Source organism: Comamonas serinivorans (genome assembly GCF_002158865.1).
Taxonomy (GTDB): Bacteria; Pseudomonadota; Gammaproteobacteria; order Burkholderiales; family Burkholderiaceae_C; genus Comamonas_E; species Comamonas_E serinivorans.
The window spans coordinates 742,000-855,201 of sequence record NZ_CP021455.1; the positions used below are offsets into that span (position 1 = coordinate 742,000).

Here is a 113,202-nt window from a genome sequence, read left to right on the forward strand (position 1 = left end):
CGCGGCTGACAGCACGAAGGCGCCCGCCATCAGCCAGAGCAGCGGGTCGACCACGGTGGCGGCCAGCGTGAGCGGCGACACGACCTGCAGGCCGACAAGCGCCAGGCAGGCCGCGACGGCGACCGGCGTGTCGGCCCAGCGCAGCACGGTCCAGGCGATGAGGCAGGCCAGGGCCGCCAGCAGGCTGAGGCGGGCGGGCCACGGCCAGCCCGGCAGCTGCAGGATGGCCGCGGTGCTGGCCAGGCCGAGCGCGGCGGCCAGGGCCAGGCGTCCTGTGGGCAGCGCATGGGCTGCGGCGGGGGCGGTGCGGGCGCCGCAGCCCGCGGGGGTGCCGCTGACCGGGCAGGCCCTGGCGCCGGCAACCCGACGGACGCCTTGGTCCGCGCCGGAATGGGCAGTGCCAGGGCTGGAGCCGGGACCGGCGTGGGGGCGGCGCAGGAACATCGTCATGCCTGGGATGACGGGCCAGCGCACGATGTATTCCATCGGTCGGCCAGTTTTCATCAGAAATGGGGGTATGGACCATTTTTCGTTCATCATCAAACGGAAGTGGATGGATACCTCTTCCCAGGATGGTCAGTGCACGGCGCACCAGCGCTGCACCTGCAGCAGCCCGTGGCCAAAGGTTCGGTCGTGGCCGGGCGGGCCCAGGTCGCTGGCCTGGGTGGCCAGCGCCTGCGCCACGGACGCGGGCGGCGTGTGGGTCAGCAAGGTGGCCACGGCCGCCGTCACCACGGGGGCCGCGAACGAGGTGCCGCTGCGCGCCCGGGCCCGGCCGCTGGCGGCGGTCTGCAGGCCCACGCCGGGCGCGGCCAGGTCGACGTGGGCCCCGCGGCCGGCGCGGGGGTAGATGCGGTTGCCGGCATCGACGGCCGTGACGCCGATCACCTGGGGAAACGCGGCCGGAAACTGCGGCGCGGCGCCTGGGCCGCGGTTGCCCACGGCCGCGACGGTGACGATCTGGCGCGCATGCACCGCCGCCAGCGCCTGGGCCACGACGGCGTTGTGCTCGCCGGCAAAACTCATGTTGATGACGCGCGCGCCCCGCTGGGCCAGGGTGTCCAGCGCGGCCACCAGGTCCCAGGCATCCAGGCGTTCCTGGCCCTGCGCATCGCGGTGAAAGGCATCCACCACCAGCAGGCGGCTGCGCGGCAGCAGCCCGGGCAGCTCGGGCGTTTGCCCCACCAGCAGGCTGGCCACGGCGGTGCCGTGTGCCGCGGTGCTGGGGCGGCGGGCCGATGGTGCCGATCCGCTGGCAGCGGGCAGGGCGACGGCCTGGACCTGGGCGCCACGCAAGGCGGGGTGCGCCAGGTCGACGCGGGTGTCGATGAGGCCGATGGGCACGGCCTGGGTGCAGCGCCGGGTGGCAGACCAGCCCACCTGCGAGAAATGCGCGGGCGGCGCTGGCGCGGCGCGGCCCTGGTTGCTGCGGTAGCGGTGGTTGCGGTCGACCGTGGCGCCCGGGGCCAGCTGGCGCAGCCGGCCGACCGGGTCGCTCAGGCCCGCCGGCGCAAGCAGCCACACCACCGGCTGCGTCAGCAGGCCATTGGCGCGCTGGCCCAGCAGGCGCCAGCCGCCGCGTTGCAGTGTGGACAATTGCGCCGCCGTCAGCCCGCTGGCCACGAGTTCGACGCGCGGCTGAGGGCGGGGCCGTTGCGCGGGCCGGTCGTCGTCGTCGTCATCGTCATCGTCGCCCTCATCGTCGTCGTCCGCCCAGACTGTCACACCGGGCAGCGAGGATTCGGCGCCGGGCAGAAACGGCGCCAGGCACAGGGCCATGACCAGGCCCAGCCGGGCCATGGAATGCAACAGGACAGACATGCGTGACACCTTACCAAGACCTTCACAGGCCCATCAACGCGGCACCGGCCGCGGTATTCCCGCGGCCTGGAAGCGGGCGGTTCGGCAGCGCGCGGAATACATCGGCGCCTGCGCCGTTGATGCCGGTGAGGACCCCGCATGAACATGGACATTGGAGACGAGCTGGTGCAGGCGCTGCCGCGCATGCGCCGTTACGCCCTGGCGCTGTGCCGCGATGGCGATGTGGCCAACGACTTGGTGCAGACGGCCTGCGAACGGGCGCTGGCGGCCGGCGGCCCGGGCGATTCGGGGGCGCCGTTCATGGCCTGGCTGTTCACCATCTTGCGCAACCTGTGGCTGGACCGCTTGCGCCGCCTGCAGACCCAGGGCGTGAGCAGCGACATCGATGACCACGCTGAGGCCTTGCCGGGCGCCCCCGGTGAAGACCTGCGCGTGGACGCCCGCCTGCGGCTGGAGCGCGTGCAGCAGGCCCTGCCGCAGCTGCCGGCGGCGCAGCGCGAGCTGCTGCTGTTGGTGTGCGTCGAGGAGCTGAGCTACAAGGAGGCCGCCACGGTGCTGGGCGTGCCCATGGGCACGGTGATGAGCCGGCTGGCCCGGGCCCGCCTCAAGCTGGCGCAACTGGCCGGCGTGTCGGGCGACACATTGCAACAAGGAGCACCCCATGGCGGATGAACGCTGGAGCGATCAAGACCTGATGGCCTGGGCCGATGGTGAACTGCCGGCCGAACGCAGCCTGGCGCTGGAGGCCGAACTGACGCGCGACGCGGCGCTGGCCCGGCGGGCCACGGCCATGCTGGACACCCGCGCCCTGAGCCGCGAAGCCTGGGACGCCGAGCTGGACGCACCCGTGCCGGCCGCGCTGAGCCAGGCCGTGCAGGCCCTGGTGGCACAGCACCGCGCCCAGACCAACCATGAGACGCTGGTGGCGACCGCGCCGACGAGCGCGCCGAGTGGCCCGGCCGGCGGGTCGGACACCCGCCCGCAGGCTGCCAACGGCGCGCGCCAGGCCAGTGCGAGCCCGGCTTCGGCCGCGCAGAGCAGGCCCTCACCGGGCCCATCACCCTCGGCGCTGCGGCCGGGCTGGTGGACGGCGTGGCAAGCGCTGTGGCGGCCCTGGCCCATGGGGCTGGCGGCGTCGGCGCTGTGTGCCGGCCTGGGCTTTGTGCTGGGCAGCGCGCAGCAGGGGGGCAGCGCCTCGCTGGCCGGGCTGGATGCCTCGCGGCCCTTGCCGGCGGCCGTGGCCGCGGCGCTGCAGGGGGTGCTCAGCGGCGACACGGCCGACGTGGGGGGCGCAGCGTTCGCGCCCGTGGCCAGCTACCGCACCGCGGCCGGCGCGCTGTGTCGCGAGTTCATCTGGGGCGCGACACCTGCCGAGCAGCTGGAAGGCATGGCCTGCCGCGAAGGCACGCAGTGGCGCCTGCAGGCCGTGGCGCGCGTGTCGGCGACTGGCTTTGCGCCGGCCTCGGGCGAGGGGCCGCTGGCGGCGCTGCTGGCCCAGATCGAGGTGGGCGAGGCACTGACGCCCGAGGCCGAGCGGGCCGCGCTGGCCCAGCCCTGACCGGCACGGCGGGCTGGAGGGAGGGCCAGGCACGCGCGTCGCCGCCGGTTCGATTCAACGCCCGGTGCCGAAGCGAGGTTCATCTTGAATGAATGGGGGTATGGGTGGTTTTCCGTTGATGATGAAACGGCAATGCATGCATACCCTGTTCAAGACCATTGATCAACCGCGCATGCGGTGCCAGATGTGGGCTTCGCCCTTGACCACGTGCACGATCACCATCAGCACATGGCCGAGGGCCAGCGCCAGCAGCACCCAGCCCAGCTCGCCATGCAGGTCGTTGCCCAGGTTCACCAGCCCGTCGATCTTGGGGCCGTCGAAGCCGGGGATCAGCGGCAGGCCCAGGGGCGAGAACGCCCGGCCCGAGCCGATCTGTCGCAGCAGGCCCAGGGTGGGGATAGCCAGCATCAGGGCATAGAGGGCGACATGGCCCAGCGAGGCCAGGCGGCTGGTGGACCGGGGACGCGCCGCGCGCTGCGCCACGGCCAGGCCGAGGCGGATGACCACGAGCACCAGCAGCACGGTGCCCACGTGCTTGTGCGTGGGCCACATGAACTCGTCCAGGCCCGATTTGGGCAGCAGGGCGTGGACCGAGGCGGACGTGAGGATCCAGATCAGGCCGATGGCCATGAGCCAGTGCAGCCAGCGTGCGGCGCGGGGGTAGTGGCGGGGACCGTCGGGAATCAGGGGCAGGGTCATGGGCATGGCAGGTCCTGTCAGGGCGGGGTCAGGCCGAAGAATCGGGCCAGGGTGGGCAGGTGGGGCTCGAAGTCGCTCAGGGCGTGGTCACCGCCCGCCACGACGACCTGCGGGCTGCCGGGGTAGCGCGCCGTCATCTCGCGCCAGTCCAGTACCTCGTCGCCCTGGGCGATGATGGCCAGCAGCTGCTCGGGCTGCACCAAGGGACCCACCTGCAGGGCCTCGAGTTCCCGCAGGTGCTCGGCCGTGAAGTCGAACTGTTGCGCGGGGTCGTGCCAGGCCGATTGGGTGCCCAGGTGCCGAGCGAGGTCGCGCTCGGGCTGCACGGCGGGGTTGATGAGCGCGGCGCGGCAGCCACGCCGCTGCGCCAGCCAGGTGGCGTAGAAGCCGCCCAGCGACGAGCCCATGACGGCCATGCGCGGCGCCGGCCAGTCGCGCGTGCCCTGGTCGATCAGGGCGGCGGCTGCGGCCGGCGAGGGCGGCAGCTGCGGGCACCACCAGTGCACTTCCGGGTGGTGGGCCTGCATCCAGGCCGCCATCTGGCGCGCCTTGTTCGACTGCGGCGACGAGCGGAAACCGTGCAGGTAAAGCAGGTGGGTGATGGGGGCCAGGGCCGGCAGGTCGGGGTTCATGGGGACATTCTCCCCAAGTTGGGCGCGCCGCAGCGAGATAATCGGCGCCTTATGTCTGTGGTGCTCGACAAACCCACCCTTTGGCAGCGCCTCTGGCCGCTGGTGCGCGGTTACGACCTGGTGTTGCTGCTGGCCCTGGCCCTGCTGTGCACGGTGGGGCTGGTGGCCATGTACTCGTCGGGCTTCGACCATGGCACGCGCTTTGTCGACCATGGCCGCAACATGCTGCTGGCAGCCGGCATCCTGATCGTGGTGTCGCAGGTGCCGCCGCAGCGGCTGGCCGCCCTGGCGGTGCCCATCTACGTGACGGCCGTGGTGTTGCTCATCCTCGTGGCGCTGTTTGGCATCACCAAAAAGGGGGCGCAGCGCTGGGTGAACCTGGGCGTGGTGGTGCAGCCCAGCGAGCTGTCCAAGATCGCCGTGCCGCTCATGCTGGCCTGGTGGTTCCAGTGGCGCGACGGCATGGCGCGCTGGCCCACATTTTTGGGCGCGTTTGCGCTGCTGATGCTGCCGGTGGGGCTGATCATGGAGCAGCCCGACCTGGGCACCGCGTTGCTGGTGATGGGGGCCGGCCTGGCGGTGATCTTCTTCGCCGGGCTGCCCTGGCGGCTGGTGATCCCGCCGGTGCTGATCGCAGCCGTCGGCATCGTGGCCGTCGTCTCCAGCGAGGAGCAGCTGTGCGCCGAAGGCGTGCGCTGGCCGGTGCTGCACGAGTACCAGCAGCAGCGCGTGTGCACCTTGCTCGACCCACGCCGCGACCCCCTCAACAAAGGCTTTCACACCCTGCAGGGCATGATCGCGATCGGCTCGGGCGGGTTGCACGGCAAGGGCTTCATGCAGGGCACGCAGACGCACCTGGAGTTCATCCCCGAGCGCACCACCGATTTCATCTTTGCCGCCTATTCCGAGGAGTTCGGCCTCGTGGGCAACCTCATCCTGATCGGCGGCTTCCTGTTCCTGGTGTTCCGCGCCCTGGTGATCGGCGCGCGGGCCAGCACCGTGTTCGGGCGCTTGCTGGCGGGGGGCATGGCGACCATGTTTTTCACCTATGCCTTCGTCAACATGGGCATGGTGAGCGGCATCCTGCCCGTGGTGGGCGTGCCGCTGCCGTTCATCAGCTATGGCGGCACGGCCATGGTCACGCTGGGCCTGGGCCTGGGGCTGCTGATGTCCATCGCCCGCGACCGCGAGCCCAAGGCGCGCTCGCCGCTGTAGGCCGGGCAGCGCGCCTCGCCGGTGCGTGTGGCGGCCCCTTGGTTGTCTTCATCAATGGGGGTATGGGGTCATTGCCGTTTTCTCAACAACGGCAATGGCACCATACTGCCCACCATTTTCTGGTGGGCCGACCACGACCAGCGACTGCACCCCTTGCGTCCTCACCATGGCCCGCAGGCCAGGGCTTCGGCCAAGCAGACCGGCCTGCCGCGCGGACCTGGCCGGCTTCGCTGCAGGCCGGCCGCGCAGCTCAGTCGAGCTTCACGCCCACTGACTGCACCAGCTTGGCCCATTTGCCCATGTCCTTCTGGTAGAGCGCCTCGTACTGCTGGGGCGTGCTGTCCGTCACGGCGGGGTAGCCCATGTCCAGCATGCGCTTGTTGATGCTGGGGGTGCTCAACACCTTGGCGATGGCCTGGGACAGCGTCTGCTTGATGGCATCGGGTGTTTTGCCCGGCACCACGATGCCCACCCAGCCCAGGATGGCGAAGGCCTCGTCGGGCACGCCCGCTTCGGCGAAGGTCGGGATGTGGCTGGCGGCCACCAGCCGCTTGGGCCCCGTGACGGCCAGCGGCCGCAGGCGTTCGCTGTGCTGCTGCAGCGGCTGCACGCTGGACCAGCCGAAGTCGATGTCGCGCGCCAGCATGGCCTGGATCATGGGCGCCTCGCCCTTGTAGGCCGCGTGGGCCAGCCCGCCCTGGGTGAGCTGGTTGATGCGCTCGCCCGCCAGGTGAGGGTAAGAGCCCAGGCCATACGAGCCGAACGAGAGTTTCCCGCGGTTGGCCTCGATGTACTTGAACAGGTCGCCCAGGGTCTTGACGGGCAGGGCCGCGTTCACGGTCAGCACGACGCCGGTGTCCGACACCCGGTACAGCCGCGCCAGGTCTTTCTCCAGGTCCAGCGGCATCTTGCTGTAGAGGAATTTGTTGACCAGCAGAAACGAGGTGATGCCGACCAACAGGGTGTGGCCGTCGGGGGCTGATTTGGCCAGCTGATCGGTGCCGATGATGCCGGACGCACCGGGCTTGTTTTCGATGATGACGGGCTGCCCCAGCTCCTGCGCCAGGGGCTGTTGCAGCACGCGCGCGATGTTGTCGGTGCCCCCGCCCGGCGGGGCACGATGAGCCGGATCGGGGCGCTGGGGAAGGTCTGGGCGGCGGCGGGTTGCGCGGCCAGGCCGGCGGCGGAGGCCGCACTGGCCAGCAGCGTGCGTCGGGACAAGCGGGGCGAAGGGTTCACGTCGTCTCCTCGTTGAAACCGGGTTTGCGGATGCACGCCGGATCCGACTGCTTCGGCACGCGGCTCAGATGGTGCGCAGTTTGTGCTTGGCGCCGCATGGGGAATACGCGATGTCACGCGCGCGGCCTGCCACGTGGGAGACGGCGCGCCGGCGCCCGGGCTTATGCGAAGACTGTTCGGCGTCCAGCGAATTCATTCGTTTTCGCGCGGGCCCCGCCTTCCCAGAATCGCGCTCCACGGTGACCCACCAAACCGGTGGCGGCCGCAATTCAAGGGAGCGCACACACATGACAACCGACACTTCGATCACGACCGCGACAGCGGTTTCTTCAGAGGCGGCGCGCCGCCATCGCTGGCTGCTGTGGGCTTTGCCCGTGCTGGCGGTGGTGGCGCTGGCCGCGGGACTCTCGCAGGCCCACGTGAACAGCGCCTGGCTGGCGTCCACTTGGCAGGCCCTGGGCGAGGGCCTGAGCTCGCGGGGCTTCTGGACGGCAGCGGCCGTGGGCCTGGGCGCGCAGGTCGTCGACGGCGCCCTGGGCATGGCCTATGGCGTGACCTCCACCACCTTCCTGCTGTCGACCGGCGTGCCGCCGGCGGCGGCCTCGGCCTCGGTCCACATCGCCGAAATCTTCACCACGGGCTTCTCGGGGCTGTCGCATTTCAAGCTGGGCAACGTGAACAAGGCGCTGTTCAAGCGCCTGGTGATCCCGGGTGTGATCGGCGGCCTGGTGGGCGCATACATCCTCACCTCGATCGACGCCAGCATCCTCAAGCCCATCATCTCGGTCTACCTGCTGCTGATCGGCCTGTACATCCTGTCCAAGGTCTGGCGCACGCTGCGCGTGAAGACCGACCCGCCCAAGTACGTGGCGCCGCTGGCCTTGACCGGCGGTTTCGTCGACGCCGTGGGTGGCGGTGGCTGGGGGCCGGTGGTGACTACCTCGCTGATCGGCGGCGGTCACGACCCGCGCACCACGATCGGCTCGGTCAACGCGGCGGAGTTCTTCATCGCCATCAGCACGGGGCTGTCGTTCACGCTGCTGGGCGGCCTCACGCACTGGACCGTGATCGCGGGCCTGGTGTTCGGTGGCCTGTTCGCCGCGCCGCTCGCGGCCCTGCTGACGCGCCATGCACCGACCAAGCTGCTGCTGGTCATCGTGGGGGTGCTGATTTCGGGGCTGAGCGCCTACAACCTGTCCAAGCTGTTCTGACCGCACGCGCCAGGGACTTGGGTGCACTGCCTAAAATCAGCCCATGATTTCACGCGAACCCACCATCGAGCGCCTGGCCACGGCGCGTGCCCTGCTGCTCGAGCCTTTCGGCCTCGATGAGGCCCACCTGCACCGCGTGCTGGCCCACATTGCCGAGCACCGTGTCGACGAGGCCGACCTCTACTTCCAGTACACGCGCGCCGAGGGCTGGAGCCTGGAGGAGGGCATCGTCAAGACGGGCAGCTTCAGCATCGACCAGGGCGTGGGCGTGCGCGCCGTGTCGGGCGAGAAAACGGCGTTTGCCTACTCCGACGACATTTCGCTGGACTCGCTGATGGACGCGGCCCGCACCGTGCGCAGCATCGGCGTGCAAGGCCAGTCGCGCCGCGCCAAGGTCGGGGCCACGTCCAAGCTGGCCACCAGCCGGCGGCTGTACCCGCAGCTCGACCCCATCGCCACGCTGGACAGCACGGCCAAGGTCAAGCTGCTTGAAGACGTGGAGCAGCGAGCCCGCGCCAAGGACCCGCGCATCGTGCAGGTCATGGCCGGTCTGGCCATGGAGTACGACGTGGTGCTGGTGGCGCGGCGCGGTGGTGTGCTGGCGGCCGATGTGCGCCCGCTGGTGCGCCTGTCGCTGACCGTGATCGCCGAGCAGAACGGTCGCCGCGAGGTGGGCTCGGCCGGCGGCGGTGGCCGCTTCGGGCTGGATCATTTCGACGACGCACTCGTGCAGGACTACGTGGACCACGCCGTGCACGCCGCGCTGACCAACCTGGACTCGCGCCCCGCGCCGGCCGGTGAGCTGACCGTGGTGCTGGGCCCGGGCTGGCCGGGCGTGCTGCTGCACGAGGCCATCGGCCATGGCTTGGAAGGTGACTTCAACCGCAAGGGCGCCAGCGCCTTCACCGGCATGATCGGCAAGCGCGTGGCCGCCAAGGGCGTGACGGTGCTGGATGACGGCACCCTCGCCGATCGCCGCGGCAGCCTGAACGTGGACGACGAAGGCAACGTGACGCAGGCCAATGTGCTGATCGAAGACGGCATCCTGCGCGGCTACATGCAAGACAGCATGAACGCGCGCCTGATGGGCGTGAAACCCACCGGCAACGGCCGGCGTGAAAGCTACGCCCACGTGCCCATGCCGCGCATGACCAACACCTACATGCTGGGCGGCGACAAGGACCCGGCCGAGATCGTCGCCAGCATCAAGAAGGGCCTGTACGCCACCAACTTTGGCGGCGGACAGGTCGACATCACCAGCGGCAAGTTCACCTTCTCGGCCAGCGAGGCGTACTGGGTCGAAAACGGCAAGATCCTCTACCCCGTCAAGGGCGCCACGCTGGTGGGCAATGGCCCCGAGGCGCTCAAGCGCATCACCATGATCGGCAACGACATGTCGCTGGACACCGGCGTGGGCACCTGCGGCAAAGAGGGCCAGAGTGTGCCCGTGGGCGTGGGCCAGCCCACGCTGCGCATCGACGGCATGACGGTGGGCGGCACCGCCTGACGTGCGCCTGCCGCATGGCGGCCCGGTGGTGTAAAAAATACAGGGTATGCCCTGATTGCCATTTAAAAATGAACGGAGAGTGGGGCATACTGCTGATCAATAGGTTGGCGATTGTGCTGTGAGGTGCAGCCTGGGCTGTCCTTGGCGTCTAGCTGGGGCATGGCCAGGTCCGGGTCGGCCGGGTGACGGGGACAAGGGCTGCGGCGGTTTGCGCTGGGTCAAGCGCCTGGCTCACAACGTCACGCCAACGTGCTCGTGTGAGCCGATCTGGCTACGATGGGGCACGCCCCGCCGCACCCCGCCGGTTTCTGAGGCGCCAGGAGACAAGCATGCAGGCAGCGACGACCGCATCCGACCCGATTCGCCTGGGCACCGCGCAGGAAACCATGCTGATCCCGCTGCTGGGGCGGGCGCTCGAAAGCGAGCGCCGCCACGGCCTGATCCGCGACCCCAAGGCGCAGGAGATCGTGGCTTCGCTGGACTACGACTTCGGCAAATGGCGCCACGCGTCCAGCCTCACGGCCTGCACCATCCGCACGCTGATGTTCGACCAGGAGGTGCGGCGCTTTCTGGCCGCCCACCCCGAGGGCACGGTGGTCGAGCTGGGCTGCGGCATGAACACGCGCCATGAGCGCCTGCACCAGGGCCGCGCCCGCTGGGTCGAAGCCGATCTGCCCGAGGTCATCGCCTGGCGCCAGCGCTTCTTTGAAACCAGCGACCGCCGCCGCATGGTGGCCGTGGACTTGCGCCAGGCCGACTGGCACGAGTGCCTGGCGCTGGACGCGGGGCCGCATTGCTTCGTGGCCGAAGCGTCGCTGATCTACCTGCCCGAAGCCCAGGCCCTGGCGGCCTTGCAGACCCTGGCGGCGCGTTGGCCCGGGGCCGACCTCGTCATGGACAGCATTGCGCCCTGGGTGGTGGCCAGCCAGGGCTGGCACGATGCCATGCGGCACCTGTCGCCGGGTTGCTGGTTCCAATGGGCTTGCGACGACCCGGCCGCCCTGGCCGGGCAAGGGCTTCACCTGCAGCAATCGCGCACGCTGGACGCCTGTGGGCCCGACATCCTGATGCGCGCGCCGTGGCCCTGGCCAATGCTGCTGACGGCCATGTCCTGGATGGGGCGCTTCTGGTTGAGCGGCTACCGCGTCAACCGCTTCGTGCTGGGCTGAGCGTGATTTGGCGCCGGCCCGCGGGCCGTTGCGCCTGGGTGACACCGGCCCCATGGCGACGCCGAGCCTGTGCTACAGTGACTGCCATGTCTCGCGCCGCCGCTTCGTTTTACTTTTACTTTTGGTTCCCGGAATCCGGCGGACGGAAGCTGCGCGCGTAAACGCAACACCAAATTCCCTCAAACCGCCGGATCCGCAAGACCGGCGGTTTTTTTTCGACCCGATTCCGAACCCCACCTCTTCCCTCCCTTCACAAGGACCGCACGATGAGCACCAACCCCTATATCGATGCTTGGCAACACGCACCGCTGCAAACGAGCCAGACCGACGACCAACGCATCAAAGACATCACCGTGCTCCCGCCTCCTGACCACTTGATTCGCTTCTTCCCGATTCGCGGCACCGCCGTCGAAAACCTGGTGCGCGACACCCGGGGCAGCATCGGCCGCATCCTGAAGGGCGAAGACGATCGCCTGCTGGTGGTGATCGGTCCTTGCTCCATCCACGACCCCGAGGCGGCCATCGACTACGCGAAACGCCTGCTGCCGCTGCGCCAGCGCTTTGCCGACACACTGGAGGTCGTCATGCGCGTGTACTTCGAAAAACCGCGCACCACCGTGGGCTGGAAAGGCCTGATCAACGACCCTTACCTGGATGGCAGCTTCCGCATCGACGAAGGCCTGCGCATCGCACGCCAGTTGCTGATCGACATCAACCGCCTGGGCCTGCCCGCGGGCAGCGAGTTCCTCGACGTCATCTCGCCGCAGTACATCGGCGACCTGATCTCGTGGGGCGCCATCGGTGCGCGCACCACCGAGAGCCAGATCCACCGCGAACTGGCTTCTGGCCTGTCGGCGCCCATCGGCTTCAAGAACGGCACCGATGGCAACATCAAGATCGCGACCGACGCCATCCAGGCCGCCGCACGCGGCCACCACTTCCTGTCGGTGCAGAAGAACGGTCAGGTGGCCATCGTCCACACCAAGGGCAACCCGGATTGCCACGTCATCCTGCGCGGCGGCAAGACGCCCAACTACGATGCCGAGCACGTGACCGCCGCATGCACCGACCTGCAGGCCGCCAAGCTGCCGACCAAGCTGATGATCGACTGCAGCCACGCCAACTCGAGCAAGCAGCACGAGAAGCAGCTGGACGTGGCCGCCGACATCGGCCGCCAGATCGCCGGTGGCTCGCAGCAGATCTTCGGCGTCATGGTCGAAAGCCACATCGCAGCCGGCGCCCAGAAGTTCACGCCGGGGCAGGACGAGGTGGCCAAGCTCACCTATGGCCAGAGCATCACCGATGCCTGCCTGGGCTGGGACGATTCGGTCCGCTTGCTGGAAGGCCTGGCCGACGCGGTGCGCACGCGCCGCGCCGCACGCTGAGCCTGGCGGACGCCCCGGCCAGGTGACGGATTTGGGCGGCCACGCCGGCCCAGCCGCGTCAGCAGGTTGGCCTCATTCATCAAATTGACGCAAAATATCGTCTGAATCAGCGAGTTAGATGATATTTTGAATGCAAGAGGTGAAGCATGGGGATGGTGGATGAAGCGCATCCAGGGCACATGCGCCCGGCCAGCCTGGGCCGGGCCAGCGAAGCGGGGGTGTCGACGGTGAGCGCGGCGACCGCAGCCGTGCCCTCGCGCCGGCGCCTGCTGGGCTGGACGGCCGTGGCCAGCGCGACCTTGCTGGCGGCCTGCAGCAGTCCGCCTCACCGCTCGCCCAGTGCGTCGTCGTCGAGCGGGTCTGGCCGCACGGCCAGTGCGCCGTTGCGCCAGGCCAGCCCGGTGCCGCCCAGCGGGACGCCGCTGGCCCTCAACCCAAACAGCCGGGAAGGGGCGCTGGCCCGGGCGCTGCTGGTCATCAACACACCCTACACCTATGGGGGCAACAACCCCGATGGCGGCTTTGACTGCAGCGGCCTGGTGCACTACGTGATGAGCGCCGAAGGCAACAAGCGGCTGCCCCGCACCACCGCGCAGTGGGCGGCCGCCAGCCGGCCCATCGACAACGCGGCGCTCCAGCGCGGCGACCTGGTGTTTTTCAACACCTCGGGCGCGCGCTTTTCGCACATGGGCATCTACGTGGGCGATGGCAAATTCGTGCATGCGCCATCCACCGGTGGCACCGTGCGCCTGCAAAACCTCACCGATCGCTATTTCGCGCAGCGCTTCACCGGCGCGCGCACCGTGTTCGCGGATGGCGGATGAGGTCTCGTCCCTTCACCGCTTCAAGAGGTGAGGTGAGCGTTGGCGGACGGGACCGCGCAAGGCCTACCGGCCCTCATCCCAGCGCCATTTGCCCCACGGGTGCCAGCCTGCTTGCAGCCACTTGGCGAGGTCGGCGTCCTGGATGCGGTGGCCCAGCGCATCGCTGCGGCCGGCGTCCACCCATTGGTTGCGGCCGCGCACGTAGGCGTGCGCGAAGTCGTCCCAGCTGCTGAAGCAGTCCCGCGCGCGTGAGGCATTGAGCGCCAGCACCTCCCACTGCAGCGCTTCGTCGATCCAGCCCAGCAGCGCGGCACAGCGCACGAAGAACGCCGCGCGGGCGCAGGCAAAGGCCATGGCGTCGCGCGGGGCGTCCGCCGGCGTGAGCTGGTCCAGGTCCTGGCTGAACCAGCGCGTTTTCACGAGGCGAGGCAGCTGCTGGTGGATGGCCGACTCCGACAGGTCGGTGCGCAGGCCGAAATGGTGCAGCGTGAGCGGGCGCAGCAACTGCACCAGGCCATCGTCGAGCTGCATGAGCGGCCGGTCGGCGAAGCCGCCCGCCACCGCGTGAAAGGCCATGGGGTGGGCCAGCGCCAGGGCGTGGTTGCGGTCGCGCGCCAGGCGGTAGTCGGCGGTCCGGCCGGCCTTGCGCCGGGCGGCGCGGCGCTTGCGCCAGGGCGAAAGCGCCCACTTCAGCAGGTAGACCAGCCCCAGCAGCAGCGCGAACACCACCAGGCCTGCGCCACCGCCCAGCTTCACGCAGGCCGAGGCCACGAAGAGCCACATCCACCACTTCATGGACGCGCTCCGGCTCGGGCCGCGACCACGCCCGCCAGCTGCAGGGTTTGGGCCAGGGCGCCGTCCGCCGGGGCCAGCACCTGGTCCGGCGTGCGCGCTGCGCTCAGCCACTGCACCAGCGGGCTGGGCGCGATCACGCGGGCCAGCTTGTCCGGGTGACGCGCGAACAGCGCGAGTTGGTCGGCCTCGCCGGTGACGTCCGCGACGCGGGTCCAGCCGCTGGGCAGGCGCACCAGGTCGATGGCCAGCGCATCGTGGGGCGTGGCCTCGCAGGTGTTCAGCGACTGCAGGAAGGCCAGCACGTCGGCGTGGTACTTGGCCACGGGTGGGCGGTTCTGTTTGCCCTTGATCTGCTCGACTTCGAGGCGGCCATCGGGCTTGACCAGTGCGCTGAGCGTGATGCGGGGCTGGCTGTGGTCCGGCCCCGCGCGGTAGCTGAACAGGCGCATGCGGCCTTGTTCGCAGGCGGCGGCGTAGTGCTCGCCATAGCCGCCGGTGAGTTTGCGCCGGTTGCCGAACTGGCCCACGCAGTGGCGCATGCACTGGCTTTCGTAGGCCAGCTCTTCCCGCAACTGGGGCGAATCGGGCCGCAGCTCGACGAAGGCGCCGCCGCCCTCGGGCGCCTGCCAGAGCAGGCGGATGGCCTGCGGCTGGTGGTTGCGCCAGCCCGCCAGTTGCCGGGCTTCAAAGGCCTGGTGCTCGGCCTCCCATTGCGCCAGCGCCTGCAGGGCGTTGACGCGCATGAGCTTGCCGGCCAGCGGCGTGCCCGCGCGCGTCGACAGGAACTCCACCAGGCGCAGCTCCGCCTCGCGAACCGGCGCCGATTCGGGGTCGATCCAGTGAATGTTACTCTGGGGTATGGGCGAATTGCCGTTGTCTTGCAAACGAGATTTGATCCATACTGGGATGTTGATCCCCAGAAGACGCTGCGCCGTGTCCAAGCTGTCCAGCCGCTGCATGGCGGGCGCCTCGGCCTGCAGGTTGCCCACGACGAAGCGGTAGAAGTGGCTGCGCAGCCACGCGGCCACGTCGGCGCTGTCGCCGCGCGCGGCGCTGCGGCGCACGATGGCCGCCTTGATGTCGGGCGCGTTCGCCACGTCGCGGGCGCCATAGGTTTGCGCGCCGGCTGGCCCATCGGCGGGGCGCGGTGAGGCCGGGCTGTTCACAGCCAGCGACGCCAGAAGGGCTTGGCTTTGCGCACCGCTTCCCGGGCCTTGTCGATGGCGCTCAGTGCATGGGTGCGGGCTTCTTCCATGTCGAGCTCGGGGTCGAACACGGCGACGGCGCGCTCGTAGGTTTCCAGGGCCAGCTGGGCCTGGCCGGCATCCAGCAGGCCATCGCCCAGGCGGCGCAGGCCCCAGGTGCGGCCGCAGGCCATCAGCTCGGGGCGGATGGCCTGCATGCGCGCCAGGGCGTCGTCGGGTTTGCTGCGGTACAGGTAGTCCAGCATGGAGGCCTCGCAGCCCAGCAGCCAGGGGCGGTTCTCCTGCAGCTCGCTGTCGGGCTGCTGGGTGCGCCATTGCCGCAGCCGGTCCAGCCAGATCTCGATCTCGTGGCCGCGGTTGATGTGCTGCAGCGCCCAGGCCACGTTGCTGAAGTAGCTGTTGGGGTCATGCCGGCCAAAGCCGTGGTCCTGCGCGTAGTGCCACAGCTGCTCGGCGGCCTCGACGAACTCGGCATGGCGATCAAGTTTGTACAGGCACCACATGGCGCCCAGCTTGTGCTCGGCGAAGGGGCTGGCCGCCAGGCCTTTGCGGTGCAGCGCCAGCGCCTCTTCGGTGCGGTCGGTCCCCGTGCGGTAGGCGATGGCCAGGTTGTTGCAGTTCATCGAGTAGGTGTGGATGTCGCCATCGCGCACGTGCCCCTCACCGGTGGCGAAGAACGCCTCGAACTGCATCAGCGCGCGCTCGTAGTAGCGCGTGCTCAAGGCGTCCAGCGCGTCGCTGGGGAAGGCCTCGCGCTGGGCGTCGGTCAGCGCCAGCTGGTCCATCACTGTGTCGGGATCGGACAGCGTCACGCCCAGCGCGTAACTCCAGTTGCCGCTGTTGGCTTCGACGAAGCGTTGGTTCATCGCCTGCGCGCTGCCCAGCACCTGCATGCGCGTGTACCAGAGATCGAGGGCGCAGTCCGAGTTCGCCAGGTCGGGGATGTCGAGCAGGCGTTCGAGCTTGGGCAGGGCTTGCGCGAGCTGACCCTCGCGGCGCAGCAAGCGGCCTTCCAACACCGCCAGGGCCGGGTGGTTGGGCAGCAGCGCGTTGGCATGGCTGATCAGGTGGCGTGTGGCCTGGTCGGCGTCGTCATGGCCCAGGGTCTGCAGGTCGTGCGGGCTCAAATCGCCTTCGAAGGCCGCTGCGGCCAGCGCCAGGGTCCACAGGCCGGCGTGGTCGCTGGGGATGGCCAGTTGCCGGTGCGCGAGGGTCACCGCGTGCGCCCCCGACGGTTCGCGCTGGTTCCAGCAGGCATCCAGCGCCAGCCGGGCGGCCTCGGCCTCCTGGTCGCAGGCCATGAGCCAGTCCATCAGGGTGACGGTGAAGGCATCGTCGTTGTCGCTCGTCAGCAGGAACCGGCCGCGCCGCGCCGCGGCCAGGGCGCCCGCGCGATTGCCTTGTGCCCAGCACGACGTGGCCTGCAGGCGCGCCAGGCGCACGGACAGGTCGCGCAGCCGCGCCGGGTTGGGATTCGGCCCCAGGGCTTGCCGGGCCCGTTCATCCACCAGGGCCTGGGTGTCGGGCGCCAGCCGCACCAGGTCCGGAGCCAGCCGCAGCCAGTCGTCTTCGTCCACATCCTGCCCGGCAGCGGGGTGGGCCAGGGTCTGGGCGGCCTTGAGCGCGAGCTGCTGGGCCTGGGCCGCTTCGCCGCGCAGCTCTGCCGTCAGGGCCAGGCTCAGCTGCAGCGCGGCGTCGTCGTAGGTGCGCCAGGCCTGGCGCTCCGGCAGTTGCACGTGCAAGGCATGCAGTTCGCGGGCACAGCGCTCGTGGATGTCCGCTTGGCGGGCCAGGCGGGCGTCGTTCATCAGACCGGACCAGCGGTGGCGGGTGAGGTGCTCGGGACGGTCCGGCTGGCGGCTGGCGGCACCGATGCCGTCCGCGGCGGCCTCGAACAGCGCCGCCAGCTGCGCGGGCGGGGTGTCGGCTTGCTGCACCGCAGCCTCCACGCGCCACAGGGCGCACATTTCCACGATGTCCGGGTGATCGCCCGGTGGCCGCTCGCTCAGCAGCGCGGGTTCGTGCGCGTCGATGGCCGCTTGCGCCCGGGCCGGTTGCTCCAGCCACAGCCAGATGCGGAACAGACGCTCGAGGACGGAGAGGTCCGCCGGGGCCAGGGTTCGCGAACTCAGCAGGGCGCAGGCATCGGCCCGGGCCTGGATCTCTTGCGCCTCGTTCAGCTCGGGGTGTTCGTCGTCGTCACCCGGGTTCAGGTTGTCGCCGCGCGCCACGGCGATCACCTGATCGAGGAAAGCGTCCAGGGCATCGTCGCGCAGGACATCGGCGTTGGTGGTGGTCATGTGTGTTCTCCCGGCGAAGATGCTAACGCCTGCGCCGTCGCAGGCGTGCGACACTTTGGCCGCTGCCGGCAGCCCGCGGCGCATCCCTCCGCACACCCCTCGTGGTCCGCCGGTTCGCTTTGGCTGTCCACCGCCCTGACACCCATGTCCGACATGCCCCGTCACCCGCTTGCCCTGGCCCTGGCGCTCTCGCTGGGGGCTGCCGTGGCGCTGGGCATCACGCGCTTTGCCTATGGGCTGCTGCTGCCGGCCATGCGCGACGACCTGGGCTGGTCCTACCTGCTGGCCGGCGCCATGAACACGGGCAACGCCGTGGGCTACTTCGTCGGCGCGCTGGCCACCGCCGCGCTGGTGCGGCGCCTGGGGGTCTGGCGGCTGCTGATGCTGGGCATGGTGCTGGCGGCGGTGTTCATGCTGCTGGCCGGCTGGACCACCGAGACCGCCGCCTGGATGGGGCTGCGGGTGCTGGCCGGCGCCGCCAGCGCCTGGGTGTTCATCACGGGCGGCGTGCTGGCCGCCCGGCTGGGGGCGCAGGTGCCGGCCCAGGCCGGCTTCCTCATCGGGCTGTATTACGGCGGCACGGGTCTGGGCATTGCGCTGTCGGCCTGGCTGGTGCCGGTGGCCATGGGCCTGGCGCAGGCCCAGGGGGCCGCGCACACCTGGCAATGGCCGTGGTGGTGGCTGGGGCTGGCCTGCCTGCTCGCCGCCGGTGTGCTGGCCTGGCCCGCGCGGGTGCTGGCGGCGGACGTGACCGGTGGCGGAGCCGGCGTGCCGGCCGGGCTGGCGTGGCGCGATGTCTGCTTTGGCCTGGCGGGCTATGGCCTGTTCGGCGCCGGCTACATCGGCTACATGACCTTCATCGTGGCGCTGCTGCGCGAGCAGGGCCTGTCAGGCCCGCAGATCACGGGCTTTTACGCGGCGCTGGGCCTGGCGGTGCTGGCCTCGTCGCGCATCTGGGCGCGCATGCTCGATCACTTCAAAGGGGGCGAGTCGCTGGCCATCTTGAACGCGGTGCTGGCCGTGGTGACCGTGCTGCCGGTCGTGACGCGCGCGCTGCCCGTGGTGTTCGCCTCGGGCCTGGTGTTTGGTGCCGTGTTCCTGTCGGTGGTGGCGTCCACCACGGCGTTGGTGCGGCACAACCTGCCGCCCGCGGCCTGGACGGCGGGCATCAGCGCCTTCACCACCGTGTTCGCGCTGGGGCAGATCGTCGGCCCCGTGGTGGTGGGCTGGGTCGTCGATGGTCCCGGCGGGTTGCAGCGCGGGCTGCTGGTGTCGGCCGCCTTGCTGCTGGCGGCGGCCGTGCTGGCCTCGCGCCAAAAGGCTTTGGTACGCTGACGAATCATGGGGCAGTATGGTCATGCTGCCGATGATTGAAAAACGGAAACAGGGTCATACTGCCTCGTGGGTTGAGGACGCTCACCCAAATTGCCGCCGGCTGATGTCGGCCACCAGGGCCTGCAGCAGCGTGGTTGCGGCCTTGGGCAGCACGTGGCCGTGGCGCGAGATGACCTCGATGCGCCCTTGCGACAGCAAGGGGTTCTGCATGGGCAGCGCCACCACGTGCGAGGGGTCCAGCCCCGCGAACAGCGAAACCTGCGTGCCCAGCGTGTAGCCCAGCCCGGCGGCCACGAAGTGCGACACGGCGTTGAACGACGAGGTGGCCAGCGTGTGGCGCAGGCGCACCCCTTCGCTGAGTTCGGCCGCCTCGACGTGCTGGCGCACGCCAAAGCTGCGGTGCAGCGTCGCGCCGGGGTAGGGCAGCAGGTCGCTCAGCGTCAGGGGCCGGCCGATCTGCGTGAGTGGGTGCGTGTGGTGCACCAGCGCCTGAATCGGCATGGGCGTGCTGTGGTGCGAGCGCAGCCGGTCGTCTCGCGGCGGCTGAAACAGCAGGCCGATGTAGGCCCGCTCTTCGAGCACGTCGCGCACGATCTCGTCCGTGCCGCCCACGGTCAGGTCGATGGTGATGCCGGGGTGGGCGTGCATGAAGCGGCGCAGGCTGTGGCGCATCAGCCAGTCGACGAAGCCCTCGCCCGTGCTGATGCCGATGTGGCCCAGCTCGACCTTCTGGATGCTCTCGAACTGCGCCATCAGCTGCTGCTGGTGGCGGTGCTGGCGGCGCAGGTAGGTGGCGAGCAGCTGGCCGGCCTCGGTCGGCACCACGCCGCGGCCGCGCCGCTCCAGCAGCCGCATGCCGCAGTCGCGCTCGAGCAGGCCGATGGCGCGGCTGACCGCGGACGGGTCCATGCCCAGCACGTCGGCCGCGCCGCGCACCGAGCCGCTGTCGAGCACCTGCATGAAGTAACGCGTGCGGCGCGCGTCCAGGCGGTCATCCAGGGTGTCGTGAAGCAGGGGCATGGCGCCAAGTGTTGCATTTTTTGCACCATATCTCCATAAATCGTGTCATTGATGCACGCATTGGCTCTGGGGATACTTGCCCATCCCCCGCGAAACCCCCGCCATGACGTCCTCTGCCTCGCTCGCTCCGCCCCCGCTCGTGTCCCAGGCCCCACTGTCGCTGGGGGCCAAAGTGCGGCTGCTGGGGGTGGTGCTGGTCATCGTGACCTTGGCTGAAAGCCTGGGCCCGCTGCAGTTCAACCTGGGCCCGGGCAAGGTGGTGCTGCTGCCGATGCTGTGGGCCTTGCTGATGGCGGCGGTCTGGGGCCTGGCCCAAGGCCGGCTGCCCGGTGCGCTGGCCATTTCCACGCGCCTGCAGGGGCTGGCCGGGGCCTTGCTGAACGCGGCGTTGCTGCTGTTTGTGGTCAAGCTCAGCCTCACGGTGGGCAGCGCCCTGCCCATGATCCGCCAGGCCGGCTGGGCGCTGTTTTTTCAGGAGTTCGGCCACGCGCTGGGCACCCTGGCGCTGGGCTTGCCGCTGGCCTTGCTGCTGGGCATCAAGCGCGAGGCCGTGGGCGCCACCTTTTCGGTCGGGCGCGAGGGCAACCTCGTCATCATTGGCGAGAAGTACGGCATGGCCTCCGCTGAAGGGCGGGGCGTGCTGGCCGAATACATCACCGGCACGGTGCTGGGTGCCTTGTTCATCGCCGTGCTGGCCGGCTTTGTCACCAGCCTGAACGTCTTCGACCCACGCTCGCTGGCCATGGGCGCCGGCGTCGGCTCGGGCAGCCTGATGGCGGCCGCGCTGGGCGCCATCACGGCTCAGCTGCCGCCCGAGCAGGCGAAGGAGGTGACGGCCATCGCCGCGACCTCGAACCTGCTGACGGCCGTGGTGGGCTTTTACTTCACGCTGTTCCTGTCGCTGCCGCTGTGCGCGTGGCTGTACGAACGGCTGGAGCCGGTGCTGGGCCGCGTGACGCGGCGCGGCCGCCAGCCGCAAACGGGTGCGGCCGAGTTGCCCGCCATGGACGGCGCTGTGCCGTCCATGCATGGCCTGTCGCTGCCCGACACCGTGCTGACCTGGGCCCTGATGGTGGCCAGCGTGATGATCGGCAACGCCATCTCGCACCGGGTGCCGCTGTGGGTGTCGCTCGAGGGCATGTTGATCGTGGTGGCCATCGTGGCCGTGGTGGGGGCCGCCAAGCGCCTGCTGCCGCGCATGCCGCTGGTGCTGGTGTTGTCCATCGTGGCCACGGTGGTGGGCATCCCGGGCCTGCTGCCGTTCAGCGACACGGTGCTGACCCTGACCACGCCGCTCAACTTCATGGCCTTCACCACGCCGGTGCTGGCGCTGGCGGGCTTCTCCGTCGCCAAGGACCTGCCCTTGTTCCGCCGCCTCGGTTGGCGCATCGTGGTGGTGTCGCTCACGGCCACGGCCGGCACCTTCCTCGGGGCCACGCTGATCGCCGAGTTCTTCCATTGACCCGTACCGGGCCGGGCGCTGAGCGCGCGGCCCCTTCCGCCACGAAAGAGACCGCCATGTATCGCGAACCCGAGATCGCCGACGACATCCGCCAAAGCATGATTGCCTGGCGCCGCGACATCCACGCGCACCCCGAGACCGCCTTCGAGGAGCACCGCACGGCCAACGTGGTGGCCCAGGCCCTCACGCTCATGGGGCTGCCGGTGCACCGTGGCCTGGCTGTCACCGGGGTGGTGGCCACGCTGCAGAACGGCGAGGGCCCCAGCATCGCTTTGCGGGCCGACCTCGATGCGCTCAACATGCAGGAGCTGGGCAAGCCGGCGCATGCCTCCACCTGCGTGGGCAAGATGCACGGCTGCGGCCACGACGGCCACACCGCCATGCTGCTGGGGGCCGCGGCCCACCTGTCGCGGCACAAGCCGTTCCGCGGCACGGTGCACTTCGTGTTCCAGCCGGGCGAAGAGAACGAGGGTGGCGGCCGCGTGATGGTCGAGGAAGGCCTGTTCGACCTGTTCCCGGCCGACGCGGTCTACGGCATGCACAACTTTCCGCAAATGCCACGCGGGCACTTCGCCATCCGCACCGGCACCATGACGGCCTACCTCGACACCTTCGAGATCACCATCACCGGCAAGGGCAGCCACGGCGCCATGCCCGAGACCGGCATCGACTCCGTGGTGGTCGCCGCGCAGCTGGTCAACGCGCTGCAGACCATCGTCAGCCGCCGCACCGGCGCCACCGAGTCGGCCGTGGTCAGCGTCACGCAGATCCACGGTGGCGACACCTGGAACGTGATCCCCGAAGAGGTGGTGCTGCGCGGCACCGTGCGCACGCTGGATGCGGCCATCCAGACCCGCACGCAGGCGGCCATGCAGCAGATCTGCGACGGGGTGGCGCAGACGCACGGCGCCCGCATTGCGCTGAAGTACATGCACGGCTACCCCGGCGTGGTCAACACGCCGGCCGAAACCGCCGCGGCCGTGGCCGCCGCCGCCAGCCTGGTGGGCGAGGCGCAGGTGCACACCGGCATCAAGCCCGCCATGGGCTCGGAGGACTTCGCCTTCATGCTGCAACAGCGCCCCGGCGCCTACATCGGCATCGGCGCGGGCGAAGGGCCCAACGACCCGCCCGTGCACAACCCCTACTACGACTTCAACGACAACATCCTGCCGCTGGGCGCGGCCTACTGGGTGGCCCTGGTCGAACAGCAGCTGCCGCTGGCCTGACCCGGCGGCCCGGTGATGCTGTCCGCTTTCGACATCTTCAAGGTCGGCATCGGCCCGTCCAGCTCGCACACCGTGGGGCCGATGCGCGCGGCGCGGCTGTTCGCGCTCGCCCTGGACGCGCAGGGCCTGTTGCCGCGCACGGCGCGGGTGCAGGCCGAGCTGCTGGGCTCGCTGGGCGCCACCGGCCGGGGCCATGCCACCGACCAGGGCGTGCTGCTGGGCTTGCTGGGCGAGTCGCCCGACACCGTGGACCCGGCACAGGCGGCGCTGCAGCTGGCCGCCGTGCGGCGCGACCAGCGCCTGTGCCTGCTAGGCACGCACGCCATCGCCTTCGATGCCGAGCGCGACATCGCCTTCCTGGGCGAGCGTTCGCGGCCCGAGCACCCCAACGCCATGCACCTGGCCGCCCATGACGCCGAGGGGCGCCTGCTGCACGAGGCGCATTACTTCTCGGTGGGCGGCGGCTTCGTGGTCGAGGGCAGCGCGCGGGCGTCCACCGACGACCTGCAGGTGGCGCAGCCCCCGTGGCCATTTCGCAGCGGTGACGAGTTGATCGCGCTGGCCCAGTCGCAGGGGCTCAGCATCGCCCAGCTCATGCTGGCCAACGAGTGCGCCTGGCGGCCCGAGCCCGAGGTGCGCGCCGGGTTGCTGCGCATCTGGCAGGTCATGCAGGCCTGCGTGCAGCGCGGCCTGGGGCAGGACAACGCCGAGGCGGTGCAGCCGCTGCCGGGCGCGCTGCGCCTGCGCCGCCGTGCGCCCGCGCTGGCCCGGCGGCTGATGCAGGACAACGCCGACCCGCTGGCGGCCATGGACTGGGTGAACGCCTACGCCATGGCCGTGAACGAAGAGAACGCCGCCGGCGGCCGCGTGGTCACGGCGCCCACCAACGGCGCGGCCGGCATCGTGCCCGCGGTGCTGCACTACTACTGGCGCTTCGTGCCCGGCGCCGATGAGGCGGGCGTGGTCGACTTCCTGCTGACGGCAGCGGCCATTGGCGTGCTGTACAAGACCAACGCCTCCATCTCGGGGGCCGAGGTCGGCTGCCAGGGCGAGGTCGGCGTGGCCTGCTCCATGGCCGCCGGCGCGCTGGCGGCGGTGCAGGGCGGCACGCCGCTGCAGGTCGAGAACGCGGCCGAGATCGGCATGGAGCACAACCTGGGCCTGACCTGCGACCCCGTGGGCGGGCTGGTGCAGATCCCCTGCGTGGAGCGCAACGCCATGGGCGCGATCAAGGCCATCAACGCGGCCCGCATGGCCCTGCGTGGCGACGGCACGCACAGCGTCTCGCTCGACACCGTGATCCGCACCATGAAGCAGACCGGCGAAGACATGAAGGCCACCTACAAAGAGACCTCGCTCGGCGGCCTGGCCGTCAACGTGGTCGCCTGCTGAGGGTGGCATCAGGCTCTGCCGCGCGTCGGTGTGCGCCACGCTGTTGAAACTGAATATAAGCAGTATGGGTTGGTTGCCGTTTTTTAGCCAACGAGAAGATGGCCATACTGCACCATGAATCGATCAGCCGCTTAGCCCACGCCGTGCAACGTGTGCAGGCAAGCCGTCAAGCTCGGGCTGGGGAACGCGACGGCCAGGTGCGCCTGAAGGCGCGCCAGCGAGACCGACCGGGGTTCTGTGTCCGGCGTCATCCGGTTCAGGCCAGCTGCGTTTCGACCGTTGCCACGGCGCCGCGCAGCGAGTGCGGGTAGGCCTCGGTGATGTCCACATCGACCATGCGGCCGATCAGGCGCTCGCTGTGCGGGCCGCCGTCGAAGTTGACGATGCGGTTGCACCAGGTGCGGCCCGTGAGCTCGGCCGCGTTCTTGCGCGAGCGGCCTTCGACGAGGATGCGCTGGCGCGTGCCCACGCGGGCCTGGTTGGTGGCGCGCACGTTCACGTCGATGGCGGCCTGCAGCGCCTGCAGGCGCGCGAGCTTGACGCCGTGCGGCGTGTCGTCGTGCAGGTTGGCGGCTGGCGTGCCGGGGCGCGGGCTGAAGATGAAGCTGAAGCTGGCGTCGAACTGGCAGTCTTCGATCAGCTTCATGGTCTTGGCGTGGTCGGTGTCGGTTTCGCCGGGGAAGCCGACGATGAAGTCGCTGGACAGCGCCAGGTCGGGGCGGATGGCGCGCAGCTTGCGGATGATGGACTTGTACTCCATGGCCGTGTAGCCGCGCTTCATGGCCATCAGCACCTTGTCCGAGCCGTGCTGCACCGGCAGGTGCAGGTGGCTGACCAGCTTGGGTACGCTGGCGTACACGTCGATGAGGCGCTGGGTGAACTCGTTGGGGTGGCTGGTGGTGTAGCGGATGCGCTCGATGCCCGGAAACTCGGCGATGGTCTCGATCAGCATGGCGAAATCGCAGATTTCACCGCTGTCGCCCATGGGGCCGCGGTAGGCGTTCACGTTCTGCCCCAGCAGCGTGATCTCGCACACGCCCTGGTCGACGAGGTTGGCCACCTCGACCAGCACGTCGTCGAACGGGCGGCTGAACTCCTCGCCGCGCGTGTAGGGCACCACGCAGTAGCTGCAGTACTTCGAGCAGCCTTCCATGATGGAGACGAAGGCCGAGCCGCCCTCGACGCGCGCGGGCGGCAGGTGGTCGAACTTCTCGATCTCGGGGAAGCGGATGTCCACCTGGGGCTGGGCCTGGCGCGTGCGCGCGTTCAGCAGCTCGGGCAGGCGGTGCAGGGTCTGCGGGCCGAACACCACGTCGACGTAGGGCGCGCGCTTGATGATCTCGGCGCCTTCCTGGCTGGCGACGCAGCCGCCCACGCCGATCAGCACGCCCTTGTCCTTCAGGTGTTTGACCCGGCCCAGGTCGGAGAACACCTTCTCCTGCGCCCGCTCGCGCACCGAGCAGGTGTTGAACAGGATGAGGTCGGCCTCGTCGACGTTCTGCGTGGGCTCGTAGCCTTCGGCGGCTTTCATGACGTCGGCCATCTTGTCCGAGTCGTACTCGTTCATCTGGCAGCCAAAGGTTTTGATGAAGACTTTCTTGCTCATGGTGGGCTCGTGGGTGCGCCTGGGGGGCGCTGTGTGTGTCGGGCGCGTAAAGCGCCGTGTGATCGGGGGAGGCCGGGCGTGGGGTCCTGGCCCCCCGGGCCGTTGATGTCCAGCACGCCTGGCGTTGCGGGTCAGGCCGGGCCCGGTCGGATGGGATGCGTGGGGGACGACGCGCCCCCCGGCGTGGCCAAGTACCCCGCAGGGCGTCGGCGGAATGGCGCTGTCGTGCGGTGCGCCTGCGTTACGGCATCATGGGGTATGGCGCCACTATCGTTCAGTCCTGAACGGCGGCGGCGTGATACGGTCAGTATTCGTTCTTGAACTGGTGCTGTTCGGACAAGGGCTTGCCGGGCTGGAACACCGGGCCGTTGTACTTCACGGCGGCGCCTTGGCTGGCGGCCTTCATGCGGTTTTGCTCGCCCGGCGTGACCATGGCCTGTTCGGCCGCGGTGAGGATCCAGATGTCACCCACCTGGCCCATGTTGTCGGTCAGGTAGTTCACCTTCAGCTTGCGGCCCACGAACTGGGTCGCCATCACGATGCGGTTGTCTTCGTTGAACAGGCGCGAGCCTGGCGACAGGCGCGTGGTCTTGCCGTTGAGCTTGACGACGGGCGGGCTGACGATCTCCAGCGTGCCGCGCTCCACGCGGTCGTTGAAGAAGCGGCGCCCCTGCTGGGCCTGGGCCGGCAGGGCGGCCGCCAGCGCCAGGGCACTCAGGGCGGCACAACGCAGGAATTGACAGCGGTTCATGGTGTAGATCCAGAGGCTGGGCAAAACGCCGATTTTAGAGGGCGCCACCGCAGCGTGTCCGGCCCGGCGCCCAGTGGATCGGCGGCTGGCGTGCGCCATGGGCATGCCCGTGGCGGTGGCGCCACGCCCATCCGTCGGCGCGGCCGCAGCGCGCATGCCACCGTCTGATGTGCAAGGTGTTTCGCGCCTGGACGCAGCAGGGCCGCCGAGGAATCGCAGCGCAGTCGAAGAGCCGTCGTCGTGGCTGCAGCCGACCCGCGCTGGGCGGCGCAGCGCAGAGGGGCGCACCCGCGTCCAGGCCTGGGCTGGCGGTGCGGGCTGGCATGATGCGCTGCATGCGCACGTCCCTGTCACGCCCGCCCACGCTGGCCCCACCCGAGGCCCCGCTGCCCTCGCGGCTGGGCGCGGCCTGGTTCTGGTTTCGCGTGCGGGCGCTCACGCTGCAGCGCCTGGGGCGCGACGCGATCGACCCCGCCGTGCGCACCTGGCCGCGCGTGCCGGCCGAGGCCAGCGCGCTGGCCGGCGCCCCGGTGCTGGCCGAGGTGCGCTCGCCGCTGTGGGGCGATGGCCGGGCCGATGAGTTCGTGCTGACCGCCGGCAAGGTGCACAACCTGCGGCTGGCGCGGCGCGCCTTCGACGGGCTGGAGCTGCCGGCGGGCGCGCTGTTGAGCTTCTGGCAGCAGCTGGGCCGGGCCACGGCGCGCCGCGGCTACGTGCTGGGGCGCGAGGTGCGCGAAGGCTGCGTGGTGCCCACGGTGGCCGGCGGGCTGTGCCAGCTGTCGAACGCGTTGGCCACGGCGGCCCTGCGCGCCGGCTGGACGCTGACCGAGCGCCATGGCCACACGGTCTGCATCGAGCAGGCCCTGGACGCCGGACCCGACGGCCCGCGGCTGGACGCCACGGTGCTGTGGAAACACATCGACCTGCGCTGCCGCGCCGACCGGCCCTGGCGGCTGGAGGTGACGATGGATGCGTCCGAGCTGTGCGTGCGCATCCGTGCCAACGGACCCGGCGTGATCGCCCGGCCTGCGGCGCGCGTGATCGCGATCGCCCGCAACGCCGTCCCCGGGCCGAGCGCGGGTCGGGGCGAGGGTGCAGGTGCCAAGCCGGTGCCTGTGTCGCCGCCTGTGGCGCGCGGCTGCCTCACCTGCGACCAGGTGCAGTGCTTTCGCCACGCGCCTGAGCTGGCGGGTCTGGCGCCGCAGCGGACCACGGCCGTGGCTCTGCTCGATGGCTTGACGCCGGAGCTGGCCGCGCACCTGCAAGCCGCGCCGGCGCAGGCGGACGCCGCCGGCCGACCCGCTCCGGCCCTGGTGCTGCCGGGCGCCGTGACGGCGGGGCAGCGGGCTCGCGTGGGCGCCGCGCGCCGGCCGACGGGCCTGCCGCTGCGCCACCCGGCACCGCCTTGGTCGCCCGTCGGGCCCGCGTGGCCCGCCAAATGGTCCGCCAATTGGCATGCCGCCTGGCGAGCCGTGGACCTGCGCTGGCATGCGCGGCGGCCCGGTGAACGGCAGGCCAGCGTGTTGCGCGGGCAAGACCGGCAGGCGCAGCAGGCCGCGCGGGCGTTGCGTCCCGGCGATGTGCAGGTGTGGGTCGACCAGGCCTACCTGCCGAGGCTGTGGCTGGACGGCGCCCTGGCGGGGCGGGCCCTGACGGTGTGGATGCCGGCCCTGCCCATGGCCGAGATCGTGCGGCGGCTGGACGAGGCCGTGGCGCAGTGGCCCGACGAGCCCAGCCTGCGTGACCACCGGCCACGGCCCGAGACGGTGGCGGCCGAGCTGGCCGCCCTGCGGGCCGCGCACACCCTGGTCACCCCGCACCAGGCGGTGGCCGACTGGGCGCAGGCCCACCTGCAGGCGCAGGTGCAGCTTGTGCCCTGGGCGCAGCCTGAGCATCCGCCTGTGAGCGATGGCCGGCCGGCGCGCGCGGAGGCCGCCGACGCCATGGTCCTGCTGGCCAGTGCCTTGCCGCGCAAGGGCTGGTGCGAGCTGCGGGCCGCGCTGCAGCAATGGTCGGCGGAGGGTGACGCGCTGCCGACCGTGCAGGTCGTGGGCAGCCTGCCCGATGGCGCCGCCCGCAGCGGCCCGTGGTCCCGTCTGACGTCCGCGCCGCGAGATGGCTGGTGGCGTCAGGCCCGCGTCGCCGTGTTGCCGGCCCATGTCGAGCACCAGCCGCGCGCGGCTTTGCAGGCCCTGGCGGCCGGCGTGCCGCTGGTGGCCACGCCGGCTTGCGGCCTGCCGCCGCAAGCGGGGTTGCAGCTGGTGCCCGAGGGTGACGTGGCCGCGTTGGCGCAGGCGCTGCGCCAGGCGTGGCGGCAAGGCGCCGTGGGCTGAGCCTGGCGTCGGCGCGCTCCACCGCTGGCCCACCCGGACCGCTGGCCGGCGCTGCACGGGCCCGTCGCCTGAACACCCGACCGCCACGCGCTGACCGGCGCCCATGCATCGACACACGTCGCCAGGAGCAGGCGAACAACGCCGCAGCGGTCGACCGCAACGCGCGTCACAACGTCAAGTCTGATGTGGGGCAGTATGGGTAGTTTGTCGATTGTCAATCATCGAATTTGAATGAATACTGATGCGTGGCTGGTGAATTCACATCCGCCTCCTGTGCGGATCGGACAAGTTGTGTGTGCTGGCGGCCCACCCGCGTCAACGGCCATGATCGCCCGCTTGGACGGATGGCCGTTCAGCGGAAAACGGCCAGGGGCTGTTGTGGCCTCAGGATGCCTGGACGCGGTGCGCCTTCGGCGCATCGCACTGGCCAGGGCGTCAGGGCCTGGCGCCCTGGTCGCCCGCAAGCCGCGAGCCGCGAGCCGCAAGCCGCGAGCCGCGAGCGCATCGCCGGCCGCGTGCTTCTAGGGGGGTGACTTGGGCGGTGGGTCTGGGTGGCCGCAGGAGACCACGGCCTGTGCGCCCCCTCGACGCAGCGCAGGCCGCCGCACCAGCCGCGTGCGCGACCGATGGACCCAGGGCCAGGGCGCACAGTGCGGGGTTTCACCTGCAGGCGCCGCGCTCATGACTTCCTCCTCCCGACCCCCGACCTTCTATGGCTGGTGGATCGTGCTGGCCTGCATGACGTTTGCCACCGTCTGCTGGTCGCTGGGCACGTTCGGCATGAGCGTGTACGTGTTCGCGCTGAGCGAGACCGATGGCGGCGCGGCGCGCTTTCCAGTGGCCACGGTGTCCACCGCCGTCACGCTGGCCTACCTCGTCAGCGCGGCGCTGATGGTGGGCGTGGGCAGCGTGTCGGCGCGCCACGGCACCCGGCCCGTGGTGGCGTTTGGGGCCGGGGTGCTGGCGCTGGCCATGTGCGCGCTGCCGCAGTGCCGCGTGGCCTGGCAGCTGTACGGGGCGTTTGCGTTGCTGGGCGTGGCCATGTCCTGCCTGTCCACCGTGGCCATCGGCACCACGCTGGCGCCGTGGTTCGACGTCTACCAGGGCCGCGCGGTGTCCACGGCCATGCTGGGCGCCAGCATCGGCGGCATGGTGGGCACGCCGCTGCTCATGGCCGGCATCCGCCACCTGGGGTTTGCGCACACGGCCTGGCTGGCGGCGGGGCTGGCCTTGCTCGTCATCGTGCCGCTGGCGGTGTTCGTCATGCGGCGCCAGCCCCAGGATCTGGGGCTGCACCCCGATGGCCTGCCGCCGCGCGCCGGTGGCGCCGGGGCTGCGAACGCGCCAGTCTGGACCCGCGGCAGTGCGCTGCGCACGCGCCAGTTCCAGACCCAGGTGTTCGCGTTCGGCGTGGCCTTGATGGTGCAAGTCGGTTTCCTGAGCCACCACGTGCCCATCGCCCTGCCGTGGCTGGGCAGCGCCGGCGCCGCTGCGGCCGTGACGGCGGCGGCCGTGGCCGCCTTCATCGGCCGCTTGCTGCTGGCGCGCTATGCCGACCAGGTGGACGTGCGCAAGACTGCCGCGGGCGTGCTGGCTTTTGGGTGCGTGTCGCTGGTGGGCATGGCGCTGTTCCCGTCGCCCGTGGCGCTGATGGTGTTCAGCATCAGCTACGGCCTGACGGTGGGCAACATCACCACGCTGCCGCCCATCATCACGCGGCGCGAGTTCGGTTCGGCGTCGTTCGGCGTGGTGTTTGGCACGGCCTCCATGCTGACGGCGGTGCTGATGGCGCTGGGGCCCAGCCTGTTCGGCGCCATCCGCCAGGCGTTTGGCGGCTACGCCCCGGCCTTGCTGCTGGGGGCCGCGCTCGATGTGCTGGCCGTGGCGGCCCTCATCTGGGGCGGGCGCCGGCCGCTCGTGCCGCCGGCCGCCGCCGCCCCGCAGCCGTCTTGATGCGGCCGATGTCGCGCGCCGGCTGAGGCCGCTGCGGGCCCGCGCTCAAGACGATGACGCCCGGGCGCGCTTGGCGGCGTTGCGCTTGCGGGTCGCGGCGGCCTTCTTGGCCGAGGCCGAGCGTTCTGCCGCCGACCGCGCGGCCGAGGCCTTGCCGCCCAGCCGCCCGCCTTTGCGGGCCGACTCGGTCGTGTCGGGCTGGCCCCGGCCGGAGCCGGAGCGGTTGCCGCCGCCAGACTGCTTGTTGACGGTGGCCCAGGCGCGGCGCTCGGCTTCGTCGGGTTTCACGCCGCGTTGCTCGTAGCTGTCTTCGATGTGTTCGGCCTGGCGTTTTTGCTTGTCGGTGTAGGCGCTTTTGTCACCGCGGGGCATGGGAGTCCTCACAAATCTTCGATGACCAGCTGGCCGTAGCGGCGGGCCAGCGTGTAAGGGGTGTGCTGCAGCAAGGCCTGCAAGGTCTCGAGCTGCGCGGCGTTGCGGGTCTGCACCAGCAGGCCCGTCTGGCCGTCGTGGGCCAGCTGGATGAATTCGCGCGCCGTGGCCGCATCGGTGCCGATCGAGGGCAGCGGTTGATCCGCGTCGTGCACCGTGGGGGCGATTTCCGTCAGCACCACGCTGGGCGGTGCCAGGTAGACCTCGCCGTCGTGGCCGGACGCGGCCAGCTGCCGCGCGGCCTCGCGGGCCGCGTGCTCGCTGGCGAACATGACCATGGTGTGGCCCGTGGGGTAGAAGGCACCGCCGATCATGGCCCGCATGCTGGCGTCGACTGAAAGCGTGTTCATGGTGAGCTCCGGAGGGAAGGGGGATGACCGGCGCCGCGTTCAGTGGCGCATGGCCTCGCAGGCGCGCGCGCAGTCGGTGCACGCCTGGGCACAGGCCTGGCAATGCGCGTGCGGGTGGTGGCGGCAGACCTCGGCGCAGGCCTGGCACACCTGGGCGCACAGTTGGCAGATCGCCTGGTCGTGCGTGCTGCCTCGGGTCAGCGTGGCGGCGGTCAGCTGGCAGACCTGGGCGCAGTCCACGTCGTGGGCCAGGCAGTCGGTCATGGCCTGCACATCGGGTTCGTTCAGGCAGGCGGCAAAACAGCGGTTGCAGGCCAGTTCACACGCCAGGCAGGCCTGGATGCAGGCTGCGTGGGGCAGGTCTGCGGTGGGGGTTGTGGGGGAGGAGGTGTGGTGCATCGTCGTGTCCTTGGGCAGTGCCGCCCCTGGGCCTGCCATCGGTCCGGCGAGGTGCCAGGGCGGCAGGGCGCGCGGGGCGGCGGGTCGGGCGCGCTGGGGACGGCGGGGTGCCAGTCGGCAGCGGGCAGGCCCACACAAGGGGCGTGCCTTGACCTTGCGCGCAGGGGCGGCCGGATGCCGTCAGACCAGGCTGATAGGCGATGCCCGACCAGGCCCCATAGGTTCGCAGGGACAGGCAGCGGGGTGGGCCGTCGGGACGTCGGAGAGGCCACTTGGCGGTGGACAGTCAGCGCATGTCGGGTCCTGGCGGGCGCTCGTCGGCGTGGCGGAACGCCGCCTCGGTGGGCTGGTGTGCCGTTCAGTCAGCCGCCGCGCGGCGCGGCCGGTCGAGGCCACATGGTCGCGAAGCGCCTGTGGCGTCTCGCGGCGCGTCAGATCGGAAAGCGGCGCATGGCGGGGGGCAAGTCAGCCTGGCGGGCGTGGCCACAGGAGCGCAACGCCGTTCGCCGCACCGCTTGAACGGCTGCGGGCCGAAGGTGTGCCCTGTTCAGGGGGTGATGTGATCTGAAAGGCAGTATGGCCTGGTTGCCGTTTCCAATGAAACGGCAACCAGGCCATACTGGTCCAAGTAGAGTGCGTCGGTTTACTTCTTGAGGCACTCGCTCATGAAGGCCTTGCGCTCGTCGCCCTTCTTGCCGGTGGCCTCGGCGTTGCACACCTTCATGCGCGACTGTTGCTGCTTTTTGCCGTCCGACAGGCATTGCTGCATGAAGGCCTTGCGCTCATCGCCTTTTTTGCCGGTGGCTTCGCTGTTGCAGGTGCTCATCAGCTGCTGCTGGGCCGTGGGCGTCTTGGCCGGCGCCGAGGCGGCGGGGGCCGGGCCCTTGGCAAAGCTCAGGCTGGCGGTCAGGGACAAAACGGCGATCACCCAGGTGTGTTTCATGGTTGGCTTCGTGACAATGCGCCGACGGCCGGCGCACCGGCATTGCAGCACACATCGGCCGCGTGGGTGTGGCGAATTGCAAGTCCGCCGGGGCCGTGAGCGCTGGCCCGCGGGGGCGGGTCAGCCCGGTGACGCGCTGGCGGGCACGAAGCGACCGAGCCGCGGGCGCAGCGCCGGGTCGCGGAAGGTGGAGAACACCACCACGTCCAGTCGGTCGGGGTCACCCAGGCATTCCTGGCGCAGCACGGCCTCGAAGAGGAAGGTGTAGTTGTGCGGCAGGCTGAGCAGCATGCGCCGGTTCGAGACCAGCACGCTGCCGGTGATCTTCTGGATGGCGAAGCGCTCGAAGTAGCTGTCCGTCAACGGGGTGATGGTGTCCACCATGATGCGCGAGGCTGCGGCCTCGCTGGGGTAGATGCACAGCGCCAGGTGGGCGTGGCGCGCATGTTCGTTGACGAGCACGGTGTAGAAGCCGATCAGCTCGTCGCTGGCCTGCTTGAACACGCCGATGAACTGGTTGAAGTTGCGGTCGAAGCCGGCCAGCAGGGCCCGCACGCTGGCCAGGCTGAAGGTGAAGCGCGGCAGGTTCATGCTGCCCATGAGCTGCGGGGCGTTCAGCCAGTGCACCAGGGTGTCGTTGGCGTCCTTGGCCGTCAGCGTGCGCAGCCGGTAGCCGGGCAGGTCGATGGCCGTGCTGCCGCGCGCTGGCGCTTCGGGCAGGCCGGCATTGAGGTCAACGGCACCTTCCAGGTGCTGCGGCTGCAGCGAAGGGCCGCTTCGAGCAAGGTCGGCCCCATCGGTGGGCCGTGGACCAGCCGCCGGCGCCGGGGCGCGTGGGGGTTGCGTCTTCCAGTCGCTGAAAAAACGCCGGCCGGCGGCCTGGGCGCGGGCGTTGAGCCACAGCGAGCCGGGCGCGGGCCGCTGGTCGGCCTGTGCCAGTGCCGACAGGATGAGCACGTCGTCGTGGCGCTGCAGCGCAGGTTGCCACTCGTGGCGCAGCCGGCCTTCGAGGAAGAAGCGCCGGTTGAGCCGGAACAGCGGCCACAGCCGCCGGACGGACCGCGCCAGCAGGTGGATGGAAAGCTTCTGTGCGCCATCGGCCAGCAGGGCGTCGGCCAGCGGGGCGAGCGTGTGCCGCAGCAGCGCCAGCCCGCCGGCGCCGGGCCGGGCGGCGCAGGCGATGCGCGTCACCCGGTGCTGCGCGTGGTGGCTGCACACGTACACGGCCTGCAGGTCGCCGGCCACGGTCACGGCCCAGGTCTGCACATCGGGGCGGGCGAGCAGGGCTGGCAGCTGGCTGGCCGTCGTCAGCGGCACGACGGTGTTCAGGCTGGCCAGGGCCTCGGCGTCCAGCCAGGACCAGTCGCTGGGCAGCCGCGAGGCGGGCAGGCGATGCAGCTCGGGTGGTGGCTGGGTGTTGGAGGGGGAAGCCGGGTCGAGGTCAGTCATGGCCCTGGCGCAGGTGGTCTAAGGTCATCTGGCGCGCGATTTTGCCCGAGGTGGTCAGCTTCACCGTCCGCGGGGCGACGAGTCGGATTTCGGCCGCATCGCCGCTCGCGCTGAAGGCCGCCCGTCGCGCGGTGTCGGCCCACTGCCGACGCTGGTCGGGGTCCTGCACGGGGCATTCGACCAGGACCACCAGCGCCATGGACTCACCCGGCGCTCGGGCTTCCTGAAGGGCCATCACCGTGCCGTGGGCCAGCTGGAGCTGGGCGCAGACCGCGGCCTCGACGGCCTCGGCGTGGACGTTGCGCCCACGGATCACCAGCAGCGATTGCAGGCGGCCGGTCACGACCAGCTCGCCGGCCGGCGTGAGGTGGCCCAGGTCTTCGGTGGCGAACCAGTCCTGGGGCGACACCGGGGACAAGCGCCCGTGCTGCCAATAGCCCGTCATCAGGGCCGGGCCGCGCAGGTGGATGCGGCCTGTTTGCATGGCCGGCAGTGGCGCGCCGGCGTCGTCCACGATGCGGATGTCCCACCCCGGCAAGGGCGTGCCGCTGGTGCTGCGCCCGTGTGCATCGACGCTGGCCGGCCCCATGCTGACGGCCAGCGTGGCTTCGGCCAGGCCATAGCAGGGGTGAAACTGGCCGGCCGAGAAGCCGCTGACGTCAAAGCGCGTGGCGAAGCGGTGCAGGTCGTGCTCGCGCACGACATCGCCGCCCACGCCCGCCACGCGCAGCTTCAGGCGCAGGGCGCTGGCCTGGTCTGGCGGCGTGCGGTCGGCGGCCAGGCCCCAGGCGAACGACGGGGCAAAGCAAATGGTGCTCCGCAACTCGGCCATGAGCCGGGGCCACAGCTGCGGGTGGCGCGCAAAGGCCTGTGGCGGCAGCAGGTCCAGTGGCACCGCGCCCAGGATGGGGGCCAGCAGAAAGCCCACCAGCCCCATGTCGTGGTACAGCGGCAGCCAGGAGAAGGCGCGGTCGTCGGGCTGGATGCGCAGGCCGGCATGCAGGATGGCATGCAGGTTGTGGCAGATGGCGCGCTGCGAGATTTCGATGCCCTTGGGGGCGTTGGTGGTGCCGGACGAGAACTGGATGTAGGCCGCGTCGCTGCCTTGTAACGGTTGCAGGCCCACGGTGTCGGCGGCGGCGGGCAGCGAGTCTGTGGGCACCACGCGCAGGCCGGGCGCGATCGACTCGGCCTGGCGTTCGAACGCGGCTTGCAGCGGGGTGTGGGATGCATCGAGCAGCAAGGCGCTGGCCTGCACGGCGGCCAGCATGCGCAGCGTGCGCTCGACGTACGGCCCCACGCCCAGCGCCACGGTGGGGGGCGGCAGGGGGCAGGGCAGCAGCCCCGCCCATTGGCAGGCCAGGAAATCGGTGATGAACGACAGGCTGGTGTGGGCGATCAGGCCGACCACCGCGGGTCGCGGCCCGGCACCCGCGAGGGCGCGAAGCTGCGTGGCCCGCACGCGGGCCTGCTGGTTCAGCGCGCGGTAGCTGAGTTCGGCCGTCAGCTGGCCCCGGCCATTGAACAGGCGCAGCCCGGCCGGGCTGCTGGCCGCCCGGGCGAGGCCCTCGGCCAGGCTGGCGGGCGGGTTGCCGGCCTCAGGTCCCGGCATGCGGCGCAGCGGCGGGCTGGCGCCGCTCGAAGAGCTGGGTCCAGCGCCGGAGGCTGGCCAGGTGCAGGGCGATGGCGTCGGTCCACCCGCGCTGAAACCATGCGCTGAGCAGGGCCGGCTGCAGCTGACGAAAGGCCGACGCATTCACGCTGCGGAAGCTGCGCGTGGTGTGGGTGCTGCCATCGCTCAGGCGGACCTCGGCGCGCAGGTCGACCAGCAGCCCGGCGTCGTGCAGGGCACGCCCCAGGGCCACCGTGTCCTGCAGCGCGGCCCAGTGCGCGCCCAGCTGCTGGGTGATGGCGGACAGGGTGGGTGAGGGCCGACCATCGAAGGTGAACAGCGGCTGGGCCGTGTCATCCTCTTCCAGCGGCACCAAGCGCGCATCGGCGGTGTCCAGCATCACCACGGCCCGCTGGGCATGGGTCGGGTCCACGCCCATGGCAAAGGGGTGGTGTTTGAGCACGGCGGGCAGCGGCTGGTGGCGGGGCCACTGCAGGTCGGTGTCGAGGAAGTCGTTCAGGCCCGGCTGCGCACCCAGCACGGCCAGCGGCTGGGGCGCCGGGCCGGCCGAAAAGACGATGGGGTGGGCGCCCACCAGGTCGGCGAACTCGGGCAGGGTGATGGGCACGGCGTCCAGCGTGCGGCAGAACGCCCAGTTGGGGGCCGGGCGCAGGCCCAGGCCCAGGTGCTGTTCGGGGGACAGGGGCTGCAGGCGCGAGGTCATGGTTTTATGGGGTGGAGTATGGGGTGGCTGTCGTTTTGAATTCAACGACGATGAGGCCATACTCTTTTCAATTTTGCCAGATGGGTGGATGAATCAGCGGCCGGGAGGGGTGTTCAAGGGCCGGATCTGAACGCGATGGCCGCCGCGCCGCACCATCAGCGAGCACCATTGCAGGTCCAGCGGGTGGTCCACGGGTTCAGCGGCGGTGGGCAGCACCTCGGCCTGCAGCAACAGCTCGCGCACCAAGGTGCGCATTTCGGTCAGGGCGAACAGGCGGCCGCCGCAGACCCGCTCGCCCACGCCGAAGGCCGTGCCGAAGCCGCTCTCGGCGCGATTGTGCAAGGCACGGGCGGCGGCCAGGTCGAGCTGCCATGGCCGTTCGCGCGACTGGCCCTGGGTCTGCAGACCGACCAGCGACACCAAGGCCACATCGCCGGCCAGCACCGGGCCCGCGCTGAAGGCGTCGTCGGCCAGCGCATACCGGCTGAGGATGGGGTTGGCCGGGAACAGGCGCATGGTTTCGCTGAGGAAATCGTCCAGCAGCGGCGAGGCCTCGTTGCCGGCGCGCGCGTCCTCGCGCAGCTGCGCCTGCACCTGCGGATGCTGGGCCAGCAGGTGGCAGGCCCAGCCGAAGGTGCTGGCGCTGGTCTCCGAGCCCGCGGCCAGCAGGGTGATCATCTCCTGCTCCATCACGAACCGGTCGGACTGATGGCGGCTCGCCGCTTCGGCGGCGAGCATCTCGCGGAGGACGGGGTGGTGGGCGTACTCGGCGCGGCGGAACACGCGCAGGTCTTGCATGACCTGGGCCTTGGCGGCGTTGAGCTGGCTCAGGTGCTGTCGCCGTTCATCGCCCGTCAAGCCGCCGGCGGGGACGAAGGCGTACTGCGCGCTCAACGCCAACAGGTGGAACAGGTGCTCGGGGTCGATGCCCGTGTCGCGGAAATCCAGGTCGAACAAGACCTCGGTCAGGACCTCCAGCGTCATCTGCCGCAGCAGCCCGTCGGGCAGCGGCGTGGCGGCAGTCTGCGCCACCAGCTGGGGCAGGGCGCGGCGCAGTGCTCGGCGCGTGGCCCGGATGGTCTTGGCCACGTCGTAGTGGTTGAAGTGCGGCTGGGTCAGCTGCCGGCGAAACGCCCACGCGGCGTGGTTTTCCGACATGCGCGAGGGCCCCAGGGTCTGGCGCATCCAGGCCATGTGCTTGGGCCAGTTGGCCGCATGGCTTTTCAGGATGCGGTGCGCGTCCTGCGCGTTCTGCACCATCCAGACCCGGCGCTCGCTGTAGTGGTGCAGGCGCGAGGTGCCCGGCTCGCTGCGCGCCAGGCGGTAGAGCTCGTTGCAGATGTCGGACGGGTCCATGGTCGCGGCCGTCGCGATCGGTCCGAGCGGTTCAGCGGGAGTCCGTGTTGGCACGCAGCAGGCTGGAGGACAAAGTTGGGCAGGCCCAGCGGCTCAGGCGCGACGGCGTGCGGGGCGCCGCCAGGCGGCGAACCCGGCCAGCAAGCTCCCCAGCAGCCCCAGGCCCCACGCACCCAGCGTGGGCACGGGCTGGGGTGTGGCAGGCATCACCACAGGCGGCACATCGAGCACCACCCGGAAGTCGATCACGTTGGTGGGGGTGGTGTCGGGGAAGGGGCCGGGCGAGTTCGGGGTGGCGACCACGTTGGCGGTCGGACCCGCACCGACGATGACCAGGGGGGACGTCTGGATGAGGGTTGGCGTGCCGACGATGTCACCTGGATGGTTGGTGGGCGTGATGGTGACCTGTGAGCCGGGCAGGATGTGGGGGATGGGTACGCTCACGGCGGTGCTGCCAGCCGGGATGGTGACGGTGAACGTGGTCGGCGTGCCGTAGGTGGCCTCGTAGCCCTCGCTGAGGGGGGCGTAGACGGTGTCGCCACCGGCATCTTGGAAGGTCTGCGGCGTCTCCGTGACGGTGAAGGTGATGGTGCTGTCGGTGGGCTGCGGATGGGTCAACTCGAACGCCACCGTGGCGGCCGTGGTCTTGGCGTTGACGAAGACGTTGGACGCGGTCGCGCTGCTGGCCGTGACGCTGCTCTCGATGGTGATATCCAGGGTGGCGTGATCTTCCTGAAAGATGACGCCCGTGTCCCAAACGGCTGGCAGCGAGCCGGTGAGGCTGTACCCATCGGTGGGGTCGGCGTTGGCGCTGACGTAGCGCACGTAGCCCGAATGGAGGGTGGTGGGAACGCTGAGGGATGGATCGATGCCTGAACCCGGGACGTAGGTGTACGCCAGGTACTCCAGCCGACACGTGGCGGGGTCCTCGGTGTCGGGCGTCACCGTCACCGCCACGGTCGACGGGCTGCTGAGCACCTGGGTGAACGCGACGAAGGCTTCGGTGGGGCTGCCAGACGGCAGGGCGTGCACGCCGCCGGCCGGGTTCATGCTGATGGTGCCGCCCGAACAGCTGATGCGGCCACCAAACAGGTTGCCGCTGGGGGGCGGCGAGGGGGGCATCCAGCTGAACACCGGCTCAGGCGGCGTGTCCAGGGTTTGCTGCGGGGTGAAGGTGATGGTCCAGGTGCCGGCCCAGGCGGCTTGCGCACTCAGCAACCCGGTCAGCAGCAAGGCGCGCACCAAGGGTTGGCTGGTGCGAAGCCGCGGCGGCAGTGCAGATCCAGAAGCGTTCATGGGGTCTCCCTTTTGCATGCCAACGAGGGGCAGTCCATCGGTCGATCGGGGCTGTGCAACGTGGTGCACCTCCATTCCGACCCGGCGCGCGCTGTCCATCGCGGCCGTTGCCGTCAGTCCGAGATGTTCAGCGGTTGGCCATCCAGCATCCTGGCCACGTCGCGCACGGTGCGCAGCTGCAGCAGGTCCATCACGTCCGCTTCGGCGCCGATGGCCTTCTCGATCTCGATCACGATGCCCTCGAACATCAGGCTGTCGACATCGCGCAGGTCCCCCACGTCCGCATCGTCGTCGATGTGATCCACCGGGATCAGCAGGCAATGGGACAACAGCGTTTTGGCGCGCAGCAGGCTGGAGGACATGGTCAGGCAGGGCAAGCGGTGCCCGGCCGACCTTGCGGGTGTTCCGGGCGTGGGGTTCAGGAGCGACGGTGGGTGGGGCGCCGCCAGGCGGCGAACCCAGCCAGCAGTGTACCCAGCAGCCCCAGGCCCCACTCGCCCAGCGTGGGCACGGGCTTGGGGGTGGTGGGCGGCGTCACCACGGGCGGCACATCGAGCACCACCTGGAAGTCGATCACGTTGGTGGGCACCGTGGTCGTGAAAGGCCCGGCGGTGTCCGGGGTGGCCACCACGTTGGTCAGGGGAAATGGGTCTGGGCCGGCGGTGGCAAGGGGCAGGGGCGAAGTCTTGACCAGGATGGGGGTGCCCACGATGCCACCGGGGTAGTCCGTGGGCGTGATGGTGACCTCCGAGCCGGGCAGGATGTTGGGGATGGGCACGCTCACGGTGGTGCTGCCGGCCGGGATGGTGACGGTGATCGTGGTCGGTGTGCCGTACGTGGGTTGGTAGCCATCGGCGCCGGGGTCGTAGACGGTGTTGCCACCATCGTCTTCGTAGGTCTGCGGCGTCTCTTGAACGGTGAAGGTGATGGTGCTGTCGGTCGGCTGCGGGTTGGTCAACTCGAAGGCCACGGTGGCGGACGTGGTCTTGGCGTTGACGAACACGTTGGATGTGGCCGTGCCACTGTCGGTGATGCCCACGGGGGCAATGCCGGTCGTGATGGTGTTGGCATCGAGGAAATTGGGGTTTTCCTGGAAGAAGCCGCCACTCGTTGCGTTTGCAGGCAGTGTGGTGTCCAGGCTGTAGTTCGTGCCATCGAAGATCGCCCCGATGAGCCGCACGTAGCCGTCGTGAACGGTGCTGGGCACATTCCACATGGGGGGATTGCCCGATGTCTCATCGAAGCTTTGGACGCTGGGGTTCAAACGGCAGTTGGCGGTGCCGCCCGCCGTGTCGGGCGTCACCGTCACCGCCACCGTCGATGGTGCGGTGAAGATGTTGGCGAACTCGACGAATGCCTGATCGGTGGCGAAGGGAACAGCGAACACCCCGTTGGCGGGATTCACCGCAATGGTGCCGCCGGAGCAGGTGATGGTGCCGCCAAACCGGGTGCCGGCCGGGGGCGTCCAGCTGAACACGGGCTCAGGCGGCGTGTCCAGGGTTTGCTGCGGGGTGAAGGTGAGGTTCCAGGTGCCGGCCCAAACGCCTTGCGCACTCAGCAACCCGACCAGAAGCAAGGAGCGCACCAAGGGTTGGCTGGTGCGAAGCCGCGGCGGCAGTGAAGATCCTGAAGCGTTCATGGCATGCAAAAGGGTTACACAAATGAGGGCCAGTCTATCGGCTAATCGTGTGTGTGCAACTTTTTGCATCCCATGCGATCGCACGCCGGTTTCACGGACCCTGCGCCGGGACGACGCACAGGTCATCCGGAATTGTTGCTGTATCTTGTGGGGTATGGCGGTGTTGCTGATGACCATGAATCGGTCATCAAGGTATACCCCATTCATGCATGTTCGCCCAGTGAGCAGCTTGCCGCCCTGTGACCTTCACCAGCGGGCTGTCGCCAGAGTTGCGGCCATGCATCACATCGCGCGCTTGGGCAGCGGCAGGTCCAGCCGGTTGGCCAGGCGAACGAGGTTGGCGCGGTCCAACCCCAGGGCGCGGGCCGTGGCGGCGACGTTGCCGGCCTGCGCGTCCAGCGCGCGGGTGATGAGCTGGCGCTGGAAGTCGTCCACGGCGCGGCGCAGGTCGGTCGGTGGCGCGGGCGAGGGGCCCACAGACGGGGGCACGGGCTCGTCCGGGTGGCCGGCCGGGTTGGCCGGGTGACTGGACGGTGTGGGCAGGTCCAGGTCGGCTTCGGTCAGCGTGACGATGCCGCTGGCCGGCGCGTTGCCCAACGGCGCCAGGGCCTGGCGTTGCTGCCGGTGGCTGGCCTTGAGCGCCGCGCGCGCCATCACGAACTCCAGCTCGCGCACGTTGCCGGGCCAGCGGTGCGCCAGCAGGGCCGCATGCGCCAGCGGCGACAGGCGCAGCCCGCGCATGCCCATGCGGCGGCGGTTGTCTTCGGTGAAGCGGCCGGCCAGCAACAGCACGTCGCGTTCGCGCTCGCGCAGCGGCGGCACGTGCAAGGGGTAGGCGCTCAGGCGGTGGTAGAGGTCGGCGCGAAAGCGGCCGGCCTTGACCTCGGCCGCCAGGTCGCGGTTGGTGGCCGCCACCAGGCGCACGTCCACGTGGTGTTCGCGGTCCGAGCCCACGCGCTGCAGCTGGCCGTTCTGCAGCGCGCGCAGCAGCTTGGCCTGCACCACCAGCGGCAGCTCGCCCACCTCGTCGAGGAACAGCGTGCCGCCGTGGGCCATGGCGAACTTGCCCTGGCGATCGCCCACGGCGCCCGAAAACGCGCCGCGCACGTGACCGAACAGCTCGCTTTCGACCAGGTGCTCGGGCAGGGCTGCGCAGTTCACGATGACCAGCGGCTTGTCGGCGCGGCCTGAGCGCGCGTGCAGGCGCTGCACGGTGAGCTCCTTGCCGACGCCGGTTTCGCCCGTGACCAGCACCGTGAGTTCGCTTGGCGCCACGAGGTCGATCTCGGCCAGCATGTGCTGCATGGCCGGGCTCTGGCCCACGATGTCGCGCTGCGCGGCATGGGACTGCCGGTAGGCCTCGGCGTACGCGTCGGCGCGCTGGCGTTCGGCCTCGGCCGAGCGGCTGAGTTGCTGCATGCGCTCGGCGGCCACCACCGTGGCGGCGGCCAGGCTGGCGTACAGGTCCAGCCGACGCACGTGTTCGGGGGTGAAGCGGCCCGCATCCAGCGCGTCGAGCGTCAACAGGCCCCAGGTGGCGTCGCCCACGCGCAAGGCGCTGCCCATGCAGTCGTGCACGGCCAGCTGCACGTCGTCGCCTTCGACCAGGCCGTCGTAGGGATCGGGCAGGTCGCAGCCAGCAGGAAAGCGCCAGGCTTGGGGACTGGCCAGCAGCTGCTGCAGGCGCGGGTGTTCGGACACGGCGAAGCGCCGGCCCAGGGTGTCGGGGCTCAGCCCCTGGACGGCGACGGGTTGCAGCACCTCGCCGTCCAGGCGCAGCAGCGCGACGGCGTCGCACGGCACCAGGCGGCGAAGGGTCTGCAGCAGCCGCTGGTAGCGCAGCTCCGCGGGCAGGGCGTGGGCTAGGTCGGCCACCAGCGGGGCGATGGCTTCCATGACAGAAGGGGCTTGGACGGGGCAGGTCACTTGGACTTTGACGGCGGTGTGGAGTGTGTCAAATCGACATGATGCTTGGACCTGTCGATTTCAAGAGGCTTGATTTTTAAGGTCTTTTTTCTGGCACGCCTTGTGCAATGTCAAACGCATTGCAACTCACCCCAGGACGTTTCCATGCTGACCGACCGCCAACGCGACCTCATCAAGGCCACCGTGCCCCTGCTCGAATCGGGGGGCGAGGCCCTGACCACGCACTTCTACCAGGGCATGTTCGCGCGCTACCCGCAGGTGAAAACGTTGTTCAACCAGACCCACCAGGCCGCCGGCACGCAACCGCGCGCGCTGGCCAACAGCGTGCTGATGTACGCCAGGAACATCGACCGGCTGGAGAACCTGGGTCCGTTGGCGGCGCAGATCGTCAACAAGCATGTGGCGCTGCAGATCCTGCCCGAGCACTACCCCATCGTCGGCGAATGCCTGCTGCGCGCCATGCGCGAGGTGCTGGGCGCCGAGATCGCCACCGACGAGGTGATCGACGCCTGGGGCGCGGCCTACCAGCAGCTGGCCGACATCCTCATCGGTGCCGAGGCCCAGGTGTACGACGCGCTGGCCGCGGCGCCCGGCGGCTGGCGCGGCGGCCGGGCCTTCCGCGTGGCGCGCAAGCAGGTCGAGAGCCGCGAGATCACCTCGTTTTACCTGGTGCCCGTGGATGGCGGCGCGGTGCTGCGCCACCAGCCTGGCCAATACATCGGCCTGCGCCTGAACGTGGACGGTCAGGACCTGCGCCGCAACTACTCGCTGTCGGCCGCCGCCGATGGCCGGGGGCTGCGCATCAGCGTCAAGCGCGAGCCCGGCGGCGTGGCCTCGGGCTTCCTGCATGAACGCGTGCACGAAGGCGACGAGCTCGAGGTCTTTCCGCCGGCCGGCGAGTTCGTGCTGCGCGAGGGCGACGGCCCGGTGGCCTTCGTCAGCGGCGGCGTCGGCATCACGCCCACGCTGGCCATGGCCGAGGTGGCGTTGCAGGCCGGGCGGCCGGTGACCTTCATCCACTATGCGCGCAACGCCCAGGTGCACGCGTTTGGCGAGCAGCTGCGCCAGTGGCGCGAGCGGTTTCCCCAGCTCAAGGCCTGGGTGGTGTACGAAGACGGTCAGCCCGAGGGCGCCGAGCCGGCCACCCCGCCAGATGCCCTGGGCCGTCCCACGCGCGAGCAGCTGCAGGCCTGGCTGCCCGACACCGACACGCTGCACGCCTACGTGCTGGGCCCCAAGCCCTTCATGGCACAGGTCAAGCGCGACCTGCGCGCGCTGGGGGTGGCCGATGCGCGCAGCCACCACGAGTTCTTCGGGCCTGCCGAGGCGCTGGCCTGACGCGGCTGGCTGTCAAATTGAATGGGGTATGGGTGTTCTTCCGATGTAAATTTAATCGGTCTGGACTCATACCCAATTTCCGCATGGGGTCGTGTGGTCGACGCGGGTGGCCAGCCGCCCCCAGCTTGCGCACCGCTGTCCGTGAGGCTTGGCGCGAAGGGTGGCCAGCCCCACGACGCCCTGGGCGGTCAGTACAACTTCGGCAGCTTCGTTCTGGCTGCTTCGTGCCAAGCCGCGGCCCACCGCGTGAGCGGTGACGCACCCGCGGCTGCGATGGGTGACATCTGCCGAGAGCTGGGGTGAGGCGGGTGCGCAGTCTGGCGAGATCGGGCGTGCCGGCCCCACGACCGGCTCAGGCACGGGCCTCGCCTGCAGCAGGCATCCCCGGCTGTCGCAACAGCTACTGGAACGCCACCTCGGCAAAGCTGCGCAGCTTGCGGCTGTGCAGGTGCGCGGTGCCGCCTTCGCGCAGCAGCTCCATGGCGCGGATGCCGATCTGCAGGTGCTGGTTCACGCGTTCGCGGTAGAAGTGGTTGGCCATGCCGGGCAGCTTGATTTCGCCGTGCAGTGGCTTGTCCGACACGCACAGCAAGGTGCCATAAGGCACGCGGAAGCGAAAGCCGTTGGCGGCGATGGTGGCGCTTTCCATGTCCAGCGCCACCGCGCGCGATTGCGAGAAGCGCCGCTCGGCCTGGTTGTCCGAGAGCAGCTCCCAGTTGCGGTTGTCGGTGCTGGCCACGGTGCCCGTGCGCATGATGCGCTTGAGCGCGGCGCCCGTGGTGTGCGTGACCTGCTCCACGGCGTGTTCCAGCGCGAGCTGGATTTCGGACAGCGCCGGCAGCGGGATCCACAGCGGCAGGTCTTCGTCCAGCACGTGGTCTTCGCGCACGTAGGCGTGGGCCAGCACGTAGTCGCCCAGCTGCTGGCTGCTGCGCAGGCCGGCGCAGTGGCCCAGCATGACCCAGGCGTGCGGCCGCAGCACGGCGATGTGGTCGGTGATGGTCTTGGCGTTGGCCGGGCCCACGCCGATGTTCACCATGGTGATGCCGCTGCCGTCGGGGCGCTTGAGGTGGTAGGCCGGCATCTGCGGCAGCCGCACCGGGGTGGCCGTGTCGGGTTCCTGCGTCGGGTCGACCAGGTCCACGCGCGGCAGCACGCGGTTGCCGGGCTGCACAAAGGCCTGGTAAGCGCTGTCGGGCTGGGCCATCTCGGCTTCGCCCAGGGCGATGAACTCGTCGATGTAGAACTGGTAGTTGGTGAACAGGATGAAGTTCTGAAAGTGCTCGGGCGAGGTGCCCGTGTAGTGGCGCAGCCGGTGCAGCGAGTAGTCGACCCGCGGCGCCGTGAACAGCGACAGCGGCTTGGCTGCACCCGGCGCCAGGCGCAGCGTGCCGTTGGCGATGCCGTCGTCCATGGCGGCCAGGTCGGGCATGTCGAAGCGCTCGCCCATGCGCCGGCGCTGCTCGGCCGTCATGCTGGTCTCGAACACGTCGTCGTCGCCCAGGATGAAGGGCAGCGGGATGGGCTGGCTGCTGGTGCCCACCTCCAGCGTGCCGCCGTGGTTGTGGAGCAGCATCTGGAACTGCTCGAGGTTGTAGCGGCCGAACAGGTCGGGCCGGGTCAGCGTGGTTTCGTAGTGGCCGGCCTCGGCGACGAAGCCGAAGGCCGGGCCCGATTCGGGGTGCACCGCGTGGCGCACCAGCATGCGCACCAAGGGGTAGTGGGCGCGCACGCGCTGCAGCGGCTGCGTGGGCAGCTCGGGCGTGTTCACATGCTGCACCAGGGCCTGGCGCAGGTGGGCCACGCCTTCGGTGTAGATGCGCTGCGCCTGGGCGAGGGCGTCCTGGGCGTTGTGGAACGAGGCGGGGGCGATGAAGTCGGGCAGCAGGGACATGGCGGCATTTTGACCAGGGTTTGTGTCCCCATCGGCCCACGGGGGCGCTGCCGCCGGTACAGTGGCACGCTTCGCGCCTGCCCTCGGCGGCGATCAGTCGCCAATCTGATGGCAGTATGGGCTTGTTTGCGTTCAACATTGAACGCCAATCGATGGATACTCAGTCAAACCAAGACGTGCCGGCGAACCAGCCGCAGCCACAGGACCATCCTGAGGACGCGGCAGCGCGCGCGGGCACGGCCGATGCCGCCGAGCCGGGGGCGACCCCGGCGGCAGACGCCCAGGCGCCGCGGTGCGCGTCGTCTGCTGACGCGGCGCCGAACGCCGAGCGGGACAGCCTGCCCGACACCGCGCAGCGGCAAGGGCCATCGCCCGATGACGGCGCGCCAGGGCGCGGCGTGCCCGCGCAAGCCCAGGTCTGGCGCCACATGCGCTTGCGCATGCTGTGCTGGCGCGCCGTGGCGGTCGTGTTCATGGGGCTGGGCATGGTCGGGGTGGTGCTGCCCGTGATGCCGCACGTGCCGTTCTTTCTGGTGGCGCTGTGGGCGGCCGGCAAGGGCTGGCCCGAGCTGGAGCGCTGGCTGCTGCGTCACCCCACGTTCGGGCCGCAGTTGCGCAACTGGCGCGAGCACCGCGCCATCTCGCTGCCGGTGAAGTGCATGACCACCGCGACCATGGCCATCAGCGCCATCGGCATGCAGTGGTTTGGCGAGCTGCCGGGCTGGCTGCGCCTGGGGGCGCCGGTCCTGATGCTGGCGGGCGCCATCTTCATCTGGACGCGGCCGACGCGCTGAAGCGCGCTCAGCGGCTGGAGCGCTGGTTGTCGTAGGCGTCGACGATGCGGGCCACCAGCGGGTGGCGCACCACGTCGCCGCTGTGAAAGCGCGTGAACGAAATGCCCTGCACGCGCTTGAGCACGCGCTCGGCATCGATCAGGCCGCTCATGGCGCCCTTGGGCAGGTCGATCTGGCTCACATCGCCCGTGATGACGGCCTTGGCGCCAAAGCCGATGCGGGTGAGGAACATCTTCATTTGCTCGGGCGTGGTGTTCTGCGCTTCGTCGAGGATGACGAAGGCGTTGTTCAGCGTGCGCCCGCGCATGAAGGCCAGCGGGGCGATTTCGAGCTGGTTGCGTTCAAAGGCTTTTTGCACCTTGTCGAAACCCATGAGGTCGTACAGCGCGTCGTACAGCGGGCGCAGGTAGGGGTCGACTTTCTGGTTCAGGTCACCGGGCAGGAAGCCCAGCCGCTCGCCGGCTTCGACGGCCGGCCGCGTCAGCACGATGCGCTGCACGCTGCCGCGCTCCAGCGCGTCGACGGCGCAGGCCACGGCGAGGTAGGTCTTGCCGGTGCCCGCGGGGCCGATGCCGAAGCAGATGTCGTGGTGCGCGATGTTCTCGAGGTAGACGACCTGGTTGGGCGTGCGGCCCTTGACGTTGCCGCGCCGCGTCTGCAGGGCAGGGGCGTTGTCGCCGTCGTCCAGGGCCTCGTCGCCCACCAGCATGAGCTGCACGGTTTCGTCGGCAATCGTGCGGTCGGCCAGTTCGTACAGGGCTTGCAGCACCTCCACGGCGCGCTCGGCGTTCTTTTTGCTGCCATCGACCTTGAACTGCTCGTGCCGGTGGGCGATCTTGACCTGCAGGCCGGCCTCGAGGGTGCGCAGGTGGGCGTCCAGCGGCCCACAGACGTTGGCCAGGCGCGTGTTGTTGAGCGGGATGAAGGTGTGGCGGACGATCACGACAGATAATTCTTGGCTTTGCGGGGCCCAGCCCCGGCTGCTCAGCGACGGGGACCCATGATTGGACGACTGCAAGGCCTGTTGGCCGAGAAAACACCGCCCATGGTATTGGTGGATTGCAATGGCGTGGGCTACGAGGTGCAGGTCAGCATGAACACCTTCTACCACCTGCCCGCCCTGGGCGAACGGGTCACGCTGCTGACCCAGTTCGTGGTGCGCGAGGATGCCCAGTTGCTGTATGGCTTTGGCACGACCGCCGAACGGCACGCGTTTCGCGAGCTGGTCAAGGTGTCGGGCGTGGGGCCGCGAACCGCATTGTCGGTGCTCTCGGGCATGAGCGCCGACGACTTGACCGAGGCCGTGGCCACGCAGGAGGTGGGCCGGTTGATCAAGGTGCCGGGCATTGGCAAGAAAACCGCGGAGCGGCTGCTGCTGGAGCTCAAGGGCAAGCTGGCCGACGCCCTGCAGCCCGCGGGCGGCGTGCAGCCGGGCGCGCGCGCGGACATCCAGCAGGCGCTGTGCGCCCTGGGCTATTCGGACAAGGAGGCGGCGGCGGCGCTCAAGGCCTTGCCGGCCGACGTGGGCGTCACCGAGGGCATTCGCCTGGCGCTGAAAACTTTGGCGACATGACGCCACACGCTTGTGGCAGAGTGAGGCCGTTTGCCCGATGAGCGAGCGGCCTGTGGCCCGCCCACAGGGCCTGACGATTTCACCGACGAGGAGTCAACATGGAGAAGTGGAAATACAGCTTGATGGCGTTTGCCGTGGTCGCCCTGACGGCCTGCGGTGGTGGCGGGGATGACGACGACAGCCCGGCACCGGCGCCGTCGCCGACCCCGACGCCTTCTCCCGCTCCGGGCTCCAACATCCTGGACGTGACCCAGGTGGACGGCCGCCGCTTCACCAAGAGCAGCGCCGCCACCGGCATCAAGACCGTGGTGGCGCAGCAGGCCGTGAGCGCCCCCACCATCGAGCTGGGTGCCTTGCCCGAGGCCGACACCTACGTGGACTACGGGCCGGGCAAGGCCGTGCGGGTGGCTGCGGCGCGCGAGGTGACGCAGACGCAGACGGCCGCGGCCACGCGCAGCGCCCTGGCCTGGTCGCGCAACGCGACCGGCCAATACGTGGGGAGCATCGGCTTCCAGGCCGACGGGGCCTACGGCTTGCGCGTGGGTCTGCGGGTGGCCAGCCTGCCCGATGGCGCGGTCGTGCAGGTGGCCACGGCCACCAGCGACACCGTGGTGTTCGAGACCTCGGGCGCCGACATCAACGCCGCGCTGGCGCGGAACGTGGCGGCCGGTGAAACCGGCGCTGCGGCGCAGACCTGGTGGACGCCCAAGCTGAGCGGTGACCGCGTGGTGGTGAGCATCGCCTTGCCGCTGGGGGCCGATCCGGCCGCGCTGGACGTGTCCATCCCGCAGGTGTCGCACGTCTTTGCCGATGTGGACGCGCTGGCCATGCAGGAGGCTTCGTCGGCCAAGGACGTGGGCGATTCCGAGGCCTGCGAGCTGGACGTGACCTGCTACACCAACGGCCAGAACGAGCGCGACGCGGTGGCCCGCATGCTCTACCAGAAGGGCGGCGACGGCTACTACTGCACGGGCACCCTGCTCAACGACGCGGTGAAGTCCAGCAAGCCCTACTTCATCACGGCCAACCACTGCATCAGCACGCAGGCCTCGGCCTCCAGCCTGCAAACCGACTGGTTCTTCCGGACGTCGAGCTGCAACAACGGGCGGCTGTCGGCCAGCAGCGCCTCGCGCTACAAGGGCGCCACCTTGCTGTGGTCGCAGACCATCAACGACATGACGCTGCTGCGCCTCAACGAGGATCCGCCCTCGGGCGTCTGGCTGGCGGGCTGGGATGCCAGCACCCAGAGCCTGCAGGCCGTGTACGACATCCACCAGCCCATGGGCGATCTGGCCAAGATCTCCGGTGGCAGCATGGCCAGTTACGCCGTCTGCGACCTGAACGCGCAGTGCAGCAACACCAACACCAGCAGCGCGCCGTTCTACCAGGTCAAGTGGTCGGATGGGACCACCGAAGGGGGCAGCAGCGGTTCGGGTCTGCTCAAACTCTCTTCGGGCCAGCTGATCGGCACCTTGTATGCCGGCTCGGCCAGCTGTTCCAACCAGGGTGGCAGCGACTACTTCGGTCGCCTGGACTGGGGCTTCAACAACGGCATCAACCGCTGGCTGGCGGCGGCCGATCCGTCCAAGCTGTGAGGCGGTGCGCCCTCATGGGGGCGCTGAGCGCAAACAGGCTTGCACCGCAAGGGGCAAGCCTTTTTTGTGCGTTGCTGAAGGGGTATGGGTGGTATCACCCAATGGTCGATCAAAAATCATCGACCATGGCTGGATACCCCTCATCAAGCTGATTGCGCGGTTGGTGCGATGCGGCGGCGCAGGGGCCGCGTCCAGCGTTCGGCCAGCAGCACCCCGATCAAGGTCAGCGCGCCGCCCAGCCATTGGGCCAGGTTCAGCTGTTCGTGCAGCACGACGGCGGCGATCAGCGCCGTGAACAACGGTGTGAGGTTGAAGAACATGCTGGAGCGGCTGGCCCCCAGGCGCTGCACGGCGATCATCCACAGCAGCGGCGCGGCAATCGAGGCCATGGTGCCGGCGAAGGCCACCAGGGGCAGGTTGTGCACGTTCAGGCCGACTTTGGGGGCGGCCAGGTACAGCGGCAACTGCGCGACCACCGCCACCAGCATCTGCAGGTACAGCAGCTGCCAGGTGCTGATGCCGGCCATGGGCCAGCGCTTGAGCAGGATGTTGTAGGCCGCATAGGCCAGCGCGGCGAGCAGCATCATGGCGTCGCCGCGGTTGAGCCCGCTGGCGGCCAGCTCGGCCAGGTTGCCGCCCGACACCACCAGCGCCACGCCGACGATGGCGAGCACGCTGCCCAGCAGTGCGCCCGTGGTCAGCGTTTGGCCCAGCAGCACGGCCATGCCCAGCACCATCATGGGCGACAGCGTGAGGATGATGCCCATGTGCGTGGCCGTGGTGTGGCTGGCGGCAAAGTAGGCCAGCGTTTGGTAGATCACCATGCCCAGCAGCCCCAGCACCACGATGCGTCCCAGCTGCGGGCGAATGACGGCGGCCTGGCGCAGGCAGCGCGGCAGCAGAAACGGGGTGAGCAGGGCGGCGGCCAGCACCCAGCGCAGGAAGCCGATTTCGGTTGGGGCGATGGCGCCTGCAGCGAGTTTGCTGACGACGGTGTTGGCCGACCAGATCAGCACGGCCAGCAGGGGAAAAGCGTAGTTCATGGCGATGTTCCAGGTCGACCCCGCAGCGGGTGTCGACGCAAGCGCGGGCCGTTCGGGCCCCGAGACGCCGATGATTGATCTGTCCGACTTGCAATGAATAGCTGAATGCGGACAATCTCCAGGTCGTTTCGGACGTTTTGCCACGAGGCGCGAAGCGCCCATCGCGGCGGGGTGCCAGGCGTGAGCCGGGTGACACCGGGCACGGCCTGCATGCGCCCAGGCCAATGAGCTGCATTCAGGGGATGGGGTATGTGCCATTCGTCTTTTGAATGACATCGATCATGGGTGAATACTGGAGGTGGATGTGACGAAGAAGACGGGGCAGGCCATGGCCATCGTGGACGTCGAGCACCTCGACGGGACTTACTTCTTTCGCCACGAGGAGTTTGGCGCCGAGGCCTACGCACAGACGCACAGCCACAGCTGGGGCCACCTCAACTACGCCTCGCACGGCACGCTGAACATGCACTGCGGGGACGACGACGTGGTGGCGCCGCCGCAGTACGGCATCTGGGTGCCGCCGCACATGCCGCACAGCTGCCGGTTGCGGCATGCGGTGGTTTACCGGGCCTTTTACGTCGCGCCCCCGCTGTGCGCGCGCCTGCCGCATTCGCTCGCGGTGCTGCGCATCGGTCCCATCATCAAGACCCTGCTGGCCGATTTCGCCGCGCGTGGGGTTCAGCAGCCGCGCACGCCCGAGGATGAACGCATGGCCCGGGTCATGCTCGATCAGCTCATCGCCAGCCCGTGCCGGCCGCATTACCTGCCGGCGGCGCAGCACCCGGCGCTCGTCCAGCTGCTGGAGGGCCTGCAGGAGCGACCCGACGACCACCGCTCGGCGGCCGAACTGGCGGCCGGCATCCACATGACCGAGCGCACGCTGGCGCGGCATTGCCAGCGCGAGCTGGGCATGAGCCTGGGCGAATGGCGGCTGCGGCTGCGCTACCTGCAGGCCGTGGATCGCCTGGAAGCGGGGCGCAGCGTGCAGGACATCGCCTTTGACCTGGGCTACAGCACCGCCTCGGCGTTCATCGCCATGTTCCAGCGGGTGGCGGGCATGCCGCCCGACCAGTTCCGCCGCGAGTTCTGCCAGATTGCGGCTTGACCGAACCGGCGGGGAGGCGCCGCGCCCACGGTGCCGGGTGTGCGGCGGCCACGGCTCTGGTCTGCGCTCGATGACGTCGTCGCCCGGCCCGCAGGCACCGGTACACTGCCGGCCATGTCCGACTCGTTTCCCCAATCGATTGATGTGCGTGCCCTGGCCGAGGCGGGCGCGCAGCTGGAAGGTCACGCCCCGCTGACGCTTTTTGCCCGTCTCATGGACCTGGCGCGCGACAACCGGGCCAGCGAGGCCCTGCTGGAGACGCTGGGCCCGGTGCACTGGGTGGCCACGTTCCTGGCAGTCCGCGTGACGGGTGCCGCCGATCAGCCCACCCTGCACCTGCAGGTGGACGCCCAGTTGCCGCTGCAGTGCCAGCGCTGCCTCACGCCCTATGCGCAGGCGGTGCTGGTCGATCGCGATTTCGCGTTCGTCAACGACGAGGCCACCGCCGAGGCGCTCGACGACGAGTCCGAGGTGGACCTGCTGGTGAGCTCGCGCCAGTTCGACCTGGTGGCGCTCATGGAGGACGAGGTCCTCATGGCCATGCCCATCGTGCCCAAGCACGACGTCTGCCCGGGCCCCGTGACCCTGCAGGTCGGCGAGGTGGTGGACGAGCCGGCCAAGCCCAATCCGTTTGCCGCCCTGGCCGCGCTCAAGGCCAAGTCTCCGGGATCGGACACCCGGCACTGAGCACCGGAAGCCGCTCACGCGCTTGGCGTGGCGTGCTGGGCAAACCCGGCATGGCGTGTGCGAGCAAGCTGGGCTATAATGGCGGGCTTCGCACGTGGTGCAGGCACATGGCAAGCGTTGAGACGCAGGGCCTGGCGTGGACCAATCGGGCGTGTGACCGCTGGCGCTGAAGCCGAGGTGCAGGGCGCTGCAAGGTGCCTGGCTCCCTGTTTCAGGCGGCACCTCGCCCGGGGCGAGACCACTCAATCCTGACCAACCTGGGGCGCTTGTTGCAAGTTCGTGCAACTGGCCTCATCAACGCACAAAAGGAGCCATCATGGCTGTTCAACAAAACAAGAAGACGCCGTCCAAGCGTGGCATGCACCGTTCGCACAACGCCCTGAACGTGCCCGGCATCGCCGTGGAACCCACCACGGGTGAAACGCACCTGCGTCACCACATCAGCCCCAACGGTTTCTACCGCGGCCGTCAAGTGCTGAAGAGCAAGTCCGAGGCTTGATGGGCTGACCCTTTGGGGGGTGCCCTCGCCAGGTTGGGCCCGATGCTGCAGTTTTGCTGTGGCGGCGGGCCCTTCTTGTTTTTGAGCCGTCTGGCTTTGTTCGAACGGGGATGTGCGCATGATTACCTTGGCCGTTGACTGCATGGGGGGCGACCACGGGCCCGGCATCACGCTCCCGGCGTGTCGCAATTTTCTCGACAACCACCCGCAGGCGCAGCTGCTGCTGGTGGGGCGTGCGGAAGACCTGGCGTCGTTTTCGCACGCGCGGGCCAAGCACGTGCATGCCGCGGACGTGATCACCATGGACGACCCCCTCGAGGTGGCCATGCGCAAGAAAAAGGATTCGTCCATGCGCGTGGCCATCGAGCAGGTCAAGTCCGGCGCGGCGCAGGCGGCGGTGTCGGCCGGCAACACCGGCGCGCTGATGGCGATTGCACGTTACCTGCTCAAGACGCTGGATGCCATCGACCGGCCGGCGATTGCCACGCAGATGCCCAATGCCAAGGGCGGCGCGGTCACGGTGCTCGACCTGGGGGCCAATGTGGACTGCACGGCCGAGCACCTGCTGCAGTTCGCGGTCATGGGCTCGGCGTTTGTCGAGGTGCTGAGCGGCGACCCCCAGCCCACGGTGGGGTTGCTCAACATCGGCGAAGAGGCCATCAAGGGCAGCGACGAGATCAAGCGCGCGGGCGAGCTGCTGCGCCAGGCCGGGCAGAGCGGCTTGCTGAACTTCCGGGGCAATGTGGAAGGCAACGACATCTTCAAGGGCACGACCGACATCGTCGTCTGCGACGGCTTCGTCGGCAATGTGGCGCTCAAGGCCACAGAAGGCGTGGCGTCCATGATCGGCGGCTTCCTCAAGGAGGAGTACTCGCGCAACATCTTCACCAAGTTGGCGGCAGCGATTTCATACCCGGTGCTCAAGGCGTTGAAGAAGCGCGTTGACCACCGGGGGTACAACGGCGCTGCGCTGCTGGGCCTGCGCGGGCTGGTGTTCAAGAGCCACGGTTCGGCTGACGCCTTTGGCTTCGAGCGCGCATTGTCCAAAGCTTATGATGCCGCTCACCATCATTTGCTTGAACAACTCAAGCAGCACGTGGAGACGGCAGCCCCTTTGCTGGCTGCTGCGCAGGGTGAGCGCCTCTCGGCGACCTCCTGAACGGGCCGCATCCGGCCACCGACAAGACGAATCCGCATCCATCCATGGCGAAATACGCACGCATCACGGGCACGGGCAGCTACCTGCCGCCACGACGCATCACCAACGACGAGCTGGCAGCCGAGCTGGCTCAGCGTGGCATCGAAACCTCGAATGAATGGATCGTCGAGCGAACCGGCATCCACGCGCGCCATTTCGTGGCGGCCGATCAATTCGCCAGCGACATCGGCGTCGAGGCCGCGCGCCGTGCCATGGAGGCCGCCGGCGCCGGGCCCGAGGACATCGACCTCATCATCGTGGCCACGTCGACGCCCGACATGGTGTTCCCCTCCACGGCAGCCATCGTTCAGCACAAGCTGGGCATGGCCGGCTGCCCGGCGTTCGATGTGCAGGCCGTCTGCAGCGGCTTTGTGTACGCGCTGACGGTGGGCGACGCGATGATTCGGGCCGGCAATGCCAAGCGCGCCCTGATCATCGGTGCGGAGGTGTTCAGCCGCCTGCTGGATTTCAATGACCGCACGACCTGTGTGCTGTTTGGCGACGGCGCCGGTGCCGTGGTCCTCGAGGCCAGCGACGAGCCGGGCATCCTCGCCAGCGACCTGCATGCCGATGGCAAGCACGTGGGCATCCTGTGTGTGCCCGGTCACGTGTCGGGTGGCCAGGTGCTGGGCGATCCCTTGCTCAAGATGGATGGCCAGGCTGTCTTCAAGTTGGCCGTCGGGGTGCTGGAAAAGGCGGCGCGGGCGGTGCTCGACAAGGCCAGCCTGACGGAAAGCGATGTGGATTGGCTGATTCCGCATCAGGCCAACATCCGCATCATGCAAAGCACGGCCCGCAAGCTGCACCTGCCCATGGAGAAGGTCGTGGTCACCGTGCAGGACCATGGCAACACTTCGGCGGCGTCAATCCCGCTGGCGCTGGATGTGGCGGTGCGCAAGGGCGACGTCCAAAAAGGACAGAACCTGTTGCTCGAAGGCGTGGGCGGTGGGTTCACGTGGGGTGCCGTTCTGGTGAAGTATTGAGGCATTTCCGTTGTTTGAATGACGGGAGTGGGTGATACTCCCCATCAAGCTGATCTGACTAATTGAGGAGATGGTGTTGACGTTTGCATTCGTGTTTCCGGGGCAGGGCTCCCAGGCCGTGGGCATGCTGGATGCCTGGGGCGATCGCCCCGAGGTGAAGGCCGTGGTGCAGGAAGCCTCCGACGCCTTGAACGAAGACGTGGGGGCCCTCATTCACGAGGGCCCGAAGGAAGCGCTGGCGTTGACCACCAACACCCAGCCGGTGATGCTGGTGGCGGGTGTGGCGGCATGGCGCGTGTGGCAGGCTGAAGGCGGTGCCCAGCCTGCGGTGCTGGCCGGCCATTCGCTGGGGGAGTACTCGGCCCTGGTCGCTGCGGGCGCGTTGACGCTGGCTCAGGCCGCGCCGCTGGTGCGCTTTCGCGCGGCCGCGATGCAAGAGGCGGTGCCTGTGGGTGCAGGGGCCATGTCCGCCGTGTTGGGGCTGAATGCCGCTGACATCGCGCGCATCTGCGCCGAAACCACGCTGGCCATGAACCAGGCCGGCGAGACGGTGGAGGCCGTGAACTTCAACGACCCCGGGCAGACCGTGATCGCCGGCAGCAAGGCGGCGGTCGAGCAGGCCGGCGTGGCGCTCAAGGCCGCGGGCGCCAAACGCGTGCTGCCGCTGCCGGTGTCGGCGCCGTTCCATTCCAGCCTGATGAAGCCTGCGGCTGACAAGCTCAAGGCCCGGCTCGCCGAGACGGCCATTGCCGCGCCCGGCATCCCGGTGCTCAACAACATCGACGTGGCGGTGGAGACCGATGCGGATCGCATCCGCGATGCGCTGTACCGCCAGGCCTTTGGGCCCGTGCGTTGGGTGGAGTCGGTGTTGAAGATGCAGGGTATGGGCGTGAGCACGCTGGTCGAGTGTGGTCCGGGCAAGGTGCTGGCCGGCATGGCCAAGCGCATCGACGCCGGGTTGACCGGCCTGCCGTTGTACGACCCGGCCACCTTGGCCGAGGTGAAGACGGCGCTGGCCTGAGGGAGTGGACATGAGTGAAACCAAACAAGTGGCCCTGGTGACCGGGGCTTCGCGGGGCATTGGCGCCGCGATCGCGCAGGCGTTGGCCCAGGCTGGCATGACGGTCATCGGCACGGCCACGACCGCGGACGGCGCCGCCCGGATCAGCGCGGCCCTGCAAGGCCTGGGCGGGCGTGGGGCCGTGCTGAATGTGAACGAAGCCAAGGCCGGTGACGCGCTCGTGGAGGAGATCGTCAAGGCCGAAGGCGGGGTGCACGTGCTGGTCAACAACGCGGGCATCACCCGCGACACGCTGGCGATGCGGATGAAGGACGAGGACTGGGATGCGGTGCTGGACACCAACCTCAGCGCCGTGTTCCGCATGAGTCGCGCCGTCATGCGGCCCATGATGAAGCAGCGCTATGGCCGCATCGTCAACATCACGAGCGTGGTGGGGGTGATGGGCAACCAGGGCCAGGCCAATTACGCCGCCGCCAAAGCGGGTGTGGCCGGCATGACGCGTGCTCTGGCGCGTGAGCTGGCCAGCCGCAGCATCACGGTCAATTGCGTGGCGCCTGGCTTCATCGCCACCGACATGACCTCGGGCCTGCCCGAGGCGCAGCAACAGGCCCTGCTGACCCAGATTCCACTGGGGCAGCTGGGTCAACCCGAGGACATTGCCAGTGCGGTGGCCTTTTTGGCCAGCCCTCAGGCGGGTTACATCACCGGCCAAGAGCTCAACGTCAACGGTGGCATGTACCTGGTCTAGGTATCATTGGCGCCCGCTGCCCTTGTTGCCCACGCGCTTGGGCAAAAAGTGGACGCGGGTAGAATCCCCTTTTTTACAACCCTTAGAGGGAACTCATGAGCGACATCGAAGCACGAGTCAAGAAGATCATCGCCGAGCAGCTCGGCGTGGAAGAATCTCAAGTCACCAATGAAAAGGCCTTCGTGGCTGATCTGGGTGCCGATTCCTTGGACACCGTGGAACTCGTGATGGCATTGGAAGATGAGTTCGGCATCGAGATTCCCGATGAGGACGCCGAAAAGATCACGACGGTGCAAGCCGCAATCGATTACGCCACCAGCAAAAAGGCCTGATTGATGGGTCGCCGTCGCGTCGTCGTCACCGGCCTGGGATGTGTCAGTCCTGTCGGCAACACGGTGGCTGAATCTTGGGCCAGCCTCATGGCCGGCCGTTCCGGCATTGCCCGCATCACCAAATTCGATGCGAGCGCGTTTGCGTCACAGATCGCAGGCGAGGTCAAAGGCCTGGATGTGTCCACTGTGGTCTCCAGCAAAGAGGCCAAGACCATGGACACCTTCATCCAGCTGGGCCTGGTCGCTGCCGCGGAAGCGGTGGCGGATGCGGGTTTGCCGAGACTGGATCAGCTGTCCGCCGAGGAGGCCGAGCGCATTGGCTGTGTGATTGGCTCGGGCATTGGCGGTTTGCCCATGATCGAGCACACGCAGCAGGAGTATGCCAACCGAGGGGCGCGACGCATTTCGCCGTTCTTCGTGCCGGCCTCCATCGTGAACCTGCTCGCTGGCCATGTGTCGATCAAGTTCGGCTTCAAGGGGCCCAACCTCACCATCGCCACCGCCTGTACCACGGGTCTGCATTGCATTGGGCAAGGTGCTCGCTTGATCCAGTACGGTGAAGCCGATGTGGTGGTTGCCGGCGGTGCCGAGTCCACGGTCTCGCCACTGGGTGTGGGGGGCTTTGCCGCCATGCGCGCCTTGTCCACCCGCAACGACGATCCCGCCACGGCATCGCGCCCTTGGGACAAAGACCGGGATGGTTTTGTGCTGGGCGAGGGGGCGGGCGTGTTGGTGCTGGAAGAGTACGAACGCGCCAAGGCACGGGGTGCCAAGATCTACGCCGAGGTCACCGGTTTTGGCATGAGCGGCGACGCCAGCCACATCACGGCCCCCGACGTTGACGGCCCACGGCGAGCCATGCTCGCGGCATTGAAGGATGCCGGGTTGAATGTGGATGCCATCGACTACCTGAATGCGCATGGCACCTCGACCCCGCTGGGCGATGTGAACGAGACCAATGCCGTGAAGGCCGCCTTTGGTGAGCACGCCAAGCAGTTGGTGGTGAGTTCGACCAAGTCCATGACCGGTCACCTGTTGGGTGGTGCCGGTGGCCTGGAGTCCGTGTTCACCGTGCTGGCGCTGCACGAGCAGAAGATTCCTCCGACCATCAACCTGCACGAAGCGGGCGAAGGGTGTGATCTGGACTACTGCGCCAACACCGCACGCGATGCCCGACTGACCCATGCCATGAAGAACAACTTCGGCTTCGGTGGCACCAACGGCACGTTGGTGTTTTCCAAGGTCTGACGCCTCCGTTCTCAGGCTGAACGCCTCACCCACCTTGGGTGAGGCGTTTGTTTTTGTGCAGATCCACCGGAACTTTGTGCGGCTTGCGCCCCTCCTAGAATGCTGGCGCCGCACCTGATTGAAATTGACACATCCCGCTGATCAAACTGACCCCATGCTGGTGGCCCGCGCGGTTGCGGGTGATCAGCGCGCGTTCGAAATGCTGGTGGTCAAGTATCAGCGGCGCATCGAGCGTTTGATCGCCCGCCTGGTGCGCGACACCGATCTGGTGGAAGACATCGCGCAGGAAACCTTCATCCGAGCCTATCGGGCATTGCATCAGTTCCGGGGTGACGCGCAGTTCTACACCTGGCTCTACCGGATTGCGGTCAACACGGCCAAGAAGTTCCTGCTCGACATGAAACGCGATCCGGTGATCACCGAGACCGCGCTTCAAAGTCGGGGCGATGACGATGAAACTTCTTGGCTGGAAGCGGAACAAATTGCAGAAGCAACCCCGGAGTCGGAGTTGGCGGCCAAGGAAATTGCCGAAGCCGTGAACCAGGCCCTGGAGGCCTTGCCCGATGAGCTGCGGCAGGCCATCACGCTGCGCGAGATGGAAGGCTTCAGCTACGAAGACATTGCGCTGGCCATGGACTGCCCGATCGGCACGGTGCGCTCACGCATCTTCCGTGCGCGCGAGGCCATTTCGGCCAAGGTCAAACCCATGTTGTCGCACCAAAGTGGCAAGCGCTGGTGAACAAGGAGTGTGCATGAAACCGCACGATGATTGGCGTGAGTCTGAGCTGTCGGCCCTGTTCGATGATGAACTGATGCCCGATGACGCAGAGCGTTGCCTGAACGCAAATGGTCAGGCATTGATGGAGCGCTGGTGCGACTACCAGGATGTGCGCGCGCTCCTGCAGGGCACGGCCGGCGGCACTTCGTCGCAGGCCTTCCTGGACACCTTCCGGGCGCGCGTGGCCGAGGTGAAGCCGGTGACGGCCATGCAACCGGTTGCAGCCGATGTGGCCGACAAGCCGGTGGCCAACGACAGCGTGTTTCGCTGGAAGCTGGTGGCCGGGCTGGCATCGTGCGCCACCGTGGCCGTGCTGGCCTGGTCGGTGCTGGGGCAGCAACCTGCTGCTGTGGCACCCACCCTCGCGCAGGCCGCGCCCAGCTTCGGGTCCCCGTCGTTGGCGCGGGTCCAGGGGTTTGCGCGCGTGCAGGCGCCGGCCGCGCCCGTTGCCGTGGACACGGTGGCGGATGCGGCTCAGCGCGAGGTGATGCTGCGCGATCCGGCGCTGGATGAATTCTTGCGGGCTCATGGCGCGCAAGCGGGCGCCATGGCGTTGGAAAACACCTCGGGCTTCATGCGCAACGCCACCTATGGCCGTGACGGGCTTTGATGGGTGACATGACAAGCAAGCGGTTTTTCTTGCAAGGCATGGCGCTGGTGCTGGGCGCGGCCAGCCTGCCCGCTGTGGCCAAAGGCGGCGTCAGCTTCGGCCCGGCCGGGGCGCCGGATTGGTCCATGGAGACATGGACGGCCTTGTTCCGCAAGGCGCCGAAGGAGCACAGCTTCAAGGGCGTGTTCATCGTCTCCATGCCCAATGTGTCCAGCGTGTCCTCCTCGCGCATCACGCATGTGGTCCACAAGCGGGATGTGATCGAGCGCATCGAGGCCTTGACGGGGCAGCAGCGCATCACCTATCGGCGCAATGCGCAGGCCACCACGGTGTTCCCGGATGCCAAGATCGTGCGTCACGAGCAGCTGGGGGCACAGGGTGGGGTGTTTCCCGGCGCAGGCGATCGGTTCAAGGCCGCGTCGGCGCATTACCGGGTGGCGCCCGGCGGGCGGGGGCGCATTGCGGGATTCGAGACCTACACCGTCGATTTCCGCCCCCTCGATGGCTGGCGTTTCGGCTACCGCGTCTGGTCGGATGTGAAGACGGGGTTGGTGCTCAAGCTGCAGACCCTGGGCAGCGACGGCAGCGTGATCGAACAAAGCGAGTTTTCGGAGCTGGCGCTGGATCCCGCCATCAAGGCCGATGCCTTGCTGGCGGAGATGCAACGCGTGCCCCCGGGCTACAAGGTCGTCCGCTCCAAGGCTGCGGTGACCACGCCAGCCGGCGAAGGCTGGTCCGTGCAGGATCTGCCGGCGGGCTTCGAGCCGGTGACCTGCTACAAACGGGAGCCTGCGAAGGCTCACGGTTGGCTGCAATGCGTGTTTTCCGATGGCATGGCCTCGGTGTCCATTTTCCTGGAGCGGTATGACCCTGAGCGTCACCGCCAGGAGGGGCACATGTCCATGGGCGCCACGCACACCCTGGTGACGCGTTCGGTGGATGCCAACAAGACCGAGTGGTGGGCCACGGTGGTGGGCGAAGTCCCGACCACCACGCTGCGCGGAGTCTTGAAGGCGATGGAGCGTTTGCCGGGCGATAAGCCTGCTCGTCCCTGATGAGGAGTATGGTCTGGTGTCCGTTTGTTGATGAACGGAAGCCGGGTGATACTGTTCATTGGATTTGCGATTTCACTTTCTGTTGAACGAAATGGCCATGACTGCCTTGTTCCGTGTTCGTGCCTCTGTGGGGGCGTCTGTGCTGGCCCTGGCTGCCTTGGGGGCGGGGGGCGCTCAGCCCGCGCTGGCGCAAAGTGCGCCGCAAGCGCGGGGCCTGCCCGATTTCACCGAGCTGGCCGACCAGGTGGGGCCGGCGGTGGTGAACATTCGCACCTCCGCCAAGCGCCGCGCCCTGTCGCCTCAGGACGAGCAGATGCAGGAGTTGTTGCGGCGCTTTTTTGGCGGCAACCTGCCCGATCGATCGGGGGACAGCGAGCCGGTGCGCGGCCTGGGATCGGGCTTCATCACCAGTGCCGACGGCTATGTGATGACCAACGCCCACGTGGTCGAGGGCGCGGACGAGGTGACCGTGACCCTCACCGACAAACGCGAGTTCAAGGCCAAGGTGGTTGGCGCGGACAAGCGCACCGACATCGCCCTGCTGAAGATCGACGCCACGGGCCTGCCCATCGTGAAAATCGGCGACGTGGGCAAGGTGAAGGTGGGCGAATGGGTGATGGCGATCGGCTCGCCGTTTGGCCTCGACAACAGCGTGACCGCCGGCATCGTCAGCGCGCGGCAGCGCGACACCGGCGACTACCTGCCGTTCATCCAGACCGACGTGGCCATCAACCCCGGGAATTCGGGCGGCCCGCTGATCAACCTGCGCGGTGAGGTGATCGGGGTCAACAGCCAGATCTACTCGCGCTCCGGTGGCTTCATGGGCATTTCGTTCGCCATTCCGATTGACGAGGCGTCGCGGGTGGCGGAGCAGCTGAGGACCACCGGCAAGGTCACGCGCGGCCGCATCGGCGTGCAGATCGATGCCGTCACCGAGGATGTCGCCGAGGCCATCGGCCTGGGCAAGGCTCGGGGTGCGCTGGTGCGCCGCATCGAGCCGGGATCGCCTGCGGCCAAGGCCGGCCTGGAGCCGGGTGACGTCATCGTCAAGCTCAACCAGACCGACATCGAGCGCGTCAACGACCTGCCGCGGCTGGTGGGCGCGCTCAAGCCCGGCAGCAGCGCCACCCTGAGCATCGTGCGCCGGGGGCAGGCCAAGGCCCTGCCGATTCAGATCGCGGCGGTGGAACCCGACAAGCCCGCGCAACCGGCCGGCGGCAAGGCCAGCGAGGCGCAGCCCGCGCGCCAGCTGCTGGGCTTCGGGGTTTCTAACATGACCGACGCGCAACGCCGCGAGCTGGGCGTGCGCGGTGGCGTGCTGGTCGAGCGCGCCACGGGGCAGGCGGCCACGGCGGGTGCCAAGGCTGGCGATGTGGTGCTGGCCGTGGACAACAAGGATGTGCAGTCGGTGGCGGAGTTCGAAGCCGCAATGCAAGCCGCCGCCAAGCGGAAAAAGCCCTTCAACCTGCTGGTGCGGCGAGGCGACCTGGCCCAGTATCTCGTGTTCAAGCCAGCGCCTTGACGGGGCTGCAACGCTAAAATGAGTGCTGCCGTCAGGCGGCACTTGCTCTGCTACACAAAAAGCGCACTGAGGGCAGTGCGCTTTTTTTGCTGCCGCACCCACTGTTGTTCATGAATCACATCCGCAATTTTTCCATCATCGCGCACATCGATCACGGCAAGTCCACGCTGGCCGATCGACTGATCCAGCGTTGTGGGGGCTTGAGCGATCGCGAGATGGAGGCCCAGGTTCTGGATTCGATGGACATCGAGAAAGAACGTGGCATCACCATCAAGGCCCAGACAGCCGCGCTGCAGTACAAGGCGCGGGATGGTCGGGTCTACAACCTCAACCTCATCGACACCCCGGGTCACGTGGATTTCTCCTATGAGGTCTCGCGCTCGCTGTCGGCCTGTGAGGGCGGCTTGCTCGTGGTCGATGCCTCGCAAGGCGTTGAAGCCCAGACCGTGGCCAACTGCTACACGGCGCTGGATCTGGGCGTCGAGGTGCTGCCGGTCCTCAACAAGATGGATTTGCCGCAGGCCGATCCCGACAACGCCAAGGCCGAGATCGAGGACGTGATCGGCATCGACGCCAGCGATGCGGTGCCGTGCTCGGCCAAGACCGGGATGGGCATCGACGAGATCCTGGAAATGATCGTGGCCAAGGTGCCGGCACCGCGTGGCCAGCCCGATGCGCCGCTGCGGGCCATGATCATCGACAGCTGGTTTGACGCCTACGTCGGTGTGGTGATGCTGGTGCGCATCGTCGACGGTCAACTGCAGCGCCACGAGCGTTTCCGGATGATGGCGACGGGCAGCGTCTACGCCGCCGACCAATTGGGCGTGTTCACGCCGGCCAACGAACCCCGCGATGCGCTGCGCGCCGGCGAGGTTGGCTACATCATCGCGGGCATCAAGGAGCTCAAGGCGGCCAAGGTGGGTGACACCATCACGGTCGAGAAAAAGCTGCCGAACAATCTGGGGCCCGCGACCGAAGCTTTGCCGGGCTTCAAAGAAGTGCAGCCGCAGGTGTTTGCAGGCCTGTACCCGACCGAAGCCAGCCAGTACGACCAGTTGCGCGACAGCCTGGAGAAGCTGCAGCTCAACGACGCCGCGCTGCAGTTCGAGCCCGAAGTGTCCCAGGCGCTGGGCTTCGGTTTCCGCTGTGGCTTTTTGGGGCTGCTGCACATGGAGATCGTGCAGGAGCGGCTCGAGCGTGAATTCGACCAGGACCTGATCACCACTGCACCCAGCGTGGTGTACGAGGTGCTCAAGGCGGATGGGGAAGTCATTCAGGTCGAGAACCCCTCGAAAATGCCCGATACCGGGCGCTTGGCCGAAATTCGCGAACCCATCGTCACCGTGCACCTGTACATGCCCCAGGACTACGTGGGCCCGGTGATGACGCTGGCCAACCAGAAGCGCGGCGTGCAGATCAACATGGCCTACCACGGGCGCCAGGTCATGCTGACCTATGAGTTGCCGTTGGGCGAGATCGTGCTGGACTTCTTCGACAAGCTCAAGTCGGTGTCCCGCGGCTATGCGTCCATGGACTATGAGTTCAAGGAATACCGCCCATCCGATGTGGTGAAGGTGGACATCCTGCTCAATGGCGAGAAGGTGGATGCGCTGTCCATCATCGTGCACCGCAGCCAGGCCCAGTATCGGGGGCGCGCCGTGGTGGCCAAGATGCGCGAAATCATCAGCCGCCAGATGTTCGACGTGGCGATTCAGGCGGCCATTGGCGCCAACATCATCGCCCGTGAAACCGTGAAGGCGATGCGCAAAAACGTGCTGGCAAAATGCTACGGCGGGGACATTACGCGCAAACGCAAACTCCTCGAGAAGCAAAAGGCGGGTAAGAAGCGAATGAAGCAGATTGGTTCGGTGGAAGTGCCGCAAGAAGCGTTCTTGGCCATCCTGCAGGTGGAGGAGTGATGCCAGTTCTGACCGGTGTGGTGCTGTTGGGCTTTGTGGCGTATTGCTTGGCCTGGATGCGCGGTGCGGTGGAGGGCAACTTCACGGTGCTGCTGTTCGCGGCCGTGGTGGTGACCGGCCTCTACTGGGTGTTGGAAAAGCTGGTGTTTGCGCCCCGGCGGCGTCAGGCCGCGGTGCAGCTGGACGCCACCATCGCCGAACGTCAGGCCCAGGCGCAGCAGCACGGCATCGCTGCCGATGTGCAAGCTCTGGAACAGCAACGCGCCAAGTCGCTGGATCAGCCCTGGTGGCTGGACTGGACGGCTGGGCTGTTTCCGGTGCTGGTGGTCGTGTTCCTGCTGCGGTCCTTCGTGTTCGAGCCGTTCAAGATCCCTTCGGGCTCCATGATCCCCACCTTGCTGATCGGGGACTACATCGTGGTGAACAAGTTCACCTACGGTTTGCGCTTGCCCATCGTCAACACCGCCTTGACCGACGGCGAGCCCGTGAAGCGCGGCGACGTGATCGTCTTCCGTTATCCGCCCAAACCCAGCGTCGATTTCATCAAACGCGTCATTGGTGTGCCCGGCGACAAGATCAGCTACCTGAACAAAAAGCTGACGGTCAACGGCGTGCCCGTGCCCCAGGACAAACTCGACGATTTCCTGGACAAGGACCTGTCGCAGTATTTCGAGCATTACCAGGAGTCGCTCGATGGTCGTCAACACGCGATCATCGTGGATCCCCGCCGCGCGGCCTTCATCGGCGACACGCCGGAGTTTCCGCCGGAAGACAAACGGCAATGCCAGTACAGCGTCGAAGGCGTCAGCTGCGAAGTGCCGCCTGGCCAGTACTTCGTCATGGGTGACAATCGCGACAACTCCATGGATTCGCGCTACTGGGGCTTCGTGCCGCAGCAGAACATCGTCGGCAAGGCGGTGTTCGTGTGGATGAACTTGGGCAATTGGGGGCGCATCGGTTCCATTCGATGAGCCACGGTCTTGGGAAGAGGAGGGTGGTATGAAACTGAAGCGTCGTCAGCAAGGCATTACCTTGATCGGGCTGATTTTCGTGGGGGCAATCCTGGCATGTGTGATCCTGGTCGGGGCGCAGGTCCTGCCCACGCTCATCGAGTACCAGGCCATCACCAAGGGCGCCAAGAAGGCGGCGGCCGAAGGCGGCACCGTGCAGCAGATCCGGGCGGCGTTCGACCGTTCGGCCACCATCGACCAAATCACCTCCATCTCGGCCAAGGACCTCGAAATCACCAAGGATGCGAACGGTGAGCCCGTGGTTTCCTTTGCCTACGACCGCGAGATTCACCTCGTCGGTCCTGCTTACCTCGTCATGAAATATGAAGGAACCACAGCGAAGTTCGGGCCCAGCCGCATCGGTGGCTGAATCGCTTGAAGCGGCCCTGAAGCTCGGCTTCCGTGATCCCGCGTTGCTGGTCACGGCCCTGACGCACCGCAGCTTTGGCGCCAGCCACAACGAACGCCTGGAGTTCCTCGGCGATGCCGTGCTCGGTCTGGCGATCAGCGAGCTGCTCTATGGGCAGCAACCGGATTTCTCGGAAGGCCAGCTCTCGCGCACGCGCTCCAACCTCGTGCGTCAGGAGTCCTTGCACCGCATTGCCCTCAAGCTCAACCTGCCGAAGCACGTGCGCCTGGGCGCTGGCGAGGTCAAGTCCGGTGGGCTGACGCGCCCCTCCATCCTGGCGGATGCGGTGGAGGCCATCATCGGCGCCGTGTACCTCGATCAGGGATTTGCCGAGGCCCGCGCCCTGGTACACCGCCTGTTCGCCGACGTGGACCTGAAGGCCCAGGGCGGCGTGTCGGCGCGCGATGCCAAGACGGCCTTGCAGGAACACCTGCAGGGCAAGCGCATGGCCTTGCCCAAATACACCGTGTCGGGTGTCAGCGGACCCGCCCATGCCCAGGTCTTTCACGTGACCTGCGAGGTGCCGGCGCTTCGGCTGCAGGCCCAAGGCGATGCCGAATCGCGCAAGCACGCCGAGCAGGCGGCGGCCCAGGCCATGCTGGCCCTGTTGACGCAACGCCAGCCGGGGTGAGCGCCGCGCTGGTCATCCTCCTGAATCAGGCCAAACCATTGCCAACCGGCGCCCAGGCCCCATGTGCCTGCGGGGCCTTGAGGCCCCGGTCTTCTTCCCTCGAACGGGGCCGCTACCATGGACGACCGCCCTGAGCGGATCTGCCCCGTTCGTCCGTTTCCAAGCCTTGCGGCTTTCACTCAGCGTGCCAACGCGCCACCTCCATCACCATGCAATCCGAATCCTCCCTCTCCGAACCCAGCGCTGACGAGCCTTTGTCGCGCTGTGGCCTGGTGGCCATCGTGGGCAAGCCCAACGTGGGCAAGTCCACGCTGCTCAATGCCCTGGTCGGGCAGAAGATCAGCATCACCTCGCGCAAGGCGCAGACCACGCGCCATCGCATCACGGGCATCCATTCACGCGTCAAGGACGACGTGGCGGCGCAGTTCGTGTTTGCCGACACCCCGGGGTATCAGACCAAGCACTCGAAGGCCCTGAACAAGTCGCTCAACAAGGCCGTGCTGGGTGCCGTCTCCGATGTGGACCTGATCCTGTTCGTGGTCGAGGCCGGCAGCTTCTCGCTGGCCGATGCCAAGGTGCTGTCGCTGCTGCCGCCCGGCACGCCCACGTTGCTGATCGCCAACAAGCTGGACACCATGCACCGGCGCCAGGAGCTGGCGCCCTGGCTCAAGTCCATGCAGGAGCGCCACCCCTTCACTGAGTTCGTGCCCATGTCGGCCAAGCAGCCCAAGGATGTGGAGCGCCTGCTCGACATCTGCCAGGGTTACCTGCCCGAGCAGCCCTGGTGGTATGGCGAGGACGAGCTGACCGACAAAAGCGAGCGTTTTCTGGCGGCCGAGATCGTGCGCGAGAAGCTGTTCCGCCTCACGGGGGACGAGCTGCCCTACAGCGCCACCGTGGTCATCGACGAGTTCAAGGAAGAGGAAGGCCGCAAGGTCGACCGCATGGTGCGCATCGCCGCCACCATCGTGGTCGAGCGCGATGGCCACAAGGCCATGGTGATCGGTCAGAACGGCGAACGCCTCAAGCGCATCGGCACCGAGGCACGCGTCGAGCTCGAGCGCTTGATGGGGGCCAAGGTGTTCCTGCAGCTGTGGGTCAAGGTGCGCTCGGGCTGGGCCGACAACGAGGCCCACCTGCGTTCGTATGGGTATGAGTGACGGGTGCCTGCCATTCCTCGCATCAAAGAATGGCTGCATGCAGTATGGTGAATCTCTCGTTGGTGAATCAACGTGAAAGATCGCATACTCCATGAACCCTCGTATGTGCTGCACCGGCACGACTGGAGCGAGTCCAGCCTGGTGCTCGAGGTGTTCACGCGCCACCACGGCCGCATCGCCCTGATCGCCAAAGGCGCCAAGCGGCCCAGCTCCAACTTTCGCAGCGTGCTCTTGCCCATGCAGCCCTTGCGCCTGTCCTGGTCGGGCAAGGAAGAGGTCCGTACGCTCAAGTCGGCGGAATGGGGCGGCGGCCACGTCATGCCCCATGGCGAACGCCTGCTGTCGGGCTACTACCTGAACGAGCTGGTCATGCGCCTGATGGCGCGTGAAGACCCGCACCCCGATGCGTTCGACGCCTATGTCCTGGCCATGCATGCGCTGCAGGGCGAGGGCGCGAAGGAGGCGGTCTCCGGCCTGCGCGCGTTCGAGATCCTGGCGCTGCAGGCGCTGGGTCACCTGCCCGACCTGCAGACCCAGGCCCATGGCGGTGCGCTGCAGCCCCACGGGGCGTATCGCCTGACGGCCGAGGGTGGCCTGCAGCCCGAGTGGGAGCCCGAGCAGACCGCTTTGTCCGGCGAGCAATGGCAAGGCCTGGATCACGCCCTGCAGGCTGCAGCGCCGTTCGAGGCGCTGCAGCACACTTGGTCCACCCTGCCTGGGTCCGCGCGCGCGGCCTTGCGCGGCCAACTCAAGGCCTTGTTGCACTACCACTGCGGCATGCAGAATCTGCGCACCCGCCACATCACCCACACGCTTCAGCAGCTATGACTTCCCCTGCGCGCACGGCGCTGTCCGTCAACGTCAACAAAGTCGCCCTGGTGCGCAACACCCGTCACCTGGGCATCCCCAGCGTCACGCGTGCCGCCGAGCAATGCCTGGCCGCCGGTGCGCACGGCATCACCGTGCACCCGCGGCCCGACGCCCGCCACATCCGCGAGTCGGATGTGTGGGACCTGGCCGAGCTGCTGCTGCAGCACCCGCAGGCCGAGTTCAACATCGAGGGCAACCCCGCGCACAACCTGTTGGGGCTGGTCCGTGCCCTGGCCGCCAAAGGCCTGCAACCGGCCCAGGTCACGTTCGTGCCCGACGGCGAGGGTCAGTTCACCAGCGACCATGGCTACGACCTCCGTCAGGTCGACGAGACGCTGACGCGGGCGATTGCCGAGTGCCGCGACCTCGGCATGCGCGTGAGCCTGTTCATGGACCCCGAGCCCGCGCTCATGGCGCGTGCCGCCGCCGTCGGCGCCCATCGCGTCGAGCTCTACACCGAGCCTTACGCCGCGAGCTGGGGTGGGCCGGATCAGCCAGGGCAGTTGCAGCGGTATGCGCTGGCGGCCAGCGCGGCGGCGGCGGCCGGTTTGGGGGTGAATGCCGGCCATGACCTCAGCCTGCTCAACCTCAGCGACTTCCTGCGCGCCGCGCCGCAGGTGGCCGAGGTCTCCATCGGCCACGCCTTCATCGGCGATGCGCTGGAGATGGGGTATGCCCGCGCCGTGCAGGCCTACCTGGCGGCCATTGCCGCAGCGGCATGAGCGAGAAATTTTTGCGCCATTTGCGCGCAAGGCCATTTTTCAGCTATACTTCATAGCTTCAGCGGCTGTAGCTCAGTTGGATTAGAGTACTTGGCTACGAACCAAGGGGTCGTGGGTTCGAATCCTGCCAGCCGCACCAAACATGGAAAGCCTTGCGAAGTTCGCTTCGCAAGGCTTTTTCATTGGGCGCATGCCAGGCGACACGACCTGCGCATGCCGCGCGCATGCCATCATGGCGACGAAGCTCGCCTGCGTTGACGTCCCTGCTGGGGCATCCGCACACACGTCTTGTGCACAGGCATCTTTGCGCTTGGTGGATGGGGTATGACCTCGTCTCCACTAGACAGTCAACGGAAATGACTTGATACTGCCAAGTCAGTGCGCGATTGTCCAAACGCCATCCACCGCCATCCCATGCCTGACTTGATCCTCGATGTCCCGGGCCGCTTGTCGGTTCGCCTGCATGCCGACGGGCCGCCCGAGGCGGCGTGGTCGCTCGCCGACCTGGCGCGCCAGTGCTTTGGCACGGGACTGAGCGACCTGGCCTGGGAGCAGGCCATCGAACAGGTGGAAGACTGGGTGTTGCCGCGCGCCAGCGCGGTGGAGCCCGCGGCCGTGCTGCACCTGTGTGGCCCCGGCTGGCTCGGGTGGGACGCGCATCAGGCGCTGCGGGCCTTCGAGCAGGCCTCGCCGCGCGTGTCCCCATCGAACGAGGGCGCGTCCGGCACCGACTGGCTGGCGGCCTCTGCGTCATCGGCAACGCCAGGCCAGGCCTGGTCACCGGCCGAGGTCGAGGCCGTGTTCAACCAGGCCGTGGGCCCCGCTGGCGCGCGCACCCTGGCCGATCACTTGGGCGCCCTGGCGCCGCGTTTCGCGGTGGAGCTGACGCTGGTGCGCGAATGCCTGCACCACTGGCGCATCGCGCAGGTGCAACGCCAGCCCGTCACGCTGGTGGCGGTGCGGGACGTGCCGCCGGCCAGCCCGCTGTGGCAGGCGCCGGCGCAGCCCGTGCTGGCGCACGTGGGGTTGGGCGCGAACCTGGGCGACGCCCTGCAGACCCTGCGCCAGGCCGTGCACGCCCTGGCGCAGTCCGAGCAGGTGGTCGGCGTGTCCAGCCTGTACCGCACGGCGCCCCTCGATGCCGTGGGGCCGGACTACCTCAATGCCGTGGTGGCGCTGCGCACGCGCCGCGCGCCGGCCGACCTGCTGCTGCGCCTGCAGGCCATCGAGCAGGCAGCAGGCCGCACGCGCGCCTGGCGCCATGCGCCACGGACGCTGGACCTGGATCTGCTGGACCACGGCGGGCTGCGCAGCGACGAGCCGGCCCTGGTGCTCCCGCACCCCCGTCTGCACGAGCGCGCCTTTGCCCTGTTGCCCTTGCACGAGCTGGCGCCCGACCGCGTGAGCGCCGAGGCCTTGCTGCGCGTGGCCGATCAAGGGGTCGAGCGCTTGCCGGGGACGTGGTGGCCCAACGGGCCGCAGGGTGACGCCGGCCGCTGAGGGATTGTCGTCGCGGCACCAGGACGTCCTACCTCGACGCGGCCTGGCGCGCCTGGATCACGCTGCGCTGCGCGCAGCTCGCGGGCGCCCCAGGCCCTGAGGGACGACGCCGACAAACGGGCCCAGCTCAAACCCGAGGCCCTGTGGGAGATGGAACAAGGCCGCCAGTGGACCAGCCTGCAGCTCTACAACGCCGCCAAGGTGCGCTCGGCCTCGCCAAGGAGGATTATTGACAGTGGGGTATGCATCGATTGCCGATTGATGGAAAACGACGAGATCGAGATACTCTGCTTTCGACTTGGTGAAACCTTGAACACCTTTACCCCAGGTGCGTCAGGCGATCTGGAGCCGCACACCTCCCCACCAGCCTGCACCCCGTGGCCCGCAGCGCAGGCCGGCGGGCCGCGCGCTCAACGGGCAGCCGATGCCATGGATGGGGTTGGGATGCATTCGCAATGGGTCTTCGCGCAGAAGGTCCGTGCCCCGGTTGGCGCACGGTGCGGGCCGGGGCTGCGGCATGACCGGCCACTACAATGGGCCGCTTTTCTCCGCCTACACACGCTGGTCATGAACATCGCCAAAGACACCGCCGTCACGCTCGACTACCTCATCAAGGACACGCAAGGCAAGGTGCTGGACAAAGGCATGGTGGCCTACCTGCATGGGGGCTACGACAACCTGTTTGCCAAGGTTGAGGCCGCTCTGGAGGGCCAGGCCAAGGGCGACACCGTGCAGGTCGACCTGCCCGAGGCCGACGCCTTCGGCGCACGCGACGAATCGCTCACCCGGGTCATCCCCAAGGCCGAATTTCCGCCGGGCGTGAAGGTGGGGGGGCAGCTGCGTGGCGTGAACGACCAGGGCCAGCCGCAGATCTACCACGTCATGAAGATCAAAGGCCCCGAGGTGCACCTGGATGGCAACCACCCGCTGGCCGGTCAGGACCTCAAGTTCTCGGCCAAGGTGATCGACGTGCGCGCCGCCACGGCGGAAGAAATCACGCACCGCCACGTGCACGGTGCGCACGGCCACCACCATTGAGTCGGCGAGTCGATTGAACACCCGCGCCTGCCTTGTGCAGGCGTTTTTGTTGGCAGCAAATGAGGCCGACAGGCAAGTCACACAGGGCGATGCCAAGTCTGGTGCCGAGCAGGCTGTTCGTCGTCAGCGCCTGCGGCCAGCGGCCGGCCGCCAGCAGTGCTTCGGGCCTTCAGGTGGACGCGGGGTTCGTGGCACAGGCCTAGGCCGGGCAGCGCCGGCGTCTCCAGGTATCGCACAGCCGAGCAAACGGCAGGGGCTCAGGCGGCCTGCAGCACGCGCGCGAACACGTCGGCGTCAACGTTGCCGCCCGTGAGGGCCAGGCCCACCACCGCGTGCGCGTGGCGCAGGCTGCTCGCCTGTTGCAGTGCACCGGCCAGTGCCGCAGCGCCGGCGCCCTCGGCCACGTTGTGCGTGGCCTGGAACAGTGCTCGCATGGCGTTGGCCACGGCATCGTCGTCGACCTCGACCAGGTCGTGCAGGTGGGCTTGCAGCACGCGCAGGGCCGCCGGGTCGGCCTCGCGCACGGCCAGGCCGTCGGCCAGCTGGGTGCTGACCTCGGCGGCCACGACCTGGCCAGCGGCCAGCGAGCGCGCATAGGTGGACGCCCGTGCGCTGGTCACGCCGATCACCCGGGCCGGGTGCTGCAAGGCCAGCTTGGCCGCGATGGCCGCGCAGGCGCCCGAACCGAGGCCGATGGGCACGTAGAGGTGCGTGAGCTGCGGCGCGGCGCGCAGCAGCTCCAGCCAGTAGGTGCTGACGCCGGTCACCAGTTCGACGTGGTAGCTGGGGACGGTGTGGGCCGGCAGCGATTGCGCGAGCTGCTGGGCGTGTTCGCGCGCTTCCTGAAAATCCCGCCCGTGTTCGATGACGTGGGCGCCCAGGGCACGCATGGCCGCGTTCTTTTCGCGCGAGTTGTCGCGGGGCACCACGATGTGACAGGGCACGCCATGCGCACGGGCCGCCCAGGCCACGCTTTGGCCGTGGTTGCCGCGTGTGGCGCACACGACGGCGGGTGGCAAGCGACCCTGGCGCGCCAGGGCGTCGAAATAGGTCAGACCGCCACGCAGCTTGAAGGCGCCCACGGGGCCGTGGTTCTCGTGTTTCAGCCAGGTTTCCACCCCCAGCAGCTGCTCCAGCTGGCCCCAGCGGTATTGGGCCGTGGGCGGCACGGTCTGGTTCACCACACAGGCGGCGGCTTCGATGTCGCTGAGGCTGGGCAGTGACACCTCGGTGGCGGGGGAACTCGGGCGGGCAATGGGGAACATGGCGAAGTCCAGGGGGAGCAGTGTGGTCGCCTTGCCGGGCGGATTGGCGAAACGGTGATGCGATCGGGTCGGCCTGGCCGCGCGGTGGGCCGTTGGGCGCAGCCCTTGGTGGGGTCCTTCGGCGAGGCTGCCTGGCGAGACCCTTGGCGGGACCGTGCGGTGTGCAGCTCGTACACGGCGGACAGCGGGTCAGGCGGATGGCCCTCGGCCTGCCATGTGCGTTCCTCGAAGGCCTTGACCTCGTCGGGCCGCGATCGGCCCATGTGGCCGAAGCTGCGGGCCGGAGACCTGCGCGGAGGCAGGGCGCCTGCTCTGGCGGGGCTGATGCGGTCAGGCGAGGATCTGGCCGGTGACGGCGGCGACGCATCGCCCGCCCACCCAGACCTGATCGTCGGTGTGGCTCAGCTGCACGCGGCCGGCGCGGCCAATGGCCGTGCCCTGGGCGGCGGTGTAGCGCGCCGGCATGCGGCCTTCGGCGATCAACCACTGCGCCAGACTGCCGTTCAGGCTGCCGGTGACGGGGTCTTCGAACAACTGATGCGGCGCGCAGAACAGGGCGCGCACCTCCAGGTCCACGGCCTCGGCGGTCGCTGGCTGGCTGCTGGCAAAGGCGCGCGCTTCGCGGCTGGCACGGCGGATGAGGCCCGGACTGGAGAGGTCCTGTGTGGCGTCTTCGTCGGTGCGTGCGGCCAGGCCGATGTGCCGGCCCAGGCGCAGCACGGCGTTGGCGTCGATGGGCAAGCTCAGCAGGCGCTCGGCCGAATCCAGCAGCAAGGTCCACCACACAGGGCCATTGTCCAGGCGCTGGCTGGCCAGCACGGCCTCGGGCGGCAGCTGCAGGGCCGCCAGCAGCTCGGCCAGCTCTGCGGCGCTCAGGTCGCGGCGGTCGAGCGCGGGCGTGGCAAAGGCCAGGCCATCGCCCTCGGGCCGCAGCGCGATCAGGCCTTTGGCGCATTCCTGGACGATGTGCGTGGCCTGCTGCGGGCGCCCGCCCGCGGCCAGCCACGCAAAGCAGCTGCCCAGCGTGGGGTGGCCGGCAAACGGCAGCTCACCCGCAGGCGTGAAGATGCGCAGGCGGTAGTCGGCTCCCGGCTGCGTGGGCGGCAGTACGAAGGTGGTTTCCGACAGGTTGGTCCACACGGCCAGCCGCGCCATGTCGGCCTCGCTCATGCCATCGGCATCGAGCACGACGGCCACCGGGTTGCCATCGCCGAGCCGGCTGCTGAACACATCGACCTGCGCAAACGCACGTTGCTTGATTGTCATGGGGGTATGGGCTGGTTACCGTTGTTTGAACAACGGCATGTGCTGGATACTGCTTAAGCCAAAGAGTCGCGCAGCACGCGGGCCAGGGCGGCCACGCCTTGGTCGATCTGCGCTTCGCTGGCGGTGACGAAGGACAGGCGCATGGTGCGTGTGTCCACGCTGTCGGCGTAGAAGGCGGCGCCCGGCACGTAGGCCACGCCGGCGTCCACCGCCTTGGGCAGCAGCGCCATGGTGTCCACGCCTTCGGGCAGGCGGGCCCACAGGAACATGCCACCCGTGGGCTGGTTCCACTGCACGTCCAGCCCGGCCATGTGGCGCGACAGCGCGCCATGCATGGCGGCGCACTGGGCCTTGTAGCGGGCGCGGATGGTGGGCACGTGGCGGTCGAGGAAGTCGCCTTGGATCAACTCGGCCACCAGGCGCTGGTTGAAGGTCGGGGTGTGCAGGTCGGCCGCCTGCTTGGCCTGCAGCAGCTTGGGGTACAGGTCCTTGGGGGCAATGATGTAGCCCAGGCGCAGCCCGGGGGCCAGCACCTTGGAGAACGAGCCCAGGTACAGCCCGGCCTCGGGGTGGGCGGCCAGCAGCGGCGGCGGCGGCGCCTGGTCGAACCACAGCTCGCCATAGGGGTTGTCCTCGACCAGCGGCAGGCCGGCGCGCACGGCCAGCGCCAGCAGGGCTTGGCGCTTGGCGGCGCCCATCACGCGGCCCGTGGGGTTCTGGAAGTTCGGGATCAGGTACATGAAGCGCGGCTGTTGCGCCGGCTGGTCGCCGTCCAAGTCCAGGGTCAGCAGGCGGCGGCGGTCCGGGCTTTCGGGTTGGCCCTGGCCCACGCCCAGCATCTGCGCCATGGCGTCGAGGTCGGGGCCGTCGTCGTCGCCGGGCACGGCCTCGAACACCGGCTCCATGGGCGTGAAGGCCTGCAGCGCGCCCAGGTAGGTGGGGGTTTCGACCAGCACGCGCGAGCCCTTGTCGAGCAGCACCTTGGCCAGCAGGTCCAGGCCCTGCTGGCTGCCGGTGGTGATCAGCACCTGCTCGGCGCTCACGGCCATGCCCTGGGCCTGCATGCGCGCGGCCACCCACTCGCGCAGCGGGCCGTAGCCTTCGCTGGCGGCGTACTGCAGCGCGGCCTGGCCGTCTGCCGTCAGCACGCGGGCGCAGGCTTCTTTCATGGCCTCGACCGGGAACGTCTCGGGAGCCGGCAAGCCGCCCGCGAAGCTGATGATGCCGGGCCGCTCGGTGACCTTGAGGATTTCGCGGATGAACGAGGGATTCATGCGCTCGGCGCGTTGCGCCAGGTGCCAGTGATCGGGGCGAAGCGAGGGGCGGGTGGAGGACATGGAGGCGTCGGGATTTCGGTACATGAGGGCAGCAATCCTAGTGCTTGGCCGAGAGCGCGCCGCCCCTGGGGGACGCGTGGGCGGGCTGCATCGCGGTCATGGGTTGACGGGGTGAGGGGTATGGGGTGCTGGTCGTTGGTTGCGCAAATCGCTTGGCCATGTACACCGTCAAGATGACGATGGCGGTGAACCCGATGGCTGACGCCTGCAGCGGCTCACACAGCAGCGGCCAGGCCGCCAGCATGGCCAGGAAGGGCTGCAGCAGCTGCACCTGGCTCACGCGCAGGGCGCCACCCCAGTCCAGGCCGCGGTACCAGGCGAAGAAGCCGGCCCACATGGAGACCGTGCCGGCGTAGGCGAAACCGGCCCAGGCCGAGCCGGCCACGGGCTGGCTGGGCCACAGCCACAGCGTCAGCGGCAGGGCCAGCGGCAGCATGGCGGCGCACATCCAGCAGATCACGCGCTCGGCGCCCAGCACCGGCGTGACCTTGGCGCCGCAGACGTAGCCCAGCGCGGCCGTCAGCACCGCGCCCAGCAGGCACAGGTTGGGCAGCCACAACGCGGTGACACCAGCGGCGGCGGGGGCCGAGGCATGTGCGACAGGCAGGCCGCGCCACATGAACACCGCCACCAGCGCGGCGCCCAGCACGGCGCAGGCCCAGAAGGCCGGTCGCGCCCGCTGGCCCAGCAGCAGCGCCGACAGCACGGCTGTGGCCAGGGGCAGCGTGGCCAGCACCACGGCGGCGTGCGCCGCGCTGACATGCGGCACGGCCAGCGCCAGCAGCAGCGGAAACCCGAACACGTTGCCCACGATGGCCAGGGCCAGCGGCCCCCAGGTGCTGCGCGGCGGCCACGGTGAACGGGTGACCAGCAGGAACAGGGCCGACAGCAGGCCGGCCACGGCCACGCGCCCGATGGTCACGAACTCGGCGCTCATCTGCGGTGCGGCGGCCGAGCCCGTGGCCAGCCGCGTCGCCGGCAAGGTCAGCGCGAAACAGGCCACGCCCAGCAGGCCCAACCACATGCCCCAGCGCTGGCGCTGGGCGGCATCGGGCCGGGCGGGGGCCGGTGACGCGGTGGGCGACGGGGCAGGGTGGGGTGAAGCAGGCGGGCTGGACATGGCAGGGGCATCAGGGAAACGGGTGACCACTGTAAGACGCGGCTGCGGCATGGAATCGGTACACCTTCAGTACACTTGAGGGGTTCAATGTCGAAAGTGTGTGGGCGGTTTGGCGCACACAGATGACCGTCAGCCGTTGCTTCATCGGATGCCAGTGGATACGAATGAGTGGTGTATGGCCTTGCTGCCGATGAAAAATAATCGTGAAACGGGTGATACCCAGCAAACCAAAAGGTGAATGCACATGCGACAGGACGACGCCATGGGCCGCACACGCACCGAACAGCTGGCGGCGCGTTTTGCCAGCCGCATCCGCGACCACCTGCTGCCGGCCGGCACCCGCCTGCCCAGCGTGCGCCAATGCGCGCAGCAGCAGGGCGTCAGCCCCTCCACCGTGGTGTCGGCGTACGACCAGCTGCAGGCCCAGGGGCTGATCGAGGCCAGGCCGCACCGCGGCTTTTTCGTGCGCGAGGTGGTGGCGCGCCGCCTGCAGGGCGAGGCCCATCCCGCGCCCGTTCCGTTCCGCGCTGCGCCGGCCGACGCAGCGCCCGGGCCGGCCGAGGGCGTGCGCGACGAGCGCAGTGCCGCGGCGGCGGCCATGCGCAACGCGCCCAGCGCCGCCAGCCTCATGCGCGGCATGTTCAACCCCATCAGCGACAAGCCGCAGCCGGCCATGGGCATGTTGCCCAGCGCCTGGCTGCAGACCGATTTCCTGGCGGCTGCGGTGCGCAAGGCCGCCACGCAGCTGCACGAGGTCACGGCCTTTTATGGCGACGCGCGCGGCGATGCGCAGCTGCGCGAGGTGCTCGCCATGCGCCTGCAGGCCACCCAGGTGCCGGCGCAGGCGCACCAGGTCATCACCACGGCGGGCGCCACGCAGGCGCTGGACATCATCGCGCGCACGCTGCTGCGGCCCGGGGACAGCGTGATGGTCGAATCGCCCGGGTGGTCCGTCGAGTTCGCGCGCCTGCAGGCCCTGGGCTTGCGCATGCTGCCCGTGCCGCGCGGCCCCGAGGGGCCGGACCTCGCCGTCATGGCCCGCTACTGCGAGGCCCACGCGGGCACGCCCCAGGCGCCGCGCCTGTTCATCAGCGTCAGCGTGCTGCACAACCCCACGGGCTACTGCCTCTCGCCGGCCAGCGCGCACCGTCTGTTGCAGCTGGCCCATGCGCACGATTTCTACATCGCCGAGGACGACACCTACCAGCACCTGGCACCCGAACACATGCTGCGGCTGTCGGCGCTGGACGGCCTGCAGCGCTGCATCTACGTGAGCGGGTTTTCCAAGATCCTGGCGCCGGGCTGGCGCATCGGGTACCTGGCCGCCCCCGAGCGCTGGCTGGAGCCGCTGCTGGACACCAAGCTGCTGGCCAGCCTGACCGCGCCGGCCCTGCTGGAGCGCGCGCTGGCGCATTGCATCGAACACGGCCAGCTGCGTCGCCACGCGCTGCGGGTGCAGGCGCAGCTCGATGCCGCGCGCAGCCGCAGCGTGCGTCTGGCGCGCCAGGCCGGGGCGCGCTTCGTGGCCGAACCCGCAGGCCTGTTCGGCTGGGTGGACACGGGCGTGGACACCGAGCGCCTGGCCCAGGTGCTGCTGGACGATGGCTACCTGCTGGCGGCAGGCGCCCTGTTCGACCCCGAGCGGGCGCCCAGCACCTGCATGCGCATCAACTTCGCCAGCACCCAGACGCCCGAGTTCTGGCGCGCCTACGAACGCGCGCGCGAGCGGGTGTGATGGTTCTGCGTGCCGTCAGCTGGCTGGCGGCCCCCTTCAGCCATCTGCTGCAGGCCTCACCAAGGTCCTCGGCCTGTACTGCACGGTCGCTTGGCGGCTGCGCGAGCGCCCGGCGAGCCAAGTCGGTTCCGCTGCGCCGTCTGGGGGTCGGGGGGGTCTACGCACGGTTGCCCTCAGCGGCGGCCGCAGCCCTCGTGACCATGGACATCGCCTGCAGGAACATCGGTGTCTCGATACCTGCGTGCACGATGGCGCAGTGCGGTGGCTGCGTCGCCCGTGGGACGCGCGGGGTCGGGTCTGCGCTGGCGCGCCAGGCCAGAAAGCTCAGGGCGGCAGCGGCCCGGCGGCCAGGTCTTGCACCAGGCGCACGGTCAGGTACAGCCGCGGCACCAGCGAATCCAGCAGCACGTACTCGGCGCCGCTGCCGTGCGCGCCGTAGCCCGTGAGGCCCAGGCCTTCGATCACGGCGCCGCGCGCCTGCAGGCCGGCAAAGGCCGCATCGGTGCCGCCGCCCGTGGCGATGTCGATCACGGGCATGGCCAGGCCCAGCTCCTGCTCGTAGATGCGCTGGGCGTGGCGGGCCACGGCGCGGCTCGCGTCGTTCACCTCGAGCGGGGGGCGGCGCAGCTCGAACCGCACGTTGACCTCGCTGTCGGGCAGCAGCTTCTGGTTCACGCTTTCCTGCAGGGCGCTGCGCAGCATGTCGAAGTCGGCCAGGCGCAGCGCGCGGGCGTCGGCCTGCGCCGTGGCCAGGTCCGGGATGACGTTGCGCGTGGTGCCGGCGTGGGACAGGGTCCAGTTGAGCTTGAGGCCCAGCTCGGGCTGGGACAGCGACTTCATCTGCAGCACCTGGTGGGACAGCTCATACAGGGCGTTCACACCGGCTTCGGGATTGGCGCCGGCATGCGCCGACTGTCCGCGCACGCTGAGGTAGACCGCACCGATGCCGCTGGTGGCCAGGTACACGGCGCCGCTGTGGCCGCTGCCCTCGAACGAGAACACCGCGTCCTGGTCGCGCGCCGTGGCGGTGATGAGCTGGCGCGAGCCGGGCGAGCTGATTTCCTCGTCGCTGTTCAGCAGCACGGTGAGGGTGCCGAAATTGCGCACGCCCAGCTTCTGCAGCAGCGCCACGTGGTGCAGGATCAGGGCCACGCCCTGCTTGTCGTCGGCCGCGCCCAGGCCGTAGGCCTTGTCGCCCTCGAGGCGAAAAGGTTGGTGCTGCAGCGTGCCACGCGGGTAGACCGTGTCCATGTGCGCGATCAGCAGGATGCGCGCGGTGCCGGTACCGCGAAACACGGCCTTGACCACCGGGCCCAGCTGCTCGGGCGTGTCGTCCAGGCGCACGATGTCCGTGGGCAAGAGGGTCTGCACCTCGCCGCCCAGGGCCTTGAGTCGGGCGGCCACGCGTTTGGCCATGGCCCGCACGCCGTCGATGTCGCGGCTGCCGGACTCGATCTCCACCAGCTCGCGCAGGGTGTTCAGGAAGGCCGGCTGTTCCTGCCGGGCCGCCTCCAGGATGCGGGCATCGGGGGCCGCCTGCGCGCCACCAGCCAGTGCCCACACGCAGGCCAGGCCGGCCAGCCAGCCCCAGGGCTGGCGGCGCCAGGGGGCAGGTGGGCGAGGGCGGCGAAGGGGAGGATGCGGCATGGGCGAGGAAGCAGAGCGGGGCGGCGTGGGGTCGGTGTCAGCCGCATGGTACCCAGCCAGGCCGCCTTTGCCGGTCAAGCAGGGGTCAGTACCAGCCGGCAGCGTGCGTTTTTGAACGCGGGTGGGTGTGTAGTCCCCTGGCTGGCAGCGGCGATCCGGTGCGCGTCCCCGGCCAGCGTCGCCCTGCAGCACGGATGACTGCCCAGGGACCTGGCCTTGTTCCAGCCGCCGCGGGGCCTTGGGCCGGTTGGGTGGCCATGTGCCTGCGCTGCGCAATTGCCGGGCGACGCGGTTAAGCTCGTCACCATTGGATTGTCCTGACTGGAGCCCTGCGTGACCCACCCGTCTCAAGCCGAAGCCGTGGTGCTGTTTGACGAACTGCACACCGCCGACGACCGGCGCTTTGGCGTCGCCACCCTCAATGCGCCGGCCAGCCTGCATGCGCTGTCGCTCGAGATGATCGAGCTGCTGTACCCGCGCCTGCTGGCCTGGCAGCAAGACCCCGGTGTGGTGGGCGTGGTGCTGCGCAGCAGCGGTGACAAGGCCTTCTGCGCCGGCGGCGATGTGGTGCGCATGGCGCGCGCCATCCAGGCCGCCCAGGCGCAGGCGCAGGCGCAGGCCGAAGGCGGGCAGGTGGCCGTGGCGGCCGAGGCCCAGGCCTTTTTCGAGCACGAGTACCGGCTGGACCACCTCATCCACACCTTCGGCAAGCCCGTGCTGGTCTGGGGGCACGGCATCGTGATGGGCGGCGGCATCGGCCTCATCATCGGCGCCAGCCACCGCGTGGTGTCACCCCAATCGCGGCTGGCCATGCCCGAAATCACCATCGGCCTGTTCCCCGATGTGGGCGGCAGCTGGTTCCTGGGGCACCTGCCCGGCGGGCTGGGCGCCTTCCTGGCGCTGACCGGCGCCCAGATGAACGCCGCCGACGCCGTCTACACCGGCATGGCCGACTTCGTGTTGCCGCATGAGGCGCAGGCCGCGCTGCTGGCCAAGCTGCAGGCCGCCAAGTGGTGCCAGGACCCTGCGCGCAACGGCGCGCTGCTGTCGCACCTGCTGCAAGGCCTGGCGACGCCGGACATGGCCGCCTCCAACCTGGCCACGCACCGCAGCCTGATCGACCGCGTCATCGGCCGTGACCAGCTCAAGGACCTGGCGCCCCGCCTGGAGGCCTTGACCCAGCACAGCGCTGCCTGGCTGGCCCAGGGGGCGCAGAACTTCGTCAAGGGCTCGCCCACCACGGCCGCGCTGTCGCTGGCCTTGCAGCGGCGCGCCCGCCACCTGTCGCTGGCCGACGTGTTCCGCCTGGAATACAACGCCGCCTGCGGCTGCGCCGTGCACAGCGACTTCGCCGAGGGCGTGCGCGCGCTGCTCATCGACAAGGACAAGTCGCCGCGGTGGTCGCCCGCCACGCTTGACGAAGTCAGCCCCGCGCTGGTCGAGGACCACTTCAAGCCGCGCTACACCGGCTCGCATCCCCTGGCCGATCTGGCCTGACGTCGGCACCGACCGGCGCAGCCGCGTCACTGTACCCGGCCTGCAGGGGCCAACGAGTCAGGCGCCACCCGATGACGCATGCCGTTGCCTGCCCACGCCCGATGGGCGACCTGTCGGGTTGGGGGGCTGCGTGGCGGGCCCATCCATCAACCCGCCGCGTCGGACGACGGGGTGAATAAGCATTGAGGCAGTATGGGGCTGTTACCGTTGTTCTGTGAACGACAGTGGCTGCATACTGTGTATTCAGTCAAGCGCCAGCGCCATGAGGGCCGGGCGCACGCGTGCGGTCTGGCTGCGCCTGCCGTCAAACGCGCAGCTCGGCCTGCCCAGCGAGGTGCGGTGGGCCTGCGTCGTGGTCTTTCTGGGGTGGCGAGGTGGCGCATGGGACAGGCTGAACCGCTGCGTGAACAGCGCCGGTGCCGCGTTCAGCACGCGAGCCAGGTCCATGGGCGAAGCCACCACGGCTGTCAGCCAGGGCAGGCGCCGTCAGGCCGCGCGTTTTTTCAGCAGGTACTTCTGCACGCCCGTCATGACCAGCTCGCCGCGCTGGTTGTGCACCTGCGAGCTGAGCGCGATGACGCCGGTGCTGCGGTTGGGCGTGAGTTCGCTGACCGTGAGCTTGGCGGTCAGCGTGTCGCCGGTGTAGACCGGTTTGAGGAACTGGCTCGATTGTTCGATGAAGCCGCGCATGGATTCTTCGACCAGGTGCGGAAACCACCCCGCGCCCGCGGCCGTCTGGATCAGGATCTGGAAGCCGTGGGCCTGCATGCCCGGCATGCCGCGCTGCCGGCAGTACTCCACGTCGTAGTGGCTGGGGTGGTTGTCGCCACTGGCCAGCTGGAAGGCGGCAAACAGCGCGTCGGTCATGGTGCGCGAGGGAATCGGAAATTCCTCGCCCAGCGTGAAATCGTCGAAATAGCGTTGGGGAAACGGGTGTTGCATGGTGGTGAGGGGCGGGGGCCGCAAGGGTGAACAGGCGGGAGGTCGCGGAGGGCTGCGGCGCGGGGACGCGCGTCCTCCTGGCCGATCGCGTGCGTTCGCTGCGGTGGGTTGCGAACGCCCGGGTGTAGCGCAGCGCGGCGGCAGCCGGTATCGCCCGGGCGTCACACGTCGCGATGTCGGGGCTCGGGGCGGGTGCTCGGGTGCCGAATCGGTCCGCTGCCGGGCGAGGCTGGTTCGCGCGCTGGTCGGCGCCCACATGGATGACACCCAGAGCCGTCCGGTGTGGGCCCATGGGCCAGCACAGCCGCGGGTGGCCGTTCACAGGGCCTGCAGGGTTGGAGCTCGCCGCCCCGATGGTCGGTTGTGGGCTGGCCGTGGCAAGCCGGCCTCGGCCCGCCCGCGGGCACACCGCGCCCGTCACCCCGCGAGGAGGAGGTCGGGCGTCCTAGGGGTTGCGTCCGGCACAGGCGCCGCGCCAGGGACCGGGCCATGGCGGCTGCGCAGGGCGCGCGACCTGGCTCAGCCCTCGTCGGACGACGCCTGCTTCAGGCTCAGGGCCTGGTCGTACAGGGCGTTGCGCGGGGCGCCCGTGATCTGGGCCGCCAGGCGCACGGCGGATTTCAGCGGCAACTCGGCCAGCAGCGCGCTCAGCAGCGGCGTGGTGTCGTCACCGGCGGCGGGGGCCTGCGTCGCATGCAGGACGAGGGCGAACTCGCCGCGCTGGCGTTGGGCATCGGCCGCAAGCCAGCCGGGCAACGCGCTGGCGGGCAGGGTCGCGACCTGCTCGAATTGCTTGGTCAATTCGCGGCCCACGGTGACGGGACGCTCGCCGAGCACGGCCAGGTCGGCGGCCAGGTCGGCGATGCGGTGCGGGGCTTCGAGCAGCACCACGGTGCGGGGCTGGCGGGCCAGCGCCGCGACCGCTTCACGGCGCTCACCGGCCTTGGTGGGCAGGAAGCCTTCGAACACGAACGACGAGGCCGCGCTGGCGCCCTTGCCCCAGCTGGCGCCCACCACGCCGGCGACCGACAGGGCCGTGGTCACGCTGCTCGCGCCGGGCAGGGGCAGCACGCGCAACTGGGCGGCCACCACCGCCGCCACCAGGCGAGCGCCGGGGTCGCTGACGGCCGGGGTGCCGGCGTCCGACACATAGGCCACGCGTTCGCCCCGCTGCAGGCGGGCGATGACGCCGGCGGCGGCTTCGGCCTCGTTGTGCTGGTGCACCGCCAGCATGGGCACGGACCGGTCCAGGCCGCAGGCCTGCAGCAGCTGGCGCGTGTGGCGCGTGTCTTCGCAGGCCACGGCGTCGACCAGGGCCAGCACGAGCAGCGCGCGCACGCTGAAATCGGCCCGGTTCCCGATCGGGGTGGCCACCACGTAGAGCGCGCCAGCGGGCAGGTCCTGGGTGCTGGCGGCCTGCGCCAGGGTGTTCAGGGCGGCTTGCAACGCGGGCAGGGCTTGCGGGCCTGCGCCAGCCGGTGTCGGGGCCGCAGCCGTGTGGGCCGCAGCGGGTGGGGTGGCCGCAGCCGGGTGGTTCGCATGTAGGTGAGCCATGGGGGGCGAGTATGCGCTGCCCAATCGGCCAGGGCCGGAAGGGCGATGCCCCCGTGGACCGACCAGCGGACGCCGCGCACCAACGGGCCGAAGTTCCGGCGCGCGGGACCGACCAGCCGGCGTCAGCTTGCGCGGCCCGGGTGCAGGCATCTTCGGCAGCCGCCCAGGCTCGTCGGCGCGTGGACCGCAGCCGGCGATCTGCCGACGCACCCGGGTGACCCGCACCTGCTGCACGCACCGAGCGCCGCCAGCGCAGGGCCTGCAGCAGCCACGCCGTGGGTGGCGCCGTGTGCTTGCCACGGTCATGGGATCGGTTCGACGCAGCCTGGGGCCGCGTCACAATGGCTGCATGAGCTGGCTGCAGACCTTGAAACACCGCCTGGCGGCCCGCACGCCAGGCGCGGACGAGCCGGGCCCGGCGGCGGTCCGCGCCGCTCGCCCGACCACCAAGGCCAAGGGCGATGCGGCCGAGCAGGTGGCGCTGGCGCACCTGCAGCGCCAGGGCCTGCGCCTGATCGCCCGCAACCAGCGCACGCCAGGCCGCGGCGGTGGCGAGCTGGACCTGGTGATGCAGGCCGGCGATGGCACGCTGGTGTTCGTCGAGGTGCGTGCGCGTCGCTCCTCGTCGCACGGCGGCGCGGGCGCCAGCATCACGGCCACCAAGCAGGCGCGCATCGTGCTGGCCGCGCGGCACGTGTTGCAGCAGTGGCCGGGCGAGCCGCCGGCCTGTCGCTTTGACGTGGTGCTGGTCGAGGGCGAAGGCGCGCAGCAGCGCATCCAATGGCTGCAGGCCGCGTTCGATGCCGATGGTTGACACGGTGGCGGCCGATCAGCCGGCCTTGGCCTGATGAACTGGGGCAGGCGCGTCGGCATCGCGGCACGCGTCCCTGCGCCCTGCGTCAATCTGCAGGCTGGCGCCGTGGCCGGCATCCCCGAGGTCGTCCGGTGTCCCTGTCGGCATGCGGCAAGCGTCGCCACACCCATGCCCACTGCATGCCGCCCAATGGGCTCGGCGTGCTTCCCTTTTTGAAGCGTGTTTTATCATTTGCGCCATGACCGAGCAGCGCATGCACCAGCACTTCGTCGACAGTGCCGACCTGATTTACCAGAGCGCGCCCTTGCTCAGCCGTGCGCTGGACGACGCGGTGCAGACCCTGACCGCCTGCATCACGGGGGGCGGCAAGGTGCTGACCTGGGGCGATGGGGCCGCAGCCGCGCTGGCGGGCTACCTGGCGGCGCGCCTGGTCAGCCGGTTTGAGCGCGAGCGGCCTGGCCTGGCCGCCCTGCAGCTGGGCGGCAACGTGGTGATGCGGGCCGCCCTGGCCGACAGCGAAGACCCGGGCCAGGTGTGTGCGCGGCCGCTGCACGCCCTGGGCCAGCCTGGCGATGTGCTGGTGCTGTTGGGCGCCAGCGCCGTGGGGGCCGTGGGCCAGGCGGCGATGACGGCCGCCCACGAGCGCGACATGAGCGTGGTGGCCATCACCGGCGCGGTCTCTGCCGAGCTGGCCTGGCAGCTGCGCGAAACCGATGTGCACGTGGCGGTGCCCAGCGACCGCGCGGCACGCGTGATCGAGGTGCAGCTGCTCGTGCTGCACGGTTTGCTGGATGGTCTGGATGCCCAGCTGCTGGGCGACGATGAGGAATCCCAAACATGATGGGGGTGAAGATGCGAAACAACCTGGGTATGCGTGTGCTGGCGTTGTCTCTGTCGGCGACAGCGCTGGGAACTGCATTGAGTGGCTGCGTTCCGCTGGTGATTGGCGGGGCCGCGGTGGGCGGCACCATGGTGGCCACCGACCGGCGCAGCTCGTCGACCCTGCTCGACGACCAGGGCATCGAGCTGCGCGTGGGCCGCCAGATCTACGACGTCGTGGGTGGCTCGTCGCACGTCAACGTCACCAGCTGGGCGGGGCGGGTGCTGCTGACCGGCGAGGTGCCGGCCGAGCAGGACCGCCAGCGCGCCGAACAGGTGGCGCGCAGCGTGGCCAATGTGCGCGAGGTCATCAACGACCTGGCGGTGATGCCGGCGTCTGGCCTGGGCACGCGCACCAACGACAGCTTCATCACCTCCAAGGTCAAGTCGGCGCTGGCGGGCAACAGCCAGGTGGCGGCCAAGGACGTCAAGGTCATCACCGAACGGGGCAGCACCTACCTGATGGGCAGCGTGACGGCGGCCGAGGCCGAAGCCGCCACTGAAACCGCGCGCACCGTCAGCGGGGTGGAGCGCGTGGTGCGGGTGTTCGAGTATGTGACCCCGGGCCAGGCCGACCTCAACGCGGTGCCGGCGCAACCGTCCTACCCGCGCACCACCCCCACGCAGCTCGGCGAAGAAGCCGCGGGGCGCCCCCCGGTCTCCAGCCTCGGTGCCCCGGCGCCGGTTGCCCCAGCACCCATCGCACCCGCTCCCGCCGCAGCGCCCACGCGGACGACTGCCCCCGCGCCGGCGTCCACGGTGCCCCGTGCCGCGCCCAGCCCGGCGCCAGCCCCGGCCTCTCAGGTGCAATCGCTGCCACCGCTCGAACCCGCGCAATCGTCGCCGGTGACGAACTCGCCGCTGCGCTGAGGCCCGATGGCGTGGACGGGGCGGCGGCGCCTTCCTCGCTGGCCAGCGCGTGGCTCGCGATGCCGTGACCGCACGGCCCGTGTGGGGCGGAAGGTCAGCGGGTGAAGAACGGCCGGCCGCCGAGTGCCTGGACGGCGCCACGCAGGCTCCGCTGCGGGGCGACATCGGCCGCATGGCGGCCTGCCCACGCCAGGGTGCCCGCCCAGGGCGAATGCCTGCACCGGTGCCTCGCAGGTGACGCGGGGCCAAGGATTCGCCGCGCCTATCGAGCAAGATCGCAACAATATTAGACAGGCCTCCCGGGTCGGCTGAACAATCGGCCTGTCATGACCGGTGCCCGGGCACCGGTGTCTGCCGACCGTCTGCACTTTTTTCAAAGTCCCTCATGAACGCACCCACCGAGTCCCCCGATTTGCACCTGCTGGCCGAGATCGAGGCCATTGCGCCCGAAATGGTCGACATCCGCCACCAGATCCACGCCCATCCCGAACTCGCGTTCGAAGAGGTGCGCACCAGCGACCTGGTGGCCGAGCGGCTGACGGCCTGGGGCTACCGGGTCGAGCGCGGCATCGGGGGCACAGGCCTGGTCGGGCAGCTGGTCAAGGGCACGGGATCGCGCAAGCTCGGCATCCGCGCCGACATGGACGCGCTGCCGATCCAGGAGCGCACGGGCCTGCCCTACGCCAGCACCCTCCGCGGCAAGATGCACGCCTGCGGCCACGACGGCCACACCGCCATCTTGCTGTGTGCAGCCAAGTACCTGGCGGAAACGGCCGAGTTCGATGGCACGCTGAACCTGATCTTCCAGCCGGCCGAGGAAAACGAAGGCGGCGCGCTGCGCATGGTGGACGAAGGCTTGTTCGACCGCTACCCCTGCGATGCGATCTTCGCGCTGCACAACGCGCCCGGGCTGCCGGTGGGCGAGCTGGCGATGAGCCGCGGCGCGGCCATGGCCTCGTTCGACCGCGTCACCGTCACGCTGACGGGGGTGAGCGCGCACGGCGCCATGCCGCACCACGGCGTGGACCCCATGCAGTGCGCGGCCTCCATCGTGCTGGGCCTGCAAAGCCTGGTGTCGCGCGAGGTGAACGCGCTGAAGGCGGCGGTGATCACCGTGGGCTCGGTGCAATGCGGCGAGGTCTACAACATCGTGCCCGAGCAGGCCACGCTGAAGATCGGCGTGCGCGCGCTGGACCCGCAGGTGCGCGAGCAACTCGAGCGCCGCATCCAGGCCTTCATCCACGCGCAGGCCGAGGGCTACGGCCTCAAGGCCGAGATCGAGTACATCCAGAAGTACCCGGTGCTGGTCAACGTGGACGAGCACGTCGAGTTCGCACGGGCCGTGGCCAAGTCGCTGGTGGGCGCCGACCGTGTCAGCGAGCGCGAGCCCACCATGGGCAGCGAGGACTTTGCCTACATGTTGCAGGTGGTGCCCGGTGCCTATGTGCGCCTGGGCAACGGCACCGGTGTGGACGGTGGCTGCATGGTGCACAACCCCGGCTACGACTTCAACGACAAGGCCCTGCCGCTGGGCGCGGCCTACTGGGTGAAGCTGGCGCAACGCTTCCTGGCCTGATGCATGGCATGGGGGTATGGTCGGCTTGCCGATCATTTGAAAACGGCCATGACACCATACTGCCACTCGCAGTGGCGTTGGGTCGCAGCTCGCGCCTGATGCCCAGGGGCCAACGTGTGCGACCCCGCGCCCCAGCTCACGCCTGGGCGACGACCTCATCGGTGATGTGCCCCGAGTGCGCCCGCGCTGGCGATCGGCTGCGCCTGCTGGCTGAGAGTCTTTGCGGTGCGCGCAAGCGCACGGCTGGTGCGCATCTTGCATGCGGCTGAAGGCTGCCCGCGCAGATCGACCGAGAGGCCGATGGGTGGGCCGCAGACCTCGCCTTGTTCCTTTGTTTTCCTGATTGTTTGAGTACGCCATGACCCGAATTTCCCGACGCCACCTGCTCACCGCTTCTGCCGGCTTGTCGATGGCGCCGCTGCTCCCTGCCGTGGCCCACGCCCAGGCCGATGCCAAGTACCCCACCAAGCCCATCAGCATGGTCATCCCGTACCCCGCGGGCGGCGCCAGCGATGCCTCGGGGCGCATCTACGCCGACGTGATGGGCCGCGATCTGGGCCAAACCGTGGTGGTGGAAAACCTCGGCGGCGGCACAGGCGTCATCGGCGCCAACCGCGTGCTGAACGCCCCCGCCGACGGCTACACCCTGTTTCAGGGTTCGGGCAACGACACCTTCCTGGCGCCCATGCTGAACCCGGCGGTGAAGTTCTCGCCCCACGATTTCCGCGCCGTGATCCTCATGTCCGAAGCCACCTTGCTGCTGCTGGTGCGCAACGGCCTGCCGGGCGGCTCGCTCGACGAATTCCTGGCCTATGCCAAGGCCAACACCGCCAAGCCGCTGACCTACGCCACGGTGGGCATCGACTCCATGTACCACCTCATGGGCGAAGCCCTGGGCAAGCGCGTGGGCGTCGACTTCCTGCACGTGCCCTACAAGGGTGCGGCGCCCGCGTTGCAGGAACTGGGCGGCGGTCAGGTGGACTTCGCCATCCTGCCGTACCAGGCCAGCATCGACGGCATGGCGCAGCAAAAGCGCCTGCAGGTCGCGTCCAGCTTCTCGACCGCCTTGCCCGCCGCGCTCAAGCACATCCCGCTGATCACGCGCAGCAAGATGGTGCCCGACTTTGCCTACACCATCAGCGGCGGCTACTTCGTGCGCAAGGGCACGCCCGAGCCCATCATGGCCCGCCTGCGCGAGGCCATCACCGTGGCCGTGAACGATCCCGCCATCCGCGCCCGTCTCGAGTCCGAAGGCCGCATGTTCCATGCCGTGCCCAAGACCCAGGCCGAGGTCGACGCCCGCATGAACGAGCAGGTGACCCGCTACCGCAAGCTGGTGACCGACGTGGGCCGCAAGCCGCTGCGCTGACGGGCGGGCCGGGCTGGCGGTGCCCGGCCCGAGTGCCGAAGGGCAGGGCGCGGCCCTGGTGCGTGAAGCGGATGCGGCCCTGCCAAGTCTGATGTGTGGCGCAGGGTACGGCTGAGTTACCGTTGGAATGCGAACGACGATGGCGCTGTACTGCTGCCGAGCTTGCGTCGTTCGATGCATCATGGTGGCCGCTTCGCCTGTCGCTCGCGCCAGGCCTCACACGCAGCGGACATGCACGCAAACGCTGGCGTGCCAAGCCACCGCCGCTGGCCGAATCGCGCGCTTCGCAGCCTTTTGGGTGCGGCATCACCGGCTGAAGGCGGGCCCAGGGGCTCCGTGCTGGACGTGCGCTCAGGCAGCGTCCCAGCGAGGGCGGAACCGCATCGTGCCCGAGCGGTGTCGTTCAAGGCTTGAGGCGGTGCGAGTTGTTTGTGGGACAGTATCAGCCTGTTGCCGTTTAGGTGACATCGGCCGGATGGTGATACTGCCTGGCTACGCCGCTACGCCGCTACGCCGCTACGCCGCTACGCCGCTACGCCGCTACGCCGCGGTCGCAGCCGGGTGCCTCAGCGCAGGCGCTTGATGAGGCTGGACGTGTCCCAGCGGCCGCCGCCCAGGCGTTGCACGTCGGCATAGAACTGGTCGACCAGGGCCGTGACGGGCAGGCGGGCGCCGTTGCGCTTGGCCTCGTCCAGCACCAGGCCCAGGTCCTTGCGCATCCAGTCCACGGCAAAGCCGAAGTTGAACTCGTCGCGCGCCATGGTCTTGCCGCGGTTGTCCATCTGCCAGCTCTGGGCCGCGCCCTTGCCGATCACGGCCAGCACCTGGTCCATGTCCAGGCCCGCCACCTGGCCAAAGGCCACGGCTTCGGACAGCCCCTGCACCAGGCCGGCGATGCAGATCTGGTTGACCATCTTGGCCAACTGGCCGGCGCCCGATGACCCCATGCGCGCATAGGCTTGTGCGAAGGCCAGGGCCACGGGCTCGGCGCGTGCCACGTCGGCCTCGTCGCCCCCGCACATCACGGTGAGCTTGCCGTTCTGCGCCCCGGCCTGGCCACCCGACACGGGCGCGTCGACAAAGCCCACGCCCTGGGCCTGGGCCAGGACATGCAGCTCGCGCGCGACTTCGGCCGATGCCGTGGTGTGGTCCACGAACAGGCTGCCCGGCGCCAGGCCGGCCAGCGCGCCATTGGCCTCGCGCTGGCCCGGGCCGTTGACGGTGCCCAGCACCACGGCGCGCAGGTCGTCGTCGTTGCCGACGCAGCAGAACACGATGTCGGCACCTTGCGCCGCCTCGCGCGGCGTGGGGGCACTGCGGTGACCACCGGGACCAGCCGCACCGAACTCGGCCAGCCATTGCGCGGCCTTGGCGGGGCTGCGGTTGTAGACGGTGACGGTGTGGCCCGCCAGGGCCAGGTGACCCGCCATGGGGTAGCCCATGACGCCCAGGCCGAGGAAGGCGACGCGCTGCGAGGGCGTGGGGGCGTAGGGGCGGGGTGCGATGCTGCTCATGGGGATCCGGAAAAAGGGGACGGAGATGCGCACCATTTTGACAGGCCGGCTGCATCGCTGGCCGTGCTTGCTCATGCGTTTTGCGCAGGTGCGTGGACGCGCGCGTCTGCCTCTGCCGCCCGACGCGAAGGGGATGCGTGCAGGGCAGGGGCCGCGTGGCCGGGCTCGCTGGCCGAGTGCGCACCGGCCCGGATGGCTGCCTTCAGGACGCCGAGTGGTCTAGGGTCCGCCAGCGTGCCGCCAACGAGGAGGGTTCCATGCGGTCGCATGTGCAAACCCTGGAAGTCGAAACCGGTGCGTTTCGGGTGGCTGACGATGGTCCCCGCGGGGCGCCCATGCTGGGGCTGTCCAACTCGCTGGGCACGCCGCTGGAGATCTGGGCCGCCAGGCCGACGATGCGCGCGGCGTGATGGGCTGTCCATCCACCAGAGGGGGAGCCGAGGCCACGCAAGAGGGCTGCTGTCAGGCCATGGCCTGCCCGCGTTGGGCCGAGCGGGCTGTCGGTCGCGGATCAGGGCGACCACGGTGCCGCGCGGAGGCGGGCGCCGTGGGCTGGCGCGCCGCGAAAAGAAAGGGTGAAGTTCGCCGATAAGCCGGATTCTGTGCACGGCGGTTGCCCGCCGCGTGACCGCCATTAATCTGGGCCGCCGGTCGCCCGAGCGGCTCGATGCCACCTACCCGCACACTCCGGGGGCCCCGTCAACGTGTGCCTACTTGGTGTTGCTGCGCGTAGAGATTGCCCGTTTCACCCGGGCCGGTTTGGCTTGCGCCACGCCTGCCCGACTCGTCTCTGTTGCTCTGATCCTCACCTCGCGGTGGGGAGCCGTTAGCTCCTACGCTGCCCGTTGCAGTCCGGACGTTCCTCCAGTGCGGTGTTTCCACCCAACGCAAGCGTTGGCCTTTCGGCTTGCACCAGCGGCGGTCTGGCGAACTTCACGGGCGCAATTATCGCCGCATGGGCGCGGGTCTCGGCCCGCCAAGGCGGCGCTGCGTGCCGATGCCCGCATCAGGTGCCGGCGGCGAGGCCGTGTGCACATGGTTCGACCATAAGAAATTTCATTCAAGGCCGTGAAGAATTTCTAGTTGGACAGGACCTGTGGCGATTTCGATACTGCGGGCGCTGACCGAGGTGTACCGCGCTGCCCCATCCCTTGCGCGACCTCCAGCGCCCGCACGCTGAGGACGTGCCCGCGAGCAGATCGCTGGCCTCAGGCCACAGCACCGCTGCCCACGCACACCAGGAGACACCCATGGGCCACGCCGCCACCATCCATTCGCCCCACGATGCCCCTGCGGCCGGGGCCGAGCCTGCCCTCGCCGCCACCTATCGCAAGATCGCCTGGCGCCTCATTCCCTTTTTGGTCTTTCTCTTTGTGCTGGCCTGGATCGACCGCGTGAACGTGGGCTTTGCCAAGCTGCAGATGCTGGACGACCTGAAGTTCAGCGAAGCCATCTATGGCCTGGGCGCCGGCATCTTTTTCATCGGCTACTTCCTGTTCGAGGTGCCCAGCAACCTGCTGCTTGAAAAGATCGGCGCGCGCAAGACGCTGGCGCGCATCACCATCTTGTGGGGTGCGGCCTCGATGGCCATGGCGTTCGTGACCACGCCCACCCTGTTCTACGTGTTGCGCTTTCTGCTCGGCGTGGTCGAAGCCGGTTTCTTCCCCGGCGTGGTGCTGTACCTGACCTATTGGTTTCCGGCGGCCTACCGCGCCCGCGTCAACGGCTTGTTCATGACCTCGTTCGCCATCGCCGGCGCCGTGGGCGGCCCGATTGCCGGCGCCATCATGAACGGCATGCAAGGCGTGGGCCACCTCGCCAACTGGCAGTGGCTGTTCATCCTCGAAGGCATTCCATCCATCCTGGCTGGCTTTGCCGTGCTGCTGTTCCTGCCCGAAAAGCCGCAGAACGCCAAATGGCTGACGCCGGCTGAGCAGCGCGCCGTGTCGCAGGCCGTGGCCCTGGAGAACGCCGAGGGCCACAAGCACGCCTCCTTCACCGAGGCGCTGCGCAACCACCGCGTGTGGCTGTGCGCCGCCATCTACTTCTGCATCGTCAGCGGCAACGCCACCATCGCCTTCTGGGCACCGTCCATCATCAAAGAGATCGGTTTTTCCAACAACCTGACCATTGGTCTGGTGTCTGCCGTGCCCTTCATCGCCGGCACGCTGGCCATGGTGTGGAACGGCATCCACTCGGACAAAACCGGCGAGCGCCGCATGCACTGCGCCATCGCCGCTGTCCTGGCCTGTGCGGGCCTGGTGTTCACCGGCCTGTCGCTGCACAACGCGCCCATGGCGCTCGTCGCGCTCACGGTCGCCGCCGTCGGCATCCTGGCTGCGTTTCCGGTGTTCTGGTCCATCCCGGCGGCCTTCCTGGCCGGCACCGCTGCCGCAGGGGGCATTGCCCTCATCAACTCGATCGGCAACCTGGCTGGCTTTGTCGCGCCCTACATGATCGGTGCGCTCAAAGCCACCACCGGCTCGCTCTCGTCTGGCCTGTACTTCGTGGCCGCGCTCGAGTTCCTCGCCGCGTTCCTGGTCGTGCTTTTCGTCAAGAAGCACCACTGACCGTCTTCCCTGATTTGTCGCGAGGCCCTGCGCCTCGCCCCCTTGATTGAGGCACACCATGCACTTGCAGTTCACCACCCCGGAAGGCCAGGCCATCCACCCGCAGTTCGACCAGCTGGTCATCGCCGGCTGGGCCGGCCGCGACGCCGCCGCCATCGAACACCACATCGAAGAGCTGGCCGCCATTGGCATCCCGCGCCCCAGCGCCGTGCCGCTGTACTACCGCGTGGCCAGCAACCAGCTGAGCCAGCGCGAGACCTTGCAGGTGCTGGGCCCCGACTCGTCGGGCGAGGCCGAGGTCTTCGTCTTCACGCACGGCGGCGAGCTGTTCGTCAGCCTCGCGTCTGACCACACCGACCGCAAGCTCGAAGCGCACAGCGTGGCCTTTTCCAAGCAGGCCTGCATCAAGCCCGTGGCCACGCAGGCCTGGCGCTTTGCCGACGTGGCCGCCTACTGGGATGAGCTGGTGCTGCGCGCATGGATCGTCGAAAACGGCGCCGAGGTGCTGTACCAGGACGGCCCGCTGGCCAGCCTGCGCACGCCGCTGGACCTGATCGGCGGCTACACCGGCGGCGCGGCCCTGCTGCCCGTGGGCACCGGCATGACCTGCGGCACCGTGCCGGCCATTGGCGGCATTCGCCCAGCCACGCACTTCCGCATGGAGCTGCACGACCCGCGCAAGAACCGCGCGATTCGCCACCAATACCACTGCGCGCTGCTGCCCGTGGTGGCCTGATGCACGGGCTGACCCGCCAATCGGTGCGCATGATTTGCAGTATGACCACATTGGCGATAAGAAGTCATCGAAAAACCATGCATACTGCCAATTTCAGGTGGCCAGACTAGAGACCAAGCCTGCGCCAGCATTGAGCCACCACACCCGCCCCCTTGCGCGGCGCCTTGTCCTTTGTTTCCGCCACACGCCATGTCAAACACCGCACTCACCCGCGTGGACCAAGCCGCGCACGCCCTGAAGCTGGGCGCCACCACCGCCGTGCAACTGACCGAGTCCGCGCTGACACGCGCCGCGCAGGGCGAGGGCCCCCGGGTCTTCACGCGCGTGTTCACCGACAGCGCCTTGGCCGAGGCCCGTGCCAGCGACGGTTTGCGCGCCGCCGGCCTCGCCCGCTCGCCGCTCGAAGGCCTGCCGATCTCGGTCAAAGACCTGTTCGACATCGAAGGCCTGCCCACGACGGCCGGCTCCAGGCTCTTGGCCAACGCTGCGCCCGCCACGCAGACGGCCCAGGTCGTGCAGCGCCTGCGCCGTGCCGGCGCCATCATCGTCGGCACCACCAACATGACCGAGTTCGCCTATTCAGGCCTGGGCCTGAACCCGCATTACGGCACGCCGCGCAACGTCTGGGCGCGCGATGAAGACGGCGGCCGCATTCCGGGCGGCTCCTCGTCGGGCGCGGCCATCTCGGTGACCGACGGCATGGCCATTGCCGCCATCGGCTCGGACACCGGGGGCTCGGTGCGCATCCCCTCGGCGCTGAACGGCCTGACCGGCTTCAAGCCCACTGCGCGCCGCGTGTCCATGCAGGGCGTGCTGCCGCTGTCGGCCAACCTGGACTCGATTGGCCCGCTGGCGCCCAGCGTGCGCTGCTGCGCGGCGATCGACGCCGTCATCGCCCACCATGCGCTGCCCGAGCCGCAGGCCGTGCCACTGGCTGGCCTGCGCCTGCTGGCGCCTACCAACGTGGTGCTGGACGGCATGGACGCCGCCGTGGCCGCCGCCTGGCAGCGCGCGCTCGCGCGCCTGTCGCAAGCCGGTGTGCAGATCACCGAAGCGGCCGTGCCGGCCTTTGGCGAGCTGGCACAGATCAACAGCAAGGGCGGCTTCACGGCCGCCGAAGCCTGGGCCTGGCATCGAGGCCACCTGGAAACCCGCCTGGCCGAATACGACCCGCGCGTGGGCACGCGCATCCTGCGCGGCAAAGCGCAGAGCGCGGCCGACTACATCGACCTGCTGGCCGCGCGCCAGGCCTGGATGGCGCAGGTCAAGTCGCAGCTGGCCCCGTTTGACCTGCTCATCATGCCCACCGTGCCCGTGGTCGCTCCCAAGATCGCCGACCTGCAGGCCAACGACGAGGCTTATTTCGCCGCCAATGGCCTGATCTTGCGCAACCCCACGCTGATCAACTTCCTCGATGGCTGCGCCGTGTCGCTGCCCTGCCACCGCGCCGGCGAGGCGCCTGTGGGCCTGAGTCTGGCGGGCACGGCCGGCCAGGACGCACGCTTGCTGAACGTGGCGCTGGCTGTGGAGACGCTGTTCGCGCAGACCTGAGGTGCGTCGTCCCTGGAGGATGGCATTTGATGGGCAGTATCTGTAGTTTTCCGTTTTTTATTCAACGAGATTGCATGAATACCCCGTATTCGGTGTCTGGGTCATGCAGCGGCAGGCGGGCCACACCCTGGCCTTGCTGCAGCGCGAACGCTGTGGCGGTTTCTTCGGCCACGCGCGCCACGTCCTGGGTCAGCGGGTTCTCGTGGTCGTTGCGGTATGCCGCCACCAGGCGCAGCGGCGGAAACTCACGGTCCACCCGCAGCGTGCGCAGGCGCTGCTCGGCCAGCTCGCGCTGGATGACGGCCGGCGGCACGACCGCGATGCCCAGGCCGTCGCAGACCACGCGGATCATGGTGGCGACCGAGGCGATGCAGTTCAGGTGCACGCGCGCGCTGCTTTCGGTGCACAGCAGCTGCTCGATGGCGGCGTAAGGCTCGGAGCCCCGCGCAAAACTCATGATGGGAAAGGTCGCCAGGTCGCCCAGGCTCAAGGTGTCGTCGCCAATGCCGAGCTGCGGGCCACCGACCCAGGCCATCGGAAACTCACCCAGCGACACGTGGCTGACCGCGCCGGACGCCACCGGCTTGGCCTGCAGCGACACGTCGAGCTGGCCACGGCCGAGCTGTTCGGACAGGTGCACCGTGGTGTCGCAGGCAATCTCGACCTGCAGGCGGGGGTAGCGCTGGTGCAGCAGCTGCAGAAAGTCGGGGAACCAGCTGTGCACGACGGATTCGATGGCGCCGATGCGGATGACGCCGGCAAAGGCCTGTTTGTCCAACATGTCTTCGCGCATCTCGCGCATCAGCTTCAGCATGCGCTCGGCGTGCACCAGGGCTTTGGCGCCATCGCTGGTCAGGGTCACCTCGCGCTGGCTGCGGTCGAACAGGCGCACGCCGAACTCCTGCTCCAGCGAGGCAATGCGGCTGGACACGGCGGCCTGCGTGGTGAACAAGCGCTCGGCCGTCATGCGGAAGTTGCGCAGCTCGGCCAGCAGCACAAAGGTTTCGATGAAGCGCAGGTTCATGCGGGCGACTCTAGCGCCATTCGGCGCCTGCCTGGGTATGCACTGACCGCAGTGGCCGCCTTCGAGGTGGCGGCGAATACGCGCATATCCATATGCTTGCCAGCTTGAACAACTCCGCCACAATGACTGCTTTCGCCCGCTTTTCCCGTGTTGGAGACCCCATGAAATTTGACAACGTCCTGCAAACCATCGGCAACACGCCCGTCATCCACATCAACCGCCTGTTCGAGCACCCCAACGTGTGGATCAAGTCCGAACGCAGCAACCCCGGTGGCTCGATCAAAGACCGCATCGCGCTGGCCATGGTGGAAGAGGCCGAGCAGTCGGGCAAGCTCAAGCCCGGCGGCACCATCATCGAGCCCACCAGCGGCAACACCGGCGTCGGCCTGGCGCTGGTCGCGGCCGTCAAGGGCTACAAGCTCATCCTGGTGATGCCCGAGAGCATGTCCATCGAGCGCCGCCGCCTGATGCTGGCCTATGGCGCCTCGTTCGACCTGACGCCCAAGGAAAAGGGCATGAAGGGCGCCATCGCGCGGGCGCAGGAGCTGGCCGAGCAGACGCCGGGCTCGTGGATCCCGCAGCAGTTCGAAAACCCGGCCAACGTCGCCGTGCACGAAAGCACCACGGGCGCCGAGGTGCTGGCCGATTTCCCCGATGGGCTGGACGTGCTCATCACCGGCGTGGGCACCGGCGGCCACCTGTCGGGCGTGGCCCACGTGCTCAAGGCCAAGTTCCCCAACCTGCAGGTGTTCGCCGTCGAGCCGGCAGCCTCGCCCGTGATTTCGGGCGGTCAGCCGTCGCCGCACCCCATCCAGGGCATCGGCGCAGGCTTTGTGCCCAAGAACCTGGACACGTCCGTGCTCAGCGGTGTCATCACCGTCGATGCGGAAGAGTCCAAGGAGTACGCCCGTCGCGCTGCGCGTGAAGAAGGCCTGCTGGTGGGCATCTCGTCGGGCGCCACGCTGGCCGCCATCGCCAAGAAGCTGCCCGAGTTGCCGCCCAACGCCAAGATCCTGGGCTTTGCCTACGACACCGGCGAGCGCTACCTGTCGGTGGACGGCTTCCTGCCGGCCTGACCGGGCCGCACCCGTGCCGTCTCGCGGCATCGAGACGCCCTGGATGCCGGCAGCGCCGGCCGGTTTGCCTCACAGGCATGCCTGAATGCAGTATGGCCCTGCTCCCGTTGTGTTGAAAACGGGAACAGGGCCATACTGCTTTCAGAATGCGCCGATGCGCCGATGCGCCGATGCGCCGATGCGCCGATGCGCCGATGCGCCGATGCGCCGATGCGCCGATGCGCCGATGCGCCGATGCGCCGATGCGCCGTCAGCCCGCGGGCGGCTGGTGCAGGGCCAGGTTCAAGGCATCCACTTTTTCTGCCCAGTCGGCATCGGCGGCCAGCTGCTGGCGCAGGAAGTCGGCCTGGGCCGCATTCCAGAACGGCGCATCGGCCAGGGCCAGGTCGGCGGGCAGCGGCCGGTGGCGGGTGATGAAGGCGACGATGGACGCCGAGTCCGACGCCAGGCCCAGCTGGTCGAACAGGTCCGAGAAATGGTGAAACCCTTCGGTCATTGGCAACTCCTCATGCAGACAAGAATGCGCCAAGCGTAGCAAGTCGGCCGGGCCCGTCCGGGCCGTCGGCTGCGCGCGGTGGGCCATGTCGGCCCCGCGCGGCGGTCCGGCAGGCCGTTTGCGCCTTGAAAGCGCACCGGCCGGCCGCACCTGCCACCCTTTCGCCTCGCCAGGAGTTGTGCTTGACCTCGATTGCCGCCCCCGATTCGTCCGCGCCTGCCCAGCCGCCTCGTCAGCATCCGCTGCGGGCCTTTTTTAAAAACCCGGAGCGCGCCTACTACCGCCTGTCGGACGACGGCAAGACGCTGGGCTTCATGCAGCCGGCCGGCGAGCCCGCGCGCATGAACATCTTCGTGCAGGCCCTGGACGGCAGCCAGCTGGTGGGCGAGCCGCGCCAGCTCACGCACGAAACCGAGCGCGACGTGGCCGGCTACGTCTTCAAGGGCAACGACGTCGTGCTGTTCCAGAAGGACTTCGGCGGCGACGAGAACTTCCACGTGCTGGCCGTGCACACCGGCACCGGCACGGTGATCGACCTGACGCCCTTCGAGCAGGTGCGTGCCGGCATCGAGGACGACCTGGAAGACGACCCCGACCACGTGCTGATCGGGCACAACCAGCGCAACCCCGAGGTGTTCGACGTCTACCGCGTCAACGTGCACACGGGCGCTGCCCAGCGCGTGGCCGAAAACCCCGGCCACATCATCGGCTGGCAGACCGACCACGCGGGCCAGCTGCGCGCCGCGGTGGCCAGCGACGGCCTGATGACGCAGCTGCTCTACCGCGACGACGAGACGCAGGCCTTCGAGACGCTGATCGAGGTCGATTTCCGCACCAACGTGGCGCCGGCCTTCTTCGATTTCGACAACCGCCACCTCTACCTCTACAGCGCACGCGGGCGCGACAAGCTGGCGTTCGTGCGCATCGACCCCGCGCGCCCCGACGACGAAACCGTGGTGTTCGCGAGCGAGGCGGTCGACCTGGACGGCGTGGCCTACTCGCGCCGGCGCCGCGTGCTGACGCTGGCCAGCTACGAAACCGACCGGCCGCAGCGCCACTTCTTCGATGCGCAGCTGCAGGGCATCTTCGCGGCGCTGCAGCGTCAGCTGCCGGGCCTGGAGGTCAGCCTGCAGGCCAGCAACCGGGCCGAGGACCTGTTCGTGGTGGCCGCCCACAGCGACCAGACGCCTGGCGCGCGCTACCTGTATGACGCCCAGCGCGATACGCTGACGCTGTTGGGCGAGCTGAACCCCGCCATTCCGGCGGCCGACATGGCGCGCATGCAGGCTGTGCAGTACACCAGCCGCGACGGCCTGACCATCCACGGCTACCTCAGCCTGCCCGTGGGGCGCGAAGCGCGCCACCTGCCGGTCATCGTCAACCCGCATGGCGGCCCCTGGGCGCGCGACAGCTGGGGCTACAACCCCGAGGTGCAGTTCCTGGTCAACCGGGGCTATGCCGTGCTGCAGATGAACTTCCGCGGCTCGACCGGCTACGGCCGCGCGTTCTGGGAAGCGGGGTTTGGCCAATGGGGCCTGGCCATGCAGGACGACATCACCGATGGCGTGCAGTGGCTGATCGACCAGGGCATCGCCGACCCGAAGCGCATCGCCATTTATGGCGCCAGCTATGGCGGCTACGCCACGCTGGCCGGCGTCACGCTCACCCCCCACCTGTACGCCGCGGCGGTGGACTACGTGGGCGTGTCCAACCTGTTCACCTTCCTGGGCACGATCCCACCGTACTGGAAGCCCATGCTGGTCAAGATGCAGGCCATGGTGGGCGACCCCGAGGCCGATCAGGCGCGCCTGGCGGCGACCTCGCCCGCGCTGCTGGCCGACCGCATCACCACGCCGCTGTTCATCGCCCAGGGCGCCCAGGATCCGCGCGTGAACAAGGCCGAAAGTGACCAGATGGTGGCGGCGTTGCGCGCGCGCGGCGTCGAGGTGCAGTACCTGGTCAAGGACAACGAGGGCCACGGCTTCCACAACGACGAGAACAAGTTCGAGTTCTACGAAGCCATGGAAGGCTTTCTGGCCGCGCACCTTCGACCCGCTGCGTGAGCACCCCGCCGGCCCTGCCGATGCCGGCGGGCTCGCTGTGGGCTGAACCGCGCCGGGCCAACGCAGGCGGACCTCGTGGCCACGCCTGGATGGGCGATGTGGTAGGTATGTGTGGTTTGACGTTCATCAACAAACGGCATCCGGTGAATACTCATCTTGGCGATGCGTCAACACTGAGTCGGTCCCCGACCGGCCAGCGTCTACGCGGGGCGGCGCAACCGCTCCGAAGGCTGGCGCCGGCCTGCGATGGCGGTGGGATGCGCCGTGGCACGGCGAGTTCGTGCTGGCCAGCAGTTCGTGCGGACTTGAAGGACACGCTGAGGCCCACGCGTGTCGTCGACGGGCCGCGGGCGCTGTTCAGCGTGTCCGATGTGGCGCGGCGCAGGTGGGCGCTCAGGGCGTTGTGTCCGCTGAGGCCGAGCCTCCGCGCTGTCGGTGCCCGATGTCGACCGAGGCCCGGTGCCTGTGCCCTTGCCGTCAGTCCTCGGCGTCCCCGTCCTCGGCGTAACGGGCAAAGCCGCGCGGCACGCTGGCGCGCAAGCCCGCTTCCTCGTCGGCGTCGTCGGGCCTGGGCGTGCCGGTGGGGGTGGTGCGCAGCGTCAGGTCCGGGTGCTCGATGCCGGCGTGGTCGGCCGCACCGGTGAGCGCGCGCCAGACACGCTGCACCCCGTGGTTGAGCTCGCCCAGGGCCTGGGTCTGGTCGTAGAAATCGTCTTCGTCCTCGAACCAGTCGACGATGGCGTCGGGGTCGCGCGTGATGGCCTCGTAGGCTGCCTGGCCCCTGCCGACCAGGGCTTGGCGAAAGTCCCAGAAGCCATCGTCCGAACAGCCGCCCAGCAGCACATAGGCGGCGTCCCACAGTGGCCAGTCGTAGGCCGCGTCAGCCTTCAGGGTCCACCAGCGGTGGAACGCCACGAGCTGCTGCACGTCGCCGCCCAGCAGCTCGGCCAGGCGCTGGGCCGGGTCCGGGGGCGCTTCGTCGCGCAGCGTGTCGATGAGTTGCCAGAACTGGGCTTCGGTCATGAGGGCTCCGTGGGTGGCGCGTGGCGGGTTGTCCTCACACTCAGCAGCCACTTGGACGTTGAGTGAGGTGGCAGTATCGGCCTGTTCTCGTCGAATTGAAATCGGAAAATTGCAGATACTGCCTGAAAGGCTGTGGCGATTCGGTGCGGCGGGCAAGCCGTTTCACAGCCCGCGCGGCGTCACCGCCAGGTGTTGGCGGTAGGCGGGGCGCACGCGCCAGAACTGAGCGGGCCGGTGGGCGGCGCCCGTCAGCATGGCACCGGGCACGGCTTCCAGCAGGCCCATGTCGTCCATCTTGCGGCGAAAGCTGACCTTGTTCAGCGTGTCGCCCAGCACCGCCTCGTAGACCGCCTGCAGCTGCGGCAGCGTGAACTGCTCGCCGCACAGGTGGACCGGCAGCGACGAGTACTGCGACTTGTTGCGCACGCGGGCCAGCGCAGCGGCGACGATGGCCGCGTGGTCGAACGGCAGGCCGGGCAGCTGCTGCACGTCCACCCAGCGGATGGCGCCGGCCGGGCCTTGCGCCGGCAGGGCGTCGGCGGGCAGCAGCGCGCAATGGGCGACGGACAGGGACCAGCCGCGCGGGTCGCGCCGCGGGCCGCTGAAGGTGGCCAGCTGTTCGAGGTAGACGCCGTGCATGCCGAGTTTGTCGGCCAGCACGCGGCGGGCCGCGGCGCTGGTGTCGGCATCGGTCTGGGCGTGGACGTAGCCGCCTGGCAGCGCCCAGTCGCCCTGGGCCGGGGGCTGGGCCCGCTGGAGCAGGGCCACGTGCAGGCGCGTGGCGATGAGCGTCAGCGCCACCACATCCACGGTGCAGATGATGTGCGGGCTGTCCTCGTGGGGGGACGGGCGGTGGGGTGAACGGGTGCTCATGGCCAGATGCGGTGTGACCCTGGTTTGTACCACCCGGTCCGCAGTGCGGCGGGCGATGCGGCGGGCGCGAGGGCGGGGCGGGGACGCTGCCGACGCAGCGTTGGCATGTGCGGCGATGGCACGGCCTGGTGGCTGGGCGAAAGCCCGGTTGCCATGTGGGCGACAGGGGTTGGAGGTTGTGGGGTATCACGCCATTCTCGATGCATGGAGATCGAGAATGTGCACATACCTGCTCTTGATGGCCGGTCCATCGCAGTGGCCGACAAAGCCTGAGATGATCGGGCCCGTGACGCCTGTTGACCCCCCTTCCCACACCAGCGCCCCGTCTGTCCCACCGCCGGACGGTCCCGATTGGGTGCTGCAGCTGCACACCTCCCCCGATGCCGTGGACGCCGAGCGCTGGGACGCCTTGCTCGCCATGCAGGACGCGCCCACGCCCTTCATGCGCCACGCCTACCTGGCGGCGATGCAGGCCAGCGGCAGCGCCGTGGCCGACACCGGCTGGCAGGCCGTGTGGTTCACGCTGCACGAGGCCGCGGCCGATGGCCAGGCCAGGCCGGACTGGGTGGCCGCCTGCGTGGCCTACGTCAAGTCGCATTCTTATGGCGAGTACGTGTTCGATTGGGCCTGGGCCGACGCCTACGCCCGCCACGGGCTGTCGTACTACCCCAAGGCCGTGCTGGCCGTGCCGTTCACCCCCGTGCCCGGCACGCGCCTGCTGGCCCCCAGCGACGAGACGCGGCGGGCGCTGCTGGCAGGCGTGCTGCAGTGGTGCGAGGCGGCGGAGTTGTCGTCGCTGCACCTGCTGTTCGGCAGCGAGGCCGACCTGGCCTGCGCCGAGCGCCTGCACCTGATGCGCCGCGAGACCGTGCAGTTCCACTGGGCGCCTGCCGTCCACACCGGTACAGGCGCCAGCGAGGCCGGGGAGACCGGAGAGCCGGCACGCCCGGACTTCGAGGCCTTTTTGCAGACCCTGCAGCGCGACAAGCGCAAGAAGATTCAGCAGGAACGCCGCCGCGTGCGCGATGCCGGGGTGCGCTTTCGCGTGCTGCAAGGGCACGAGATCACGGCGGCCGACTGGGATTTTTTCTACCGCTGCTACGAGCAGACCTATTGGGAACATGGCAACGCGCCCTACCTCACGCGGGCGTTCTTCGAGGCCATGGCGCGTGACATGCCCGAAGCCTGGCTGCTGTTCGTGGCCGAGCGCGTGGCCGTGCCGGGCGACGGGCCGGATGGCGCCCCGGTTGCCGCGCGGGCGACCGTCGAGGCGTCAGCCGCTGCAGGCGCAGCTCAGGCGCTGACTCCGCAGCCGGGGTCCGCCATCGGGCCTGGCCAGCCCGCCGCGAGCGGGCACGAGCACGCGGCGGCCGAGGCCGGCGTGCCACAGCCCATCGCCTGCAGCCTGATCGGGCTGACCCACGACGCCGGCGGGCGCGTGGTGGCGGCCCACGGGCGCTACTGGGGGGCGCTGGAACGCGTGGACTGCCTGCATTTCGAGGCCTGCTACTACCAGCCGATCGCCTGGTGCCTGGCGCACGGCGTGTCGCGGTTCGAAGGTGGGGCACAGGGCGAACACAAGATGGCGCGCGCGCTGATGCCGGTGGCCACCCACAGCGCGCACTGGCTGGCGCGGCCCGATTTCGCCGATGCCGTGGCGCGCTTCCTGGCGCGCGAAGGCGAGGGCGTGCACGCCTACCTCGACCACCTGGCCGAGCGCTCGCCCTTCAAAGGGGATGTTGCATCGGTGAATGGGGTATCGAACAGTTCCCGTTAAATGTGAAACATCCATGAGGCCATACTGCTCGTTGCTCGTTGCTCGTTGCTGATGGCTGACGGTGTGGCCTCACGGGACCAAGCAGTCCTGCCACCTCGGCTCCTCGGACGGTTGCCGAGCGCGGCATGGCAGGTTGCCGCGGTTGGCGGGTGGGCCGATCTGCGCGCGCAGGCGATGCGCCCGCTGGCGCAGGTGATCACGTCGGCGGCCACTGGTCCGGTCAAGGCGGGTCCCGTTGCTGACCCGGTGAAGCGGGCCGCTGCGCCAATGCGCAGGTGCGATGGGCCAGCTCTGCATCGGCCCCAGGCCGCTGGCCTGGCCGTGGCGATGCAGGCCCGAGCTCGACGGCGGGGCTGCCGACCGGGCTCAGCCCGCCTGTTCGCCCAGCACCTTCAGGTAGGCCTCGCGCGTGCGCGGCGAGACGGCGTCCACCGCCTGCTCGGGCGCGGTCTGGTGGCGCAGCACCATGCGGGCCGTGGCCACCGAGCGGCTTTTGCAGAACCAGTGGCAGCTGTGCTGGAACAACAGCATCTCGGCCAGCATGCGAAAGGCCTTCTGCTTGGGCGGCAGGCCTTCGGTGTTCTGGGCGGTGTCGATCAGGCCCTGGGCGTGCACGGCCAGCATCTCGCGCATGTCGAAGCAGGTTTGGGGCAGCCAGCGCGAGACGTAGGGCAGGGTACCGGCCCATTTGCTGACCCGGGCGCGCTCGGCGGGCACCTGGGCAAAGGCTTTGGTCAGTTCCTGGGCCTGGCGTCCCAGTTGGCGTTCGGCGTTCTCGAGCTGTTGCCAGATGAGTTCGCGCGTGCCGGCTTGCTGCTCGGACAGGGCGCGCTGGTAGCCGGTGTGCAGCTGCTCCAGCAGGCGCTCGATCTCGAAGGACTGCAGGTGCGCGCCCAGCAGCTGGATGCGTTCGCGGGTCTCCTTGGCGCGCAGGCCGTACATCACGATCACCGCCACCAAGGCTACCGTCAAACCATCCATGTCCCAGAGTCCCACCGCGTCAAGAAAGCGGCCATTGTCGGCGATCCATCGGGCTGCCGGACGCACGCAGGGCATTTGGGCCATGCGATCCGGCGCGGCCGAGGCGCTGCTGGACGTGGAGGACGGTGGTGAGCGAGAGGGGGCAGGCCGCTGAGCGACCGCTCAGGCCCTGGGCACGCGGATCAGGTCAGCGCCCTGCGGCAAGCGCGTGATGACCTCGATGGCGCGCAGGGTCAGGTGAAATGCCTGGGGTCCATTGCGCACGCCAGCTGGGCGACCTGTCTCAGCGCACAGGCTCCAGGCAAGGCGGAGCCCCGTTGGGGGCCGCGAACGAGCAGCGCGGAAGCGCCGCATCTTCAGTTCAGGCGGTGCAGCATCTTGAGGATGTGCTTGCGTTCGGGCTGTTCCTGCAGCCAGGCCAGCACCTGCTGCGCTTGGGCGTAGACCTCGTCACCGAGCTGCTCGCGGTCCTGCTCGGCGCGGCGCAGGTTGACGGTGAGCTGGGCGCGGCGCGCCTGCCAGGCGGCGGTCGAGATGGCCGTCAGGCTGGTGTGCAGGCCGATGGCCTGCAGGTAGTCCCACTCGCCGCCGTCGAGCCAGATGCAGTCGCAGCGCAGGCAGGTGTCGATGCTGGGGCTGTCGCCTGCATGCACGCGGTACTTGAGCATCAACCGTTGGCAGGCGGGGCAGTGCAGGGCGTGCCGGTGGTCGGCATGCGGCGGCTGGATGCCCACCGGCGCGTGCGGGCTGGCCTGCAGCGGCGGTTGCTCACGGCGCCAGTCCAAGTAGGTGGCGATGTCTAGCGCGTAGCCCTGGCAGGCGTTGCAGGCATAGACGAACAGGCCGTTGTCCAGCGTGAGGGGTTGCAGTTGGCCCTGGTGACAGCAGGTGCAGGTGCTCATGAAACGTCGCGTCGGCAGGCCCGGTCGGGGCGCGCAGGCGGGCGAAAATCAAAGCGCGGATTGTCGCATCAAGCCCGCGCGGCCGCTGCCCGCCTGGGGTGGCCGTCGGCACGCCGGGGTTGGCTCGAGCTTTGCGGGGATCGGGGGGACGGACGGGAGGTGGGCATGGCTGCACTGCAGCACGCAAGCGCTCAGGTGATCGTGGCCGCCTGGGGCGTGCCGCTAGCATGTACGGTTACCCATCAGAGGAGCTTGAATTGACCGCAACCAGCCACCCCTTGGACGAAGCCGTTGTCCTCACGCTGTCGCAGGGGCCCGATCCGCAGGGCGGTACCGTGATCTGGCAGGGCCAGACCCATCCCGGCTACGCCAACATGGTGGGCCCGTACGGCGGCATCACCGCGGCGCAGGCCGTGCAGTCGGTGCTGCAGCACCCGCAGCTGCTGGGCGTGCCCGTGGCGCTGACGATCAACTACGCGGCGGCGCTGGCCTATGGGCCGTTCACCATCCACACGCGGCCGGTGCGCACCAACCGGTCCACCCAGCACTGGACGATCGAGTTCGTGCAGAACGACGATGCCGGCCAGCCGCAGACCGTCATCACCGGCACGGCCATGACCGCGGTGCGCCGCGACACCTACAGCAGCGTTGACCACCCGCTGCCGCCGGTGCCGTCCGCCAGCACCCTGGCCACGCGGCGCGTGAAAAACGCCGTGGAGTGGCTGAACCGCTACGACCAGCGGCTGGTGGACGGCGACATCCACACCGCCTGGGACGGCAGCGAGCACGACAGCCAGAGCACGGTGTGGATGAGCGATGAGCCGCCGCGCCCGCTGGATTTCGTCGGGCTGACCGGCCTGGCCGATGTGTTCTTCCCGCGCATCTGGCGCCGCCGCGCGCTGCGTGTGCCGGCCGGCACCGTGTCCATGACGGTGTACTACCATGCCGACGCCGCCAAGCTGGCGGCCACGGGCAGCGCCCACATCCTGGGCCGCGCCCGCATGCACGCCGCGTTCAACGGCTACTGCGACCAGTCCGCCGTGCTGTGGGCGCCCGATGGCGAGGTGCTGGCCACCACGCACCAGCTGGTCTATTACAAGGAATGAGTGCCGCATGACCTCCGACATCCTGACGCACACCGAAGCCGGCGTGCTGACGCTGACCATCAACCGGCCGGCCAAGAAGAATTCGCTGATCAACCCGATGTATGAGGCCATGATCGAGGCACTCACATCGGCAGCCACCGATACCCAGGTGCGCGTGGTCCTCATCCAGGGGCACGAGACGGCGTTCACCGCCGGCAACGACCTGGGCGAGTTCCTGCACACGCCGCCCGTCACGGCCGACGCGCCGGCCTTCCGCTTCCTGCGCTGCATCGCCGGGTTTCCCAAGCCGCTGATCGCCGCCGTCGCCGGGCCGGCCGTGGGCGTGGGCACCACCTTGCTGCTGCATTGCGACCTGGTGTTCGCGGGCGACAACGCCGTGTTTTCGGTGCCGTTCGTCAACCTGGGCCTGTGCCCCGAGGCGGCCGTCAGCTACCTGCTGCCGCGCCTGTTCGGCCACCAGCGCGCGTCCGAGGCGCTGCTGACCGGCGAGGCCTTTTACGCCGAGGCCGCGCAGGAAGCCGGCCTGGTGTGCCGCATCGTGCCGCCCACCGAGCTCAATGCCTATGCCCAGGCGCAGGCCCGCAAGATGGCCGCCAAGCCGCTGGCCTCGCTCATCGAGACCAAGCGCCTGCTCAAGCTGGGCGTGCAGCCGCACATCAACGCGCGCATCGAGGAAGAGCGCGAGGTCTTCCAGCGCATGCTGGTCGAGCCGGCCGCCAAGGAAGCGTTCAGCGCGTTTTTGGACAAGCGCAAGCCCGATTTCAGCCAGTGCTGACACCGGGCGCGATGCCGTGCGGGCCAGGCCTTGCGCGGCATCCGGGTGAGGCTCAGATGGGGTATGTGGCCCTTGCCGTTGGCTTCAAAACGGCAACCAAGCCATACCCATGTTCAGCGTGCCCAGGCGCAGCCGCCGTCCACCACCAGCGTGCCGCCCACCACGTAGTCGCCGGCGTTCGAGGCCAGGTAGATGGCGGCGCCAGCCATGTCTTCGGGCTTGCCGATGCGGCCGATCGGGGTGCGCGCGGCGGCCTCTTCGGCGTGGTCACGCGCGTTTTTGTTCATCTCGGACGGGAACGGGCCGGGCGCGATGGCACTGACGACGATGCGCCGCGGTGCCAGCTCCAGGGCCATGCGCTTGGTCAGGTGGATCAGGCCGGCCTTGCTGGCGCTGTACGAGTAGGTGTCCCAGCGGTTGACGGAGACGCCGTCGATGGAGGCGACGTGGATCACCTTGGCCAGGTGATCGGTGGCGGCGGCTTCCAGCATGGGCGTCAGCGCCTGCGTCAGGAAGAAGGGCGTCTTCATGTTCAGGTCGGCCACCTTGTCCCAGCCGCTTTCGGGGAATTGGTCATAGGGCGCGCCCCAGGCCGCGCCGGCGTTGTTGACCAGGATGTCCAGGCTTTGCTCGTGCTGCTGCAAGTCGGCCACCAGCTGCTGGATGCCCGCCAGCGTGGACACGTCGCCCGGCAGCGACACGCAATGGCCCAGGGCCGACAGCTCGGCTGCCGTGGCATCGCAGGCCTCGGCCTTGCGGGCGGAGATGTACACGCGCGCGCCTGCACGGACGTAGCCTTCGGCGATCATGCGGCCGATGCCGCGCGAGCCGCCAGTGATCAGCGCGCTGCGGCCTTGGAGGGAAAAAAGATGGTCGATGTTCATGGGGCGGGGGCTCCTCGCTGCCTGCGGATGGGTCACCCCTCGGTGGCACCGAGGGCGAAGCGGATTGTGCGAGCGCGCGCCCAGGCTGCCTATCAACTAGGGAACCCGTCTGATCGGGCGTCGTTGAAGGAGAGAGCATGAGCCGCACCCGCAACCAGGCCGCCGAGCGCGGCGACATCGACAAGCTGGCCGCCCTGGCCGAAGCAGGCGAAGACCTGTCGGCCCTGTGGAAGATCCGCACCCCGCTGATCGAGGCCGTGATCGCCCGACAGGCGGCCACGGTCGCGTGGTTGCTGGCGCGCGGCGTGGCGCTGAACACCCCCGATGCCGTGATGGGCTGGACGGCCCTGGGTTGGGCCGCCAGCGACAACGCGGTGGCGCTGGTGCAGGCCTTGCTGGCCGCTGGCGTCGACACCGAGCACCAGGCCGACGAGCATGGGCGCACGCCGCTCATGGCCGCGGCCCAGGCGGGCAGCGACGAGGCCGTGGCCCTGTTGCTGGCCGCCGGGGCGCAGGTGGCCGCCCAGGACGGCGTGGGCGCCACCGCCGCCGACCTGGCGCGCCGCAACGGCTTCGCGGCCTTGGCCGCGCGCCTGGATGCCTTGCTGCCTCCCGCGCTGCGTGCCGACGCGCCGGCGCCGCCCAGCGACCTGCTGCCCTGGCCCGACGAGCCGCTGGCCGTGCTGCGCTGGCCCGCTGACTTTCCCGCGTTTCAGCAGCCCAACTGGCGCAGTCTGGCCAACGGCGAGGACGCCTCAGCGTTTGGCGACGCCTTTCACGCCGCGCTGGCCGAACGGCTGGCACCGGCCTGGGCCAGCCCCACGGCGGCGCTGCGCAGCTGGGTGCACGCCATGAACCACTGGGAGCGCGGGGCGAGTCAGGCCATCGCCGACGCCCGGGGCGCCGAGGCCCCACCGGGTCGGGCCCACCTGGACATGGGCGTGATGTGGCAGCAGCTGGCGGGCGCCATGGCGCTGCGCCAGGCCTATGCCACGCCGCGCGTGCGCAAGTACCCGCGCGCCTCGATCAGCGCCAAGCCGGATGTGCCACTGCACCTGGACCTGCTGGCGCTGGAGTGGCCGACCGCCAGCAGGTGCCTCGTCACCACCCAGCACCGCATGCTGCCGGTGGACGAGCCCGAACAGGCCGGCACCCACGCGGGCGCGACCACGCGCGGGGCCTTCTTCTCGAACCGCTGGCCCATCGTGGAAAGCCGCTTCACGCTGTTGCGCAAGGCCGGCCAGTGGCGCATCGACAGCTGGCAGCAGCGCTACCAGGGCAGCCGCACCTGGAACAGCCAGATCCTGTGAGCTCGCGCGGTGGGTTGCAGGCCAGCCCGGGCCTCAATCCGGCCGAGCGCGGCCGGTTGGCGCCAAGGGGCCAGGCGCGGCGACGGGTCTCAGTGGGCATGGGGTTCGCGGGGGCGCCGTTGAGCAGGCTGGTACTGCAACCGGTCCTGACCAGCGCGACGCGCCAGTCAGCGTGGGCCAGCGGGCGAAAACTCGGTGCGCTCCTCGCGACGGGGGCGCCGCAACTTCCAGCGGGCGGTGTCGAGGGGGCTGGCGCCTGGACTGGATCCGTCGCGTGTCGCTGTGGGCTGTCCTGACCGATGCGCAGGCGTGGCGCGAACGGCGGCACGCCAGCCGTGCCGTCCCGAACCTGCGGATCAGCCACCTGCCGGCACGGCCATCCGCCCGGTCTGCAGGCTCGCCGTGACGGGCGGGCGCAGCCGGCGAGCGATCGCGGTCCGCGTCGGGTGTCGCGCCGGGGGACAATCGACGCTTCTCGGGCTTGGGGTGGTGAGATGGCGCGTTTGAATCGGCTGGCGGCCGGGGGCTTGCCCCACCATGTGTTGCAGCGTGGCCACAACGCACAGCCGGTGGCGCTGGATGCGGCCGATCACGTGCAGCTGCTGGCGCTGGCAGGCGAAATGGCTCGCACCACGTCGGTGCAAATTCACGGCTTTGCCCTGGTGCCCGGGGCCGTGCACTGGCTGCTCACGCCGCAGACCGAGGCCGGGGTGTCGCTGTTCATGCAGGCGCTCGGTCGGCGCTATGGCCGTTACTTCAACGCCCGCCACCAACGCCGTGGCAGCTTGTGGGACGGGCGTTTCCGCAGCATGGTCTTCCAGCCTGAGCGTCACATGCTGGACCACCTGCTGTACGTGGACACCTTGCCCGTGCGGCTGGGGCTGGTGCCACGCGCCGAAGACCACGCCTGGAGCAGCGCGACGCACCATCTGGGTGAGGGTGGCGAGCCCTGGCTGGTGGCGCCGCCCGCTTATTGGGCGCTGGGCAACACGCCCTTCGAGCGCGAATTGCGCTACCGCGCGCGCCTGAACGAGGGCGTGTCGGCGGCGCTGGCCGAGCGCATTGCCCAGGCGGTGACCAGCGGCTGGGCCATGGGCGACGAGGCCTTCTTGAGTCAGCTGACGCAGCAGGTCGGGCGACGCGTGCAGCCTGGTCGGCGAGGGCGTCCGCGGCGGGGGGCTGCCGACGGGATGGTTGAACCGACTTGATGAGGTCGGGGTATGTGCTGATTCCCGTTTCGTGAACAACGACAGTGGGTCAATACTCCATAGAACCCCGAGCAAGATGAGCGCTTGGTGGGTGACCCGGTGCGGCCAGACGAGCGGATGTGGCCGCTCGCATGGCGGGGCGCTTGACGGCGTGTCACACGGGGGTGAAAGGATCCGTTGGCGGGGCGTGGCCTGCGTCTGTTTTTAATATGTCCCCAATTAAATGTTGAGTTTTCTGATTGGTTATTTAATTAATATCTGACCCCATTTAAAAAACTTGGCCCCAAGCTTGCAATGGTTTTATGATCGCACTCCCGCGAGAGCAGTACCCCACAAATCAAAGGATTTGCGCATGACCACCTTGGCTGAACAGGGCCAGTTGCACGCCAACGGCCTGTACGACCCCGCTTTGGAACACGACGCCTGTGGCGTGGGCTTTGTGGCCCACATCAAAGGCCAGAAGAGCCACGACATCGTCACGCAGGCGCTCAAGATCCTGGAAAACCTCGACCACCGCGGCGCCGTGGGCGCGGACAAGCTGATGGGCGACGGCGCGGGCATCATGATTCAGCTGCCCGACGGTCTGTATCGCGAAGACATGGCCAAGCAGGGCGTCAACCTGCCGCCCGCGGGCGAGTACGGCGTGGGCATGATCTTCCTGCCCAAGGAACACGCCTCGCGTCTGGCGTGTGAGGAAGAGGTCGAGCGCGCCATCAAGGCCGAAGGCCAGGTGCTGCTGGGCTGGCGCGACGTGCCCGTCAACCGCGACATGCCGATGTCGCCCACCGTGCGCGAGAAAGAGCCGGTGATCCGCCAGGTGTTCATCGGCCGCGGTGCCGACGTCATCGTGCAGGATGCGCTGGAGCGCAAGCTGTACGTGATCCGCAAGACGGCCAGCGCCGCCATCCAGAACCTGCAGCTCAAGTACAGCAAAGAGTACTACGTGCCCAGCATGAGCAGCCGCACGGTGATCTACAAGGGTCTGCTGCTGGCCGACCAGGTCGGCACCTACTACAACGACCTGGAAGACCCGCGTTGCGTGTCGGCCCTGGGCCTGGTGCACCAGCGCTTTTCGACCAACACCTTCCCCGAGTGGCCGCTGGCCCACCCCTACCGCTACGTGGCCCACAACGGTGAAATCAACACCGTCAAGGGCAACTACAACTGGATGCGCGCGCGCGAAGGCGTGATGAGCTCGCCGGTGCTGGGCAACGACCTGCCCAAGCTCTACCCGATCAGCTTCGCCCACCAGTCGGACACGGCCACCTTCGACAACTGCCTGGAGCTGCTGACCATGGCCGGCTACCCGCTGGCCCAGGCCGTGATGATGATGATCCCCGAGCCCTGGGAGCAGCACACGACCATGGACGAGCGCCGCCGCGCGTTCTACGAGTACCACGCCTCGATGATCGAGCC

General features: G+C 69.1%; 101 protein-coding genes, 1 tRNA gene and 1 other RNA gene (2 of these 103 cut by a window edge). 60 read left to right on the top strand and 43 right to left on the bottom strand.

The features are described 5' to 3' along the window. Together CCO03_RS03085 and CCO03_RS03090 are read right to left on the bottom strand one after the other, a co-directional pair. Window positions 1-504, bottom strand: the beginning of a protein-coding gene (locus tag CCO03_RS03085) for an SLC13 family permease (protein ID WP_157667471.1). 1,101 nt of this gene lie to the left of the window's left edge; only the first 504 of its 1,605 coding nucleotides appear in the window; it begins with the start codon at window positions 502-504; its stop codon lies beyond the left edge, outside the window. A 72-nt stretch (window positions 505-576) separates the two neighbouring features. After that, complete coding sequence (locus CCO03_RS03090) at window positions 577-1,821, bottom strand: S8 family serine peptidase (RefSeq protein ID WP_087277122.1); 1,245 nt, start codon at window positions 1,819-1,821, stop codon at window positions 577-579. A gap of 138 nt (window positions 1,822-1,959) precedes the next feature. On the opposite strand from CCO03_RS03090, the gene CCO03_RS03095 reads away from it, so the two are divergent. Continuing rightward, complete coding sequence (locus CCO03_RS03095; protein ID WP_087277125.1) at window positions 1,960-2,493, top strand: RNA polymerase sigma factor; 534 nt, start codon at window positions 1,960-1,962, stop codon at window positions 2,491-2,493. Continuing rightward, window positions 2,483-3,379, top strand: coding sequence for an anti-sigma factor family protein (locus tag CCO03_RS03100; protein WP_087277128.1), 897 nt, complete (start codon window positions 2,483-2,485; stop codon window positions 3,377-3,379). The genes CCO03_RS03095 and CCO03_RS03100 overlap by 11 nt, the downstream gene beginning before the upstream one ends. Before the next feature lie 162 nt (window positions 3,380-3,541). Here CCO03_RS03100 and CCO03_RS03105 read toward each other — a convergent pair whose 3' ends face one another. Together CCO03_RS03105 and CCO03_RS03110 are read right to left on the bottom strand one after the other, a co-directional pair. Beyond that, complete coding sequence (locus tag CCO03_RS03105) at window positions 3,542-4,084, bottom strand: cytochrome b (protein WP_205690355.1); 543 nt, start codon at window positions 4,082-4,084, stop codon at window positions 3,542-3,544. An 11-nt stretch (window positions 4,085-4,095) separates the two neighbouring features. Further along, entirely contained in the window at window positions 4,096-4,710 is a 615-nt protein-coding gene (locus CCO03_RS03110) for a YqiA/YcfP family alpha/beta fold hydrolase (protein ID WP_087277134.1), read from the bottom strand. A gap of 51 nt (window positions 4,711-4,761) precedes the next feature. On the opposite strand from CCO03_RS03110, the gene rodA reads away from it, so the two are divergent. After that, window positions 4,762-5,925 (top strand): rod shape-determining protein RodA, encoded by a 1,164-nt coding sequence (gene rodA / locus CCO03_RS03115; RefSeq protein ID WP_087277137.1) that lies wholly within the window; start codon window positions 4,762-4,764, stop codon window positions 5,923-5,925. Window positions 5,926-6,175: 250 nt separating this feature from the next. Here the strand turns inward: rodA and CCO03_RS03120 are convergent, their stop codons facing one another. Continuing rightward, window positions 6,176-7,006 carry a Bug family tripartite tricarboxylate transporter substrate binding protein gene (locus CCO03_RS03120; protein ID WP_157667472.1) on the bottom strand — a complete coding sequence of 277 codons (831 nt, stop codon included), beginning with the start codon at window positions 7,004-7,006 and terminating at the stop codon, window positions 6,176-6,178. Window positions 7,007-7,451: 445 nt separating this feature from the next. Here CCO03_RS03120 and CCO03_RS03125 point away from each other — a divergent pair, with 445 nt between their 5' ends. The 5 genes from CCO03_RS03125 (at window position 7,452) to CCO03_RS03145 (ending at window position 13,260) form a co-directional block, all read left to right on the top strand. Beyond that, window positions 7,452-8,375 carry a sulfite exporter TauE/SafE family protein gene (locus CCO03_RS03125; RefSeq protein ID WP_087277143.1) on the top strand — a complete coding sequence of 308 codons (924 nt, stop codon included), beginning with the start codon at window positions 7,452-7,454 and terminating at the stop codon, window positions 8,373-8,375. Window positions 8,376-8,418: 43 nt separating this feature from the next. After that, a complete protein-coding gene (gene tldD / locus CCO03_RS03130; protein WP_087277146.1) occupies window positions 8,419-9,882 on the top strand; it encodes a metalloprotease TldD in 1,464 nt (487 codons plus the stop codon). 329 nt (window positions 9,883-10,211) lie between these two features. Further along, complete coding sequence (locus CCO03_RS03135) at window positions 10,212-11,051, top strand: class I SAM-dependent methyltransferase (RefSeq protein ID WP_087277149.1); 840 nt, start codon at window positions 10,212-10,214, stop codon at window positions 11,049-11,051. 266 nt (window positions 11,052-11,317) lie between these two features. Continuing rightward, window positions 11,318-12,436, top strand: a complete 1,119-nt coding sequence (locus CCO03_RS03140; RefSeq protein ID WP_087277151.1) for a 3-deoxy-7-phosphoheptulonate synthase — start codon at window positions 11,318-11,320, stop codon at window positions 12,434-12,436. Between the two features lie 179 nt (window positions 12,437-12,615). After that, window positions 12,616-13,260 (top strand): C40 family peptidase, encoded by a 645-nt coding sequence (locus CCO03_RS03145; RefSeq protein WP_087284069.1) that lies wholly within the window; start codon window positions 12,616-12,618, stop codon window positions 13,258-13,260. A gap of 63 nt (window positions 13,261-13,323) precedes the next feature. Here CCO03_RS03145 and CCO03_RS03150 read toward each other — a convergent pair whose 3' ends face one another. From CCO03_RS03150 to CCO03_RS03160, 3 genes are read right to left on the bottom strand one after another with little or no spacing between them, the layout of a single operon-like run. Continuing rightward, window positions 13,324-14,055 carry a DUF1266 domain-containing protein gene (locus CCO03_RS03150; protein WP_205690356.1) on the bottom strand — a complete coding sequence of 244 codons (732 nt, stop codon included), beginning with the start codon at window positions 14,053-14,055 and terminating at the stop codon, window positions 13,324-13,326. Next, entirely contained in the window at window positions 14,052-15,221 is a 1,170-nt protein-coding gene (locus CCO03_RS03155; protein WP_087277154.1) for a hypothetical protein, read from the bottom strand. Before CCO03_RS03155 ends, CCO03_RS03150 begins: the two co-directional genes overlap by 4 nt. Beyond that, the gene (locus CCO03_RS03160; RefSeq protein WP_087277157.1) at window positions 15,218-17,560 is read right to left on the bottom strand and encodes a hypothetical protein; all 2,343 of its coding nucleotides are present in this window, start codon (window positions 17,558-17,560) and stop codon (window positions 15,218-15,220) included. Before CCO03_RS03160 ends, CCO03_RS03155 begins: the two co-directional genes overlap by 4 nt. A gap of 144 nt (window positions 17,561-17,704) precedes the next feature. Between CCO03_RS03160 and CCO03_RS03165 the strand changes: the two genes are divergently transcribed. Next, complete coding sequence (locus CCO03_RS03165; protein WP_087277160.1) at window positions 17,705-18,895, top strand: YbfB/YjiJ family MFS transporter; 1,191 nt, start codon at window positions 17,705-17,707, stop codon at window positions 18,893-18,895. Window positions 18,896-18,976: 81 nt separating this feature from the next. On the opposite strand, the gene CCO03_RS03170 is transcribed toward CCO03_RS03165, so the two are convergent. Further along, the gene (locus tag CCO03_RS03170) at window positions 18,977-19,915 is read right to left on the bottom strand and encodes a LysR family transcriptional regulator (protein WP_236904011.1); all 939 of its coding nucleotides are present in this window, start codon (window positions 19,913-19,915) and stop codon (window positions 18,977-18,979) included. Between the two features lie 103 nt (window positions 19,916-20,018). On the opposite strand from CCO03_RS03170, the gene CCO03_RS03175 reads away from it, so the two are divergent. The 3 genes from CCO03_RS03175 to CCO03_RS03185 are packed head-to-tail and all read left to right on the top strand — an operon-like array spanning window position 20,019 to window position 23,995. Further along, entirely contained in the window at window positions 20,019-21,377 is a 1,359-nt protein-coding gene (locus CCO03_RS03175) for a DUF3100 domain-containing protein (RefSeq protein ID WP_087284075.1), read from the top strand. 56 nt (window positions 21,378-21,433) lie between these two features. Next, window positions 21,434-22,603, top strand: coding sequence for a M20 aminoacylase family protein (locus CCO03_RS03180; protein ID WP_087277163.1), 1,170 nt, complete (start codon window positions 21,434-21,436; stop codon window positions 22,601-22,603). Between the two features lie 12 nt (window positions 22,604-22,615). Then, window positions 22,616-23,995, top strand: coding sequence for an L-serine ammonia-lyase (locus tag CCO03_RS03185; RefSeq protein ID WP_087277166.1), 1,380 nt, complete (start codon window positions 22,616-22,618; stop codon window positions 23,993-23,995). Window positions 23,996-24,251: 256 nt separating this feature from the next. Here CCO03_RS03185 and miaB read toward each other — a convergent pair whose 3' ends face one another. Both miaB and CCO03_RS03195 read right to left on the bottom strand, forming a co-directional pair. Continuing rightward, on the bottom strand, window positions 24,252-25,601 hold the full coding sequence (gene miaB, locus CCO03_RS03190; protein WP_087277169.1) for a tRNA (N6-isopentenyl adenosine(37)-C2)-methylthiotransferase MiaB: 1,350 nt from the start codon (window positions 25,599-25,601) through the stop codon (window positions 24,252-24,254). A 304-nt stretch (window positions 25,602-25,905) separates the two neighbouring features. Beyond that, window positions 25,906-26,352, bottom strand: a complete 447-nt coding sequence (locus tag CCO03_RS03195) for a hypothetical protein (RefSeq protein WP_157667473.1) — start codon at window positions 26,350-26,352, stop codon at window positions 25,906-25,908. A 335-nt stretch (window positions 26,353-26,687) separates the two neighbouring features. On the opposite strand from CCO03_RS03195, the gene CCO03_RS03200 reads away from it, so the two are divergent. Next, complete coding sequence (locus CCO03_RS03200; protein WP_087284078.1) at window positions 26,688-28,685, top strand: VanW family protein; 1,998 nt, start codon at window positions 26,688-26,690, stop codon at window positions 28,683-28,685. Window positions 28,686-29,366: 681 nt separating this feature from the next. After that, entirely contained in the window at window positions 29,367-30,638 is a 1,272-nt protein-coding gene (locus CCO03_RS03205; RefSeq protein WP_087277175.1) for an MFS transporter, read from the top strand. A gap of 45 nt (window positions 30,639-30,683) precedes the next feature. Here CCO03_RS03205 and CCO03_RS03210 read toward each other — a convergent pair whose 3' ends face one another. The 12 genes from CCO03_RS03210 to norR all read right to left on the bottom strand — a co-directional run bounded on the left by CCO03_RS03210 (window position 30,684) and on the right by norR (window position 42,734). Further along, complete coding sequence (locus tag CCO03_RS03210) at window positions 30,684-31,010, bottom strand: plasmid stabilization protein (RefSeq protein ID WP_087277178.1); 327 nt, start codon at window positions 31,008-31,010, stop codon at window positions 30,684-30,686. Between the two features lie 8 nt (window positions 31,011-31,018). Next, a complete protein-coding gene (locus tag CCO03_RS03215; protein WP_087277182.1) occupies window positions 31,019-31,420 on the bottom strand; it encodes a hypothetical protein in 402 nt (133 codons plus the stop codon). 39 nt (window positions 31,421-31,459) lie between these two features. Continuing rightward, window positions 31,460-31,819, bottom strand: a complete 360-nt coding sequence (locus CCO03_RS03220) for a four-helix bundle copper-binding protein (RefSeq protein WP_087277185.1) — start codon at window positions 31,817-31,819, stop codon at window positions 31,460-31,462. A 643-nt stretch (window positions 31,820-32,462) separates the two neighbouring features. Next, window positions 32,463-32,762, bottom strand: a complete 300-nt coding sequence (locus CCO03_RS03225) for a PsiF family protein (RefSeq protein WP_087277188.1) — start codon at window positions 32,760-32,762, stop codon at window positions 32,463-32,465. A gap of 120 nt (window positions 32,763-32,882) precedes the next feature. After that, window positions 32,883-34,211: a GNAT family N-acetyltransferase gene (locus CCO03_RS03230; protein ID WP_087277191.1), complete on the bottom strand. Its 1,329-nt coding sequence runs from the start codon at window positions 34,209-34,211 to the stop codon at window positions 32,883-32,885. Then, window positions 34,204-35,823 carry an AMP-binding protein gene (locus CCO03_RS03235; RefSeq protein ID WP_157667474.1) on the bottom strand — a complete coding sequence of 540 codons (1,620 nt, stop codon included), beginning with the start codon at window positions 35,821-35,823 and terminating at the stop codon, window positions 34,204-34,206. The genes CCO03_RS03230 and CCO03_RS03235 overlap by 8 nt, the downstream gene beginning before the upstream one ends. Next, window positions 35,810-36,547: a SapC family protein gene (locus tag CCO03_RS03240; RefSeq protein ID WP_157667475.1), complete on the bottom strand. Its 738-nt coding sequence runs from the start codon at window positions 36,545-36,547 to the stop codon at window positions 35,810-35,812. Before CCO03_RS03240 ends, CCO03_RS03235 begins: the two co-directional genes overlap by 14 nt. A 93-nt stretch (window positions 36,548-36,640) precedes the next feature. Beyond that, the gene (locus CCO03_RS03245) at window positions 36,641-37,903 is read right to left on the bottom strand and encodes a cytochrome P450 (protein WP_087277200.1); all 1,263 of its coding nucleotides are present in this window, start codon (window positions 37,901-37,903) and stop codon (window positions 36,641-36,643) included. A 93-nt stretch (window positions 37,904-37,996) separates the two neighbouring features. Further along, window positions 37,997-39,199, bottom strand: a complete 1,203-nt coding sequence (locus tag CCO03_RS03250; protein ID WP_157667476.1) for an IPTL-CTERM sorting domain-containing protein — start codon at window positions 39,197-39,199, stop codon at window positions 37,997-37,999. 113 nt (window positions 39,200-39,312) lie between these two features. Further along, complete coding sequence (locus CCO03_RS03255; RefSeq protein ID WP_087277205.1) at window positions 39,313-39,561, bottom strand: acyl carrier protein; 249 nt, start codon at window positions 39,559-39,561, stop codon at window positions 39,313-39,315. A gap of 56 nt (window positions 39,562-39,617) precedes the next feature. Then, the gene (locus CCO03_RS03260) at window positions 39,618-40,784 is read right to left on the bottom strand and encodes an IPTL-CTERM sorting domain-containing protein (RefSeq protein ID WP_157667477.1); all 1,167 of its coding nucleotides are present in this window, start codon (window positions 40,782-40,784) and stop codon (window positions 39,618-39,620) included. Window positions 40,785-41,120: 336 nt separating this feature from the next. Continuing rightward, entirely contained in the window at window positions 41,121-42,734 is a 1,614-nt protein-coding gene (gene norR, locus CCO03_RS03265) for a nitric oxide reductase transcriptional regulator NorR (protein WP_087277211.1), read from the bottom strand. A gap of 174 nt (window positions 42,735-42,908) precedes the next feature. On the opposite strand from norR, the gene hmpA reads away from it, so the two are divergent. Then, window positions 42,909-44,102, top strand: coding sequence for an NO-inducible flavohemoprotein (hmpA, locus tag CCO03_RS03270; RefSeq protein ID WP_087277214.1), 1,194 nt, complete (start codon window positions 42,909-42,911; stop codon window positions 44,100-44,102). A 400-nt stretch (window positions 44,103-44,502) separates the two neighbouring features. Here hmpA and CCO03_RS03275 read toward each other — a convergent pair whose 3' ends face one another. Next, a complete protein-coding gene (locus CCO03_RS03275; RefSeq protein WP_087277218.1) occupies window positions 44,503-45,996 on the bottom strand; it encodes an AMP nucleosidase in 1,494 nt (497 codons plus the stop codon). Window positions 45,997-46,148: 152 nt separating this feature from the next. Between CCO03_RS03275 and CCO03_RS20245 the strand changes: the two genes are divergently transcribed. After that, a complete protein-coding gene (locus tag CCO03_RS20245) occupies window positions 46,149-46,790 on the top strand; it encodes a YbaN family protein (RefSeq protein WP_236904013.1) in 642 nt (213 codons plus the stop codon). A gap of 7 nt (window positions 46,791-46,797) precedes the next feature. Here the strand turns inward: CCO03_RS20245 and CCO03_RS03285 are convergent, their stop codons facing one another. After that, window positions 46,798-47,733 (bottom strand): PhoH family protein, encoded by a 936-nt coding sequence (locus CCO03_RS03285; RefSeq protein WP_087277221.1) that lies wholly within the window; start codon window positions 47,731-47,733, stop codon window positions 46,798-46,800. A gap of 57 nt (window positions 47,734-47,790) precedes the next feature. On the opposite strand from CCO03_RS03285, the gene ruvA reads away from it, so the two are divergent. Then, a complete protein-coding gene (gene ruvA, locus CCO03_RS03290; RefSeq protein ID WP_087277224.1) occupies window positions 47,791-48,363 on the top strand; it encodes a Holliday junction branch migration protein RuvA in 573 nt (190 codons plus the stop codon). Window positions 48,364-48,461: 98 nt separating this feature from the next. Further along, window positions 48,462-49,958: a trypsin-like serine peptidase gene (locus CCO03_RS03295; RefSeq protein WP_087277227.1), complete on the top strand. Its 1,497-nt coding sequence runs from the start codon at window positions 48,462-48,464 to the stop codon at window positions 49,956-49,958. 143 nt (window positions 49,959-50,101) lie between these two features. On the opposite strand, the gene CCO03_RS03300 is transcribed toward CCO03_RS03295, so the two are convergent. Next, the gene (locus tag CCO03_RS03300; protein WP_087277230.1) at window positions 50,102-51,001 is read right to left on the bottom strand and encodes a DMT family transporter; all 900 of its coding nucleotides are present in this window, start codon (window positions 50,999-51,001) and stop codon (window positions 50,102-50,104) included. Window positions 51,002-51,305: 304 nt separating this feature from the next. Here CCO03_RS03300 and CCO03_RS03305 point away from each other — a divergent pair, with 304 nt between their 5' ends. The 23 genes from CCO03_RS03305 (at window position 51,306) to CCO03_RS03415 (ending at window position 72,046) form a co-directional block, all read left to right on the top strand. After that, window positions 51,306-52,106, top strand: coding sequence for an AraC family transcriptional regulator (locus tag CCO03_RS03305; protein WP_236904015.1), 801 nt, complete (start codon window positions 51,306-51,308; stop codon window positions 52,104-52,106). Between the two features lie 114 nt (window positions 52,107-52,220). Further along, on the top strand, window positions 52,221-52,793 hold the full coding sequence (locus CCO03_RS03310) for a YceD family protein (RefSeq protein ID WP_087277233.1): 573 nt from the start codon (window positions 52,221-52,223) through the stop codon (window positions 52,791-52,793). Between the two features lie 316 nt (window positions 52,794-53,109). Further along, window positions 53,110-53,292, top strand: coding sequence for a 50S ribosomal protein L32 (rpmF, locus tag CCO03_RS03315; RefSeq protein ID WP_087277236.1), 183 nt, complete (start codon window positions 53,110-53,112; stop codon window positions 53,290-53,292). A gap of 118 nt (window positions 53,293-53,410) precedes the next feature. Next, on the top strand, window positions 53,411-54,451 hold the full coding sequence (plsX, locus tag CCO03_RS03320; protein ID WP_087277239.1) for a phosphate acyltransferase PlsX: 1,041 nt from the start codon (window positions 53,411-53,413) through the stop codon (window positions 54,449-54,451). 44 nt (window positions 54,452-54,495) lie between these two features. Then, window positions 54,496-55,473 (top strand): beta-ketoacyl-ACP synthase III, encoded by a 978-nt coding sequence (locus CCO03_RS03325; protein WP_087277242.1) that lies wholly within the window; start codon window positions 54,496-54,498, stop codon window positions 55,471-55,473. A 70-nt stretch (window positions 55,474-55,543) separates the two neighbouring features. Continuing rightward, complete coding sequence (gene fabD, locus CCO03_RS03330; RefSeq protein ID WP_087277245.1) at window positions 55,544-56,494, top strand: ACP S-malonyltransferase; 951 nt, start codon at window positions 55,544-55,546, stop codon at window positions 56,492-56,494. Window positions 56,495-56,504: 10 nt separating this feature from the next. Then, on the top strand, window positions 56,505-57,242 hold the full coding sequence (gene fabG, locus CCO03_RS03335; RefSeq protein ID WP_087284089.1) for a 3-oxoacyl-ACP reductase FabG: 738 nt from the start codon (window positions 56,505-56,507) through the stop codon (window positions 57,240-57,242). Between the two features lie 95 nt (window positions 57,243-57,337). Continuing rightward, a complete protein-coding gene (gene acpP / locus CCO03_RS03340; RefSeq protein ID WP_028603046.1) occupies window positions 57,338-57,574 on the top strand; it encodes an acyl carrier protein in 237 nt (78 codons plus the stop codon). Between the two features lie 3 nt (window positions 57,575-57,577). Next, window positions 57,578-58,822 carry a beta-ketoacyl-ACP synthase II gene (gene fabF, locus CCO03_RS03345; RefSeq protein ID WP_087284094.1) on the top strand — a complete coding sequence of 415 codons (1,245 nt, stop codon included), beginning with the start codon at window positions 57,578-57,580 and terminating at the stop codon, window positions 58,820-58,822. 154 nt (window positions 58,823-58,976) lie between these two features. Further along, window positions 58,977-59,561 carry an RNA polymerase sigma factor RpoE gene (gene rpoE, locus CCO03_RS03350; protein ID WP_087277248.1) on the top strand — a complete coding sequence of 195 codons (585 nt, stop codon included), beginning with the start codon at window positions 58,977-58,979 and terminating at the stop codon, window positions 59,559-59,561. Window positions 59,562-59,574: 13 nt separating this feature from the next. Continuing rightward, window positions 59,575-60,210, top strand: coding sequence for a hypothetical protein (locus CCO03_RS03355; protein ID WP_087277251.1), 636 nt, complete (start codon window positions 59,575-59,577; stop codon window positions 60,208-60,210). Window positions 60,211-60,218: 8 nt separating this feature from the next. Next, entirely contained in the window at window positions 60,219-61,265 is a 1,047-nt protein-coding gene (locus CCO03_RS03360) for a MucB/RseB C-terminal domain-containing protein (protein ID WP_169717447.1), read from the top strand. 97 nt (window positions 61,266-61,362) lie between these two features. Further along, the gene (locus CCO03_RS03365) at window positions 61,363-62,787 is read left to right on the top strand and encodes a DegQ family serine endoprotease (RefSeq protein WP_087284096.1); all 1,425 of its coding nucleotides are present in this window, start codon (window positions 61,363-61,365) and stop codon (window positions 62,785-62,787) included. A 110-nt stretch (window positions 62,788-62,897) separates the two neighbouring features. Then, complete coding sequence (gene lepA / locus CCO03_RS03370; RefSeq protein WP_087284098.1) at window positions 62,898-64,706, top strand: translation elongation factor 4; 1,809 nt, start codon at window positions 62,898-62,900, stop codon at window positions 64,704-64,706. After that, window positions 64,706-65,677, top strand: coding sequence for a signal peptidase I (gene lepB, locus CCO03_RS03375; protein ID WP_087277258.1), 972 nt, complete (start codon window positions 64,706-64,708; stop codon window positions 65,675-65,677). The genes lepA and lepB overlap by 1 nt, the downstream gene beginning before the upstream one ends. 28 nt (window positions 65,678-65,705) lie before the next feature. Continuing rightward, complete coding sequence (locus tag CCO03_RS03380) at window positions 65,706-66,086, top strand: DUF4845 domain-containing protein (RefSeq protein ID WP_087277261.1); 381 nt, start codon at window positions 65,706-65,708, stop codon at window positions 66,084-66,086. Beyond that, window positions 66,040-66,756 (top strand): ribonuclease III, encoded by a 717-nt coding sequence (gene rnc / locus CCO03_RS03385; RefSeq protein ID WP_087277264.1) that lies wholly within the window; start codon window positions 66,040-66,042, stop codon window positions 66,754-66,756. Before CCO03_RS03380 ends, rnc begins: the two co-directional genes overlap by 47 nt. Window positions 66,757-66,965: 209 nt before the next feature. Then, on the top strand, window positions 66,966-67,916 hold the full coding sequence (era, locus tag CCO03_RS03390; RefSeq protein WP_087277267.1) for a GTPase Era: 951 nt from the start codon (window positions 66,966-66,968) through the stop codon (window positions 67,914-67,916). A gap of 66 nt (window positions 67,917-67,982) precedes the next feature. Further along, a complete protein-coding gene (recO, locus tag CCO03_RS03395; protein ID WP_205690392.1) occupies window positions 67,983-68,744 on the top strand; it encodes a DNA repair protein RecO in 762 nt (253 codons plus the stop codon). Further along, window positions 68,741-69,508: a pyridoxine 5'-phosphate synthase gene (locus CCO03_RS03400; protein ID WP_087277273.1), complete on the top strand. Its 768-nt coding sequence runs from the start codon at window positions 68,741-68,743 to the stop codon at window positions 69,506-69,508. Before recO ends, CCO03_RS03400 begins: the two co-directional genes overlap by 4 nt. 61 nt (window positions 69,509-69,569) lie before the next feature. Beyond that, window positions 69,570-69,647, top strand: a tRNA-Arg gene (locus CCO03_RS03405). A gap of 275 nt (window positions 69,648-69,922) precedes the next feature. Next, complete coding sequence (folK, locus tag CCO03_RS20640) at window positions 69,923-71,008, top strand: 2-amino-4-hydroxy-6-hydroxymethyldihydropteridine diphosphokinase (RefSeq protein WP_087277276.1); 1,086 nt, start codon at window positions 69,923-69,925, stop codon at window positions 71,006-71,008. 567 nt (window positions 71,009-71,575) lie between these two features. Continuing rightward, on the top strand, window positions 71,576-72,046 hold the full coding sequence (locus tag CCO03_RS03415) for an FKBP-type peptidyl-prolyl cis-trans isomerase (protein ID WP_087277279.1): 471 nt from the start codon (window positions 71,576-71,578) through the stop codon (window positions 72,044-72,046). Between the two features lie 257 nt (window positions 72,047-72,303). On the opposite strand, the gene CCO03_RS03420 is transcribed toward CCO03_RS03415, so the two are convergent. The 4 genes from CCO03_RS03420 to CCO03_RS03435 form a co-directional block, all read right to left on the bottom strand. Further along, window positions 72,304-73,311: a threonine dehydratase gene (locus tag CCO03_RS03420; RefSeq protein ID WP_087277282.1), complete on the bottom strand. Its 1,008-nt coding sequence runs from the start codon at window positions 73,309-73,311 to the stop codon at window positions 72,304-72,306. Window positions 73,312-73,641: 330 nt separating this feature from the next. After that, window positions 73,642-74,577 carry a PhzF family phenazine biosynthesis protein gene (locus CCO03_RS03425; RefSeq protein ID WP_087277285.1) on the bottom strand — a complete coding sequence of 312 codons (936 nt, stop codon included), beginning with the start codon at window positions 74,575-74,577 and terminating at the stop codon, window positions 73,642-73,644. Between the two features lie 53 nt (window positions 74,578-74,630). Continuing rightward, on the bottom strand, window positions 74,631-75,914 hold the full coding sequence (locus CCO03_RS03430; protein ID WP_087277288.1) for an aminotransferase-like domain-containing protein: 1,284 nt from the start codon (window positions 75,912-75,914) through the stop codon (window positions 74,631-74,633). Window positions 75,915-75,951: 37 nt separating this feature from the next. Further along, the gene (locus CCO03_RS03435) at window positions 75,952-77,034 is read right to left on the bottom strand and encodes a DMT family transporter (RefSeq protein ID WP_087277291.1); all 1,083 of its coding nucleotides are present in this window, start codon (window positions 77,032-77,034) and stop codon (window positions 75,952-75,954) included. A gap of 244 nt (window positions 77,035-77,278) precedes the next feature. Here CCO03_RS03435 and CCO03_RS03440 point away from each other — a divergent pair, with 244 nt between their 5' ends. Further along, window positions 77,279-78,769, top strand: a complete 1,491-nt coding sequence (locus tag CCO03_RS03440; RefSeq protein ID WP_236904017.1) for an aminotransferase-like domain-containing protein — start codon at window positions 77,279-77,281, stop codon at window positions 78,767-78,769. A gap of 324 nt (window positions 78,770-79,093) precedes the next feature. On the opposite strand, the gene CCO03_RS03445 is transcribed toward CCO03_RS03440, so the two are convergent. Next, window positions 79,094-80,416, bottom strand: a complete 1,323-nt coding sequence (locus CCO03_RS03445) for a glutamate carboxypeptidase (protein ID WP_087284103.1) — start codon at window positions 80,414-80,416, stop codon at window positions 79,094-79,096. Window positions 80,417-80,749: 333 nt separating this feature from the next. Between CCO03_RS03445 and CCO03_RS03450 the strand changes: the two genes are divergently transcribed. Next, window positions 80,750-81,913, top strand: coding sequence for an enoyl-CoA hydratase/isomerase family protein (locus CCO03_RS03450; protein ID WP_087277293.1), 1,164 nt, complete (start codon window positions 80,750-80,752; stop codon window positions 81,911-81,913). Window positions 81,914-82,156: 243 nt separating this feature from the next. On the opposite strand, the gene CCO03_RS03455 is transcribed toward CCO03_RS03450, so the two are convergent. From CCO03_RS03455 to rsmI, 3 genes are all read right to left on the bottom strand, one after another. After that, window positions 82,157-82,360 (bottom strand): hypothetical protein, encoded by a 204-nt coding sequence (locus tag CCO03_RS03455; protein WP_087277296.1) that lies wholly within the window; start codon window positions 82,358-82,360, stop codon window positions 82,157-82,159. A gap of 39 nt (window positions 82,361-82,399) precedes the next feature. Continuing rightward, window positions 82,400-82,855, bottom strand: coding sequence for a MaoC family dehydratase (locus tag CCO03_RS03460; RefSeq protein ID WP_087277299.1), 456 nt, complete (start codon window positions 82,853-82,855; stop codon window positions 82,400-82,402). 519 nt (window positions 82,856-83,374) lie between these two features. Further along, complete coding sequence (rsmI, locus tag CCO03_RS03465; RefSeq protein WP_087277302.1) at window positions 83,375-84,409, bottom strand: 16S rRNA (cytidine(1402)-2'-O)-methyltransferase; 1,035 nt, start codon at window positions 84,407-84,409, stop codon at window positions 83,375-83,377. A gap of 349 nt (window positions 84,410-84,758) precedes the next feature. Here rsmI and CCO03_RS03470 point away from each other — a divergent pair, with 349 nt between their 5' ends. The 5 genes from CCO03_RS03470 (at window position 84,759) to CCO03_RS03490 (ending at window position 89,917) form a co-directional block, all read left to right on the top strand. Next, window positions 84,759-85,223: a YraN family protein gene (locus CCO03_RS03470; RefSeq protein WP_087277305.1), complete on the top strand. Its 465-nt coding sequence runs from the start codon at window positions 84,759-84,761 to the stop codon at window positions 85,221-85,223. 238 nt (window positions 85,224-85,461) lie between these two features. Next, window positions 85,462-86,064: an SIS domain-containing protein gene (locus CCO03_RS03475; RefSeq protein WP_087277308.1), complete on the top strand. Its 603-nt coding sequence runs from the start codon at window positions 85,462-85,464 to the stop codon at window positions 86,062-86,064. A 77-nt stretch (window positions 86,065-86,141) separates the two neighbouring features. After that, entirely contained in the window at window positions 86,142-86,972 is an 831-nt protein-coding gene (locus CCO03_RS03480) for a BON domain-containing protein (protein ID WP_236904019.1), read from the top strand. Window positions 86,973-87,357: 385 nt separating this feature from the next. Then, window positions 87,358-88,548: a M20 aminoacylase family protein gene (locus CCO03_RS03485; RefSeq protein ID WP_087277311.1), complete on the top strand. Its 1,191-nt coding sequence runs from the start codon at window positions 87,358-87,360 to the stop codon at window positions 88,546-88,548. 358 nt (window positions 88,549-88,906) lie between these two features. After that, complete coding sequence (locus tag CCO03_RS03490) at window positions 88,907-89,917, top strand: Bug family tripartite tricarboxylate transporter substrate binding protein (RefSeq protein WP_087277314.1); 1,011 nt, start codon at window positions 88,907-88,909, stop codon at window positions 89,915-89,917. A gap of 566 nt (window positions 89,918-90,483) precedes the next feature. Here CCO03_RS03490 and CCO03_RS03495 read toward each other — a convergent pair. Further along, window positions 90,484-91,431 (bottom strand): NAD(P)-dependent oxidoreductase, encoded by a 948-nt coding sequence (locus CCO03_RS03495; protein ID WP_087284109.1) that lies wholly within the window; start codon window positions 91,429-91,431, stop codon window positions 90,484-90,486. Window positions 91,432-91,688: 257 nt separating this feature from the next. On the opposite strand from CCO03_RS03495, the gene CCO03_RS19430 reads away from it, so the two are divergent. Then, window positions 91,689-91,841 carry a hypothetical protein gene (locus CCO03_RS19430; RefSeq protein WP_205690357.1) on the top strand — a complete coding sequence of 51 codons (153 nt, stop codon included), beginning with the start codon at window positions 91,689-91,691 and terminating at the stop codon, window positions 91,839-91,841. A 163-nt stretch (window positions 91,842-92,004) separates the two neighbouring features. Here CCO03_RS19430 and rnpB read toward each other — a convergent pair. Beyond that, window positions 92,005-92,366, bottom strand: an RNA gene (gene rnpB / locus CCO03_RS03500) — RNase P RNA component class A. A gap of 315 nt (window positions 92,367-92,681) precedes the next feature. Between rnpB and CCO03_RS03505 the strand changes: the two genes are divergently transcribed. The 3 genes from CCO03_RS03505 to CCO03_RS03515 all read left to right on the top strand — a co-directional run bounded on the left by CCO03_RS03505 (window position 92,682) and on the right by CCO03_RS03515 (window position 96,288). Then, window positions 92,682-94,001: an MFS transporter gene (locus CCO03_RS03505; RefSeq protein WP_087277317.1), complete on the top strand. Its 1,320-nt coding sequence runs from the start codon at window positions 92,682-92,684 to the stop codon at window positions 93,999-94,001. 58 nt (window positions 94,002-94,059) lie between these two features. After that, the gene (locus tag CCO03_RS03510) at window positions 94,060-94,737 is read left to right on the top strand and encodes a DUF2848 domain-containing protein (RefSeq protein ID WP_087277320.1); all 678 of its coding nucleotides are present in this window, start codon (window positions 94,060-94,062) and stop codon (window positions 94,735-94,737) included. Between the two features lie 189 nt (window positions 94,738-94,926). Continuing rightward, a complete protein-coding gene (locus CCO03_RS03515; RefSeq protein ID WP_087277323.1) occupies window positions 94,927-96,288 on the top strand; it encodes an amidase in 1,362 nt (453 codons plus the stop codon). A gap of 61 nt (window positions 96,289-96,349) precedes the next feature. On the opposite strand, the gene CCO03_RS03520 is transcribed toward CCO03_RS03515, so the two are convergent. Further along, window positions 96,350-97,312: a LysR family transcriptional regulator gene (locus CCO03_RS03520; protein WP_087277326.1), complete on the bottom strand. Its 963-nt coding sequence runs from the start codon at window positions 97,310-97,312 to the stop codon at window positions 96,350-96,352. Window positions 97,313-97,473: 161 nt separating this feature from the next. Between CCO03_RS03520 and cysK the strand changes: the two genes are divergently transcribed. Next, window positions 97,474-98,388: a cysteine synthase A gene (gene cysK, locus CCO03_RS03525; protein ID WP_087277329.1), complete on the top strand. Its 915-nt coding sequence runs from the start codon at window positions 97,474-97,476 to the stop codon at window positions 98,386-98,388. Between the two features lie 250 nt (window positions 98,389-98,638). Here cysK and CCO03_RS03530 read toward each other — a convergent pair whose 3' ends face one another. Continuing rightward, entirely contained in the window at window positions 98,639-98,884 is a 246-nt protein-coding gene (locus tag CCO03_RS03530) for a DUF2789 domain-containing protein (protein ID WP_087277332.1), read from the bottom strand. Between the two features lie 182 nt (window positions 98,885-99,066). On the opposite strand from CCO03_RS03530, the gene CCO03_RS03535 reads away from it, so the two are divergent. After that, window positions 99,067-100,947, top strand: coding sequence for an alpha/beta hydrolase family protein (locus CCO03_RS03535; RefSeq protein WP_236904020.1), 1,881 nt, complete (start codon window positions 99,067-99,069; stop codon window positions 100,945-100,947). Between the two features lie 477 nt (window positions 100,948-101,424). Here the strand turns inward: CCO03_RS03535 and CCO03_RS03540 are convergent, their stop codons facing one another. Both CCO03_RS03540 and CCO03_RS03545 read right to left on the bottom strand, forming a co-directional pair. Then, window positions 101,425-101,970, bottom strand: coding sequence for a DUF4240 domain-containing protein (locus CCO03_RS03540; RefSeq protein ID WP_087277338.1), 546 nt, complete (start codon window positions 101,968-101,970; stop codon window positions 101,425-101,427). Window positions 101,971-102,132: 162 nt separating this feature from the next. Continuing rightward, entirely contained in the window at window positions 102,133-102,843 is a 711-nt protein-coding gene (locus CCO03_RS03545; protein WP_087277341.1) for an NUDIX hydrolase, read from the bottom strand. Between the two features lie 274 nt (window positions 102,844-103,117). Here CCO03_RS03545 and CCO03_RS03550 point away from each other — a divergent pair, with 274 nt between their 5' ends. Beyond that, window positions 103,118-104,620 carry a GNAT family N-acetyltransferase gene (locus CCO03_RS03550; protein WP_087277344.1) on the top strand — a complete coding sequence of 501 codons (1,503 nt, stop codon included), beginning with the start codon at window positions 103,118-103,120 and terminating at the stop codon, window positions 104,618-104,620. Window positions 104,621-104,986: 366 nt separating this feature from the next. Here the strand turns inward: CCO03_RS03550 and CCO03_RS03555 are convergent, their stop codons facing one another. Both CCO03_RS03555 and CCO03_RS03560 read right to left on the bottom strand, forming a co-directional pair. Then, window positions 104,987-105,601, bottom strand: a complete 615-nt coding sequence (locus CCO03_RS03555; protein ID WP_087277347.1) for a hypothetical protein — start codon at window positions 105,599-105,601, stop codon at window positions 104,987-104,989. Between the two features lie 356 nt (window positions 105,602-105,957). Beyond that, entirely contained in the window at window positions 105,958-106,503 is a 546-nt protein-coding gene (locus CCO03_RS03560; protein WP_087277350.1) for a TFIIB-type zinc ribbon-containing protein, read from the bottom strand. A 257-nt stretch (window positions 106,504-106,760) separates the two neighbouring features. Between CCO03_RS03560 and CCO03_RS03565 the strand changes: the two genes are divergently transcribed. Further along, on the top strand, window positions 106,761-107,609 hold the full coding sequence (locus CCO03_RS03565) for an acyl-CoA thioesterase (RefSeq protein WP_087277353.1): 849 nt from the start codon (window positions 106,761-106,763) through the stop codon (window positions 107,607-107,609). A gap of 7 nt (window positions 107,610-107,616) precedes the next feature. Then, window positions 107,617-108,384 carry an enoyl-CoA hydratase gene (locus CCO03_RS03570; protein ID WP_087277355.1) on the top strand — a complete coding sequence of 256 codons (768 nt, stop codon included), beginning with the start codon at window positions 107,617-107,619 and terminating at the stop codon, window positions 108,382-108,384. Between the two features lie 113 nt (window positions 108,385-108,497). On the opposite strand, the gene CCO03_RS03575 is transcribed toward CCO03_RS03570, so the two are convergent. Further along, window positions 108,498-109,268 (bottom strand): SDR family oxidoreductase, encoded by a 771-nt coding sequence (locus CCO03_RS03575; protein ID WP_087277358.1) that lies wholly within the window; start codon window positions 109,266-109,268, stop codon window positions 108,498-108,500. A gap of 137 nt (window positions 109,269-109,405) precedes the next feature. Here CCO03_RS03575 and CCO03_RS03580 point away from each other — a divergent pair, with 137 nt between their 5' ends. The 3 genes from CCO03_RS03580 to CCO03_RS03590 all read left to right on the top strand — a co-directional run. After that, window positions 109,406-110,578 carry an ankyrin repeat domain-containing protein gene (locus CCO03_RS03580; RefSeq protein WP_087277361.1) on the top strand — a complete coding sequence of 391 codons (1,173 nt, stop codon included), beginning with the start codon at window positions 109,406-109,408 and terminating at the stop codon, window positions 110,576-110,578. A gap of 494 nt (window positions 110,579-111,072) precedes the next feature. Next, window positions 111,073-111,786, top strand: a complete 714-nt coding sequence (locus CCO03_RS03585) for a transposase (protein WP_157667478.1) — start codon at window positions 111,073-111,075, stop codon at window positions 111,784-111,786. 352 nt (window positions 111,787-112,138) lie between these two features. Further along, window positions 112,139-113,202: the 5' end (the start) of a glutamate synthase-related protein gene (locus tag CCO03_RS03590; protein WP_087277366.1), read on the top strand. The gene runs 3,712 nt beyond the window's last position; only the first 1,064 of its 4,776 coding nucleotides appear in the window; its start codon is at window positions 112,139-112,141; its stop codon lies beyond the right edge, outside the window.

Bases quoted from the DNA above. Each gene is read 5' to 3' on its own strand.
- acpP (WP_028603046.1), top strand. From the start codon at position 57,338: ATGAGCGACATCGAAGCACGAGTCAAGAAGATCATCGCCGAGCAGCTC.
- CCO03_RS03470 (WP_087277305.1), top strand. From the start codon at position 84,759: ATGAGCTGGCTGCAGACCTTGAAACACCGCCTGGCGGCCCGCACGCCA.
- CCO03_RS03225 (WP_087277188.1), bottom strand. From the start codon at position 32,762: ATGAAACACACCTGGGTGATCGCCGTTTTGTCCCTGACCGCCAGCCTG.
- CCO03_RS03400 (WP_087277273.1), top strand. From the start codon at position 68,741: ATGACTTCCCCTGCGCGCACGGCGCTGTCCGTCAACGTCAACAAAGTC.
- CCO03_RS03175 (WP_087284075.1), top strand. From the start codon at position 20,019: ATGACGTCCTCTGCCTCGCTCGCTCCGCCCCCGCTCGTGTCCCAGGCC.
- CCO03_RS03230 (WP_087277191.1), bottom strand. From the start codon at position 34,211: ATGACTGACCTCGACCCGGCTTCCCCCTCCAACACCCAGCCACCACCC.
- CCO03_RS03555 (WP_087277347.1), bottom strand. From the start codon at position 105,601: ATGGATGGTTTGACGGTAGCCTTGGTGGCGGTGATCGTGATGTACGGC.
- fabG (WP_087284089.1), top strand. From the start codon at position 56,505: ATGAGTGAAACCAAACAAGTGGCCCTGGTGACCGGGGCTTCGCGGGGC.
- CCO03_RS19430 (WP_205690357.1), top strand. From the start codon at position 91,689: ATGCGGTCGCATGTGCAAACCCTGGAAGTCGAAACCGGTGCGTTTCGG.
- CCO03_RS03140 (WP_087277151.1), top strand. From the start codon at position 11,318: ATGAGCACCAACCCCTATATCGATGCTTGGCAACACGCACCGCTGCAA.
- CCO03_RS03150 (WP_205690356.1), bottom strand. From the start codon at position 14,055: ATGAAGTGGTGGATGTGGCTCTTCGTGGCCTCGGCCTGCGTGAAGCTG.
- rsmI (WP_087277302.1), bottom strand. From the start codon at position 84,409: ATGGCTCACCTACATGCGAACCACCCGGCTGCGGCCACCCCACCCGCT.
- plsX (WP_087277239.1), top strand. From the start codon at position 53,411: ATGATTACCTTGGCCGTTGACTGCATGGGGGGCGACCACGGGCCCGGC.
- CCO03_RS03365 (WP_087284096.1), top strand. From the start codon at position 61,363: ATGACTGCCTTGTTCCGTGTTCGTGCCTCTGTGGGGGCGTCTGTGCTG.
- CCO03_RS03575 (WP_087277358.1), bottom strand. From the start codon at position 109,268: ATGAACATCGACCATCTTTTTTCCCTCCAAGGCCGCAGCGCGCTGATC.
- miaB (WP_087277169.1), bottom strand. From the start codon at position 25,601: ATGAGCAAGAAAGTCTTCATCAAAACCTTTGGCTGCCAGATGAACGAG.
- CCO03_RS03240 (WP_157667475.1), bottom strand. From the start codon at position 36,547: ATGACCTCGCGCCTGCAGCCCCTGTCCCCCGAACAGCACCTGGGCCTG.
- CCO03_RS03170 (WP_236904011.1), bottom strand. From the start codon at position 19,915: ATGCCCCTGCTTCACGACACCCTGGATGACCGCCTGGACGCGCGCCGC.
- CCO03_RS03425 (WP_087277285.1), bottom strand. From the start codon at position 74,577: ATGACAATCAAGCAACGTGCGTTTGCGCAGGTCGATGTGTTCAGCAGC.
- CCO03_RS03445 (WP_087284103.1), bottom strand. From the start codon at position 80,416: ATGCCGCATCCTCCCCTTCGCCGCCCTCGCCCACCTGCCCCCTGGCGC.
- CCO03_RS03420 (WP_087277282.1), bottom strand. From the start codon at position 73,311: ATGTTCCCCATTGCCCGCCCGAGTTCCCCCGCCACCGAGGTGTCACTG.
- CCO03_RS03145 (WP_087284069.1), top strand. From the start codon at position 12,616: ATGCGCCCGGCCAGCCTGGGCCGGGCCAGCGAAGCGGGGGTGTCGACG.
- rodA (WP_087277137.1), top strand. From the start codon at position 4,762: ATGTCTGTGGTGCTCGACAAACCCACCCTTTGGCAGCGCCTCTGGCCG.
- CCO03_RS03540 (WP_087277338.1), bottom strand. From the start codon at position 101,970: ATGACCGAAGCCCAGTTCTGGCAACTCATCGACACGCTGCGCGACGAA.
- CCO03_RS03550 (WP_087277344.1), top strand. From the start codon at position 103,118: ATGATCGGGCCCGTGACGCCTGTTGACCCCCCTTCCCACACCAGCGCC.
- CCO03_RS03125 (WP_087277143.1), top strand. From the start codon at position 7,452: ATGACAACCGACACTTCGATCACGACCGCGACAGCGGTTTCTTCAGAG.
- CCO03_RS03515 (WP_087277323.1), top strand. From the start codon at position 94,927: ATGTCAAACACCGCACTCACCCGCGTGGACCAAGCCGCGCACGCCCTG.
- CCO03_RS20245 (WP_236904013.1), top strand. From the start codon at position 46,149: ATGGATACTCAGTCAAACCAAGACGTGCCGGCGAACCAGCCGCAGCCA.
- cysK (WP_087277329.1), top strand. From the start codon at position 97,474: ATGAAATTTGACAACGTCCTGCAAACCATCGGCAACACGCCCGTCATC.
- CCO03_RS03310 (WP_087277233.1), top strand. From the start codon at position 52,221: ATGTCCGACTCGTTTCCCCAATCGATTGATGTGCGTGCCCTGGCCGAG.
- CCO03_RS03545 (WP_087277341.1), bottom strand. From the start codon at position 102,843: ATGAGCACCCGTTCACCCCACCGCCCGTCCCCCCACGAGGACAGCCCG.
- CCO03_RS03300 (WP_087277230.1), bottom strand. From the start codon at position 51,001: ATGAACTACGCTTTTCCCCTGCTGGCCGTGCTGATCTGGTCGGCCAAC.
- rnc (WP_087277264.1), top strand. From the start codon at position 66,040: ATGAAGGAACCACAGCGAAGTTCGGGCCCAGCCGCATCGGTGGCTGAA.
- CCO03_RS03255 (WP_087277205.1), bottom strand. From the start codon at position 39,561: ATGTCCTCCAGCCTGCTGCGCGCCAAAACGCTGTTGTCCCATTGCCTG.
- CCO03_RS03205 (WP_087277175.1), top strand. From the start codon at position 29,367: ATGACTTCCTCCTCCCGACCCCCGACCTTCTATGGCTGGTGGATCGTG.
- lepB (WP_087277258.1), top strand. From the start codon at position 64,706: ATGCCAGTTCTGACCGGTGTGGTGCTGTTGGGCTTTGTGGCGTATTGC.
- CCO03_RS03100 (WP_087277128.1), top strand. From the start codon at position 2,483: ATGGCGGATGAACGCTGGAGCGATCAAGACCTGATGGCCTGGGCCGAT.
- CCO03_RS03295 (WP_087277227.1), top strand. From the start codon at position 48,462: ATGGAGAAGTGGAAATACAGCTTGATGGCGTTTGCCGTGGTCGCCCTG.
- CCO03_RS03245 (WP_087277200.1), bottom strand. From the start codon at position 37,903: ATGGACCCGTCCGACATCTGCAACGAGCTCTACCGCCTGGCGCGCAGC.
- CCO03_RS03110 (WP_087277134.1), bottom strand. From the start codon at position 4,710: ATGAACCCCGACCTGCCGGCCCTGGCCCCCATCACCCACCTGCTTTAC.
- lepA (WP_087284098.1), top strand. From the start codon at position 62,898: ATGAATCACATCCGCAATTTTTCCATCATCGCGCACATCGATCACGGC.
- CCO03_RS03135 (WP_087277149.1), top strand. From the start codon at position 10,212: ATGCAGGCAGCGACGACCGCATCCGACCCGATTCGCCTGGGCACCGCG.
- CCO03_RS03090 (WP_087277122.1), bottom strand. From the start codon at position 1,821: ATGTCTGTCCTGTTGCATTCCATGGCCCGGCTGGGCCTGGTCATGGCC.
- CCO03_RS03505 (WP_087277317.1), top strand. From the start codon at position 92,682: ATGGGCCACGCCGCCACCATCCATTCGCCCCACGATGCCCCTGCGGCC.
- CCO03_RS03165 (WP_087277160.1), top strand. From the start codon at position 17,705: ATGTCCGACATGCCCCGTCACCCGCTTGCCCTGGCCCTGGCGCTCTCG.
- CCO03_RS03250 (WP_157667476.1), bottom strand. From the start codon at position 39,199: ATGAACGCTTCTGGATCTGCACTGCCGCCGCGGCTTCGCACCAGCCAA.
- CCO03_RS03490 (WP_087277314.1), top strand. From the start codon at position 88,907: ATGACCCGAATTTCCCGACGCCACCTGCTCACCGCTTCTGCCGGCTTG.
- tldD (WP_087277146.1), top strand. From the start codon at position 8,419: ATGATTTCACGCGAACCCACCATCGAGCGCCTGGCCACGGCGCGTGCC.
- CCO03_RS03235 (WP_157667474.1), bottom strand. From the start codon at position 35,823: ATGCCGGGACCTGAGGCCGGCAACCCGCCCGCCAGCCTGGCCGAGGGC.
- CCO03_RS03105 (WP_205690355.1), bottom strand. From the start codon at position 4,084: ATGCCCATGACCCTGCCCCTGATTCCCGACGGTCCCCGCCACTACCCC.
- CCO03_RS03570 (WP_087277355.1), top strand. From the start codon at position 107,617: ATGACCTCCGACATCCTGACGCACACCGAAGCCGGCGTGCTGACGCTG.
- CCO03_RS03435 (WP_087277291.1), bottom strand. From the start codon at position 77,034: ATGTCCAGCCCGCCTGCTTCACCCCACCCTGCCCCGTCGCCCACCGCG.
- CCO03_RS03215 (WP_087277182.1), bottom strand. From the start codon at position 31,420: ATGAACACGCTTTCAGTCGACGCCAGCATGCGGGCCATGATCGGCGGT.
- fabD (WP_087277245.1), top strand. From the start codon at position 55,544: ATGGTGTTGACGTTTGCATTCGTGTTTCCGGGGCAGGGCTCCCAGGCC.
- CCO03_RS03220 (WP_087277185.1), bottom strand. From the start codon at position 31,819: ATGCACCACACCTCCTCCCCCACAACCCCCACCGCAGACCTGCCCCAC.
- norR (WP_087277211.1), bottom strand. From the start codon at position 42,734: ATGGAAGCCATCGCCCCGCTGGTGGCCGACCTAGCCCACGCCCTGCCC.
- CCO03_RS03475 (WP_087277308.1), top strand. From the start codon at position 85,462: ATGACCGAGCAGCGCATGCACCAGCACTTCGTCGACAGTGCCGACCTG.
- CCO03_RS03095 (WP_087277125.1), top strand. From the start codon at position 1,960: ATGAACATGGACATTGGAGACGAGCTGGTGCAGGCGCTGCCGCGCATG.
- CCO03_RS03440 (WP_236904017.1), top strand. From the start codon at position 77,279: ATGCGACAGGACGACGCCATGGGCCGCACACGCACCGAACAGCTGGCG.
- CCO03_RS03585 (WP_157667478.1), top strand. From the start codon at position 111,073: ATGGCGCGTTTGAATCGGCTGGCGGCCGGGGGCTTGCCCCACCATGTG.
- fabF (WP_087284094.1), top strand. From the start codon at position 57,578: ATGGGTCGCCGTCGCGTCGTCGTCACCGGCCTGGGATGTGTCAGTCCT.
- CCO03_RS03460 (WP_087277299.1), bottom strand. From the start codon at position 82,855: ATGCAACACCCGTTTCCCCAACGCTATTTCGACGATTTCACGCTGGGC.
- CCO03_RS03520 (WP_087277326.1), bottom strand. From the start codon at position 97,312: ATGAACCTGCGCTTCATCGAAACCTTTGTGCTGCTGGCCGAGCTGCGC.
- rpmF (WP_087277236.1), top strand. From the start codon at position 53,110: ATGGCTGTTCAACAAAACAAGAAGACGCCGTCCAAGCGTGGCATGCAC.
- CCO03_RS03360 (WP_169717447.1), top strand. From the start codon at position 60,219: ATGACAAGCAAGCGGTTTTTCTTGCAAGGCATGGCGCTGGTGCTGGGC.
- ruvA (WP_087277224.1), top strand. From the start codon at position 47,791: ATGATTGGACGACTGCAAGGCCTGTTGGCCGAGAAAACACCGCCCATG.
- CCO03_RS03415 (WP_087277279.1), top strand. From the start codon at position 71,576: ATGAACATCGCCAAAGACACCGCCGTCACGCTCGACTACCTCATCAAG.
- CCO03_RS03485 (WP_087277311.1), top strand. From the start codon at position 87,358: ATGAACGCACCCACCGAGTCCCCCGATTTGCACCTGCTGGCCGAGATC.
- CCO03_RS03495 (WP_087284109.1), bottom strand. From the start codon at position 91,431: ATGAGCAGCATCGCACCCCGCCCCTACGCCCCCACGCCCTCGCAGCGC.
- hmpA (WP_087277214.1), top strand. From the start codon at position 42,909: ATGCTGACCGACCGCCAACGCGACCTCATCAAGGCCACCGTGCCCCTG.
- CCO03_RS03430 (WP_087277288.1), bottom strand. From the start codon at position 75,914: ATGTCCTCCACCCGCCCCTCGCTTCGCCCCGATCACTGGCACCTGGCG.
- CCO03_RS03200 (WP_087284078.1), top strand. From the start codon at position 26,688: ATGCGCACGTCCCTGTCACGCCCGCCCACGCTGGCCCCACCCGAGGCC.
- CCO03_RS03160 (WP_087277157.1), bottom strand. From the start codon at position 17,560: ATGACCACCACCAACGCCGATGTCCTGCGCGACGATGCCCTGGACGCT.
- rpoE (WP_087277248.1), top strand. From the start codon at position 58,977: ATGCTGGTGGCCCGCGCGGTTGCGGGTGATCAGCGCGCGTTCGAAATG.
- folK (WP_087277276.1), top strand. From the start codon at position 69,923: ATGCCTGACTTGATCCTCGATGTCCCGGGCCGCTTGTCGGTTCGCCTG.
- CCO03_RS03325 (WP_087277242.1), top strand. From the start codon at position 54,496: ATGGCGAAATACGCACGCATCACGGGCACGGGCAGCTACCTGCCGCCA.
- era (WP_087277267.1), top strand. From the start codon at position 66,966: ATGCAATCCGAATCCTCCCTCTCCGAACCCAGCGCTGACGAGCCTTTG.
- CCO03_RS03355 (WP_087277251.1), top strand. From the start codon at position 59,575: ATGAAACCGCACGATGATTGGCGTGAGTCTGAGCTGTCGGCCCTGTTC.
- CCO03_RS03210 (WP_087277178.1), bottom strand. From the start codon at position 31,010: ATGCCCCGCGGTGACAAAAGCGCCTACACCGACAAGCAAAAACGCCAG.
- CCO03_RS03510 (WP_087277320.1), top strand. From the start codon at position 94,060: ATGCACTTGCAGTTCACCACCCCGGAAGGCCAGGCCATCCACCCGCAG.
- CCO03_RS03195 (WP_157667473.1), bottom strand. From the start codon at position 26,352: ATGAACCGCTGTCAATTCCTGCGTTGTGCCGCCCTGAGTGCCCTGGCG.
- CCO03_RS03180 (WP_087277163.1), top strand. From the start codon at position 21,434: ATGTATCGCGAACCCGAGATCGCCGACGACATCCGCCAAAGCATGATT.
- CCO03_RS03560 (WP_087277350.1), bottom strand. From the start codon at position 106,503: ATGAGCACCTGCACCTGCTGTCACCAGGGCCAACTGCAACCCCTCACG.
- CCO03_RS03380 (WP_087277261.1), top strand. From the start codon at position 65,706: ATGAAACTGAAGCGTCGTCAGCAAGGCATTACCTTGATCGGGCTGATT.
- CCO03_RS03455 (WP_087277296.1), bottom strand. From the start codon at position 82,360: ATGGACCTGGCTCGCGTGCTGAACGCGGCACCGGCGCTGTTCACGCAG.
- CCO03_RS03275 (WP_087277218.1), bottom strand. From the start codon at position 45,996: ATGTCCCTGCTGCCCGACTTCATCGCCCCCGCCTCGTTCCACAACGCC.
- CCO03_RS03530 (WP_087277332.1), bottom strand. From the start codon at position 98,884: ATGACCGAAGGGTTTCACCATTTCTCGGACCTGTTCGACCAGCTGGGC.
- CCO03_RS03580 (WP_087277361.1), top strand. From the start codon at position 109,406: ATGAGCCGCACCCGCAACCAGGCCGCCGAGCGCGGCGACATCGACAAG.